General features: G+C 35.9%; 91 protein-coding genes. 30 read left to right on the plus strand and 61 right to left on the minus strand.

What is annotated here, in order from left to right:
- Together Q0972_RS00005 and Q0972_RS00010 are read right to left on the minus strand one after the other, a co-directional pair.
- Nucleotides 1-3,478: PKD domain-containing protein (locus tag Q0972_RS00005; protein WP_299360981.1), on the minus strand; the 3,478-nt coding region annotated here is incomplete at its 3' end.
- 28 nt (nt 3,479-3,506) lie between these two features.
- On the minus strand, nt 3,507-3,953 hold the full coding sequence (locus tag Q0972_RS00010; RefSeq protein ID WP_299360984.1) for a hypothetical protein: 447 nt from the start codon (nt 3,951-3,953) through the stop codon (nt 3,507-3,509).
- Between the two features lie 197 nt (nt 3,954-4,150).
- On the opposite strand from Q0972_RS00010, the gene folE reads away from it, so the two are divergent.
- The 5 genes from folE to Q0972_RS00035 all read left to right on the plus strand — a co-directional run bounded on the left by folE (nt 4,151) and on the right by Q0972_RS00035 (nt 8,123).
- Nucleotides 4,151-4,828: a GTP cyclohydrolase I FolE gene (gene folE / locus Q0972_RS00015; RefSeq protein ID WP_299360985.1), complete on the plus strand. Its 678-nt coding sequence runs from the start codon at nt 4,151-4,153 to the stop codon at nt 4,826-4,828.
- Nucleotides 4,829-4,886: 58 nt separating this feature from the next.
- Complete coding sequence (gene cysS, locus Q0972_RS00020; protein ID WP_299360988.1) at nt 4,887-6,371, plus strand: cysteine--tRNA ligase; 1,485 nt, start codon at nt 4,887-4,889, stop codon at nt 6,369-6,371.
- Nucleotides 6,372-6,373: 2 nt separating this feature from the next.
- Nucleotides 6,374-6,610, plus strand: a complete 237-nt coding sequence (gene yidD / locus Q0972_RS00025) for a membrane protein insertion efficiency factor YidD (protein WP_299360991.1) — start codon at nt 6,374-6,376, stop codon at nt 6,608-6,610.
- Nucleotides 6,611-6,795: 185 nt separating this feature from the next.
- Nucleotides 6,796-7,626: a prolipoprotein diacylglyceryl transferase gene (gene lgt / locus Q0972_RS00030; protein ID WP_299360994.1), complete on the plus strand. Its 831-nt coding sequence runs from the start codon at nt 6,796-6,798 to the stop codon at nt 7,624-7,626.
- Nucleotides 7,626-8,123 (plus strand): DUF192 domain-containing protein, encoded by a 498-nt coding sequence (locus Q0972_RS00035; RefSeq protein ID WP_299360996.1) that lies wholly within the window; start codon nt 7,626-7,628, stop codon nt 8,121-8,123. The genes lgt and Q0972_RS00035 overlap by 1 nt, the downstream gene beginning before the upstream one ends.
- Here Q0972_RS00035 and Q0972_RS00040 read toward each other — a convergent pair.
- The 8 genes from Q0972_RS00040 to Q0972_RS00075 all read right to left on the minus strand — a co-directional run bounded on the left by Q0972_RS00040 (nt 8,113) and on the right by Q0972_RS00075 (nt 20,172).
- A complete protein-coding gene (locus Q0972_RS00040) occupies nt 8,113-10,146 on the minus strand; it encodes a PKD domain-containing protein (protein WP_299360998.1) in 2,034 nt (677 codons plus the stop codon). The two genes, Q0972_RS00035 and Q0972_RS00040, sit on opposite strands and share 11 nt — an antisense overlap.
- 152 nt (nt 10,147-10,298) lie before the next feature.
- Nucleotides 10,299-13,346 (minus strand): protein translocase subunit SecDF, encoded by a 3,048-nt coding sequence (secDF, locus tag Q0972_RS00045; RefSeq protein ID WP_299361001.1) that lies wholly within the window; start codon nt 13,344-13,346, stop codon nt 10,299-10,301.
- 140 nt (nt 13,347-13,486) lie between these two features.
- Entirely contained in the window at nt 13,487-14,122 is a 636-nt protein-coding gene (locus Q0972_RS00050; protein WP_299361004.1) for a hypothetical protein, read from the minus strand.
- A 33-nt stretch (nt 14,123-14,155) separates the two neighbouring features.
- Complete coding sequence (locus tag Q0972_RS00055) at nt 14,156-15,067, minus strand: hypothetical protein (protein WP_299361007.1); 912 nt, start codon at nt 15,065-15,067, stop codon at nt 14,156-14,158.
- A gap of 69 nt (nt 15,068-15,136) precedes the next feature.
- Entirely contained in the window at nt 15,137-16,063 is a 927-nt protein-coding gene (locus Q0972_RS00060) for a malate dehydrogenase (protein ID WP_299361010.1), read from the minus strand.
- 145 nt (nt 16,064-16,208) lie between these two features.
- Nucleotides 16,209-17,225: a DUF6588 family protein gene (locus tag Q0972_RS00065; RefSeq protein WP_299361013.1), complete on the minus strand. Its 1,017-nt coding sequence runs from the start codon at nt 17,223-17,225 to the stop codon at nt 16,209-16,211.
- 154 nt (nt 17,226-17,379) lie between these two features.
- Nucleotides 17,380-19,317, minus strand: coding sequence for a DNA topoisomerase (ATP-hydrolyzing) subunit B (gene gyrB / locus Q0972_RS00070; protein WP_299361016.1), 1,938 nt, complete (start codon nt 19,315-19,317; stop codon nt 17,380-17,382).
- A 261-nt stretch (nt 19,318-19,578) separates the two neighbouring features.
- A complete protein-coding gene (locus Q0972_RS00075) occupies nt 19,579-20,172 on the minus strand; it encodes a DUF6090 family protein (protein ID WP_367182385.1) in 594 nt (197 codons plus the stop codon).
- A gap of 246 nt (nt 20,173-20,418) precedes the next feature.
- Between Q0972_RS00075 and Q0972_RS00080 the strand changes: the two genes are divergently transcribed.
- Nucleotides 20,419-21,516, plus strand: a complete 1,098-nt coding sequence (locus Q0972_RS00080; protein ID WP_299361023.1) for an acyloxyacyl hydrolase — start codon at nt 20,419-20,421, stop codon at nt 21,514-21,516.
- Nucleotides 21,517-21,544: 28 nt separating this feature from the next.
- On the opposite strand, the gene asnB is transcribed toward Q0972_RS00080, so the two are convergent.
- Entirely contained in the window at nt 21,545-23,206 is a 1,662-nt protein-coding gene (gene asnB, locus Q0972_RS00085; protein ID WP_299361026.1) for an asparagine synthase B, read from the minus strand.
- Between the two features lie 238 nt (nt 23,207-23,444).
- Between asnB and Q0972_RS00090 the strand changes: the two genes are divergently transcribed.
- Complete coding sequence (locus Q0972_RS00090; RefSeq protein WP_299361029.1) at nt 23,445-23,990, plus strand: DUF2911 domain-containing protein; 546 nt, start codon at nt 23,445-23,447, stop codon at nt 23,988-23,990.
- A gap of 47 nt (nt 23,991-24,037) precedes the next feature.
- Here the strand turns inward: Q0972_RS00090 and Q0972_RS00095 are convergent, their stop codons facing one another.
- Entirely contained in the window at nt 24,038-24,670 is a 633-nt protein-coding gene (locus tag Q0972_RS00095; protein ID WP_299361031.1) for a 7-carboxy-7-deazaguanine synthase QueE, read from the minus strand.
- A gap of 101 nt (nt 24,671-24,771) precedes the next feature.
- The gene (locus Q0972_RS00100; protein WP_299361033.1) at nt 24,772-25,218 is read right to left on the minus strand and encodes a Rid family detoxifying hydrolase; all 447 of its coding nucleotides are present in this window, start codon (nt 25,216-25,218) and stop codon (nt 24,772-24,774) included.
- A 148-nt stretch (nt 25,219-25,366) separates the two neighbouring features.
- Here Q0972_RS00100 and Q0972_RS00105 point away from each other — a divergent pair, with 148 nt between their 5' ends.
- The 6 genes from Q0972_RS00105 to Q0972_RS00130 all read left to right on the plus strand — a co-directional run bounded on the left by Q0972_RS00105 (nt 25,367) and on the right by Q0972_RS00130 (nt 30,045).
- Nucleotides 25,367-26,905: a helicase HerA-like domain-containing protein gene (locus tag Q0972_RS00105; RefSeq protein WP_299361036.1), complete on the plus strand. Its 1,539-nt coding sequence runs from the start codon at nt 25,367-25,369 to the stop codon at nt 26,903-26,905.
- Nucleotides 26,906-26,924: 19 nt separating this feature from the next.
- Nucleotides 26,925-27,482: a hypothetical protein gene (locus tag Q0972_RS00110; RefSeq protein ID WP_299361039.1), complete on the plus strand. Its 558-nt coding sequence runs from the start codon at nt 26,925-26,927 to the stop codon at nt 27,480-27,482.
- A 146-nt stretch (nt 27,483-27,628) separates the two neighbouring features.
- A complete protein-coding gene (locus tag Q0972_RS00115; protein ID WP_299361042.1) occupies nt 27,629-28,003 on the plus strand; it encodes a cupin domain-containing protein in 375 nt (124 codons plus the stop codon).
- A 1-nt stretch (nt 28,004) separates the two neighbouring features.
- Nucleotides 28,005-28,832 (plus strand): alpha/beta hydrolase, encoded by an 828-nt coding sequence (locus Q0972_RS00120; RefSeq protein ID WP_299361045.1) that lies wholly within the window; start codon nt 28,005-28,007, stop codon nt 28,830-28,832.
- 24 nt (nt 28,833-28,856) lie between these two features.
- Nucleotides 28,857-29,621, plus strand: a complete 765-nt coding sequence (gene rluF / locus Q0972_RS00125) for a 23S rRNA pseudouridine(2604) synthase RluF (RefSeq protein WP_299361048.1) — start codon at nt 28,857-28,859, stop codon at nt 29,619-29,621.
- 7 nt (nt 29,622-29,628) lie between these two features.
- On the plus strand, nt 29,629-30,045 hold the full coding sequence (locus Q0972_RS00130) for a VOC family protein (protein WP_299361050.1): 417 nt from the start codon (nt 29,629-29,631) through the stop codon (nt 30,043-30,045).
- 1 nt (nt 30,046) lies between these two features.
- On the opposite strand, the gene Q0972_RS00135 is transcribed toward Q0972_RS00130, so the two are convergent.
- The 3 genes from Q0972_RS00135 to Q0972_RS00145 form a co-directional block, all read right to left on the minus strand.
- Nucleotides 30,047-30,934: a bifunctional 5,10-methylenetetrahydrofolate dehydrogenase/5,10-methenyltetrahydrofolate cyclohydrolase gene (locus Q0972_RS00135; RefSeq protein WP_299361053.1), complete on the minus strand. Its 888-nt coding sequence runs from the start codon at nt 30,932-30,934 to the stop codon at nt 30,047-30,049.
- 96 nt (nt 30,935-31,030) lie between these two features.
- Nucleotides 31,031-32,362, minus strand: a complete 1,332-nt coding sequence (ffh, locus tag Q0972_RS00140; RefSeq protein WP_299361056.1) for a signal recognition particle protein — start codon at nt 32,360-32,362, stop codon at nt 31,031-31,033.
- Between the two features lie 266 nt (nt 32,363-32,628).
- Complete coding sequence (locus Q0972_RS00145) at nt 32,629-34,605, minus strand: hypothetical protein (protein WP_299361058.1); 1,977 nt, start codon at nt 34,603-34,605, stop codon at nt 32,629-32,631.
- Nucleotides 34,606-34,705: 100 nt separating this feature from the next.
- Here Q0972_RS00145 and Q0972_RS00150 point away from each other — a divergent pair, with 100 nt between their 5' ends.
- The 4 genes from Q0972_RS00150 to Q0972_RS00165 all read left to right on the plus strand — a co-directional run bounded on the left by Q0972_RS00150 (nt 34,706) and on the right by Q0972_RS00165 (nt 39,075).
- A complete protein-coding gene (locus Q0972_RS00150) occupies nt 34,706-35,221 on the plus strand; it encodes a sigma-70 family RNA polymerase sigma factor (protein ID WP_299361197.1) in 516 nt (171 codons plus the stop codon).
- Nucleotides 35,222-35,301: 80 nt separating this feature from the next.
- Nucleotides 35,302-36,195, plus strand: coding sequence for a FecR family protein (locus tag Q0972_RS00155; RefSeq protein WP_299361061.1), 894 nt, complete (start codon nt 35,302-35,304; stop codon nt 36,193-36,195).
- A complete protein-coding gene (locus Q0972_RS00160; RefSeq protein ID WP_299361063.1) occupies nt 36,188-38,485 on the plus strand; it encodes a TonB-dependent receptor in 2,298 nt (765 codons plus the stop codon). The genes Q0972_RS00155 and Q0972_RS00160 overlap by 8 nt, the downstream gene beginning before the upstream one ends.
- 44 nt (nt 38,486-38,529) lie before the next feature.
- Nucleotides 38,530-39,075, plus strand: a complete 546-nt coding sequence (locus Q0972_RS00165; RefSeq protein WP_299361066.1) for a YfiT family bacillithiol transferase — start codon at nt 38,530-38,532, stop codon at nt 39,073-39,075.
- A gap of 99 nt (nt 39,076-39,174) precedes the next feature.
- On the opposite strand, the gene Q0972_RS00170 is transcribed toward Q0972_RS00165, so the two are convergent.
- Together Q0972_RS00170 and argS are read right to left on the minus strand one after the other, a co-directional pair.
- Nucleotides 39,175-40,473, minus strand: coding sequence for a carboxypeptidase-like regulatory domain-containing protein (locus Q0972_RS00170; protein ID WP_299361068.1), 1,299 nt, complete (start codon nt 40,471-40,473; stop codon nt 39,175-39,177).
- A gap of 198 nt (nt 40,474-40,671) precedes the next feature.
- Nucleotides 40,672-42,453 carry an arginine--tRNA ligase gene (gene argS, locus Q0972_RS00175; protein WP_299361070.1) on the minus strand — a complete coding sequence of 594 codons (1,782 nt, stop codon included), beginning with the start codon at nt 42,451-42,453 and terminating at the stop codon, nt 40,672-40,674.
- A gap of 165 nt (nt 42,454-42,618) precedes the next feature.
- Between argS and Q0972_RS00180 the strand changes: the two genes are divergently transcribed.
- The 3 genes from Q0972_RS00180 to Q0972_RS00190 all read left to right on the plus strand — a co-directional run bounded on the left by Q0972_RS00180 (nt 42,619) and on the right by Q0972_RS00190 (nt 46,800).
- Complete coding sequence (locus tag Q0972_RS00180; protein WP_299361073.1) at nt 42,619-43,749, plus strand: glycosyl hydrolase 53 family protein; 1,131 nt, start codon at nt 42,619-42,621, stop codon at nt 43,747-43,749.
- A gap of 329 nt (nt 43,750-44,078) precedes the next feature.
- On the plus strand, nt 44,079-46,130 hold the full coding sequence (locus Q0972_RS00185; protein WP_299361075.1) for a tetratricopeptide repeat-containing sensor histidine kinase: 2,052 nt from the start codon (nt 44,079-44,081) through the stop codon (nt 46,128-46,130).
- 37 nt (nt 46,131-46,167) lie between these two features.
- Nucleotides 46,168-46,800, plus strand: a complete 633-nt coding sequence (locus tag Q0972_RS00190; protein ID WP_299361077.1) for a chromophore lyase CpcT/CpeT — start codon at nt 46,168-46,170, stop codon at nt 46,798-46,800.
- Here the strand turns inward: Q0972_RS00190 and ctlX are convergent.
- Nucleotides 46,797-47,729, minus strand: a complete 933-nt coding sequence (gene ctlX / locus Q0972_RS00195; RefSeq protein WP_299361080.1) for a citrulline utilization hydrolase CtlX — start codon at nt 47,727-47,729, stop codon at nt 46,797-46,799. The two genes, Q0972_RS00190 and ctlX, sit on opposite strands and share 4 nt — an antisense overlap.
- A gap of 112 nt (nt 47,730-47,841) precedes the next feature.
- On the opposite strand from ctlX, the gene Q0972_RS00200 reads away from it, so the two are divergent.
- Nucleotides 47,842-49,593 (plus strand): M14 family metallopeptidase, encoded by a 1,752-nt coding sequence (locus Q0972_RS00200; RefSeq protein WP_299361083.1) that lies wholly within the window; start codon nt 47,842-47,844, stop codon nt 49,591-49,593.
- Between the two features lie 61 nt (nt 49,594-49,654).
- Here the strand turns inward: Q0972_RS00200 and Q0972_RS00205 are convergent, their stop codons facing one another.
- Both Q0972_RS00205 and Q0972_RS00210 read right to left on the minus strand, forming a co-directional pair.
- Nucleotides 49,655-51,577 (minus strand): T9SS type A sorting domain-containing protein, encoded by a 1,923-nt coding sequence (locus Q0972_RS00205; RefSeq protein WP_299361086.1) that lies wholly within the window; start codon nt 51,575-51,577, stop codon nt 49,655-49,657.
- A gap of 126 nt (nt 51,578-51,703) precedes the next feature.
- Nucleotides 51,704-52,285, minus strand: coding sequence for an NUDIX domain-containing protein (locus Q0972_RS00210; RefSeq protein WP_299361089.1), 582 nt, complete (start codon nt 52,283-52,285; stop codon nt 51,704-51,706).
- A gap of 120 nt (nt 52,286-52,405) precedes the next feature.
- On the opposite strand from Q0972_RS00210, the gene pyrE reads away from it, so the two are divergent.
- Both pyrE and Q0972_RS00220 read left to right on the plus strand, forming a co-directional pair.
- Nucleotides 52,406-53,050, plus strand: coding sequence for an orotate phosphoribosyltransferase (gene pyrE, locus Q0972_RS00215; protein WP_299361092.1), 645 nt, complete (start codon nt 52,406-52,408; stop codon nt 53,048-53,050).
- Nucleotides 53,051-53,074: 24 nt separating this feature from the next.
- Nucleotides 53,075-53,470 (plus strand): SRPBCC family protein, encoded by a 396-nt coding sequence (locus tag Q0972_RS00220; protein WP_299361095.1) that lies wholly within the window; start codon nt 53,075-53,077, stop codon nt 53,468-53,470.
- Here the strand turns inward: Q0972_RS00220 and Q0972_RS00225 are convergent.
- Nucleotides 53,467-54,198 carry a biotin--[acetyl-CoA-carboxylase] ligase gene (locus Q0972_RS00225; RefSeq protein WP_299361096.1) on the minus strand — a complete coding sequence of 244 codons (732 nt, stop codon included), beginning with the start codon at nt 54,196-54,198 and terminating at the stop codon, nt 53,467-53,469. The two genes, Q0972_RS00220 and Q0972_RS00225, sit on opposite strands and share 4 nt — an antisense overlap.
- Before the next feature lie 92 nt (nt 54,199-54,290).
- Between Q0972_RS00225 and rsfS the strand changes: the two genes are divergently transcribed.
- The 6 genes from rsfS (at nt 54,291) to Q0972_RS00255 (ending at nt 59,062) form a co-directional block, all read left to right on the plus strand.
- Complete coding sequence (rsfS, locus tag Q0972_RS00230) at nt 54,291-54,662, plus strand: ribosome silencing factor (protein ID WP_299361098.1); 372 nt, start codon at nt 54,291-54,293, stop codon at nt 54,660-54,662.
- 17 nt (nt 54,663-54,679) lie between these two features.
- Nucleotides 54,680-56,623 (plus strand): ATP-dependent zinc metalloprotease FtsH, encoded by a 1,944-nt coding sequence (gene ftsH / locus Q0972_RS00235; protein WP_299361101.1) that lies wholly within the window; start codon nt 54,680-54,682, stop codon nt 56,621-56,623.
- Between the two features lie 103 nt (nt 56,624-56,726).
- On the plus strand, nt 56,727-57,335 hold the full coding sequence (locus Q0972_RS00240; protein WP_299361104.1) for an LUD domain-containing protein: 609 nt from the start codon (nt 56,727-56,729) through the stop codon (nt 57,333-57,335).
- A complete protein-coding gene (locus tag Q0972_RS00245; RefSeq protein WP_299361107.1) occupies nt 57,335-58,156 on the plus strand; it encodes a phosphatidate cytidylyltransferase in 822 nt (273 codons plus the stop codon). The genes Q0972_RS00240 and Q0972_RS00245 overlap by 1 nt, the downstream gene beginning before the upstream one ends.
- Complete coding sequence (locus Q0972_RS00250) at nt 58,146-58,799, plus strand: phosphatidylserine decarboxylase family protein (RefSeq protein WP_299361109.1); 654 nt, start codon at nt 58,146-58,148, stop codon at nt 58,797-58,799. Before Q0972_RS00245 ends, Q0972_RS00250 begins: the two co-directional genes overlap by 11 nt.
- Complete coding sequence (locus tag Q0972_RS00255) at nt 58,796-59,062, plus strand: acyl-CoA-binding protein (protein WP_299361112.1); 267 nt, start codon at nt 58,796-58,798, stop codon at nt 59,060-59,062. Before Q0972_RS00250 ends, Q0972_RS00255 begins: the two co-directional genes overlap by 4 nt.
- On the opposite strand, the gene Q0972_RS00260 is transcribed toward Q0972_RS00255, so the two are convergent.
- The 3 genes from Q0972_RS00260 to Q0972_RS00270 form a co-directional block, all read right to left on the minus strand.
- The gene (locus Q0972_RS00260; protein ID WP_299361115.1) at nt 59,063-60,379 is read right to left on the minus strand and encodes a hypothetical protein; all 1,317 of its coding nucleotides are present in this window, start codon (nt 60,377-60,379) and stop codon (nt 59,063-59,065) included.
- Nucleotides 60,380-60,434: 55 nt separating this feature from the next.
- Nucleotides 60,435-61,346: a dimethylarginine dimethylaminohydrolase family protein gene (locus Q0972_RS00265; protein ID WP_299361117.1), complete on the minus strand. Its 912-nt coding sequence runs from the start codon at nt 61,344-61,346 to the stop codon at nt 60,435-60,437.
- A gap of 62 nt (nt 61,347-61,408) precedes the next feature.
- Nucleotides 61,409-62,695, minus strand: coding sequence for a citrate synthase (locus Q0972_RS00270; RefSeq protein ID WP_299361119.1), 1,287 nt, complete (start codon nt 62,693-62,695; stop codon nt 61,409-61,411).
- A gap of 287 nt (nt 62,696-62,982) precedes the next feature.
- Between Q0972_RS00270 and Q0972_RS00275 the strand changes: the two genes are divergently transcribed.
- Complete coding sequence (locus Q0972_RS00275) at nt 62,983-63,663, plus strand: DUF481 domain-containing protein (RefSeq protein WP_299361122.1); 681 nt, start codon at nt 62,983-62,985, stop codon at nt 63,661-63,663.
- A gap of 4 nt (nt 63,664-63,667) precedes the next feature.
- Here the strand turns inward: Q0972_RS00275 and Q0972_RS00280 are convergent, their stop codons facing one another.
- The 36 genes from Q0972_RS00280 to rpsL form a co-directional block, all read right to left on the minus strand.
- Nucleotides 63,668-66,370 carry a T9SS type A sorting domain-containing protein gene (locus Q0972_RS00280; protein WP_299361124.1) on the minus strand — a complete coding sequence of 901 codons (2,703 nt, stop codon included), beginning with the start codon at nt 66,368-66,370 and terminating at the stop codon, nt 63,668-63,670.
- A 183-nt stretch (nt 66,371-66,553) separates the two neighbouring features.
- Nucleotides 66,554-67,846 carry a phosphopyruvate hydratase gene (gene eno, locus Q0972_RS00285; RefSeq protein ID WP_299361126.1) on the minus strand — a complete coding sequence of 431 codons (1,293 nt, stop codon included), beginning with the start codon at nt 67,844-67,846 and terminating at the stop codon, nt 66,554-66,556.
- A 218-nt stretch (nt 67,847-68,064) separates the two neighbouring features.
- On the minus strand, nt 68,065-69,168 hold the full coding sequence (gene carA / locus Q0972_RS00290; RefSeq protein WP_299361128.1) for a glutamine-hydrolyzing carbamoyl-phosphate synthase small subunit: 1,104 nt from the start codon (nt 69,166-69,168) through the stop codon (nt 68,065-68,067).
- 114 nt (nt 69,169-69,282) lie between these two features.
- The gene (rplQ, locus tag Q0972_RS00295; RefSeq protein ID WP_299361130.1) at nt 69,283-69,762 is read right to left on the minus strand and encodes a 50S ribosomal protein L17; all 480 of its coding nucleotides are present in this window, start codon (nt 69,760-69,762) and stop codon (nt 69,283-69,285) included.
- Nucleotides 69,763-69,882: 120 nt separating this feature from the next.
- Nucleotides 69,883-70,875 (minus strand): DNA-directed RNA polymerase subunit alpha, encoded by a 993-nt coding sequence (locus tag Q0972_RS00300; protein ID WP_299361133.1) that lies wholly within the window; start codon nt 70,873-70,875, stop codon nt 69,883-69,885.
- A 96-nt stretch (nt 70,876-70,971) separates the two neighbouring features.
- Complete coding sequence (gene rpsD, locus Q0972_RS00305) at nt 70,972-71,577, minus strand: 30S ribosomal protein S4 (protein ID WP_299361135.1); 606 nt, start codon at nt 71,575-71,577, stop codon at nt 70,972-70,974.
- A gap of 185 nt (nt 71,578-71,762) precedes the next feature.
- On the minus strand, nt 71,763-72,146 hold the full coding sequence (gene rpsK, locus Q0972_RS00310) for a 30S ribosomal protein S11 (protein ID WP_299361137.1): 384 nt from the start codon (nt 72,144-72,146) through the stop codon (nt 71,763-71,765).
- A gap of 103 nt (nt 72,147-72,249) precedes the next feature.
- Nucleotides 72,250-72,624 carry a 30S ribosomal protein S13 gene (gene rpsM / locus Q0972_RS00315; RefSeq protein ID WP_076620355.1) on the minus strand — a complete coding sequence of 125 codons (375 nt, stop codon included), beginning with the start codon at nt 72,622-72,624 and terminating at the stop codon, nt 72,250-72,252.
- A 99-nt stretch (nt 72,625-72,723) separates the two neighbouring features.
- Nucleotides 72,724-72,840: a type B 50S ribosomal protein L36 gene (gene ykgO / locus Q0972_RS00320; protein ID WP_008269159.1), complete on the minus strand. Its 117-nt coding sequence runs from the start codon at nt 72,838-72,840 to the stop codon at nt 72,724-72,726.
- 85 nt (nt 72,841-72,925) lie between these two features.
- Entirely contained in the window at nt 72,926-73,141 is a 216-nt protein-coding gene (gene infA, locus Q0972_RS00325; RefSeq protein WP_007094967.1) for a translation initiation factor IF-1, read from the minus strand.
- An 83-nt stretch (nt 73,142-73,224) separates the two neighbouring features.
- Nucleotides 73,225-74,589: a preprotein translocase subunit SecY gene (gene secY, locus Q0972_RS00330; protein WP_299361141.1), complete on the minus strand. Its 1,365-nt coding sequence runs from the start codon at nt 74,587-74,589 to the stop codon at nt 73,225-73,227.
- A 12-nt stretch (nt 74,590-74,601) separates the two neighbouring features.
- Nucleotides 74,602-75,054 carry a 50S ribosomal protein L15 gene (rplO, locus tag Q0972_RS00335; RefSeq protein WP_299361143.1) on the minus strand — a complete coding sequence of 151 codons (453 nt, stop codon included), beginning with the start codon at nt 75,052-75,054 and terminating at the stop codon, nt 74,602-74,604.
- Between the two features lie 16 nt (nt 75,055-75,070).
- Nucleotides 75,071-75,250: a 50S ribosomal protein L30 gene (gene rpmD / locus Q0972_RS00340; RefSeq protein WP_111685480.1), complete on the minus strand. Its 180-nt coding sequence runs from the start codon at nt 75,248-75,250 to the stop codon at nt 75,071-75,073.
- A gap of 99 nt (nt 75,251-75,349) precedes the next feature.
- Entirely contained in the window at nt 75,350-75,874 is a 525-nt protein-coding gene (gene rpsE, locus Q0972_RS00345) for a 30S ribosomal protein S5 (protein WP_299361147.1), read from the minus strand.
- 6 nt (nt 75,875-75,880) lie between these two features.
- Nucleotides 75,881-76,237, minus strand: a complete 357-nt coding sequence (gene rplR, locus Q0972_RS00350) for a 50S ribosomal protein L18 (RefSeq protein WP_299361149.1) — start codon at nt 76,235-76,237, stop codon at nt 75,881-75,883.
- Nucleotides 76,238-76,326: 89 nt separating this feature from the next.
- Complete coding sequence (gene rplF / locus Q0972_RS00355; RefSeq protein ID WP_299361152.1) at nt 76,327-76,869, minus strand: 50S ribosomal protein L6; 543 nt, start codon at nt 76,867-76,869, stop codon at nt 76,327-76,329.
- Nucleotides 76,870-76,881: 12 nt separating this feature from the next.
- On the minus strand, nt 76,882-77,280 hold the full coding sequence (rpsH, locus tag Q0972_RS00360) for a 30S ribosomal protein S8 (protein WP_299361155.1): 399 nt from the start codon (nt 77,278-77,280) through the stop codon (nt 76,882-76,884).
- Between the two features lie 118 nt (nt 77,281-77,398).
- Nucleotides 77,399-77,668, minus strand: a complete 270-nt coding sequence (gene rpsN, locus Q0972_RS00365; RefSeq protein ID WP_299361157.1) for a 30S ribosomal protein S14 — start codon at nt 77,666-77,668, stop codon at nt 77,399-77,401.
- 2 nt (nt 77,669-77,670) lie between these two features.
- Nucleotides 77,671-78,222, minus strand: a complete 552-nt coding sequence (rplE, locus tag Q0972_RS00370; RefSeq protein ID WP_299361160.1) for a 50S ribosomal protein L5 — start codon at nt 78,220-78,222, stop codon at nt 77,671-77,673.
- Between the two features lie 2 nt (nt 78,223-78,224).
- On the minus strand, nt 78,225-78,536 hold the full coding sequence (gene rplX / locus Q0972_RS00375) for a 50S ribosomal protein L24 (protein WP_299361163.1): 312 nt from the start codon (nt 78,534-78,536) through the stop codon (nt 78,225-78,227).
- A gap of 12 nt (nt 78,537-78,548) precedes the next feature.
- On the minus strand, nt 78,549-78,917 hold the full coding sequence (gene rplN, locus Q0972_RS00380) for a 50S ribosomal protein L14 (RefSeq protein WP_111685487.1): 369 nt from the start codon (nt 78,915-78,917) through the stop codon (nt 78,549-78,551).
- 2 nt (nt 78,918-78,919) lie between these two features.
- Nucleotides 78,920-79,177, minus strand: coding sequence for a 30S ribosomal protein S17 (gene rpsQ, locus Q0972_RS00385; protein WP_111685488.1), 258 nt, complete (start codon nt 79,175-79,177; stop codon nt 78,920-78,922).
- Between the two features lie 17 nt (nt 79,178-79,194).
- Nucleotides 79,195-79,386 (minus strand): 50S ribosomal protein L29, encoded by a 192-nt coding sequence (gene rpmC, locus Q0972_RS00390; protein WP_299361176.1) that lies wholly within the window; start codon nt 79,384-79,386, stop codon nt 79,195-79,197.
- An 11-nt stretch (nt 79,387-79,397) separates the two neighbouring features.
- The gene (rplP, locus tag Q0972_RS00395; RefSeq protein WP_299361178.1) at nt 79,398-79,817 is read right to left on the minus strand and encodes a 50S ribosomal protein L16; all 420 of its coding nucleotides are present in this window, start codon (nt 79,815-79,817) and stop codon (nt 79,398-79,400) included.
- Between the two features lie 18 nt (nt 79,818-79,835).
- Nucleotides 79,836-80,549: a 30S ribosomal protein S3 gene (gene rpsC, locus Q0972_RS00400; RefSeq protein ID WP_299361180.1), complete on the minus strand. Its 714-nt coding sequence runs from the start codon at nt 80,547-80,549 to the stop codon at nt 79,836-79,838.
- Nucleotides 80,550-80,558: 9 nt separating this feature from the next.
- Nucleotides 80,559-80,966 (minus strand): 50S ribosomal protein L22, encoded by a 408-nt coding sequence (gene rplV / locus Q0972_RS00405; protein ID WP_299361182.1) that lies wholly within the window; start codon nt 80,964-80,966, stop codon nt 80,559-80,561.
- 5 nt (nt 80,967-80,971) lie between these two features.
- Nucleotides 80,972-81,250: a 30S ribosomal protein S19 gene (gene rpsS, locus Q0972_RS00410; RefSeq protein WP_111685493.1), complete on the minus strand. Its 279-nt coding sequence runs from the start codon at nt 81,248-81,250 to the stop codon at nt 80,972-80,974.
- Between the two features lie 10 nt (nt 81,251-81,260).
- Nucleotides 81,261-82,088: a 50S ribosomal protein L2 gene (rplB, locus tag Q0972_RS00415; RefSeq protein ID WP_299361184.1), complete on the minus strand. Its 828-nt coding sequence runs from the start codon at nt 82,086-82,088 to the stop codon at nt 81,261-81,263.
- An 86-nt stretch (nt 82,089-82,174) separates the two neighbouring features.
- Nucleotides 82,175-82,465 carry a 50S ribosomal protein L23 gene (gene rplW / locus Q0972_RS00420; RefSeq protein ID WP_111685495.1) on the minus strand — a complete coding sequence of 97 codons (291 nt, stop codon included), beginning with the start codon at nt 82,463-82,465 and terminating at the stop codon, nt 82,175-82,177.
- A gap of 7 nt (nt 82,466-82,472) precedes the next feature.
- Nucleotides 82,473-83,102: a 50S ribosomal protein L4 gene (gene rplD / locus Q0972_RS00425; protein ID WP_299361186.1), complete on the minus strand. Its 630-nt coding sequence runs from the start codon at nt 83,100-83,102 to the stop codon at nt 82,473-82,475.
- On the minus strand, nt 83,102-83,719 hold the full coding sequence (gene rplC / locus Q0972_RS00430) for a 50S ribosomal protein L3 (protein ID WP_299361187.1): 618 nt from the start codon (nt 83,717-83,719) through the stop codon (nt 83,102-83,104). Before rplC ends, rplD begins: the two co-directional genes overlap by 1 nt.
- Nucleotides 83,720-83,768: 49 nt before the next feature.
- Nucleotides 83,769-84,317, minus strand: coding sequence for a hypothetical protein (locus tag Q0972_RS00435; RefSeq protein ID WP_299361189.1), 549 nt, complete (start codon nt 84,315-84,317; stop codon nt 83,769-83,771).
- A 146-nt stretch (nt 84,318-84,463) separates the two neighbouring features.
- On the minus strand, nt 84,464-84,769 hold the full coding sequence (rpsJ, locus tag Q0972_RS00440; RefSeq protein ID WP_007650482.1) for a 30S ribosomal protein S10: 306 nt from the start codon (nt 84,767-84,769) through the stop codon (nt 84,464-84,466).
- A gap of 13 nt (nt 84,770-84,782) precedes the next feature.
- Nucleotides 84,783-86,909 carry an elongation factor G gene (gene fusA / locus Q0972_RS00445; RefSeq protein WP_299361191.1) on the minus strand — a complete coding sequence of 709 codons (2,127 nt, stop codon included), beginning with the start codon at nt 86,907-86,909 and terminating at the stop codon, nt 84,783-84,785.
- An 8-nt stretch (nt 86,910-86,917) separates the two neighbouring features.
- Nucleotides 86,918-87,394, minus strand: coding sequence for a 30S ribosomal protein S7 (rpsG, locus tag Q0972_RS00450; RefSeq protein WP_299361193.1), 477 nt, complete (start codon nt 87,392-87,394; stop codon nt 86,918-86,920).
- Between the two features lie 48 nt (nt 87,395-87,442).
- Nucleotides 87,443-87,817, minus strand: coding sequence for a 30S ribosomal protein S12 (rpsL, locus tag Q0972_RS00455; RefSeq protein ID WP_008269190.1), 375 nt, complete (start codon nt 87,815-87,817; stop codon nt 87,443-87,445).
- Nucleotides 87,818-88,018: the final 201 nt, after the last annotated feature.

Below are 88,018 nucleotides of genomic sequence, written 5' to 3' on the forward strand. Positions count from 1 at the left end.
TATAGGGGATCCCAAGGGCGCCCTGGCCAAGCTCTGCATCCCCCTGCGTAAGGTAGTAGCTCACCGAATAGACCGGGTTGTTGCCGCTGATATCACCGCTGCGCAGCGTTAGGTCGATCGATGTGAGACCGTCGGGAACACCGTCGTCGCAGACCTCCAAGGGATCGGGCTCTGCAAAAACTGGCAAAGGGTGGACTGTAAACTCGACCGAACTACTATTCGGACAAACACCTGTTGTGATGTATTCTATCGTATAAGTCTCTCCTGGCGTACCGTTTGTAACATCACCTGTATTAATATCTATTACTGCCGCATCAGGAGGTAAAGGATTAAAACTAAACGTACCGCCCATTGTACCCGTTAGCGTGACCAAACCACCATCGCAGGTCGGCGCTACTGTAAAGCTCGCATCGTCTATAGCTAAAGTATCAAAATCCAAGCTCTGCGTTTCGGAACACACACCGCTTGTTGTATAGCTTATTGTATAAGTAGTTCCAGGTGTTCCACCCGTAACTTCTCCTGTAACTGGATCGATTACTGCACTGTCCGTTGGCAATACTACAAAAGTAAATACTCCGCCAGGAGTGCCTGTTAGCGTAACAGTACCTCCATCACAAGTTGGTGTTACTGTAAAGCTCGCATCATCAGCATCTATGACCGTAACATCCTGGGTCGAGAACTGAGGGCATGCACCCGATGTTGTATATTCAACTGTATAAGTAGTACCAGATACACCATTAGTAACTGTACCTGTTGCGGCATCTATAACTGCAGCATCAGTGGGGATTGGATTAAATGCAAAGGTTCCACCTGCATCACCAGTTACGGTCGCTGTGCCTCCATCACAAGTAGCCGTCATTATAAAACTCGGATCATCAAACGTGAGTACCGTTAAAATCTCGGTGCTAGACGATGGGCAAACACCTGTAGTCGTGTAACGAATCGTATAGCTCGCACCTGGTTGAGCACCTGTCACTTCACCAGTCCCAGTATCGATTACTGAACCGTCCATAGGATCGGGCTCAAACGTAAATATACCACCTATTGTACCTGTTACTGTTGCTGTACCTCCATCGCAGCTTGGATTAAGGTTAAAGGTTGCATCATCAAGGGTTAAAACACTAAATGTTTGAGAACTCGTTGAAGGGCAAATTCCGTTAGTTGTATATTCTATTGTATAACTTGTTCCTGATGTGCCTCCAGTAACTTCACCTGTATTAACATCAATAACCGCGGCATCAGTAGGTACTGGATTAAATGTGAATGTTCCACCTACAGTACCAGTAATATTTATGGTTGCACCATCACAGGTAGGAGTAATATTAAAAGACGAATCATCGCTTGGGTTCACAATAAGATTAAATACGGCATTAACAGATGCATTATAGCAACTAGAGTCCCCTATACTCTCAACTCTTACAAAAATTGGCTGAGGATTAATTGTATTAGGGAATGGACTTGATAAAGCCCCTACATCTCCATCAGCATCTGCAAAACTTAAATGATAAGTTACTTCAAAATCTGAAGGGTTCTGAGCTCCAAGAATACCTAAAGTCTGTGACTCTAAATTAAACAATTCAGTACCGTCATTCAATCCGTCGTCACACAGTTCAAGATTACCGACTGGATTAATAACTGGCTGTCCTGAAAGACCTAATGTAAAAGGGAAAACCTCATTACATCCAGATGTTAAATATTCAATTCTTACATAAATAGTTTCTCCATCTGTTCCAGAATAGTTATTGGTATCTACAATTTCGCCGACATCATTCTCTGCATCTAATTGACTGTTATGATAAGTTACAACCAAATCACCAGCGTTAGGTGCACTTGCAGTAACAATGGGAGTATTTATTTCTAAATCAAAGATGTAGGGTGCCGAACCTGGATCACAAATTACGAGATTATTTGGTAATTCAGTTATTAATTCAGGTAATACATCGATACAAACCTCTTCGGTATATTCGCAACCAAAATCATCAGTAACTCTATATGTATAGCAATATTGACCAGCATCTGGAGGTGTAACAGTGATTACATTTCCAGTTGTATTAGTTATTGTAGGATCTGCATCCCAAGCTTCGGATGTAATTGTTGGTGTAAAGGATAATAAGGGCGGTTGCAAAGATGGATCAAACTCTAAACTCCAGAAGAAAATAGTCCCATCATCTACTGGTATATTATCCGTTATTATTATGGTCCAATCGCCATTGATAGGACTTCCAATAAAATCATCGAAATTACCAACCGGCAAATACGTTCCAGGTTCCCAAGAGTTATTAGGCGGATTAGATCCTGCTATGACCGTATTTGCATTTTGAAGTAATGTTGTTGCATCCATGGAAAAACAATAATCTGCCCCAACACCAGGAACGCCATTGTCATTATTGTCAGCTCCTCCAAAATATATACCACCACCTGCTTGAGCAAATAATTGAACCTGGACACCGCTTGGGCTTTCTAAAAAGATATCTAAATCCCCAGAAAATGAGTGTTCAATATTCAAACATACTGAGGCTATTTGACTACCATCAACGATTACTTCTGAATCATCGTAACAATTTTCAACTATTGTACCAGATGTGTAACTAACGCCATTTCCATCTGGTAAGCTAGTCTGAGAACCGACAGCTGGAGTACAATCAAAAATAAATTCTGTTGGCATCGCAGAACCTGTAATAGTCGTACTTTCACCATAGCACAATGTTGAATTTGCAGCTTGAGTAACAGAAAAATCAGGTTCAGTTCCAACTTGTATTATTTGATCAAGTACATTATTACTAGAACACCCTTGAGGATCAGCACTAAAATTATCATCTCTAACTATTAAATTAACTAAATATACTCCTGGAGTATCGTAGGAGTGTACTACTGTTTGTCCACTATCAGTAGTATTATCACCAAAGTCCCACTCATAGGTCGCACCTGTTGGATCATCTGAAAAAATACCGCCACCTGTAAAAGTAATATCGTCACCTGGGCAAACTTTAATAGCGCCGTCCATATCAGCAGCAGGTATGGTATTATCAATTTGAGCTGTGATATTTTGACATGGCTCAAGACAAGAAATTGTGGCCTCCCATCCTGGTGTAGCCGCCGCACCATCTGATGTAAACTCTATAGTAAGACATCCCGAAGGATTAATAGCTGGTGTGGCTGTTACAAAGCCAGGGTTATTTACGCCATCATAGGTCCCTAGTAGTGTGGCCGTGGTATCATCACCATTGTATATACTCATTGTATCTGCTCCAGCTTGAGTGGCAAAAAAATCAAAGTTTAATTGCACCATAAATCCCGGTGTATCGGGACATATGGTCAAAACCAGATTCTCGTTATTACCGTATTGGCCAAACTCTCCACCAGAATCATAAAAAGTACCCGAACATTGATTAAATGTTCCGTTTTGCATATTTAAATCTTGCGAAAATCCTATACTAGTGATTAAAATTGTTATAAGGGCTAGTAATTTATTTTTCATTATTTTTTTATTTAAACAACTTGTTGTTCTATTCAAATTGAGACTTTATAATAATTACATAAGACGTATTGTCAATTCTTACGTATTGACTGAGTTTACCATAAAAATTGAATTGATATTTGAGAGGATTAAAGTTTTCTAAATCAATAGTTTGGTCTCTTTTGATATCCATATAAACATCAAATATTGGAATCTCCGAAAGCTTCTTGAGTTTAGAAAGATCTTTATTTTTGAGTTCTACTATCTCAAACCTGTTTCTTAAAATATGTTTGGTATCCTTTAAACGTTGAGGAATACTAAAAATATATTTTTCTGCAGCGTCTTCACCATACACCTCAATTATCATTGCCTTTTCTTCAATAGATAGTGCATCATCAATATTTTTGGGATAATTAACAAATTTTTGATGATCTTGGGAGATAGTTAGATTAATACTGAATAGGAAAGTACAAAATACAATGGTCAGTCTTTTCATATTTAAATAATTTTGAACGTGGAAAGTAATAAATTTATGATAACTTAACAGTAATTTAATCTATTAAATATAGCATTTCGTCTATATAACAAATTTAAATCTGAATCTCCTACCCTAGCCATACTATTTTTATTGCTTATCTTTGCAGTTCTATTTCAGGTATACTGATTATCTGATCAAATAAATACAATTTAATTATGAAAATCGATAGCGATTTTAATGATATTGATGCTTTAGGAGATAGTCACATAGGTACTTCTAGTGACACACCTATGCGACAAGATGCTTTTAAATTATCTAATGAAGAAAAAATAGATATCATTAAAGATGATGTAAGACATATAATGGAAACTTTAGGTCTTGATCTTAGTGATGATAGCCTTAGTGGCACACCTAATAGAGTTGCAAAGATGTTTGTTAATGAAATCTTTGGTGGCTTAGATCCAGATAAAAAACCAAGTGCCTCAACATTTGAAAATAAATACAAGTATGGTGAAATGCTCGTAGAAAAAAACATCACTGTTTATTCTACTTGTGAACACCACTTACTCCCAATCGTTGGTAAAGCTCATGTTGCATATATTTCTAGCGGGAAAGTCGTTGGTCTTTCTAAGATGAATAGAATCGTAGATTATTTTGCTAAGCGCCCTCAAGTACAGGAGCGCCTTACCATTCAAATTGTAAGGGAATTGCAAAGTGTTTTAAATACAGAAGATGTAGCTTGCGTTATAGATGCTAAACATCTTTGCGTTAATTCTCGCGGCATTAGAGATGTTGATTGCAGTACCGTAACTTCAGAGTTTGGCGGAAAATTCAAAGAAAAGGAAACGCGAAGAGAATTCTTGGATTACATTCAACTAGATACGCAATTTTAGCTTGTTTAATCTGTGTTAGTTCTTTAGCTTTGTTCAAATATTTATTGAAACAAGCTCTATGCCTCTTTACGATTCACAAACCATAAAAATTTACAACTCTTTAACAGGAGAAAAGGAAGTATTTGCCCCAATTACCGAAGGCAATGTAGGCATGTATGTATGTGGACCAACTGTATATAGTAATGTGCATCTAGGCAATGTAAGGACTTTTATGTCTTTTGATATGGTTTACAGATACCTAAAACATTTAGGGTATAAAGTACGGTATGTTAGAAATATTACCGACGCTGGCCACTTAGAAAATGATGCCGACTCAGGTGAAGACAAAATCACTAAAAAAGCGCGTTTAGAACAAATAGAACCTATGGAGGTTGTACAACGCTATACTTTAGATTTTCATAATGTATTAAAGACTCTTAATTTTCTACCACCAAGTATAGAACCTACGGCTACAGGTCATATCATAGAACAAATAGAACTAGTCAAAACCATTATTGATAACGGATTTGCTTACGTCGTTAATGGCTCCGTGTATTTTGATGTTCATAAATTTAATAAAGTAAAAGAGTATGGAAAGTTAAGCAAACGAAAGCTTGAAGACCTCATACACAATACCAGAGTTCTCGACGGACAATCTGACAAGAAAAATCCGCAGGATTTTGCACTTTGGAAGCGTGCGGAACCACAACATATAATGCGCTGGCCTTCACCATGGGGTGACGGTTTTCCTGGTTGGCATTTAGAATGTACAGCCATGAGTACAAAGTATCTGGGCGATAAATTTGATATTCATGGTGGTGGTATGGACTTAAAATTTCCACATCACGAATGTGAAATTGCCCAGAATGAAGCTGCAAAGGGTTGTTCTCCAGTTAACTATTGGATGCACGCCAATATGCTTCATCTCAATGGACAACGTATGGCTAAAAGTACCGGTAATACTGTAAATCCCCATGAATTACTTTCTGGCGATAATGATTTTTTCAGTAAAGCATATTCGCCAAGTGTTATTCGTTTCTTTAACGCTCAGTCGTCTTACAGAAGTATTTTAGACCTTACAGATGATGGTTTACTGGCAAGTGAAAAAGGTTATAATAGACTTATGGAAGCGATTAATACGCTTGATACTTTAAATTCTGGAAATGTTTCAACATTTAATGTTTCAGAATGGCGACAAAAGTGTTACGATGCCATGAATGATGATTTTAACTCACCTATTCTTATTGCTCATCTTTTTGAAGCTTCAAAATTGGTTAATCAAATTAAAAATAATAAGGCTTCACTAACTTCTAATGACCTAGAAATTTTAAAGAAAACTATGAACGACTTCGCATTTAATGTGCTTGGTTTGGTTAATGTTGTCAAAGAAGATTCTAGTGCCGATAAATTATCTGGTGCAGTTGAAATTTTAATTAATCTCAGAAATGAAGCAAGACAGAATAAAGATTTTGCTTTATCAGACAAGATAAGAAATGAACTCGCTGACGTTGGAATTCAGTTAAAGGACAGTAGGGAAGGCACAACATTTACGACCAATAATTAATCGTGAAAAAACTGCTTACATATCCTTTTTTGTTCTTAATCAAAATCTATCAAATCTTTATTTCTCCTATCACTCCCGCTACATGCAGATACCAACCAACATGTTCGCATTATGCTAAAGAGGCTTTGGAAGTACATGGTCTTTTTAAGGGTGGTAAATTAGCTTTGAAACGTATTTTCAGTTGTCATCCATGGGGTGGAAAAGGTTATGATCCTGTACCTGACAAGGATGACAACTGAAAATTTTTCCCGCACACCTTCTCGCCCATTCGCTTAAAATGTACACCGTACATTTTCGTTTTCGCTCTGTCGCCCTGGGGTGGAAAAGGTTATGATCCTGTACCACCAAAAGACGATTAATATAACGTTAATCTCGTTTTCAATCGTTTTCAAAATAGTATATTTACGCCATAAAGTAAACATCTATGCAATTATTACAGATTGATTGGAATCCTATTAAATCTATCGATTTAGGTTTTTTCGAACTTCATTTTTATAGCCTTATGTGGATTATAGCTTTTGTACTAGGCTTCTACATTACTAAGCGCATATGGAAAAACGAAAATCAAACTAGCGACACCTTAGATTCTTTATTTATTTACTCGGTTTTAGGTATTATGATTGGAGCGCGATTGGGGCATGTTATCTTTTATCAACCTGAATTGTTTAAAGAAGACTTCTTTAGTATCTTTTTGCCATTTAGTTTTAAGGACGGTATTCGTTTTACAGGTTTTGCAGGCTTGGCAAGCCACGGCGCGGCAATTGGAATGATTATTTCGATGTATCTTTTTAATAAGAGAGTCTTAAAGAAGACCGTGCTTTGGATGCTGGATCGCATAGTTATTGCTACTGCTCTAGGTGCTGTTTTTGTGAGAATAGGCAATTTTATCAATTCGGAAATTGTTGGTACTAAAACAGATAGTGTTTTCGGTGTCGTATTTAAACAAAATGGTGAGAATTTTGCACGGCACCCTGCTCAATTGTATGAGGCTTTTTGTTACATTTTTGTGTTTTTGGTTTTGTTTTATTTCTATTGGAAAACCAATAAAGCTAAACAAGAGGGATTTTTGTTTGGTCTGTTCCTTGTTTTTCTGTGGACCATTAGATTTTTTATAGAGTTTGTTAAGGAAGCTCAAGTTGAAGGACGCGATGACTACGTTTGGTTTATGAATACAGGACAGGTGCTTAGTGTACCTTTTATTTTAATTGGTCTTTATTTTATGTTTGTTTACAAACCTAAAAAAGCAATGGAATAATGCAGTTTCGTTTATCCTGCAAATACATATTTTTAGTTGTCGGCCTAATCTTACTAGTTAGCTGTGAAGATCAAAAGACGGTAAAAACAGAAGATAAAATTGTGGTCAGTTTTAAGAAGGAAGGTGTTTTACACCTAAAAAAATCCGGCTCTGATTCTATTACAAAGACATTGGATATTGAAATTGCCGATAATGAATATGAGACTCAAACAGGTTTAATGTATAGAACCGAACTTGGTATACAACAAGGTATGCTATTTGTATTTCCTGATATGCAAATGCGCAGTTTCTATATGAAGAACACTAAAATTCCTTTAGATATTATTTATATAGGCGAAGACAAAACCATAGTAAGTTTTCAGAAAAACACTAAACCTTTTGATGAAACATCACTTCCCTCTGAAGTCCCTGCCAAATATGTTTTGGAAATCAACGCAGGACTTTCTGATGAATGGCAACTCGAGGTTGGTGATACGATTGAGTTTTCTAAATCTTAATTAACTTCTTTGTTAGATTTAAACCGATATCATCATTAGATATTTTTAGAAAGTATTGTGCACTCTCTAGATGATCGATTGAGCTAATAGTGATCTGTTCGTTAAGGTCTGTATAAGCTTTTTCAAAAATCAATCGACCACTCAAATCATAAATTCTAATATCGATAGAGCTTCCTAACATCATAACTGGTATGTCAATTGTAATAGCACTTTTAAATGGGTTAGTCAGTACCTTTATATCGTTAATACCGATGTCATTAACACTAAGTATATTTCCATCTACTCCGTCACAATTCTCATCTATTCCATTTCCCTCAGAATCCGCTGCTCCCGGGTTAATTTGATTATTTGAATCGTTACAATCTAAACCATTATCTGCATAACCAAAAGGAGGAATATTGGAACAATCTTCTATAGAACTATTAGGATCACCAAAGCCATCACCATCTAAATCTTCGTAAAATGTTGTTGGTGGCTGTCCTTCAGCAGTAACAGTTACACAAACATCTTGCGTATATTCACACCCAAATTCATCCATAGTTCTAAACGTGTAACAATGTTCTCCTGCAGTTGGTGGGTCAACTGTAATTGTATTGTCATTAGTTTCAACTATGCTTGGGTCTACATCCCAACTTTGTGAAATTATTGATGGTATATATTCAAAATCTTCTTGGGGCACACTTTCATCAAAATTGAGCTCCCAAGAAAAAATATAACCATTATCTATGGCAAGATTGTCTACAATCCTGATACACCATTCCCCATTTAAAGGACTGCCCAATAAAGCATCAAAATTCTCAAAAGGGAGATATGTACCAGGTATCCAAGAATTAGCTGGAGGATTAGTACCATTTATTTCTGTTGGAGCGTCTGCTAACAAAGTCGTAGCACTCATTGAGAAGCAGTAATTTTCGCCTTCACCAGGATTTAATGACTCATCATCATTAGCACCTCCAAAATATGTACCTCCACCAGCTTGGGTAAATAACTCGATTTCTTGACCACTTGGGCTCTGAATAAAAATATCTAAATCACCCGAATAAGAATGTTCCATATTCAAACAAATATCAAAAATCTGAGAAACATCAGTCAGAACCGCATTATCATCAAAACATGTTACATTGATACATGTACTATAAGCCGCGCCGCTACCATCTGGCAAAAAGGTTTCTTCACTTTCAGGTGGTGGGCAATTGTAAAACAAAGTCAATGGACTTGCCACACCTTCAATTGTTGTAGTATCTCCAAAACACAATGTACTATCAGCTGCTTGGGTTCCTGTAAAATCTGGTCTACCAGAAACACGCACAATCTGATTTATGGTATTTGTATTGGGACAACCATCCATAAAATTGTCCATGTTGGTATCTCTAATATCCAAATTCACTAAATAAACACCTGGCGTATCATAGGACACATTAATACTCTCACCCAAAGCATTTGTCCCATCGCCTAAGTCCCAACTATAGCTAGCTCCAGTTCCATCATTTTCAAAAATCCCACTACCATTAAAGCTAATATTATCGCCAACACAAACTTCAATTACACCCTCTGCGTTAGCAACCGGAAGTGTAGAGTCTATCTGTGCGGTTATATCTTGACAAGGCATGGTACATGATATTTCGGCTGCCCATCCTGATCCATTCCCAGAATCATTGGAAATAAACTCAATGGTTAGGCAACCTGTTGGATTGTTAAAACCTGCAAAAACTAGACCTGGAGACATTGCGCCTGAATAGATGCCTACGATTTCGGAGGTATTATCACTACCATCATATATGGTCATAATATCTATATTAAGCTGGGTAGAAAATTCTGTAAAATCTAGCTTTACCCTTTGCCCTACTTCTTCTGGACAAATTGTGAACACAAAATCTTCATTATTGCCATAATTTGAAAATTCACCACCAGAATCATAAAATAATCCTGTACAAGCATTTATGGTTCCATTTTGCATTAATACGTCTTGACTAAAACCTATCAATGAAGTAATGCAAAATAAGAAGAGTAGTGTTTTTCTCATGGTAATTGATTGGATTGGAAATTATAAGCATAAGGTATGGTTTTTTCCTACTCCTTTCTGATTAGACGGATAAAAAGTAAAAAGTCGCGTTCAATGACAAAAAAGCCTTTCTTTTCAGAAAGGCTTTTTTAATCCATATTAGAAACCGACAATTATTCTTCGTCTTCTTCTTTTACTTTTTTCTTGAGTGACTCTGCCGCATCACCTTTTTTAGCTGTATCATACATTAATGGTGTTGCGATGAACATCGAAGAATAGGTACCGACAATAACACCTACGATTAAAGCAAACAATAATCCTCTTAAGGAGTCCGCTCCAAAAATGAACATCGCCAATAATACCACTAAGGTTGTCACCGACGTATTTAAGGTTCTACTTAATGTACTATTTAATGATGCATTGATTGTTTTTCCAAATTCCCAAGATGTATGCTCGTTTAGGAATTCTCTAATTCTATCGAATACAACCACGGTATCATTAAGCGAGTAACCTATTACTGTTAAGATTGCTGCGATAAATGCTTGGTCTATTTCCATACTGAATGGCATAAACTTCCATGTTAAAGAGAATATACCCAACACTATTAAAACATCATGGAAAACCGCAGCAACAGCTCCCAATGAAAACTGCCATCTTTTAAATCTGAATAAGATATATAGGAAAACCACTACTAAAGACCCTAAAACAGCCCAAAAGGACGATTTTTTAATATCATCTGCAATAGTTGGACTCACTTTGCTCGATAACATCTTACCTATTTTTGCCTCGCCAGAACCATCTTGAAACTGTGTGTAAGTCATTCCGTCTGGTAAGTAAGGTTTTAAAGCTTCAAAAAGTTTTTCTTGTACTTCATCATCAGCTTCTACCGAGTTATCTTCTACCTTATATTTTGTAGAGATTTTTAATTGGTTTGCAGCGCCAATAGTCTTTACTTCTGCGCTTCCAAAAACCGCTGGATCATTTAATACATTGGTAATTTCTTCAGTACTAACAGGTTGTTCAAATCGTACTTGGTAAGTTCTACCACCAACAAAATCAATACCTTGGTCCAATCCTGTAGTGAATAAAGACCCTAAACTTGCTGCAAGTAGTACTCCAGAAATCACGTAAGCAATCTTACGCTTCTTTAAGAAGTTAATATTAACATTCTTAAATAAGCCCTTTGTCATTGCTGTAGCAAAATCCAAAGTTCCTCCTCTATTCGCCCACCAATCAATCAACAAACGTGTAATAAATATAGCTGTGAACAATGAGGTTAAAATACCGATGATTAATGTTGTTGCGAAACCTTTAATTGGACCTGTGCCAAATACAAATAGAATTAATGCAGTTAAACCCGTAGTAATGTTTGCATCTAAAATTGAAGATAGTGCGTTAGCGAAACCATCTTTAATTGATTCTTTTTGCGATTTCCCTTTGGCCAACTCTTCACGGATACGCTCAAAAATAAGTACATTGGCATCTACCGAAATACCAATGGTTAATACGATACCTGCAATACCTGGCAAGGTTAATACTGCCCCTAAGCTGGCCAGCACACCAAAGATCAATAAGATATTGAGCAATAGTGCAACATCAGCAAAAATACCGGCTTTACCGTAATAGAAAATCATCCAGATTAAAACGAAGGCTAAGGCTATAAGGAAGGATTTCATTCCGCTGTCAATAGCCTCTTGCCCTAGTGATGGACCTACCTCATCGGCTTGGACAATTTCTGCTGATGCTGGTAATTTACCAGCTCTTAACACATTGGCTAAATCTACAGCTTCTGTTAAAGAGAATGCACCGGAAATTTGTGAATTTCCACCAGAAATTGGCCCAGAAGTTACACTTGGTGCTGAATACACAATATCGTCTAAGACAATGGCAATATAACCTTGGGTTTCGTATGCTACTTTAGTCATTTCTTCCCAAGTTTTAGCCCCTTTTGCATTCATCTGCATACTTACAGCCGGTCTACTAATTTGGTCGTAATCTTGTCTTGCATCAGTTATAACGGCACCACTCAATTGAGGCATACCATCTCTATTGCTTTTTATGGCATAAAGTTCTGAAAATTCAGAATCCTTCGCCTGAATGCCCCAAACAAATTTAGCATAACGCATTTCTGAAGGCAATTTTGCTCTATTCTGTGGCGCATTAAGTGCCTCTAAGACTTTCTTTTTATCCTTGGCTAAGAATCTCGCTATTACCGGTCCACCTCCAATACTCTGAATCCCTAGCGGATTAATATCTGCAACATTGGTAGTATCTGCTTCAATTTGCCCTGTTAATTCATCAATAGTACTCGTGGTAGAATCTTGTTCTACTTCATTTACCTCGGTCTCATCTGCTTCATCTTCAGTTTCTTTTGCTGCGTCAACCATGGCTTGGTTTACTTGGGCTACATAAGGAAATAATTCTTCTGTTTTGTAAGTGTCCCAAAACTGTAACTGCGCAGTTTTAGTAATGATATCTACCACACGCTTCTTGTCTCTGGCTCCTGGTAATTCTATAAGTATACGACCTGAGTTTCCTAAACGTTGAATATTTGGTGACGAAACTCCAAAACCGTCGATACGATTACGTAATACTTCAAATGCAGAGACTATAGACTCATCTATTTTTTTCTCTAAAACACTTTTAACTTCATCATCTGACATATCAAATTTTATGTCATCGCTCAAATCACGATTGGCAAAGATATCTGGCGAGGCCAATTTTGTATCGCCTTTAATCGCGTCGAAGGCTCTAAAAAACGATTCCAAATACGATTCTTGAGCGTTTTTTTGTAGCTCCTCTGCATCGGCCAAAGCTTTATTAAATACCGGATCCTTACTATTATTAGCTAATCCCTTTAGTATATCCTTTACAGAAATCTGGATAATGGCATTAATACCACCTTTGAGATCCAGACCCAATTTCATGGCGTTACTTTCTACCTCATTATAGTTATATTGAGATATTAATAAATCATAGACTTCAATGGACTCGGACTTCTCACCTACCTGAATCTTGGATGTCTTTAAAGAATCTAAGTAATCTATTTCGGCTTGGGTTCTTAAATCTTGGTAATCCTTTACTGTTTCGTCGTACTTAGCGATAGCAGCTACTTTAGCCTCGTCTTCAATTTGGTTAGCTTTAAATGTAAAAGACAACTGGTAAATACTTACCAAACCAAATAACAGCGCAAACAGTTTAATTATTCCTTTGTTTTGCATTTTGTTTTGTTTTACGTCTAATTTTTAACGCGCAAATATAGAATTTACACTAGAATCAGACATTCATTTTTAATGTTTTTATATAGTTTTTTGCTTTTTTTGATTGAATGAAAAGCTTGTTGGAAGTTAATGGGAATTATTTAAGATAATAGATATTCCCCAACTAAGACCCAAGGTCCTGCTCTTACTTCTGGAGTCTTGTAAGAATGATTTTCTAATGATAGGTCGCGATTGACTGCCTTTATTGCAACTTTGACCCACTGACTTATGAGTTCTGAATTGGTTTGTTTACCAAATGTATTCTTCTTAAGGTTGTTGAACCTATCACTTTTTTGGTTGATTTCTACAATCTGCACACCTTCAAAATCCCAATCAGAAGTGTTACTCTTCTTTTTGATTTCTGAAACATTAAGCTTGTAGTCTTTTGAATCATTTTCGGTAGGAGTTTCGTTTGGATACCGACTACCAAAATCGTAAGCTAGTTTGAAACTTTCCAAGTCAGATAGGATACCTTGAATTTCCTTTACATCTGTAGTACTATAATAGGTTATTTTGAGATTGCCCTCTTGGTCTTCACCGACTTGTGTTTGCTCTACACCTATAGAGCGGAGTTTCAATTTAATCGATTCAATAGCTTTCTGAGTTTCATTTTCGCTAATCTCTGAATTGGAAAACTGTACTACTATCTGCTGGTTGGGCGCAACGGAATTCTCTAAATACCTAAGAAAAAAGGTGATTAGAATAATTAAAATGCCAAAATGTAGTTTGGATTTCATCCCGCAAATATAGAAAATTAAGATCGACTAAACCTATTCATTTTCAATCTTAGACATTTTCACAAACTTTAGTTTAGGTATTCTCTGTTGAGAATCTAAGATATAAGATAGACTAAGCGCTTCTTCTAACGTGAAATCACCAGCAATTTGACTATGGCCTCCCTCTATAGGGCCTGCTGAAACCATTGGTGCAGAATGAACAATATCGTTCAATACAATAGCGATCTTTGTTTGGTTTAGGTATGCCTCATTAGTCATTTTATACCATTTGTGTGCTCCATATTCGTTCATTCTAATACTTATCGCAGGTCTACCTATTTGATCGTAGTCTTGTTTTGCTTCAATAATATGAGATTCGTCGATTGGCGCCCTTTTTTCATGATAAGTATTAACGCCATACATTGTTACGGTACTATCTGAAGTTTTTCCAAATAAGAATGCTAAATCTCTATACTCATCTTCTAAAGGCAATGCTTTTATACTTTTATCATTTAATAATTGTCTAATATTTATAGTGTCAGTAATAGAAAACACAGGTAATCCATCGTAAGCCATGCCTTTTACTAAAGAAGAAAATGGTTTAGAAATACTATCATTTTTAAGTTGGCGATCTACTTCCAACATAAAAGAAATTAGCTTCTCTTTGGTAGCACATGACCAAAAACCTAATTTCCCTTCATTTTCAACTATATTGTTTACACTCTCTATATCAAAATCTCCTCTAAGTTTTATTACAATTTGATTTTGTGAGTTACTAACCACTTCAACATATCGAGTGTATTTTGTTATGCGCTTTTTAATAACATCGGTGGTTTTTACGATATCTCCTTCAGTAACTTTTTCTTGATTAACAAAAGCGTAAGTAATCTCATATTGTTCTGTTCTTAATAAATTATTACACGAGTGCAATAAGACAATTGCTACTACAAATAGACATTTTTTCATATCTCTAAACTAAACAAAAAAGGCTGTATATCTACAGCCTTTTTATATTAACACTAATATATCTATGTATTATGTATCCAAAAGTCCGTTGGTTTTTTTAACACCTTCGGCACTTTCTGCTAGATGCGCTTTTTCAGCATCGCTCAGTGGTACATCAACAATCTTTTCTATACCATTTCGTCCTAAAATTACTGGTACACCAATGCAAAGATCGCTTAGTCCATATTCGCCATCCAATAACGTAGAACAAGGAAACATTTTTTTCTGGTCGCAGGCTATGGCCTGTGCTAAAGCACTTACGGCAGCACCTGGAGCGTACCAAGCAGATGTTCCTAACAATTTTGTTAAAGTTGCACCACCAACCTTTGTATCTTCCTTTACTTGATTTAAGCGCTCCTCTGAAATAAATTCTGAAACATTAATACTGTTTCTAGTTGCATGGGACGTTAATGGCACCATCCCTTTGTCGCTATGACCACCAATTACCATACCATCTATGTCGCTAATTGGTGCATCCAGTGCTTCAGCTAATCTGTATTTAAACCTTGCTGAGTCTAATGCGCCTCCCATTCCTATTATTTTATGCTTTGGCAAATCCGTAGTTTTATGTGCTAAATAGGTCATTGTATCCATTGGATTACTTACAACGATGAGAATTGTATTTGGGGAATGCTCAACCAAACTAGCAGAAACCGATTTTACAATACCTGCATTTATACCAATCAATTCCTCGCGAGTCATTCCTGGCTTACGTGGAATACCCGAAGTAATAACACAAATATCACTATTTGCTGTTTTAGAATAATCGTTAGTACTTCCTGTAATTTTAGTATCAAATCCGTTTAGGGAAGCACACTGCATTAAATCCATGGCTTTACCTTCTGCATAACCTTCTTTAATATCTAAAATGACTACTTCTGAAGCAAAATTTTTGATTGCAATATATTCTGCACAACTTGCGCCTACTGCACCAGCGCCAACTACGGTTATTTTCATTTTCTTTTTATTTTAAAGCGTTAAAAATTCGACTACAAAATTAAGGCTTTAAGGTCAAAATTCAATGACTTATGTCATAGTATTGCTAAATAAAAAAGTAGCTTTAAAAGCTACTTTCATTTTATAAAACTAAAGTTTCAATGTTTTACCTAAATCCAAAATTGACACCCACTGAAAATACATCAAATTCTGAGAGATGGTATTCTGCATTCAACCTAAAAAATCCTAATTTTAATTTTGCGCCTAAAGTACCTCTAACTGCTGAAACATCACTTGATACTGAAAAAGGATCAACTATAGTTTCGGTAATTAAGATCCCATCAGTAACCCTGTAGCTTCCTAAAAGATCAGATTCAGATTTTCCAGTTATATAACCTAATCCACCATAGATATTGAATATTGGGAGCTTTGTAGAAACTGCTAACTGAAACAACCATGTGTTGGTATTGTTGTCTATTCTTTGATTTTCACCTTCAATTCCTGAAGATTCCGTAATGTCATAAGAACCATCTAAGTGGTTATAAGCTATTAGTCCAGACAATGCTACTGGCCACAATTTGTCCGCAGGCAACCATTCTGTAAATTCTAACTGAAGGGCAGCACCGTACATGCTCAAATTAACATCATCTGTATCAATCTTTGGAAAATATCTTGCTTTTACCTCAATACCACTTCCTAAACCAACGGCGCCTTGCAAAAAAGCGGTTGGTAATAAGTTAGCACTTTGATCTCCAATTCCTTGTGGTAATTCTAATTGCACTGTTTGTGATCCAAAAATAGGGTCATCGTATTCTACTTCGACAAAAATTACTGGATCATTTTCACCCAGAACAGAAGCCACATTCTGCACGCTTGGACCTTGTACAAATTGGACATTCTCATATTCTGAAGTATTCATACTAAAGAATTTATCTTCATCATTAACTAAAGCGGCATTGGCAACCAGAGAGATCTCAAAGCCTCCAAGAGGTTTCACTTTTGCAGAATTAAACCAATTGGCATTCATACTATGTATGAGGCCGTTAGTCCCAGGTGCTAAGTAATCATTGGCAAACCGTCTTGCATCCTCTACACCCGCAGCAAGTAGAACATCTATATCGTTTTGTGCCTTTGCAGTAAATAAAGATGCGAATAGAGCAACAAATAAAACTATTTTTTTCATTTGGGTTAAGTTTAAATTTGAAGTTCAAATATAATAAAATACTATCAAAAAACGCATTTTATCGTTATAAATTGCATTTCAACGAATTTTAAAATAAAAAAACAGCTACGGTTATACGTAGCTGTTTTATGAATGATTCCTGTAAATTATTTACTTAAGCATCTATATTAGCATAAATTGCATTTTTCTCAATAAACTCCCTACGTGGTGGTACTTCATCGCCCATGAGCATAGAGAATATGCGGTCGGCCTCTCCTCCATTGTCAATTTGCACCAAACGCATTGTTCTAAACTCTGGATTCATGGTTGTATCCCAAAGCTGCTCAGCATTCATTTCACCTAGACCTTTATAGCGCTGTATTTTAGCTCCATCACCAAATTGTCCTATAATCTCGTCGCGTTCTTTATCGGACCATGCATATTGTTTCTTAGCGCCTTTTTTAACCAAATATAATGGTGGAGTTGCTATATACACATGACCATTCTCTATCAGTTCTTTCATATATCTGAAGAAGAACGTTAAAATCAATGTGGCAATATGACTACCATCTATATCGGCATCACACATAATCACTATTTTATGGTATCTTAATTTTGAAAGATTCAAGGCCCTAGGATCTTCTTCAGTTCCTATGGTAACTCCTAGTGCTGTAAAAATATTTTTAATTTCTTCATTTTCAAATACTTTGTGCTGCATGGCTTTTTCTACATTAAGAATTTTACCTCTTAACGGTAATATTGCCTGAAACGCTCTATCTCGACCTTGCTTGGCTGTCCCACCTGCAGAGTCTCCCTCCACTAGGAATACTTCACATTTAGTAGGATCTTGCTCAGAACAGTCCGATAATTTACCGGGTAACCCCCCTATACTCATTGGCGATTTGCGCTGCACCATCTCTCGTGCTTTTTGAGCGGCATGACGTGCTTGTGCTGCAAGAATTACTTTCTGAACAATGGTCTTGGCGTCTTCTGGATGTTCTTCCAAGTAGTCTGTTAACATCTCAGAAACTGCTTGGGATACTGATGCTGAAACTTCCCTATTCCCCAGTTTGGTCTTGGTCTGTCCTTCAAACTGAGGCTCAGCTACTTTTACAGAAACGATAGCTGTTAAACCTTCTCTAAAATCATCTCCTGAAATATCAAATTTCAGCTTATCTAACATCCCTGAGTTGTCTGCATATTTCTTTAAGGTATGTGTTAATCCTCGACGGAAACCAGAAAGGTGTGTTCCTCCTTCGTGAGTATTAATATTGTTGACATAAGAATGTAGATTCTCTGCATAGGAGGTATTGTAAACCATAGCTACCTCAACAGGTACGCCATTCTTTTCACCTTCAAAGGATATGACATCCTTCATTAATGGTTCGCGATTGCCATCCAAAAACTTCACAAATTCAGGCAACCCATTTTCGGAATAGAAAGTTTCACCTTCAAACGACCCATCTTCTTTCTTATGACGACTATCTACAAGATGAATAGTAATTCCCTTATTTAAGTATGCCAATTCTCTCATACGACTTGCCAAGGTATCGTAATTATATTCCAATGTAATTTGGAAAATCTCTGGATCTGGTTTAAATGTTACAATGGTACCTGTCCTATCGGATGATCCCACAACTTTAACGGGATACATGGTTTTACCACGTTCATATTCTTGCTCCCAAATTTTACCTTCACGATGCACCGTGGCTTTTAAGTGCTCAGATAGGGCATTAACGCAACTCACACCTACACCATGCAATCCACCAGACACTTTGTAAGAATCCTTATCGAACTTGCCTCCTGCACCAATTTTAGTCATTACAACTTCTAAAGCTGAAACGCCTTCTTTTTTGTGTAGGCCAACAGGTATTCCTCTACCATCATCTTCTGTAGTGATAGAATTATCCTCATTTATGGTTACTGTTATATTATCGCAATATCCTGCTAAGGCTTCGTCGATAGAGTTATCCACTACCTCATAAACCAAATGATGCAACCCTCTTACACCAACATCACCTATGTACATTGATGGACGCATACGGACGTGCTCCATCCCTTCCAAGGCCTGGATACTGTCAGCACCATATTGCTTTTTGTTTTCTTCGCTCATAATTATATTTAATCTTGATTTTCTATTTATTTTACACAAAAAAAGACGCTTTTTGCGCCTCTTCTGAGTACATACAAATATACGAAATAACAAAGCTCATTTAAAGCTTTTTATCGACTTTATGCAATAATTATTAACAATTGTTAAAAACACAAAAGTGTCTTAAAACGGCTAAAAAGTGTCTTAAAATGAATTTTATCTTTTTTTATTATTATCAAAAAGCAGTAATTAGCAAAAATTGCTTATAAGTTGTCTTTTTGCTTATAAAAAATTGAACTCGGCATCAATTTCTTCTAGATTTATATCAAAACCCTTCAATAGTTCTGACTCCGCATAATGTACATCTTCCATGATCATTTTCACAAAGTTGAACATGTGCAGCGTACCCTCTTCTGTGGTCTGATTGATTTCAAAGATACCATTACTAACGGTTTGTCCAAAATCATTATAGAATTGTACGGAAGTATATAGATTATTCAACGATTCTGATAGTTCTAAATCAAAATCTTTCATCAAACCTGACTGAACAGCTGTTTGAAAGGAAGCTGTCCGTAATCTAAATATACGATGCCCTTTCCAGAAGCCTAAAGGATTGGTTTTAGTGGTTTTCATCGTTTCAGTATCCAATGTCCTTAGAGTATCTCTCAACATATTATGATAAGGAAACACAGCTTCAATGTGTTCTTTGTTCGCTTGAATTTCTTTTTTAATACTAGTGAGTATCTGAAATTTCGCTTCTTCTGCTTTTATCTTATCATTCCAATTGTTGATCTGAAGTGCTATAAGAATACCAACTACCACTAGGAATATTTCTCCAATAGCATATTTGAAATATGCCGCTGTTTTATTCTCCATAATTAGGTTTTGACGAATTTTTCGAAAGAATTTAATCATGAGCTTACGAATACCTTAAAATTTGTCAAGATTAAACTTAACTATTCATAAATGTAATAAAATGTTATGAAACAATAGTTTTACAAAATACAGAAACCAAAAAAGACATGCTCAAAATTTACTGGCTCAAAATGCTTGGATAATTACATATCAATTCGTTATGAAAATAGCTATATAAAACTTATCTTACAAAGTAAAAACTGCTTAATGACAAGATCAATTATTTGTGCGACAGCATTGATTTTTCTGACTCTTTTTACACATGCTCAAACAGAGGATAAATTTGTTGAAAGCAGACCCACATTCATAGGTATAACCTTAGATTATGGGTCTTTATTAAAACATGCACCATCTTTACGTGAAATTCCTGATGCCTATCCTTCTGGTATTGGAATCGACTGGAGCAAACTTCTACTTACACAACGCGCATGGGATTTTTGTAGTTGCTTTCCTAAAGTTGGTGTAAATCTCTCCTATTGGAGTTTTGACAACCCCGATGTGTTAGGCAATGGCGTTATTGCCATGGGTTATGTTGAACCGTACTTTAGAACTCAAAAGCGAACAAATCTATTTTTTCGAATGGGCATTGGAGGTGCATATCTTACGCAACCTTTTGATGCCATAACCAATCCTTTGAATGAATCTTACAGTACCGATCTTAGCTTTGCCTTATTAGTTGGACTTGGGATCAACTACCGTCTCAACGAAAAGCTTAATCTTCGTTTCTCAGCCAATTACAACCACACCTCTAATGGTGGTGTAAGTACGCCAAATAAAGGTCTCAATTTTCCTTCACTTAGTGTTGGTGTTAATTCAAGTTTTGAGGATGTGGTATTCCCTAATTTAAAAAAGATTGGAAAACGACAACCTCCTGATGATAAAGACCGAATATATGTGGCACATTTCTCTGGATGGAGCAATGCTGCTGTTGGTGATAAAGACAAATTCTACGTTTTTGGTTTTACCGGAAAATATAGCAGATGGATAGGTGGTAGAAGTGCACTAACTGGCGGTACAGAATTAATATTTGATTTCTCAAGACGAGAGCAAATTAAGCTAGATAATGCTGATGCCAGCTTTGTTCAAGCCGCTGCCTTAGTCGGTCACGAATTCTGGCTTGGACGTGTTACCTTTAGCCAAGAATTAGGTATATATTACTTTAATGACTATCGCATTAATGATGATGTTTACCAACGCTATGGCTTAAACTACCATTTTAAGAACAATCTCTTTTTTGGCTTTAATTTGAAAGCCCACAGACACATCGCCGATTTTTTTGATTTAAGAATCGGCTATAAGTTCTAAAACATAATAATCATTAAGCCACTGTTAATTAATATGCATCTTCATGTACTTTTGCAACGGCTCTTCCTGAAGGATCGTTCATGTTTTTAAAAGCTTCGTCCCATTCTAGTGCTATCTTTGTACTACAAGCTACACTTGGTTCTTGTGGTACACTTAATGCTGCTGCATCGCTTGGGAAGTGTCCTTCAAAAATTGTTCTATAGTAATACTCTTCTTTATTTTGTGGTGTTTGTATTGGGAAACGGAAATGTGCATTAGCCATTTGCTCATCACTTATTTCTTTTTCTACAATATCCTTTAAGGTATCTATCCAACTGTAGCCTACACCATCACTAAATTGCTCTTTTTGTCTCCATGCTACACTTTTTGGCAACATATCTTCAAATGCTTTACGTACTACCCATTTTTCCATACGCTCACCATTAATCATTTTATCTTGTGGGTTAATGCGCATAGCAACATCCATAAATGCCTTATCCAAAAATGGCACACGGCCTTCGATTCCCCAAGCCGCTAAACTTTTGTTAGCTCTAAGGCAATCGTACATATGTAATTTACTTAGCTTACGAACGGTTTCTTCATGAAACTCCTTCGCATTTGGTGCTTTGTGAAAGTATAAATATCCTCCAAACAACTCGTCTGCGCCTTCACCTGATAACACCATTTTAATTCCCATAGATTTAATAACACGTGCCATAAGATACATTGGTGTACTAGCCCTCACTGTTGTGATGTCGTACGTCTCTAATTGATATATAACATCTTTAACAGCATCCAAGCCTTCTTGAATGGTGAATTTAATTTCATGGTGAACAGTACCAATATGATCTGCTACTTTTTTAGCTGCAGCTAAATCTGGTGAACCTTCTAAACCTACTGAAAAACTATGCAATTGTGGCCACCAAGCCTGTTCTTTGTCGTCAGCTTCTATACGTCGTTGTGAATATTTTTTGGCTATTGCCGAAGTTACTGAAGAATCCAATCCACCCGATAATAAGACACCATAAGGCACATCACTCATTAACTGTCTGTGTACCGCATCCTCTAAAGCTTGTCTCACCTCAGCAATACTGGTTTCATTGCCTTTTACAGCATCATAGGCTTCCCAATCACGTTTGTACCACTGTACCAATTCAGCATCTTTACTACTCAGGTAATGCCCTGGAGGAAACAATTCGATCTTTGTACAGACACCTTCTAAAGCTTTTAACTCTGAAGCCACATAGAATGTTCCGTACTTATCCCAGCCCATATATAGTGGAATAATGCCCATATGGTCCCTGGCAATGAAATATTCGTCTTTTTCCGCATCATAAATAGCAAAGCCAAAAATACCATTCATATCATCTATAAAGTCATGCCCTTTTGCTTTGTATAGTGCTAAAATCACCTCACAATCGCTTTCGGTTTGAAACTTATAATCTGGAAATTGGGCACGTAATTCTCTATGGTTATAAATTTCACCGTTTGCAGCAAGAATCAATTTCTTATCTTCACTAAATAAAGGCTGTTTACCAGAAGCCGGGTCTACAATCGCTAAACGTTCATGGGCCAATATGGCCTTATCGTCACTATAAATTCCGCTCCAGTCTGGACCACGATGGCGAATGGTTTTTGCCATTTCCAAGACTTGAGGTCTTAGTTCTTCAGATTTTTGTTTTATATCGAACGCACATACTATTCCGCACATAACTTTTGTTTTTATTATTAATTATGAGACAAATATTAGACTAAACTTTCATTTATTAAATATAAATAGCCATATTGATAATAAATTAATACTTTAATGATGAAATTTTATAAATTTCAATAGACAAATTAGCTAAATTGACAGTTTAACTTTTAATCTGTAAACTTTAATATTTCTTTTCGACTGTTTTGTTTGTTAATAGATACTTTTAATTAAAATAAAATCTTATCGTTTTATTATGAAAACAACACAACTAATCACAACCATTGCTTTTGCATTCATGATGCTATTATCTTTTAATGCAGAAGCCCAAAAATTTAAAGACTTAGACAAAAGTCCTATGGACGCAGCTTCCTTTCCGAGCGATTACAAAGTTTCTGATAAATTAATCAAAATTGTGTATAGCAGACCTCAATTAAAAGGCAGAGATGTAAGTAAGCTAGCCAAACCAGGTAAAGTTTGGAGACTTGGAGCCAATGAAGCTGCTGAATTGCACGTTTACACTGATATGAAACTTGGAGGGAAATCCATTAAAAAAGGTACTTACACTGTGTATGCCATTCCTGGAGATAAAGAATGGACAGTGATCGTTAGTACCGATCTTAATGTTTGGGGAAGCTATTTTTATAATGAAGCTAATGATGTGGCAAGAATTACAGTTCCTGTAACAGAAGGAGACGAATCTTTGGAAGCATTTTCTATTGCGTTTGAAAAATCAGATAATGGCGTACACATGCATATGGGCTGGGGAAAAATCAGAGTTGCCGTGCCATTTACCAAATAAGAAATTTGTTCATATTGAAAAGGCCTTGATTTCTCAAGGCTTTTTTATTAGGGTATATTCAAATATTTATGCGTCTGGAGCGAAACTTTCCATTTGGGGTTGGCCATTACATACTCTACAATAAGCGGCATCACTTTTTCACGTTTACTCCATTCTGGCTGCAGATATAAAATACAATCCTTATTCACTTTAGAAGCCTGTTCTTCTGCAAATCTAAAATCATCTTTATTATAGATGATGCATTTTAGCTCATGGGCTTCGTCATAGATTTCTTCCTTGGGCAATTTTACCTTTTTTGGTGACAGGCAAATCCAATCCCATTGGCCTGTTAACTTATATGCTCCAGAAGTTTCAATGTGCGTTTGCACTTCTTTTGCCTTTAACTGTTCGGTTAATGGACCCATATCCCAAGTCAATGGCTCACCTCCCGTAACAACAATAGTATTACTGTACTTCACAGCATTGGCCACAATCTTTTGAGTCTCGGTTGGTGGATGTAATTCTGCTATCCAACTCTCTTTAACGTCGCACCAATGGCAACCAACATCACAACCACCAATTCTCACAAAATAGGCTGCAGTCCCTTTATGATAGCCCTCTCCTTGAATGGTATAAAACTCTTCCATTAAAGGCAGTAAATATCCTTTATCTATTAACTCTTGTCGCTCTCTTCTTGTCATAGTCGGCAAAGATATTAATAAGTTTATAGTTTTTAGTCTCAGTTTGAAGTTCTTTGCAATCTCATTATGCTTCCTAAAACTAGGAATGTGGTGACTGCCAACTATTTCGCAGCGATAACATCGATCTCAATACTCGCTCCACCAGCTAAACCAGCGGCAGCATAAGTTGTACGCGCTGGTTTTTTTGTGAAATAAGTCGTGTAAACCGAATTAAAAGCTTTAAAATCGTTGATGTCTTTGAGAATTACAGTGCACTTCACTACATTGTCTAAAGAAAGATGATGATGTTCTAAGACAGCCTTAATATTTTCAATAACTTGCTTTGTTTCATCTCCAATACCACCAGATACGAGCTCTCCTTTTTTATGGTCTTTTCCTATTTGACCTGTTAAAAACAAAAAGTCAGCAGTTTCAACGGCATCACTAAAAGGCACATTGGCTCTACTTGGTTCGTGTGATTCATGGAATATAATTTCCGATTTTGAATTATCACAAGATTGAAAACTTACTAAAACCAATAGGCACAAGATTGAAAATAGAGACTTCATATACTAAGGTTTAAACTAGACTAGATAATCGAGATTTGAATATAGTAAATTAACTCCGAATTTTTAAGGCTTAGCATCATAAGCCTCTTAAGTTTTCTTCGAGGTAGTTTACCAAAATTACATTATTTTTATGCAAATTTTCCGATTAATGACGAATTCTGATAAATTCATAAAAGACATAGCAGAAGGCAATACATTTAAAGGCGACTATATCAGTTTAGGTGCTGCAATGCTTGATGGTGAAACCAAGACCAATGCCTACGTCAATGTGCCATTAAAGACCATGAATCGTCATGGTTTAATTGCAGGTGCGACCGGAACAGGGAAAACAAAAACTTTACAGGTATTAGCAGAAAACCTATCGGAAAAAGGAGTACCTGTGTTGCTTATGGATATTAAGGGTGATTTAAGCGGTTTGGCAAAAGCTAGCCCAGGACATCCCAAAATTGATGAGCGTCACGAAAAAATAGGCCTTCCTTTTGAACCTAAATCCTTTCCTGTTGAGATTTTAACACTCTCTGAACAAGATGGCGTAAGATTACGTGCTACGATTAGCGAGTTTGGGCCAGTTCTTATTTCTAGAATTTTAGGTGTTACCGAAACACAAGCTGGAATCATTTCAGTGATTTTTAAATATTGCGACGATAATAAATTACCTCTTTTAGACCTCAAAGATTTCAAGAAAATGCTGCAGTATGCAACAAGTGAAGGCAAAAAGGAATTTGAGGAAGCTTATGGTAGAATTTCTACAGCATCGACTGGAGCGATTTTAAGAAAACTTATTGAAATAGAGCAACAAGGTGGTGACCTCTTCTTTGGAGAAACCTCATTTGACACCCAGGATTTACTTCGAATCGATGAAAATGGTAGAGGTTATATCAATATTATCAGACTGACTGATATTCAGGATAAACCCAAGTTGTTTTCGACCTTCATGCTGAGTTTATTGGCTGAAATCTATTCTACCTTTCCCGAGCAAGGTGATAGTGGCAGACCAGAACTTATTATGTTTATAGACGAGGCGCACTTGATTTTCAATGAAGCTTCAGATGCTCTTTTAAATCAGATTGAAAGCATTGTTAAGCTCATCCGAAGTAAAGGTGTTGGTCTATATTTTGTTACCCAAAATCCAACTGATGTTCCAGAAGCGGTTTTAGGTCAATTGGGATTAAAAGTGCAGCATGCACTGAGAGCATTTACTGCAAAGGATAGAAAAGCTATAAAGCTAACCGCTCAAAACTATCCTGATACAGAATACTACGACACGGCAGAAGTTTTAACATCCTTAGGTATTGGTGAAGCTTTGGTCTCTGCGTTAGATGAAAAAGGTAAGCCTACTCCCCTTGCCGCTACAATGATGCGTGCTCCTATGAGCCGCATGGACATTTTGACCGAAGCTGAACTTAGTAGTTTGTTGGCACAATCGCAATTAGCAAAAAAATATAATAAGGAGATAGATCGCGAAAGTGCTTACGAAATGCTAAATGAAAAAATAAAACAGGCAGAAGCTGAGGAAGCTAAACGCAAAGCTAAAGAAGAGCAAGAAGCACTTAAAAGAGCCGAAAGTAAAAGGAAATCCAGTTCTAGCAGAAGACGTAGCAAGCGACAAAATCCTATCGTTAAAGTGTTATCTAGCCCTACAGTTATAAGAAGTGTATTGGGAATCTTAACGAAGATGCTTAAATAATTAACCCTAAATCTAAGTAATGAAGAATTTTTTATTTGTGCTCATAATCTGTGCTATACTCTTATCAAGCTGTGCAAAAGATAAAGCACCAGATCCTTTTTTAATTGAAAAACATCATATAGGTTTATTGACAGATTCCACTAAGGTTAAGGATTTAAACGCAGTTTTCATCAATGATTCTGTGGTAAGATATATCGCAGGCGACGAATTTGCAGGTTCTGTTAATACGATTGAAATTTTTGAAAAAGGTGGAAAAAAACTTTTGGACCTATCGCCTGAAGAGGCTTTAGATTCGACATCTGTTATCTCGAGCGTACGAATTATAGATGAGCGTTATAAAACTGAAAAGAACATTTCTAAACTCAGCACGTTTAAGGATATAAAAGAAGCGTATAAAATTTCAAAAATCGATAATCTAATTAATTCCATAGTTGTATCGGTAAACGAAATTAATGCATCATTCACCATAGATAAAAAAGAATTACCTGCTAGCCTAAGATTTGATATGGACATGAGCATAGACCCCATTCAAATACCCGAAAAAGCAAAGATTAAATTCTTTATGATTCATTGGTAAGCCTACGCCAAGGCTTCGGCTCACAAAGTATAAGCCAAGTCTTCAGTTTACAAAGTATACGCCAAAGCTATGGTTCACTGGTTTTAGCCAAGGCTTCGACCTAAATGGTCACATCTTAAACACCTTTAAGTTAAATTGAAAATTATATGAAAGAAGAAAAAAAATACACATTACAAACGTCACCATTTATTGTACCTACAGATGATGGTAAAGTTATAAAAGAACATTTCGGTTTGGCCAGTGATGGCAATTCTCAAGTAAGTATTGCGCACATGATTGCACCTCCTGGCTGGAGCGAACCCTTTCAGACTCCAGAATTCGATGAATACACATTTATCATTAAAGGAAAAAAACAGTTCATCATTGGAGACGAGACATTAGTCCTCGAAGCAGGACAATCCATAAAAGTAAATAAACATACAAGATTGCAATACTCTAACCCATTTACAGAACCTTGCGAATATATTGCCATTTGCTTACCAGCATTTTCAATAGATTCGGTACATAGAGAAAACACATAGTATGAGTAGTTTTGTAATAAAATCAATAGGTAGTGCATTAAATGCTACGAGTTTAATTTCATCTAAATACGCCTCAAAAAAGGCTTTAAATTTATTTGCTTCACCTCGCAAAGGTCGATATACCGAAGCGCAACGAAAAGTTGTAAGTTCAGCTTTATTCGAAGAAGTTACTTATAATGGAACTACGATTGCAACTTATCGTTGGAATGGCAAAGGAAAAACCATTTTATTAACTCATGGATGGGAAAGTAATGCTTCACGATGGAATTACATTTTAAAGGATTTAAAAGCACAGGATTATAATATCATCGCTTTAGATGGACCGGCGCATGGACGATCTGGGGGAAAACTATTTAATGCCGTTTTGTACTCCGAATTTATCAATGTTATTGCAAAAAAATTTCAACCCGATGTGATTATTGGTCACTCTGTTGGTGGCATGGCTAGTGTTTTCTTTATGCATAACTATCCGTTAGATTCAGTTAAAAAAATGGTACTACTTGGCGCACCAGCACATTTTACAGGCGTCTTTTCAAGGTATAAATCCTTAATGGGTTATAATAAGCGCATTTCTAATGGCCTCGATAACATTGTACTAGAGCGATTTGGCAAGCCTGTAGATTACTTTTCTGCTGCTAACTTTACAAAATCCATAAAGGCAAAAGGCTTAATTATTCACGATAAAAATGACAAGGTAATTCCATACGAAGATGCTTTGCTATTTGCTAATCGTTATAAAAACTCTGAATTAATTAGCACTAGCGGTTTTGGGCATGGCTTAAAAGATGCGTCATTAACACCTAAAATTATTGAGTTTATTGATAGATAATCTTTATAGTACCTTTATTATATTATGTCAAACCATCTCATACGTCTTAACAAGTACCTCAGCGAAGTTGGTTATTGTTCTCGTCGTGAAGCCGATCGCTTAATCGATGCTGGTCGCGTAACCATAAATGATGTTATACCAGAAATGGGAACCAAAGTAGCATCAGGTGATGTAGTAAAAGTTGATGGTGAAATTATTGGTGGGCGTAAAAAAGACTTTGTTTACCTCGCTTTTAATAAACCTGTAGGGATTGTTTGCACTACGGATACTCGTGTTGAAAAAGATAATATTATTGACTTTATCAACTACCCAAAACGCATTTTTCCTATAGGTCGTTTGGACAAGCCAAGCGAGGGACTCATCCTTTTAACGGATGATGGTGATATTGTTAACAAGATTCTTCGTGCCAGCAACAATCATGAAAAAGAGTATGTGGTTACCGTAGATAAGCCTATTTCGCAAACTTTTATTGAGCGAATGGCCGGAGGGATTTATATTGAAGAGCTAAAGCAACGCACCAAAAAATGTGAGGTTAAAAAAATAGATAAATACACCTTTAGTATTATTCTTACCCAGGGCTTGAATCGTCAGATACGCCGTATGTGTGAGTATTTGAATTATGAAGTACAAACGCTTAAGCGCATTAGAATTATGAATATAAAGCTCGATATACCTGTTGGGCAATATCGCGAACTTACCAATGAAGAGTTTATAACCTTGAGTGAACTCATCAGTGACTCAAAAAAAACGTTCCAACCCAATAGACAACCTAGAAATCGAAAAAACTAATTTTAATATGTCTTTATCACCTTTTCATCTAGCCATTCCTGTTCACAATATCGAAGATTGTAGGGATTTTTACACCAATACCTTAAACTTTGAAGAAGGACGAAGTAGTGACCATTGGGTAGATTACAACTTTTTTGGACATCAACTAGTCATTCATTATAAACCGAAAAAAGAAGAGCTACATACCAACCTTGTAGATGGTAAAGATGTTCCTGTTCCTCACTTTGGTGTGGTCTTACCGTGGGATACATTCCAAGAATTTGCAGACCTTTTAAAATCTAAAGGCATAGCCTTTATCATTGACCCTTACATACGATTTGAAGGTCAGGTAGGTGAACAAGCGACCATGTTTTTTAAAGATCCTTCAGGTAATGCTTTGGAGTTTAAAGCTTTTAAGGATTTGAGCCAATTATTTGCAAAATGAACTAACTTCTTCTATTTTTTCTATGTTGTTCTCTTGCTAAAAGTGTATTTTTCAGAAGCATAGCAATAGTCATTGGCCCTACACCTCCAGGAACTGGAGTTATATAACTTGCTTTTTTACTACACTTTTCAAAATCGACGTCACCAGTAATATAATACCCCTTTTCTGAGTCATCGGGAACACGTGTAATACCAACATCAATGATTACAGCATCATCTTTTACCATTTCTGCCTTTAGGAAATTTGGAATACCCAAGGCTGAAATAATAATATCTGCTTGAGATGTAATCTGTGTGATATTTTTGGTATGGCTATGCGTCAATGTCACTGTAGAATTTCCAGGAAATCCTTTGCGCCCCATAAGTATACTCATAGGCCGACCTACAATGTGCGAACGACCAATAATAACAGTATGCTTACCATCCGTTTCTACGCCGTAGCGATCTAGTAACTCAAGAATACCGAATGGTGTTGCTGGAATAAATGTTGACATATCCAAGGCCATTTTTCCAAAATTTGTCGGATGAAATCCATCTACATCTTTGTCTGGATTTACGGCCATTAACACCTTACGCGTATTAATTTGAGGTGGTAACGGCAATTGAATAATAAAGCCGTCAATATCATCATTGCTATTAAGTTCTTCAATCTTATCTAGCAGTTCAATCTCACTTGTGGTATTTGACATGCGTATCATAGTAGACTCAAATCCAACACGCTCACAAGCTCTCACTTTACTTCCGACATAAGTTAAACTTGCACCATCGTTACCAACAATGACTGCTGCAAGATGCGGCACTTTTTCACCATTGGCCTTCATTTTGTCAACTTCAACCTTTATCTCATCCTTAATGTCCTTGCTTGTTTTTCTTCCGTCTAGTATAGTCATGTTTTATTAGTTTTCAGTCGCAGTCGAGACCTTTTTTATATATTAATAATTATGTGACCTCTCGCAGACGCTCGAGGTGACAATAATTTAAGTATCTTATCTAGGCATATTCTTCATCATCTGCATCATACGCTTTCCGCCGCCACCTTGCATCATTTTCATCATTTTGCTCATTTGGGTAAATTGCTTTAATAGTTGATTTACCTCTTGTACAGAAGTACCAGAACCCTTCCCAATACGTTTTTTACGACTAGCATTGATTATGGATGGGTTGGCACGCTCGGCTGGTGTCATAGAATGTATTATGGCTTCAATACCCTTAAAGGCATCATCATCAATATCAACACCTTTCATCATCTTTCCCGCTCCAGGGATCATTCCGATCAGATCCTTCATGTTACCCATTTTTTTGATTTGCTGAATCTGTTTTAAGAAATCATCAAATCCAAACTGGTTTTTTGCAATTTTCTTTTGGAGTTTTCGCGCTTCTTCTTCATCAAATTGCTCTTGGGCACGCTCTACTAGGGACACCACATCTCCCATTCCCAAAATACGGTCGGCCATACGTGAAGGATAGAAGACATCAATTGCTTCCATCTTCTCCCCTGTACCTATAAACTTGATGGGCTTATTGACTACCGATTTAATAGAAATCGCGGCACCACCTCTAGTATCACCATCTAACTTGGTAAGAATGACACCATCAAAGTTTAAAATATCATTAAAGGCTTTAGCTGTATTCACAGCATCCTGACCTGTCATAGAATCTACAACAAACAAGGTTTCTTGCGGTTGAATAGCTTTATGGATGTTAGATATCTCAGTCATCATGGCCTCATCAACTGCCAAACGCCCAGCAGTATCTATAATCACTACATTATGACCATTGGCTTTTGCATGTGCTATACCAGCTTGAGCTATAGCAACCGGATCACTGTTTCCTTTATCACTATAGACCTCAACATTGATTTGATCTCCCACCACATGAAGCTGATCGATCGCAGCAGGACGATATACATCACAGGCTACTAGTAAAGGTTTTTTGGTTTTCTTGTTTTTGAGATAATTAGCAAGTTTACCAGAGAAGGTAGTTTTACCAGACCCTTGCAAACCAGACATTAAGATGACACTCGGATTTCCTGAAAGGTTAATCCCTTCAGCATCTCCTCCCATAAGCTCGGTCAACTCATCCTTAACGATTTTGACCATTAACTGGCCCGGTTGTAATGTGGTCAATACATTTTGACCTAATGCTTTTTCCTTGACTTTATTGGTAAATTCCTTGGCAATCTTAAAATTAACATCGGCATCTAAAAGCGCACGTCTTACCTCTTTTAAGGTTTCGGCAACATTAACTTCTGTAATGCTCCCATGCCCTTTAAGAACGTGTAACGCTTTATCTAACTTTTCACTTAAATTATTAAACATAATCTTTATCTCTTTTGAAGTTGCAAATTTAAGAATTTACAAGAGATAAACGAATGGCATATCTATAATTCTATAAGGCTATATTTAAGAATACTGTAAACATCCCACTCTAGATCAGGATTGGTTCAACTTACACTATGGGATACATCCTACTGACTTCTAAATATTGAGCTGTACTAAAAAGAAAAGAGCCGCCTAGCGGTTGGCAACCCTCTTCATCAACTTAAACTTACTAAAATTACTAGCTAACTTAGTGGTACTTTTTATTAATCACAGTCTTTCTCTAAGACTAAAATATCTTCTCCCCTATGCAGCTCCAACCTATTGTCTTCACATTCTACAACCAACCATTCACCTGTTATCTCTTGGATGTTTGGTCCTGCTACATTTGTAAAAGTCACAATAACGCCATCTTCTGATTGCGATGTAGTCCACAAGGCATCAATAGTTTGAGTATCTGTATATATTACAACAATATTGTTGGCATCTTCAAAATCAAAATTCCATTCCATTAGATTATCGCTTCCGTTATAATTAACTGCATTCCATATACAATCTAATAAATATGCATCTACTTCTTGTTCTGTACACCCACTGTTGTAATTACAGTCCTCAACAATTAATTCATGAGTAAATATTTCATAAATACTCGAATCTCCTGCTAGAGCAACTCTTGAATATATTAATTGAGGATTAGAGATATTAGTGTAAGGACTTATTAGTGCATTGGTTTCATTTTCTGCATCACCTAAGGTTATGTAGAAGTTATATTCTACATCATCATTTGGGCAATTCGAAAAAATAAGATTCAAATCGAAAATCCCAAAACCATCTTCAATACCATCATCTTCATCACAGACAACAAGACTATAATTATCAAAACATTCAAAATAATCACACTCATCTGTAATTAAATACACTGTAAAGATTTCAAAATTTCCACTTTCTGCTTCTATTCTAAGATAAACTTCGCCTGCTTCCGACCAATAGGATTCTGTTTCTACAATGGCATTTACATTTGCTTCTGCATCTGCCTCGGTAACATGGAAAGATGCACTAAAGTTGTATGGGCAATCTATTAAACCAATCGTATTGGCACTTAAATTAAATTCTGCAAGATTGTTTGGTCCTAAGCATTCTACAAGTTCAAAATCGTAAAAGCAATCAAAAACTTCGTCTTCTTCACCATTGTCACAATCTGACTCTAGTTCCATAGTAATAAAACCATTATCAGTCTCTTTTATAAATTCCAACTCATCATCTTCGTCGCACTCATCTAATAACCACAGGCCATTAGCTATGGTAAAGGTTTGCAATCCCTCAATTATTAGTTTATACCCTAAATCAGTTTCTTGCAGTTCCCAATCTCCATCGTCAACTACTGTTGGATCTCCTGTAACCACGATTGATCCAGATGAACTAAACTCAAATTGAAGTGTATCGGATAAATTGTCATCCGCATCATATATTTCTACTTCAAAAGCACATTCCAATAACAGTGCTTCGAGTACTTCAATATCGATGTCGCAAATATCATCCTCATCGCAATCATCTTCTGCAGCTTCTATAGCATTTGCTAGTTCTTGGTTAGAATTGACCTGTACAGTTTCTCCATTAGGGTATACTAATGTTACTGGGTAATTTAAGCTTACTATTAGTGCATTTTCATCATCTTCCAAGTCATCCAAAAAGTCATACAATGCTTCGTCACTTTCTATTGTAATAGTGTCGATAATACTAAACTGGGAATTAAAGACAGAAAATGAAATCGGATAAACAAAATCCACACACTCAATAATATCTTCATCATCGTCTTCGTCTAAATAACATTCCTCTACCAAATTTTCAAGTTGTTCCTCATTCTCAATAACGATTTCTGTATAGTCACTAAAAACTATAGTAATAGGAAAGATGAAGTCAAAAAAGTCATCTTCGCTTTCGAATTCCTCAAACAATTCTTCCAACGCTTCAATGTCCTCTAATGTTTCAATAACAATAGTGGTATCGCCTGCTATGATAGTAACGGGCAACTCTACAGAGAAGCAACTGGCTCCATCCAAAATATCATCATAGGCTCCGTAATTGGCCGTGACATTAGCCATGAATGAAGCCAATTGGGAGTTGGGTTGGATGATTTCTTGTTCATCCGTTTCAACAATACCTACTTCTTCATCTTGACAGGCAGAAAATGTTAAAAGGGCAAAAAAAGTATATAGTAATAACTGATTGATTTTCATTTTCATAACACTTGGAGCTTTGCAATTTTTATTATACAACAATCTTAGATTTATTTCCCCTACCCTCAGCTTAAAAAATTTATTTATACTTTGTGCAGCGAAAGTTATGGGCCGACCTTTACAAGATCATATTTGCGAAGAGCATTTGTTTGAGCGTTTGTATAAAAAACACTCACAAAACCTTCATGATTTTCTCTATTATAAATTTGGTGATCATTTAAACCCTAAAGATAAGGTACAAGATGCCTTTATAAAGCTATGGCAAAACTGTGGAAAGGTTTCTCCCGATAAAGCAAAAAGTTTCTTGTTTACTACTGCAAACAATTTGATGCTTAATGCAGTGGCTCATCAAAAAGTGGTTCTGAAATATGAGAAACTCCCTCAAAAAAAGTCTACGAACGAATCGCCTGAGTTTGTATTACAAGAAAAAGAATATCATAAAAAGTTACAGAGCGCCCTCGCTAATTTAACCGAAGCACAACGTGTCGCATTTTTAATGAATCGTATTGAAGGAAAACGGTTTAAGGAAATTGCCGCAATTTTGGATATATCCATAAAAGCGGTTGAAAAACGAATTTATGGTGCATTAAAAAAATTACGAGAAGATATCGACGGATTATAAAAGGCCACAAATTATGACCTACAGCTTTAGTAAGGGTAGGAATTTTTATCAATTAACTGTTATATAGGTGAAATAACATTATGAACAGAGAGGAACTCATAAAAAAATGGTTAGACAATAACCTAAATGCTGAAGAATTAAAAGCCTTTGAGCAGCTAGAGGATTACAAGAGTTTAATCCTGATAGATAATGCCTTAAAGTCTTTTAAATCTCCTGATTTTGCTGTTGACAGTCATTATGAGCATCTAAAATCAAAACTTAAGCCTAAGAAAGCTAAAGTTAATTGGTATAAACCTCTATTAAGAATAGCAGCTATTTTAGCCCTTTGTTTCAGTGTATATTACTACACTACGACTTTAGATACTAAAGTCAATACCCAAATTGCAACACAAACTAATGTAGAACTGCCAGATCATTCTTCGGTTGTCCTTAACGCTAATTCTTCAATAGCTTTTAATAAAAGCAAATGGACCAAAAACCGAGAAGTAAAACTAAATGGAGAAGCATTTTTTAAAGTCGCTAAAGGCCAAAAATTTGATGTTATAACAGAGAGTGCAGTTATTAGTGTTTTGGGCACTCAATTTAATGTAAAAGAACGTCATAACTATTTTGAAGTTACCTGTTTTGAGGGATTGGTAGGTGTAAAAGTGAACGGAGACGTCGTAAAATTAAATCCTAAACAAAGTATTAAAATAATCGATGGGAAGTTACTTGCTAATGAAAAAGAAATCGCTGCGCAACCATCTTGGTTGCGTGGTGAAAGTAACTTTAAAAACACCCCTTTAAAACACGTTATTACCGAACTTGAAAATTACTATGATATAAAAGTTACAGTTGATAAAGCAGATGCATTACGATTGTTCAGTGGAAGTATTACACACAAAAATCTAGATTTAGCATTGCAATCTGTTACAATACCTTTAAATTTAAGCTATAGTAAGTCCGGAACTTCTATTGTGTTGAAGCGTGAATAAACATTTACTACGTGTAATCTTATTTTTTTCAATAGTTGCCTCTTTTAGTTTAGCTCATAGCCAAAATGAGGAACCCATACCGCTTGTTCAAGTTCTTGAACAACTAGAAAAACGATATGATATTAAGTTCTCTTACGAGGCTAAAACTATTGATAACATATCAGTACCTCCTCTAAACCCTAAACTCTCTCTAGAACAAGCACTAAACGAATTAAGTTATTTAACGTCACTAAACTTCAAAATATTAGATAGCAGATTTATTGCCATAGTACCAAAGAACAACTCGGTTCAGCGTCTAGAGGAGGTCGTTGTGAACAACTATTTAACTAAAGGTATTTCAAAAACAAACAATGGTGCAATAGAGGTTGATGCTAATGCATTCGATATTCTTCCAGGTTTAATTGAACCTGATGTATTGCATATCTTGCAGAATTTACCTGGAATTATTAGTGTTGACGAGCGCATCTCAAATATAAACGTTAGAGGTGGCACCAATGATCAAAACCTTATTCTTTATGAAGGTATTAGAATGTATCAATCTGGTCATTTCTTTGGATTAATTTCCGCATTCAATCCTTATTTATCGGAAGAAGTAAGAATCTCAAAGAACGGTACTAGTGCGCTTTATGGAAACGGTGTTTCCAGCACGATTACCATTAAAAACTTAGATGAAATTGACAATAACTTTAGTGCTGGACTAGGCTCTAATCTTCTTAACGCAGATGGTTTTGCAAAAATTCCTTTGAATAAAAAGATGGAGTTACAATTATCTGCAAGACGTTCATTTACGGATATTTTGGTTTCTACTACTTACGATGCGTATTTTGACCGTATTTTTAGAGATTCTGAACTAAATACCTCTAATGATGTAAATACAGTTCTTGCTTTAGATGAGCGCTTTTTGTTTTATGATATTAATGCTAAGTTTTTGTACAATATCGATGCTACTTCAAAACTTCGTGTTAGTATGCTCAACATTTACAACAATCTCGATTACAATCAGATATTCTTAGATTCTGGAGATAATTTTCAAGAAACTAGAAACGCCTTAAATCAAGTAAGCTATGGTGCTAGTGCAACATATTCTAAAACATTTAAAGATAACATAAATACATCTGCTCAATTCTATTATTCCAATTATGATCTAGACGCTCAAAATAGTGACATCACTAATAACCAACTTCTCATCCAAGAGAACAAAGTAGAGGATTATGGATTACGTTTGGATATATCAAAAACTATAGACAATAATACCGAGCTTAGAGGAGGTTATCAGTTCAATGAGGTCGCTGTTACAAATTTTGAAGATGTCACCAATCCTAATTTCACTAGTCTAGTAAAAGAAATCATTAGAACTCATGCCTTTTTTGGAGAGACCGAACGTTATTCAAAATCACGCAATACTTATATTCGCTTGGGTGCTCGAATCAGCTATTTTGAAAAATTAAAAGAGCTCGTTATAGAACCTAGATTTGCCTTCAACCAAAAAATATCTGATGCTTTTCGGCTCGAAATTCTAGGCGAACTAAAAAACCAATCCATTACTCAGATTATAGATCTACAGCAAGACTTCTTTGGTATTGAAAAACGGCGATGGCAACTCTCTAATTTAGAGGATGTACCGCTGGTTAGAAGTCAACAAATTTCATTGGGCATTAGCTACAATCAGAACAATTTGTTGATTTCCCTTGAAGGCTATTATAAAAATGTCGATGACATTACAGCGCAAAGTCAAGGTTTTCAAAATCAATTTCAGTTTGCAAATGATATTGGCTCGTACACCGTTACTGGTTTGGATTTTCTTGTTAACAAACGCTTCAACGACTTTAGTGCTTGGTTAAGTTATACCTTAAGTGAGAATGATTATACGTTCGATACAATTAATGGCAGTAGTGCCTTTCCAAATACAGTAGACATCACTCATGTCGCTAATACTTCTTTAACCTATAGTCTCAATAATTTTAAAATCGGTCTAGGGATTAACTGGCATTCTGGCCGTGCTTATACAACGCCTGCAGAAAATCAAATCGACAACAATACTTTCATAGAATACAACAGTCCCAATGGCGAAAGATTACCAGACTATTTTAGAACTGACCTCTCTGCCATATATAAATTCAACTTGTCTAAAGGCATTAAAGCTGAAGCTGGTGCTTCGATATGGAATCTTTTTAACAGGTCTAACGTTATCAATCGCTATTATACATTTGATTCGGACGATAACATCGTGGAAATTGACAATAGATCACTAAAATTCACTCCAAATCTAAGCTTTAGGGTAAATTTCTAAGCTAATCTTTAAATGCTTAAATTTAAGCACTAAACTTTCTTTCTATGACAGAACAAGAATTTTATAAACTAAGGTTTCCAATAGGCGAATTCGAAAAGCCCAAAACCATTACCCAAGAACACCTTAATGAATGGATAGCCTCAATAGAATCATTGCCTAACCGCATTGCGTCTGTAACAGAACATCTAAGTGATATAGAATTAAACTTTAGGTATAGGCCTAAAGGTTGGACTATTAGACAAGTTGTGCATCATTGTGCCGATAGTCATATGAACAGTATTATACGATTTAAGCTAGCATTAACTGAAAGTAGACCAACAATAAGACCCTATTTTGAAGACCGCTTTGCCAAACTCATTGACTATTCAGAACCTATCGATACACCTATCTCTATTCTAAAAGGCGTACACAAAAAGCTTGGGGTTTTACTCAAAAGTTTTTCTGAATTGGATTTAAAACGAGAATTTATTCATCCAGAATACGGTAAGACTTACTCCTTAGAAGAAACCATTGGTGTATATGCCTGGCATAGCAACCATCATTTTGCCCACATAGAACAAGCCCTATATCATAAGGGAAAATTTAATTGAGCTATAATCAAAAGAAATCATAAATTCTGACATTACATAAAAACGAAAAGCCCAAAATATTTTTGGGCTTTTTTATTAATCATTCTCTATCAAATGGGTTTAAGGCTTACCATTAGCAGTTTCCCTTTTTTCTCTTTGTTTTTGTTTTTCTATATTCTTTTTAATCTTTTCAATAGCAGACTCAATAGATTTATCCGGTTCAATTAGATTATACTCACCCCAAAAATCTGGATCTGAAAACCCAGAAATAGCATCAGTAATAATTACAGAAGGCCTTAGCTTTTCCTTATTTCTAATTTTACGGTCAGAAATGTTTATTTCCCAATCGGTAACCGCCATTTCGCTAGACAAGCTATATACTTTGTTGAACCATTGCCGTTTCTTATTGACCTTAAATCTTAAGTATAAGTTTGAATAACTATAATACCATTTATCACCCTTCTGTTTATAATCAACCTTATAACTGGCTTCTAAAGGATAAACAACCACACTACTAGGTTTTTTCTTTACCAATAGATTTTTACTCTTGTTTTTATTGCTCAAATCCAACGTATAATCAGCACTGACCAAAGCCAGGGATTCTACATCTACAAATAGTTGTCCATTATAACCGTAATTAAGAGCTTCATTTTTTGGTGTAAAATTAACAACATACACGCTTCTATTATTGATTGTTGACGGCGAAGCAAATGAAAAGCTGTAATTAGGAATAGTCTCATCGGTGAATATATACTCTGGGTATTTCATAATATCTAAATATATAGTAGAGAATGGACCTCCTTGAAGTTTTACAGAAACGGTATCTAAACGCTTATAATCTGTACTTTTTCTCGCCTTATTAAGTTTTATGGCATCTGGTACTGATGAGTTATTTGGGTATTTCATTACATTAACTACAGCTTCGGTTAATGATACATTTCTGTTACGGCGTTTAATAGTTTCCCTGTAAAACGCTGTCATATAAACCGACTCGTTTTGATGACTTTCATTCTTACTTTTGAATACTTTTCGCACCAGACTTTCTGCATCCTTAAACGCAGTAAGATTAACCGCAGCCAGCTCTGTCACAGCCTGGTACAATTCTATAACGTTATTCTCTTTGGATAATTCTGAAAGCGGTATAACACGTGTATTATAGCCTAACAGAGTAACAACTACTTTTGAATCTAAGAAATCATTTGGAACTTTTAGCAAAAACTCACCCTCAGAGTTGGTAATTGTACTAATGTTAGTTTCATTAATATTGAGGTTAACAGCTTCTAGAATCTTATTAGATTTGCCATCAACAACTTTTCCACTATACTCAGTAAAGCTTTCCTGAGCATTTAATGTAAAGTTCACCAACAAAACCGCAATTAATACGTTGGTAAAAGATTTAAAAAAATTAAGTGTTTTCATCTGATCAATTTTTATCGTTCTAAGTAAGCCAGATGTATTTCGCCAATAATAATGAAGTGAGTATCAACGATACTTTTTTGGCTTAGCTATAGCATAATTATTTAACAATTAATCAACTACTAAGATACGGAAAAAACACGGGAAGCTTCTAGGCCATAGTGTTAAAAATAGTATAATACAGTAGCACTATCGATAGACCTACATGCGTTTTGGTACGTCAATACCCAAAACACTGAACGCATTTTTAATGGTTTGCCCAACAGTTTTTGAAAGCGCTACCCTAAAGACTTTTTCTTCTTCTCTATCTGCACCAAGAATGGATACATTTTGGTAAAATGAATTGAAATCTTTAACCAAATCATATGTATAATTAGCAATTAATGCTGGACTGTAATGTTCTGCGGCATTTTGAACAACCTCGGGAAATTGTTCTAACTGCTTTAATAATTGTTTTTCTTTCTCGTGAAGAGGCACGCCAGCAGCTACTCTTACCTCATCTTCCTTAGCTCCAGCTTTTCTTAAAATCGATTGAATCCTAGCATAAGTATACTGAATAAAAGGTCCTGTATTTCCTTGAAAGTCTATAGACTCTTTAGGATCGAATAAAATCCGTTTTTTAGGATCTACTTTTAAGATGTAATACTTTAAAGCACCTAGGCCAATGGTTTTATATAGTGCCTTTTTATCCGCTTCAGAATACTCATCTAACTTTCCCAATTCCTTGGAAATCTCTTCAGCAGTGTCTGCCATTTCATTTATAAGGTCATCAGCATCAACCACAGTACCTTCTCTACTCTTCATTTTCCCGCTTGGTAAATCTACCATACCATAACTGAGGTGATACAAGTTCTCTGCCCAATCAAAACCTAGCTTCTTCAAGATCAAGAATAAAACTTTAAAGTGATAATCTTGTTCATTACCAACCGTGTACACCATGCCACCAACATCTGGATAATCTTTAATCCTTTGTATAGCAGTACCAATATCCTGTGTCATGTACACTGCTGTACCGTCAGCTCTTAGTACAATTTTTTCATCAAGGCCATCTTCGGTTAAATCGCACCAAACCGAACCATCTCCTTTCTTATGGAAAACACCAGTTTTTAGACCTTGAGCTATAAATTCCTTGCCCAACAAATAGGTTTGGCTTTCGTAGTAATATTCATCAAAATCAACGCCTATGGCTTTATACGTTTCTTCAAAACCATCATAGACCCAACCGTTCATTTTTTCCCAAAGGGCAACGACCTCATCATCGCCAGCTTCCCATTTTCGGAGCATCTCTTGAGCTTCAAGTAAAATGGGCACTTCCTTTTTTGCTTCTTCATCTTGTAGACCCTGAGACATCAAGTCAGAAACTTCTTTCTTATAAGCTTTATCAAATTCCACATAGTAATTCCCAACCAGCTTATCACCTTTTAAACCTGTAGATTCTGGTGTTTCTCCATTACCAAATCGTTGCCAAGCCAGCATACTTTTACAAATATGAATACCCCTATCGTTGATAATTTGAGTCTTATAAACCTTTTTTCCTGAAGCCTTTAAAATCTCGGCAACCGAATAGCCCAACAATACATTTCTCACATGCCCTAAATGCAAAGGTTTGTTGGTATTTGGTGAAGAATATTCAACCATGATGGCTTTTTCATCCTTGTCCTCAATAAAACCATAGTTTTGGTTGTCTTTTATTGAATTAAAAAAATCTAAATAGTAAGTATTATCAATTTCAATATTCAGAAAGCCTTTGACTACATTGAAATCCTTAACCAAAGTGACATTATCCTGTAAATACTTTCCTATTTGCTCCCCAATAACAGCAGGATTACCTTTAACTACACGCAACATCGGGAATACAACTACAGTAATATCTCCTGCAAACTCCTTGCGAGTAGCTTGAAATTCCACAGATTCCAATTCTGATTGAAACAAGGCTTTTACAGCAGCCTTTACATGTACTTCTAAAGTATCCTGAAGCTTCATATTTTAGTTGTGCTTGTCTTTAAACGCCTGCAAAGATAGCAGTTTTATTAAGATTCTAGCTACTTTCAACACTATAATGAAGTTCTATTTTATTAAAAATATGATTAAATTTGAATTGGTGATATTCGAATAATAAATTATTGAGAATTAAGAATTGAATGCCTAATGAAACTACTAAAACTTGTCTTTTTAATTCTTTTTGTTTCCTGTTCAGCCAATGATGATTCTAATAATGATTCCAACAATGGTGCTGGCGATTCAAGCACCTTATATAAAGGCATGGATTTATCCTTTCAGAGCGAATTGGAAGATTATAATATTGATTACAAAGATGCAGACGGAAATTCTGTAGAGTTGTTAGATTTTGTACAATCAAAAGGCACTAATCTTGTAAGATTAAAACTTTGGCACACACCACAAAACGGTGAAAATGGTTTAACCGACGTAAGAGCTTATGCTCAGAAAATAAAATCCAGAAACATGGATTTTCTGCTGAATTTCCATTACAGTGACTTTTGGGCAGATCCTGGAAGTCAGACACCACCACAAGCTTGGCAGAACATGACGTTTGACCAAATACGAGTTGCTATTTACGAATACACCAAGGATGTCGTAACGCAATTGAAAGCACAAAATACTTTACCAGAAATTATTCAAATCGGTAACGAAACCAACAGCGGTTTTCTATGGGATTATGGAAGAGTTTGGGATGATTTTAACGATAATTGGCCAAACTATGCAACCTTGGTTTCAGAAGCTATTAGAGCCATAAAAGAGGTGGATACAGAAAATAATATTCGTATTATGCTTCATCATTCTGATGTTGAACGTGCTATCTTCTTTTTTAATGAACTAGAACCTTTTAATCTCGATTTTGATATCATTGGTCTATCTTATTACCCTCAATTCCACACTAAAGATTTAAACCTAGTAACTTCAAAATTAAACGAGTTGGCCAACACCTTCAATAAAGACATTTTAATGGTTGAAGTGGCTTATCCCTTTACATTACAATGGAATGATAACCAGACCAACTTCATAGGCAGTTTAGATCAGATTTTAACTGAGTTTTCTCCTACACCTCAAGGTCAAAAGGCTTATTTTGAATGGCTTATAGAAACCATAAAAAATATACCTAACGATCACGGCATTGGTTTCTGCTATTGGGCACCAGACTGGGTCGCTTTTGAAGGCAATGAAACAACTTCGACCGATGGAACCTCTTGGGAAAATCAATGTTTATTTGATTTTGAGCTCAAAGCTCTACCTGCTTTAGATATATTTAATCATAACTAACTGATTATCATTATCTTAAATCAAAAATGCATTTCATCGACAAAATGGTATTTTTTCTAAGATATTTGCCGTTAATCGATACAGCTTTTTTTTTGTTAATTTCATCCGTCATTTCATCTAATTTATTAGCATTAAATCCCAAATATTAGCGTATTTGAGCACATTATGGCATTTTTGGTAGGCTATTAAACAATGTCCCAAACATTAATGAGGCTTAATTATCAAACATTAACCACGTTGTTATTGTTTAGTGTTGACTTACTTTTGGCATCCCTCTATAAAAGTTTCATACACCAAAACATAGTACTTCGTCTATCAACAGTTAGAAGATGAAGCAGTTATTGACATTAGCTGTTTGTCTTGTCTCTTTCATTATTTTTTCACAAAATGAAAGAATAGACGACCTTACGGTACAATTAGCTTATCAAGATGCTGATTCTACCAAGGTAGACTTGTCGCTAAAACTCATTAACGAACTCTACGCCATCCAAGATTACAATAAAGCGCTGCGCTATGTTAACCAAACGGCAAAGCTTGCCAAAGAATTAAACTACACTAAGGGGCTTGCGGAAAGCACTTATTTCAGAGCCTTAATATATACAGAGCGTAATGATTATTACAATGCTATTGACAACTACGACAAATCCAGAAAATACTATCTGCAAATCAGTGACACCTTAGGCGTAGCAAAAGTGAGCAATAGTATTGGTCTCATAGAGATAAAACGTGGTAATTATACCGTTGGACTTCAAAACTCATTGTCCGCTATTGATATTTTTGAGAAACGTGGTTTAATAGATGAACTCAGCTCTGCATATAATAATCTAGCCGAAGCCTATTTTAAAACCAATCAAATTGATAAAGCCATAGATTTTAACTTTAAGGCACTCGATGTTAGAAAGCGAATTGACGACCGCCAAGGTATTATAGCTTCAACCAAAAACATCGCCGATCTTTACTCTTTGAGACAAGAGCATCGTAAAGCTATTGAGTATTACGAAAATGTTTTGGATATGTTAAGCCCAACTGCTGACAAAAATCTGCGTGGTGAAATACTTCCAAGACTTGGTAGCGAATATTTAGAATTCAAAGAATACGTTAAAGCTTCGGAATATTTAGTTGAAGGTTTAAAATATAACAGAAGACAAGGCAATCAAGAAGGCATTTTACAAGCATTGAACGCCATTGGAAACTTAAATCTTCAAAAACGAAAAGTAAAGCTGGCCGAGATTCAGCTTAATGAAGCCTATACCATTGCTCAAAAGATTGATAACAAGACAGCCTTATTAGAGAATTACAAACTTCATATAGCGTTAGACTCTACGCGTGGCTACTTCCAAAATGCATTCTTCTGGCAAAATAAGTACTACGATCTAAAAGAAGAACTTGCTAAAGTTGACCGACCTACTTTACCAACTGATGTTGAGCCTATTGATTTATATAGTTCCAATCCTATTGAAACAGAAATTAACATTTTCGAAGAGGATAATAAAACTAAGAATTCATGGTTAAACAATCCATTAGTTCTATATGGGGCACTAGCGGCTGCCCTAGTCCTTCTGACACTACTTTTATTTAATTATTTAAAGAACAAAAAGTATAAGGTGCTCATCGCAGAACAGAAAGAGAAACTGGTACAAGAACAGGCTAGAAACGAAGCCATATTAGAACAGACCCATCATCTTGAAGAAGTTAACCAAGTGAAGGATAAACTATTTTCAATAGTGTCTCACGATTTAAAGGATTCCATTTCGTCGATAAAAGCCTTTTTGGACCTATTAAAAGAAGACAGCATCTCCAAGGAAGAATTCAGGGAATTGATTCCCGAATTGAGTGAAAATGCCAATAATGCATCTTCGCTTTTGTTCAATTTATTGAACTGGTCTAAATCGCAAATGCAAAGTCTTGAGCCAAAGCCCGAACTTTTCAATATCCAAGATGTTTTCCATACTAAGATGGCATTGGTTGAGCAAAAAGTAGAGGACAAACGTATAGTTCTTATTGATGAATCGCAACGTGATTTTGTTTATGCAGATCGTAGCATGGTTGAAATCGTACTACAGAATTTAATTACTAATGCCGTTAAGTTTAGCAGAACTGGTGATGTTATTACAGTATCGAATCAAGATGTGGATGGTAAGGCCTTAATCTGCGTTGAGGATACTGGAGTTGGTATATCTAGAGAAAATATCGATAAGCTTTTTAATGCAAATAAAAACTTTACTACAGTTGGTACTAAAAACGAAAAGGGAACTGGATTGGGCTTAACCATTGCCAAAGATTTAGTAGAACTTAATAACGGAAGAATCTGGGTAGAGAGTACCGTAAATGTTGGTAGCAAATTTTTTATCGAGCTCCCAAAAGCAGCACCCGAGGCTTAATTAATTTTATCTATATTTAATCTCAAAATATAGATGTATGAAACGATTACTTTCCTGTATAATTATCTTAATTTCAATTTATGGCTGTGGAACTTACAAAGGAGTGAACTCTGGAGTTAAAAAAGACAGACAGCTTAAAGAATTATTCGCATTAATGCAAGGATCATTTAATTCTTCGGCACAAGCAGACGCAGATTCAACTTATTACAATATTTCACTTCATATGTATCCTATTTGGGAAGATCAAGGACATTTCCTCTATGTGGAACAGGCTTTAAACAGTATGCAAAATAGACCATATCGCCAACGCATTTACGAGGTTAAGAGAGTATCGGACAGCACCTTTAGCTCTGCTGTCTATACTTTAGATGTAGACTCTCTTTGGATCGGCAAGTGGAAAACACCATCAGCTTTTGATTCTATTTCCTTAAAAGATATTGCGCTTAAGGAGGGTTGCGAAGTGATTCTAAAACGTGTTTCTAAAAAACACTTTATGGGAAAAACTGGTGACACCACTTGTGTAAGTACTATGCGCGGTGCATCATTTGCAAGAAGCGAGGTTGAAATATTAGCAGATAAAGTAATCTCTTGGGACAGGGGCTTTGATGCTGACGGCAACTATGTTTGGGGTGCCGAAAAGGGACCTTATGTCTTTAACAAGTTAGATTAAGCTTTCGGTAAAAACACTTCGGCCATCATACAGCGTGCACTACCGCCACCACAGGTCTCTATGGTTTCTAAAGAACTCGAAAGAATTGGGCAATACTTTTCGATGCGATTAATCTGGTCTTTAGTTAAGCTTTTATGAGCGGCTTCGCTCATCACCAAATAACGCTGATCACCAGCCCCTCGTACTTGTAACATATTACCAGCAAACTGATGCATCTGGGCTTCAGTAATCGAAATCACTTCCTTGCCATCTTCCTTTAGATGTTTTACCACATTTTTACGCTCTTTTTTATCGTCAATGGTATCCAAACAAATCACGGCAAAATTTTCGGCCAAACACATCATCACGTTAGTATGATAGATGGCTAGTCGCTTTCCTTCGACCGTCTGATTGGCTGTAAAAACCACTGGAGTGTATTCAAAATCTTCACAAAATTCTATAAATAGATCTTCGTCTGCTCTTGGCGAAAGCGCACAATATGCTTTCCTATTCACACGATCCAAGGCCACGCTTCCGGTGCCCTCTAAAAAAACACCCTCATCCTCGGCGGAGGTATAATCAACAATATGCTCAATTTTAAACCCTTCTTCCTCTAGCCTTATAAAAACATCTTCTCGTCTTTCTTTACGTCTATTTTCTGCAAACATAGGATAAATGACCACATCACCATTATTGTGAAAGCTCACCCAATTATTTGGAAAAATAGAATCTGGTGTATCATTAAGCTCATCATCAATTTCAACAATAACGTTAACTCCAACTGCCCTTAATTTTTCGACAAATGCGTCAAACTCTTCCTGAGCTTTTTTATTAATTTCAGAATTCTTCAAATCCATGTCTTCCTGAAAATAATTATTGACCGCTGTTTGTTCGTTCATCCTAAAATTTACAGGACGAATCATTAAAATCGTATGGGTTGTCTGTTGCATTCTTATATTTTGAAAGTCTTGCAAAATTACTCTTTTTTCTTATCCAAATTTTACGCAATTCGCAATTTTTGTAGCCTAAAAGCTGTAAGTTTGAAACTCAATTATATACAACATGAAAAAATTTCTGGTCTTTCTTTTTATCCTTACGTCTTGTTCAGAAAATTCAAACAAAACCAACGGAAAAGCATCTAACGTTGATTTTACAACAGTTTTTGAGAAGAGCAATGGATTAGAAACAGCAACCTACCAAGAGACTATTCAATATTATACGGATTTAGCAGACAGTTATGGAGAAATTTCAATTACAGAAATAGGTGAAACCGACTATGGCAAGCCATTACATTTGGTGACCTATCATCCATCCGAAGCACCACACAACTTTGACCGATTGAGAAAGAACAATAGAATAATTTTGATAAACAATGGTATTCATCCTGGCGAATCTGATGGTATTGATGCTACTATGATGCTATTTAGGGATTTAGTTAATGGTACGATTGAAGCACCTAAACACACCGTTTTAGTCACCATTCCTATTTACAATGTCGGTGGCAGTTTAAATAGAAATTCAGGTACAAGAACCAATCAAAATGGACCTAAAGAATATGGCTTTAGAGGAAACGCGCGTAACTATGACTTAAATCGCGACTTTATAAAGTCCGACACCAAAAACACCAAAACTTTTGCACAAATTTTTCATATGGTGCAACCCGATGTATTTATTGATAATCATGTGAGCAATGGTGCAGATCATCAATGCACGCTGACACATTTATTTACGCAGCACAATAAATTAGGTGGTAACTTAGGTGCATATTTACATACAGAAATGATGCCTAAACTAGAACAAAAGTTGGCAAAAAAGAAATGGGATATTACACCTTATGTTAATGTGTTTAATCGTACGCCCGATTCGGGCTTTTCACAATTTATGGATTCACCTCGCTACTCCACAGGTTATACCACACTATTCAACACCTTGGGTATGATGATAGAAACACATATGCTAAAACCTTATAAACAACGTGTTGAAGGTACCTATGAACTTATGAAGAGTATGATAGAAATCACAGAAGAAGATGCTGAAAAAATCGCAGAATCTAAAAAATATCAGGAAAAAACCTGGAAAGCAGGAGATAACTATGCATTAACATGGACGGTTGACACTACTAAGTCAACCACCTTAAAATTTAAAGGTTACGAGGGCCAAATGATACCAAGTGAATTAACTGGTGCTCAGCGTTTGAAATATGACCACTCAAAGCCATTTACTAAAGATGTGACCTATCAAAACTACTTTATCCCAACATCTGAAGTAACAATCCCAAAAGCTTATATTATTCCTCAAGGTTGGTATAATGTAATCGAGTTATTGAAACTAAACAATGTTGAATTGTTCAGAATTGAAAATGATACTACACTAACTGTAGAATCCTACAAAATAGAAGACTACCAAACTAGGCCATCTGCTTACGAAGGTCATTATCCACATTACAATACCAAAGTAAAAACGACCGAAGAAACATTACTTTTTAGAAAGGGGGATTATATAATTGAGACTGACCAAAAAGCCATACGATATGTATTGGAAACCTTAGAACCAACAGCACCTGATTCATTTTTTAATTGGAATTTTTTCGATACGATCTTACAACGAAAAGAAGGGTTTTCTCCTTATGTCTGGGAAGACAAAGCAAAGTTACTCTTAAAGGCTAATCCAAAATTACAAGTCGAGTATAATATTAAAATAAGCTATGATGAAGAGTTTGCCAACAATTGGTATGCGCAACTCGATTGGATACACAAAAAAAGCAAGCATTACGAAAAAGCGCACTTGCAATACCCTATATATCGTATTAAGTAAATCTAAAAAGCCACCATTAATGGTGGCTTTAAAGCCTTAGTCTCCGTAATTATTAATGCTATTAATGTACTTGAACCTTGGTCGTGAAGTTTCTAAATTCTGAGTTAAGTTGAACAATATAAGTCCCATTATTTAGCTTACTCATATCCAACTGGTGTACGTTGTCGGATAATGATGTAATAACCCCACGTTTTAATATACGTCCTTGCATATCGATAATTGAATAATTAATAGTCTCATCTTCTAGTAATGTTGTTTTAATATTCAAGTTGTGTCTTACTGGGTTTGGATATACGGAAGTTTCTGTTAATTCATTTAACATTGACTTTTCAAAACTATTGTAACTATCAAACTGAACTACCCAATTATTTACAGCCTCGACTTCTGGATTTATTTTTTGGTTGTTTTTAAATAAGATATTAAAAAAACTACAGAATCTTTTGGGTAAAGCTAAAAATGCTGGAGCCCTAACTTCTAATGAAGCACAAATATCTCCACCCCCTTGTTGTAACAACGGCAGTATATCAAATGCTGTTGTTTGCCCAAATTGAACGATACTTAAATCTAACGTACTTGGATCATAAACTAAACTATGTATTCTATAAAATCCTGCGTTAGTTACTTCGAATTCTGGTGCAGAAGAAACGTTTAGAATTGTTAAACTAAAAGCTTGAGTTAATACAAATAATTGTGAATAACCTTCAGGAATTACGGGTTCGTTGGCTATCTGAGCATATAGGGTTGCAACTCCTCCATCCAAACATTGTATTGGATGATCTGAAAATAACGTCCCAGAATCTGCTAAGCATGCCTCCTCTTCCTCAACATGTATCGGTGCGCCCGGTACATCAAGTGCCGCACATACGTGGCCGCCTCCCTGTACCAACAATCCGTTGACGTCAAAGCCTGTGGTTACGCCCAACTGAACTATGCTCAGATCCAAGTCATTTGGATATACCAAGGTATGGATCGTATAGTCGCCCGATTCCGTTACCGTAAACTCCGGTGTACCGCCTACCTGCTCTATCACAAGGCCAGCACCGCTGGTCAGTACAAATAGCGTGCTGTAGCCGTCCGGCTGGTTGGCATCCCCGTTTGGTGTCGCGGATATCGTTGCCGAACCGCCCTCTAGCGTTACGCTGCTCTCATTGGCCGTCAAGGTCCCCGCATCGGGATTGGTAATATGTATAGGTGCGCCCGCTACGTCCAACGATGCGCATAGCTCGCCGCCACCCTGTATCAAAAGCCCATTGACATCGAAGCCCGTGGTCACGCCAAGCTGGACGATGCTTAGGTCAAGACCATCTGGATAGACCAAGGTGTGTATCGTATAGTCGCCGCCGCCCATTACGGTAAACTCGGGTGTACCGCCCACCTGCTCTATCACAAGCCCATCGCCTCTGGTGAGCACAAACAATGTGCTGAAGCCTTCTGGCACAAATGCATCGCCGCTAGGGTGCGCTGAGATCGTTACCTCGCCCGTTGAGCATACCTGTGTATCGGTAGCCGTCAAGGTCCCCGCATCGGCCAGGCATTCTTCAGTTTCTGTAATGGTGAACGTTATAATATCTCTATCGCAAATCCAACCTCTAGCCCGATTACGTCTATACAAACTTGCCGTAACTTTAAAAGTCCCCGTTCCTAAATTCCATTCGTTACCACCAGCTGGGAATGTATATGGTAGTACATTCTCAACAATTTGATAGACTTCACCCGTACCCAAGTTTCTCACCTTGTATTTAAGGCTTTGTGAATAACCTTCAACATGGGCATTGAGATAAAAATCTTCTGGTAGTTCAGAGATTTCGTATGATCCGCCATTATTAATTTGTGTCGATTGGCTTCCATTGGTAAATTCAAAACTCTCAATATCACCGCACCATCGAGATTCGGTTTGAGAAAAGCCGAACATAAAAACGCTAAAAAATAAAACAAATAGGTTGACTTTTAGATTTGGGGTCTCTAGAAGTAACTTGTTTTTCATTGCTTTTTGTTTAATTATTTTACAATAAAGTTAAACAAAATATAAATCGATGTTTTGAGCCCTTTTAAAATTTAAGAATTATTAACAAGAAATCGGACGAAAAGTAACTTTTTACTGATGAACCGATTAAACTAATATTTTGATGTTTGCGTAGCTATTTTCGAGGGCTTTTTGAGATGCTTGGCTATCTAGCCATTTCACTTGTGTAATACCTTCTTTTTCTTGAGGATACAATTTACCATCAAACTTGGTTTTCATTTCAAACCAATAGGTAATTTTAATTTTGTGTTTCCCATTCCGTTTGAAAATATGATAGGTAGTAGAAAGAGGCTTGGTGATTTTTAGTCCCTTAACACCTGTTTCTTCCTCTACTTCGCGTATTGCTGTTTCTTCTATAGATTCTCTTTGTTCTACCTTACCTTTTGGTAAGTCCCATTTGCTATTTCGATAAATAAACAAAATTTCATTTTTAGCGTTATAGACCTTCCCGCCACCAGCAATTACGTTGGGCAATAGTTTTAAAAAGTGTTTTAAAAGCTTATCAGGATTATCATGTATCAAATGGACAGCTTTTAAATCAGTAGTGTTAAGCGTTTTAATGACTTTACCAATATTGACAGATTTCAAAAGAAAGGATTTAAAATCTGTTTCTTTTTCGACCTTAGTCGTCAAAATTATAGGCTTGTTTCCTACATAAACAGTATACATGGATTTGGTTAGTTATGGCTTTGCTTTTGTAAAAGTATTATTTTTTAACTAACCTAGTTTAAAGTTAGAATTAATTTCGTTTTAAATTTTAAAACTTATAAATTTCATTAGTTTTGCAAAATGATCTTGAATAAAGAAACCGCAAAAAAAACTGCCGAGGTTTTATTACAAATAAATGCCATAAAACTTCAGCCCAATAACCCGTTTACTTGGGCATCTGGATGGAAATCACCAATTTATTGTGATAACAGAATTGTTCTTTCTTATCCTTTAATTAGGAATTATATCAGGGAAACCATGGCCAAACACATTGAAGCTCATTATGGAAAACCCGATGTTATTGCTGGTGTAGCTACCGGAGCAATCGGTATTGGTGCCTTAGTTGCCGAATATCTTAACCTTCCTTTCGTTTACGTTAGACCTGAAGCCAAAAAACATGGTCGCAAAAACCAAATTGAAGGTCAAATAACAAAAGGACAGTCGGTCGTAGTTATAGAAGACTTAATAAGTACTGGAAAAAGCAGTCTCAATGCTGTAGCAGCGCTCAGAGAAGCTGAAGTTAACATAAAGGGAATGGTTGCTATATTTACATACGGTTTTGACGTTGCAGCAAAAAATTTTGATGATGCTAAGATTGAACTTTACACGCTAGGCAATTACGAAAACCTCTTAGAACAAGCTTTAGACACAAACTATATTACTCAAAAAGAACAAGACATTTTAGCACAATGGAATTCTAATCCAAGTGAATGGAACGCAAATTGATATATACTTTCAAAAAACAAAAAAATGAATTTAGAATCACCCAAAATACTATTAGATAAATCCAGCGAAGAAACGTTCAATTTTTTATCTGATGTGAAGAATTTTGAAAGTTTGATGCCCGATAACATCAGTAAGTTTCAGGTTTTAGAGGAAGATACATTTCTTTTTGCCCTAAAAGGTATGCCAGAAATTACCTTAAAGAAAAAGGAAGCCACACCAAACAACAAAATTGTATTGGGCGCAGCTGGAGGAAAATTAGATTTTTCTCTCGTGGGTAACATTATGGAAACTGAAACTGATAGAAGTGAAGTTCAACTAGTTTTCAATGGCGAATTTAATGCCATGATGGCCATGATGATTAAAGGGCCTATAAGCAAGTTCATTGAGACTTTGGTTACCAACATGAAAACTGCATTCTAGTACAGCAAAGTTATTTCCTTTAAATCAAAGGTTTTAACACTGCCATCTTCGGTCCATACCATTAATTTTCCTGTTTCGGATATACCTTGTATAATGCCCGATATGGTTTTATTGTTGCTGCACTTAAATGTTGATGGTTTTCCTTTACGGAAAAGAAGTGCTTCATATTGTATTTTTATCTCTTCATATTTTTGGGATTCCAACAAGTTGAAATAAAACTGAAGTTCATTTAAAACTTTGGATAATACTTCATCTTTATCATAGATAATTCCTGTTAACAAACTCATAGATGAAGCTTGAGGTAAATCATCAAAAAACTTCTGATTGATGTTCAGTCCAAAGCCAATAATAGAACCTTTAAACCGATTATTTTTTATGACATTTTCTATTAGAATTCCACATATTTTTTGGCTTGCTGACAAAATGTCGTTAGGCCACTTAATATAAAGTTGGGGGATTTTAAATGATCTGAGCACTTTACAGATAGCCAAAGATACCGCCATACTAATATAAAACTGATTTTCTATTTTAAAATCCCCAAACTTCTTAAACACACTGACGGTAAGGTTTTTACCTATCTCAGAATCCCATTTTGTGCCCATTTGCCCTCGCCCAGCAGACTGTTGCTCAGCAACAATTACAGTATAATCTTCTGGTATGGCAACCGAAGCCATATCCTTTAGATATCTATTTGTGGAATCAATGGCATCAAGTTTGATTATATACATGTAAATGCGTTGTATTTTATAGTTTTCTTATGAGAATTAGAACCTACAAGAACTAAAAAAATAATAACTTTGCATAAATTTAAATCAATTTAATGACGAAAGAAAAAACTAGTGCAGACCAACTCATTACAACAATTATTGGTGGAATAGAAGAGGTTAAAGGAAAAGAAATTACAATTTTAGATTTAAGAGATATTGAAAATACGGTTTGTGATTATTTTATAGTTTGTGAAGGTACTTCAAACACACAAGTTAACGCGATCGTCAACTCCATACAAAAACAAGTTAGCAAAACCACAAAGGACAAGCCTTGGCATGTAGAAGGTAAAGATAATGCTGAATGGGTTTTAATGGATTATGTTAATGTTGTTGTACATATATTTCAAAAACACATTAGAGATTACTATGACATTGAAAGTCTTTGGGGAGACGCTAAAATGACGCAAATAGAAACGAGTTACTAAAAGAGAAAAGGCTAATAATGGCAAAAGACAATAAAAATTTAAATAAAAAACCAAAAGTAAATCCTTATTGGATTTATGGGATAATAATAGCAGTATTCTTATCTATTCAATTATTCTCTGGAGGTTTTGGTGGATCTACAGGTACCCAAACCACACCTTCACAATTTCTAGAATATTTAGACAGAGGTGATGTTGCTAAAGTTGAGATTGTTAATAAACGTGAAGCAAGAGTTTATTTAACCAAAGAAGCTCAAGAGCAAGAGATTCATAAAAAATCCAAACCAAAGACCATTTTGCCTTCGGTCACACCAATTCCAAACTACAAATTTGAGTTTGGTGATCTTCAGAATTTTGAAAAAGATATTAGACAAAGTATTGAAGAAAACGGTCTTAACACTGAGGTTAAATACGAAACAGAACAAAATGTTTGGGGCGATTTCTTATTGACCCTATTACCATTTATTTTAATCATTGGTGTATGGATTTTTATAATGAGGCGTATGTCTTCAGGTGCAGGCGGTGGTGCAGGTGGACAAATCTTTAATATTGGAAAATCTAAAGCTAAGCTTTTTGACGAAAAGTCAGATACGAAAACATCTTTTAAGGATGTTGCTGGTTTAGAGGGTGCCAAAGAAGAAGTCCAGGAAATTGTTGATTTCTTAAAATTCCCTGAGAAATATACTGCATTAGGCGGAAAAATCCCTAAAGGCGCATTACTGGTAGGACCTCCCGGAACCGGAAAAACATTATTGGCCAAAGCAGTAGCAGGTGAAGCCAAAGTACCTTTTTTCTCATTATCAGGCTCTGATTTCGTTGAAATGTTTGTAGGTGTAGGTGCTTCGCGTGTTAGAGACTTATTTAAGCAAGCTAAAGAAAAATCGCCTTCGATTATTTTTATAGATGAGATTGACGCTATTGGTAGAGCAAGAGGAAAAAATAATTTTTCGGGCTCTAATGATGAGCGTGAAAATACATTGAATCAACTGCTTACCGAAATGGATGGTTTTGGCACTAATACCAATGTTATTGTATTAGCAGCCACTAACAGGGCTGATGTACTGGACAACGCCTTAATGCGTGCCGGTCGATTTGACAGACAGATTTATGTCGATCTTCCAGACGTAAGAGAACGTAAGGAAATTTTTGAAGTACATCTACGCCCTCTAAAAAAAGATGAAACACTCGATGTGGATTTCTTAGCAAAACAGACCCCAGGTTTTTCTGGTGCCGACATAGCCAATGTTTGTAATGAAGCAGCCTTGATTGCAGCCAGAAAAGGTAAGAAAGCAGTAAACAAGCAAGATTTTCTAGATGCTGTAGACAGAATCATTGGAGGTCTAGAGAAGAAAAATAAAATTATTACGCCAGAAGAAAAGCGAGCGGTTGCGTTCCATGAAGCTGGCCATGCTACCGTTAGCTGGATGCTAGAACATGCAGCCCCACTTGTTAAAGTGACTATCGTTCCTAGAGGACGTTCTCTTGGTGCTGCTTGGTACTTACCCGAAGAGCGTCTTATTGTAAGACCAGAGCAGATGTTGGACGAAATGTGTGCCGCTTTAGGTGGACGAGCTGCCGAACAGGTAGTTTTTGGAAAAATCTCTACTGGTGCATTGAGCGATTTAGAAAAAGTGACAAAACAAGCAAGAGCAATGGTTACTATCTATGGTCTTAGTGATAAAGTAGGTAACCTTACTTATTATGATTCTTCTGGACAATCTGAATATGGATTTACAAAACCTTATAGTGAAGAAACCGCAGTACTTATAGATAAAGAAATATCTGATATTATTGAAGAGCAATACGACCGAGCCGTTAGACTTCTCGAAGAGAACAAAGACAAGTTAACAGAACTTGCAGAAGTTTTACTAGACAAAGAAGTGATTTTTAAGGATAACCTCGAAAAAATATTTGGAAAACGTACTTTTGATAAAAAGGAAGATACCATAGAAGAAGAGGAGTAAACAGCATTTTAATCATATAAAAAGCTTAAATTGACTGCTAGTTAGTTTAAGTTTTTTTATATTTGGAAATCCCCTCAAAAAATAGATTATTAGCAGTCATTAAATGAGCTTATTTCGTAAACTCTTCGGAAGAAAATCTAATCCGTCTGAAGAACAAATACCAAATCAAGAGCGTGGCAAATATATGCCAGAGCTTAAGTTGCCTGCTGATGAACGCTTTACCATAAATTTTAAGGCCAATGGCGGTAAATTTTTGTATTGTGAAAATATGGATGAAGTTAAGGACAGCTTCAACTCTATACTAGATGAAAATCAATGGCATAACGATAAAGTTTTTCTAATCGACGAACGCTTATCTGCTCTTTTCAAAGACTTTAAGCTCAATAGCACAACCAAAATTTCTGAAAGCGCATACTTTTTATCTACCTGTGAGTATCTAATTTCTGATGATGGCTCTTTACTAATTTCCTCAAATCAAATAGCCGAGAAAAAACTTAAGGAATTACCAGAGCATTTTATCATTTATGCTACTACGAGTCAATTTGTAGAGAATATTGGAGAAGGATTAAAAGGTATAAAAGCCAAGAGTAAAACTAAAATACCGACAAACATTACAACCATTAAGCATTTTAAAACTGCTGATGACAAAGATTTTCTAACTTATGGAAGTAGCGCCAAAGACCTCTACCTTCTTCTTTTAGAGGATTTATAATGAAAGAATTATCCATAAGAGCTATCTCGGGCGCTATCTATGTTCTATTGCTTATCGGTTCGCTTTATATGCAAAATGCTTTAACAGCGTTGTTAGCTGTATTTGGTGTTTTAAGTCTCGTTGAGTTTAGCAATTTGATTCATCTTAAATCATATGCGCAGTATATTGTATTTATATTGTTTTTTGGAGGGTTTTGGTTTTTGTGCCTTTGGAAGAAAGACATAAATGGTAGTGACGAAGCCATTCAAATTTTATTGGTTATTACCATCTTTGTAAATCTTATACTTATAAAGGATTTATTTACTGCTAAGAAAATTCCAATATTTAGTTCTAAAAGTTACATCGTAACGACATTTTATTTAACAAGTGGTTTTATTTTTATGTTGCTTATTGCGAACTACCAAAATGTGTTTACGCCACAACTTCTGCTTGGAGGATTTGTTTTAATTTGGGTTAATGACAGTGCTGCTTATTTAATTGGTAAAAACTTTGGCAAACAAAGATTATTTCCGAGGATATCACCTAAAAAAACAGTTGAGGGTTTTTTAGGTGGTTTATTTTTTGCTTGCATATCAAGCTACTTTATTTTTTTATATACAGAAACCTTAGACTTTACAAGTTGGCTCATTTTGGCAATAATAGTAAGTGTTTTGGGAACCTTGGGAGATTTAATAGAATCTAAATTTAAGCGACAAGCCGGTGTAAAGGACAGTGGCGTAATAATGCCTGGGCATGGAGGGTTATTAGACCGACTAGATAGTATTATCTTTACATCACCATTTATTTATTTGTTTTTAAGAATCTTAAGCTATGTTTCATAAAGAAGGTCATAAAATTATATTCATTACTTTGGTTATAGTTGTTGGTTCATTTTTCCTAATCGATGAATTTATTACTAATGAATGGCTTAGAAAAGGATTGATGATAACCATTCTCATTATCTTTATTCTCATTCTTCAATTTTTCAGAAATCCAAAGCGCTATACACATGCTAATGAAAAACATGCATTATCTCCCGTAGATGGTAAGGTTGTGGTCATTGAAGAAGTTATGGAAAATGAAGTTTTTAAGGATAAGCGAATTCAGGTCTCTGTTTTTATGTCTCCTTTAAATGTACATGTAACCCGTTATCCTATTGGCGGTCGAATTAGCTTTAGTAAATATCATCCGGGAAAGTATTTAGTGGCATGGCATCCTAAGTCGAGTGAAGAAAATGAACGTACAACAGTAGTTGTTGAAAACGAGGGTTTTGGCAAAGTACTTTATAGACAAATTGCTGGTGCTTTGGCCAAGCGTATTGTTAATTATGCAAAAAAAGATGCCAATGTTATTCAAGGTGCAGATTCTGGTTTTATAAAATTTGGGTCTAGAGTAGATTTATTTTTACCTTTAGATGCTCAAATAAAGGTAAAACTCAATCAAAAAGTTAGAGGAGGCGAAAGTATCATTGCTGAGATGAAATGACACCAGAAGAATTGCAAATAGAGTTTGAAGACGCTGTGGAACGTATCAATGCACATACCGAACCGTTCCCTGCTGATTTTTTACTTCGACTTTATGCCTATTACAAAAAAGCCACTAACGATTATGGCAGACCAAGCAGTCGCAAACCCATCATTAACGCCTTTAAAACCAACGCTCTTTTTCAAGTGAAAGATATAAGTCAGGACGAGGCAAAGGAAGAGTATATTAAACTTGTGAACAATTACTTTTTGTATCGTAAATAATTAAAAAATCGCGTAAGATACATTAATTGCCAAACCTTTCATATCTATTTGGTTCGCATCATCTAAACTTAGATTTAACGAGTAATAATTTATTTCTAGGGCATATTTACCTAATAGGTTTAAACCGATCCCTATATAACCTCCAGAATTGTTGGCATCACTATCTCGATCACTTCTTACCTCTCGTAGGTCATATGATGTTGAAGAAGTTGGTGTTTCAATAAGTTGAGAACTTTGGTCAAAGCTTAAAACTCTATTTTGTGTGTAGGCTATGTGCGCATAAATTTCCAACTTATTATTTATATCGAAATAACGTCTAAGTCCTATCGGTATTTGAAAAAATGAATACGACAGATTGGATATAATTTCAAAATCTGCAACATTGGATTCCGAAAAACTGCTACTACTATTCATGTCAGATACATTTTGATAATTTGGAGCTAAAAATACGCTCCAATTATTTTGGTCAAAAGGTAAGCGAACTTCCAATTCCATTCCAAAAGAAAGGTGGTTAGTATTGTCACCATAATCTTCTTCACCACCAAAGGTTCTGACGATTTCTTCTTCTACTGGATTAATAGAAAAAGGTGGAGGGCCGCTATATGAAAGTACATATGAACTTGCATTTGTATTAATCTGATTAGAGTTTATATTTAAGCCTCCTTTTAGCTTTAAACTGATTTTTGGTTTTGTTCTTTGATCGTGTAGATTAGTGTATTCTTCACCTTTACATTTATTGTAGTCAGTAAAAAAATCTGATAGATTGGTACTATTATACCTTAAATTAGAATAATCTTCTAAAATAAAATCATCACATTTAAAATTATCAAAGAGCTGTCTCTTAAACGGTGCGTTTTCTCTAACTCTGTTGTTTTCATCAATCGTTTTTTTATAGTCCAAGAAAACAAGTCCATCATCCTTTTCATAGAAAAAGAAGTATTTTCCCTTATTATGGATTTCATATAAACTAGACTCACCATCAACCAAAACCCTAAGCAGAACAAAACTGTTGCTGAGTTGCATTTCTTCAAACAATGGACCTACGAGTTGCTTGGTTATCTTATGTTGTTTATAAAAATGATCTGTATCATTAATCTTAAATTCTTTTATCTGATTTATGGTCAGGATCTCTTCTGGAGAACTCTTATCTGTTTTATAAGTTACAGATGTAGGGTTTCTTTTCCAATCCTTATTCTGTATGTAACACTGTACTTTTTTGCCTGTGTTATCAATTATGTATCCTTGCTGAAAACTTACTTGACTACTACCTACATAAACAAAGGATAATAGTAATAGAAACAGAAATTTCTTCATCATGATAGTTTTGGACTACAATAATATTGAAATTTCCCACAAAAACAAATTGATTTATTTAATCCCTTATCAAGGGCATCGTAGAACAACGCAACAATCCTTCTTGCTTTGCAATTTCAGCATATGGGACTTCCTCAACCATAAAACCATTTTGCCTAAGCCAAGCATTTAATCTGGTAAAGTTTTGTTCTGAAATAATGACATCCTCGGAAATGGAAAATATGTTACTGTTCATATCGTACATTTCTTCCTTACTGATTTCAAAAATATTTTCCTTTCCGAAATAATCCACTAACCATTGGTATTCACTTTCAACTAAAAATCCATTTTTATGGATAATGGCCTTATTCTTACCGATTGGTTGAAAGCAACAGTCTAGATGTAACGCATTATTATAAGGATCGGTATTAGATTTTCTCAGCTCAAATGGTTTTACCTTTTTATGTGGAAATAACTCTTGAATTGCTCTTACAGCCTCTATATTAGTCCGGGCTGTAATATAATCTGGGTAATCATCACCAGAATACGTTCCTATAAAGATGTAATCGTTCCAAGGCATAACATCACCCCCTTCGACATGACATGCATCTGGCAATATGATTCTATTGGATTTATCGACATTGGTCCATACATATTCTGTAGCCTCTATTTCGCGCTTACGATCTGGTAAAATATTCGCTATGATTATCTTATCTTCAATAACGAAGGAAATATCCCTTGCAAAAATCTGATTGTAATCTTCGATAACTTCAGGCCTGTAAACCTTAACATTATGCTTCTCTAATACCTCAGCAACAGCATCCATTTCTTTTATCATATCGGCTTCTAAGGGGTAAGTCCCTGCTAACACATGCTGACGGCTTTTAGGGTCGTAGCACTCTTCAACTTTAGGTGTAGGTCCATTGCTTTTTGCAGTTCCAAGGATAACGGCTCTAAGACGGGATGTCTCGTTTTGTACGTTTAAGTTCATAAGGTTTAAAATATAAAAAGCTCCATAGTTTTATGAAGCCTTTAGATATTTACATTATAAGATTATCGTTCATTAATAGTTTTAAATGGCCTGTAAGTCTCGCCAACATAAAGTTGTCTAGGTCTTCCTATAGGCTCTTTTCGCAAACGCATTTCGCGCCATTGCGCAATCCAACCGGGCAAACGACCCAAAGCGAACATTACGGTGAACATTTCTACAGGAATACCCATAGCTCTATAAATAATACCTGAATAAAAATCTACATTTGGATATAACTTTCTATCAACAAAATATTGATCCTCTAGAGCCTCCTTTTCTAGTCCTTTGGCAATATCTAAAATAGGATCTTCAACTCCAAGATCTCCTAAAACCTCATCAGCAGCAACTTTTATAATTTTTGCTCTTGGATCAAAGTTTTTATAAACACGATGACCAAAACCCATTAGTCGGAAAGGATCATTTTTATCCTTAGCCTTGGCCATATACTTCTTGGTATCACCTCCATCGGCCTTAATCGCTTCTAGCATTTCTAATACCGCTTGGTTAGCTCCACCGTGTAATGGACCCCAAAGTGCTGAAATACCAGACGCTAAGGATACGAATAAGCCTGCGTGAGAAGAACCTGTAATTCTCACAGTTGATGTAGAGCAATTTTGCTCGTGGTCGGCATGGAGAATCAGCAATTTATCTAATGCATTTATTAGAATTGGATTTTGCTCGTATTCTTTATTTGGGCTCTTAAACATCATCTTTAACACATTCTCAACATATCCGAGATTATCATCACCATATTCTAGTGGTAGACCATGTTTTTTTCGCATAGTCCAAGCTACCAAAACAGGAAACTTACCTAGAATTCGGACAATGGCATTATACATGGCTTCATCTGAATTTACATCTACAGATGAAGGATTAAATGCAGTTAATGCACTAGTCAGCGACGACAACACTCCCATTGGATGTGCAGAAACAGGAAAAGCATCTATAATTTTCTTTATATCTTCACTAACCACAGAATGGTGTTTGATGTCCGAATGAAATTTATCTAATTCTTCCTTAGTTGGTAATTCACCAAAAATCAAAAGATAAGCCACTTCAAGAAAATCTGCCTTCTCTGCCAATTCTTCTATAGAATACCCTCTGTACCTTAGAATTCCTTTTTCACCATCTAAAAAGGTGATGGCACTTTCGCAACTTCCAGTATTTTTGTAACCTGGATCAATGGTAATAACACCTCCTGTTGCACTTCTTAAAGTTTTGACATCAATAGCAACTTCATTTTCAGTACCTATTTTTACAGGTAATTCATAAGAGTTGCCATTAATTTCTAAGGTCGCTGTATCTGACATATTTTTTACTTGTTTTTAGTGTTTTTTTAAGGATTGTAAATTTACGAAATCTCAAACGATTTCGGAAGCAGATTTATAACCGATTTAACAATATTGGGCTTTGGCAAAAACAGCTTAAATTGTATTCTTTTTTAGGGGGCGATTGTTGAGCTTTAATTGCAACAATCTTGAATAGAAAGACATTATTGTTAATTTTGTTCCCCTAACTGTTAATGATGAATTACCTCAAAATTTTCTTTTTGCTAATCCCATTTTTTAGCTTTTCGCAAGTTATCAATGTTGAGTCTATGCGCAGACCCAGTGACTCTACTAAATGGACAGGATCGGTTAGTTTGGATGTATCACTAATTAGAAACACTAATGACATTTTCAGGATTGCCAATAAAGCCCACATACAGTATGACAATGATATTAACTTTTGGCTGTTTGTCAACGATCTTAACCTACAGAAGATTGAAGATAATTCTTTGGTAAATCGAGGTACACAACACCTCAGATATAATAGAAAAATTTCTGAAAAAACAAAATGGGAAGTGTTTGCACAAGGGCAGTATGATGCCATCTCAGAAATTGGTTTTAGAGGCCTAGTAGGTACTGGACCTCGTTTTAAGTTATCTAAAAATGACAATTACAGATTCTATTTAGGCACTTTGATGATGTACGAATATGAAAAGGCATCAAATGCTATTCCCGATCGTATACAGGAGGACATAAGAGGTAGTGCTTATTTGTCATTCAGTCTTTATCCCACAGAAACCATTACCATTATCAGTACAAGTTATTACCAGCCGAGAATAGACGCATTTAGGGACTATCGTTTTTCGAGTAACACCTCATTGCTATTTAGAATTTTTGAAGACTTGGCCTTTAAAGTCAACTTTAATTTTTTTCATGATGCTTTTCCTGTGACATCTGCTGTACCTGAGACTCAATTTGAATTGACTAATGGCTTATTGTATACATTTTAGTCATTCAGTTTTTGATGATTCTTTCTACCGTACTTCCAACACTCGAATTAATTTCTAAGAAATATACACCATTTACATAATTTGAAACATCTACCTCTACATCCGTTGAATCGAATACATTGGTTTCTATAAGTCGACCCTGAATATCATAAACTTTAATCCTCTCAATTGGCAGTGAAGCATCAATAGTGATGAAATCATTAGCAGGATTCGGATATATTTTAATTGAACTATCAAAACTGAGGTCATTAGTAGATAGCACCTGAAAATTGGTCTGGGCTATATTGGTGATTATGGGAAAATTATAATCAAAATAGATTTCGGCTTGTTGCGCAACATCGTCACCAACGGTTAACGTATATAGTGTTTTAATCTTAAAGAGTATGTTACCTATGACATTAGGTGCCAAATTGATATCGTCAAATATGAATTCTACTCTATTTCCATTAATTCTGGCGTACATGTCGTGAGATGCATTCAATATTTGTAAAGAGCTTAAATCGTACTGCGCTTCATCAATATCATTTCTTACTACCACAAAAATTGCCGGAGCAGTACCTGTATTCTCAAATCGAATATTATAGTGTAAATACTCGCCTATCTTGTCTGGCGATACCACGTCTCCTTCCAAGCAAGTGATGTCATTGGGATCATACGAACCAATTACAACCTCTTGCAAAATGAATGTATTATCATTAGCTGTTTCGTCGTTGGCAACTGGGTTAATGGTTGCAGTGAAATCCAACATGTCACCAATATTCACTGCAGGAGTTTCCATTGGTGAATTAACATTAAGTACGAGATCTATAACTCTAGTTTCAAACGGAATTAAGTCTACATAATCCCAAGAAAGACTACCTGAGCTCTGTAAAGTAGGTGTTTCAGATGTTGATATAAGGTCTAAAACTGCAGCATCATAGTTGAAGTTAATATTGCCCGAAAGTGATTGATTCCCTTTGTTCTTATATACGATTTGATAGTCCGCATCAAATCCAGGTCGGGCTGGAACAATGGGAACAATAACTATTTCGAGGTCATTATGAATGCCATTGGGCGTAATGCAAAAATCTTGACTCACCGAATTATTTAAGTCTGTGAAATCAACAACTGTATTTAAAGGAGAGACATTAAAAAAATCTGGGCTCTCAAGTTCTGGGGTTAGTTGATAATTCCCTGTTTCTGTATAAAAAGTGTATTCCCCCAATTGGTTAGAAAACGTATAGCCTAAAGGTGTCCCATCATCTACGCGAATTCTTACATTTGTTAAGTCATGGTCTGAATTAGCGCAACCATTGTTATCTAAATCTAACTTTACAATTCCCGAAATGGTATTATAATCACCACCAGGTGCAAAGGTACAATGAGTGCTTATGGGGCCTTGAAAATTTGTGAATTCTTGAAATACCAATATCTCTTCCTCATCTGCACATATAAACTCAATGGGATTGTTCGAAATATCTAATAAAAAAAATATAGTACTCTCATCAAATGAGACTCCTCCATTTTTTATATTAATATTTGTAATTTGATTATTTTCACAGCTCCATGATTCTAGTTCATTGTTATTACTTAAATCCAATTCTGTCAATAAGTTATCTGAACAAAAGAATTTCGTAAGATTAGGTAATAAAGAGAAATCGAAATAAGACATTTGGTTGTCAGAAAAAGATAAAAAATCAATGTTTTGATCTTGGGCTACTTCAATATTTGTTAATTGATTATCAGAACAAACTAAATACTCCAAGTTATCATTTTGAGACACATCTAGTAGTGCTAAATTATTGTATCGACAGTCTAATGATTCTAAATTGAGGTTTTGTTCCACATTGAGCGTTGAGAGGTTATTATAACTACAACTTAGAGATACCAAATTAGGGTTTTGAGTAACATCAAGATTTGAGAGGTTATTATAACTACAACTTAGAGACACCAAATTAGGGTTTTGAGTAACATCAAGATTTGAGAGGTTATTGGAATTACATCTCAAATTCTCTAGGTTAAGGTTTTGAGTCACATCGAGGGTTGTGAGATTATTGGAATGGCATTCAAATACTTCCAGGTTAAGACATTGAGCCACATCCACATTGCTAATTTCATTATTACCAAAACTCAGTTGTTTCAAACTCACGTGTTGAGATACATCTAACACCGTTATATTATTTTTATCACAATTTAAAAATTCAAGATCGAGGTTTTGAGAAATGTCTAAACTACTTAACTCATTCTCTGAAATTGATAGATATTCTAAATCAATATTTTGAGATAGATCTATACTGGTCAAATAATTATCTGATAAATATAGATTAATTAGATTTGGGTTTTGGGATACATCTATACTTGTTAATTGATTGTTTCTCAAACTCAAAAATTGTAAGTTACTATTTGAAGAAATATCTATTATCTGTAAATCATTTCCCCAACATGACAAATGGTTTAAACTAGTGAATGCTTCGATACCCGTTAAGTCCGAAACATCTTGATTAATTATGCTTAGCCTAAATATTTGCAAAGCTTCCTGCACCTCGATCTCACTATTATTGTTAGTATCAATAGTTACAGGATTGTCATCAGCATCAAAAGCAATACCCAAAGAGGAACTCGCTTGCAATAATCTTGCCTTAAAATTAGGGTCTGGAATGTCTACAATTTGAGCTTGTATTGTACTAAAAAGGGAAATACATAGAAGAAGAGATAGAAGTGATTTCATAGCGATTGATTTCTTTAAAGATGTCGATTGACCGAAATGGTTGCGTCAAAAAAAGAAATGAATTTGTATTTTCTTACAAATACTGTTTAAATGACTGTTACCTCGTGAATGCGTTTTTACCTACAAAAAAACCTACTCAAATCAATGAATAGGTTTTTAAATTTGTGTATAATTTGAAGGCTATTACTTCACCTTAAACGCTTGTTCTTGAGGAAAATAAGCCACATCACCAAGCTCTTCTTCAATACGCAATAACTGGTTGTATTTTGCCATTCTATCAGAACGAGAAGCAGAACCTGTTTTAATTTGTCCTGTGTTTAATGCCACGGCTAAATCGGCAATGGTATTATCTTCGGTTTCACCAGACCTATGAGACATTACAGAGGTATAACCTGCATTTTTTGCCATATTAACTGCGGCTATAGTTTCGGTTAAGGACCCAATTTGATTCACCTTAATTAATATCGAATTAGCAATACCGTTTTCTATACCTCTTGATAAGCGCTCTACATTGGTCACAAATAAGTCATCACCTACCAATTGTACACTATCACCTATTTTATCAGTTAGCAACTTCCATCCTTCCCAATCGTTCTCGTCCATACCATCTTCAATTGAGATAATTGGATATTTAGAAGCCAACTCAGCAATATATTCTGCCTGCTCAGCCGATGTTCTAACTACACCCGACTCCCCTTCAAATTTTTTATAGTCATATTTGCCATCAATATAGAATTCTGCTGCTGCACAGTCTAAGGCAATCTTTACATCCTCACCAAAGGTGTAACCAGCTTTTTCAACGGCTAGTTTTATTGAATCTAAAGCATCTTCTGTTCCGCCTTCTAAATTTGGTGCAAATCCACCTTCATCACCAACAGCAGTGCTTAACCCTCTATCGTGTAATACTTTCTTTAGGTTATGAAAAATTTCGGTGCCCATTTGCATAGCATGTGTAAAGTTTTTAGCCTTTACTGGCATAATCATAAACTCTTGAAATGCAATTGGTGCGTCACTGTGCGAACCGCCGTTAATGATATTCATCATGGGTACTGGCAGTGTATTGGCAGATACACCTCCGACATATCTGTACAATGGCATGCCTAATTCGTTAGCTGCTGCTTTAGCAACGGCTAATGATACGCCTAATATAGCATTAGCACCTAATTTGGATTTATTTTTTGTACCGTCTAAATCAATCATTAATTGATCTATGGCATTCTGCTCAAACACAGACACCCCCAATAATTCTTGAGCGATCACAGAATTAACATTCTCAACAGCTTTTAAAACGCCTTTGCCCATGTAGGTATCGCCACCATCCCTCAACTCTACGGCTTCGTGCTCACCTGTAGAGGCGCCAGAAGGCACAGCGGCTCTTCCCATAATTCCGCTTTCGGTAACCACATCCACTTCTACGGTAGGATTACCTCTAGAATCTAAAATTTGTCTTGCGTGTACATTAACTATAATGCTCATCTTTAAATTGTTTTAGTTATTTAATCAAAATAAACAAGTAAGATATACTGAAACATTCCGATAGCCATCGGGACAGCATAACATACTCATGCCAGTCAAAATTACGAAATTATGTACCGTAAAACAGAACAAAAATCATAATTGCGATTAATATTTACGATAATGTTTTCGCAACTAAAAAAACGCAACAGAACTTAATTTTTGTTGCGTTTTTTCTATTAAGCGTTTTTGATATTTTCTATAAACTGATCGAACAAATACACTGAATCATTTGGCCCAGGACTAGCCTCGGGATGGTACTGTACTGAGAAGCAGTTTTTATCTTTAATCTTAATGCCTGCAACCGTGTCATCGTTAAGATGCACATGTGTAATCTCAACATTAGCATTAGCTTCTGTTTCTTCTCTGTTGATAGCGAAACCATGGTTTTGAGAGGTGATTTCGCCCTTGCCTGTAATTAAGTTTTTAACGGGGTGGTTAATTCCTCTGTGACCGTTATGCATTTTATAGGTAGAAATGCCATTGGCCAAGGCAATAACTTGGTGCCCCAAACAAATACCAAATAAGGGTTTGTTTCTAGATATGATTTCTTTAGCCACAGTTTGTGCTTCAACTAAAGGTTCTGGATCGCCAGGCCCATTAGATATAAAATAACCATCTGGATTAAAGGCCTCTAAATCTTCAAACTTAGAATTATGTGGAAACACTTTTATATAGGCATCCCTTTTTGCCAAATTTCTTAAAATGTTCTTTTTAATGCCTATATCTAATGCAGAAATCTTATACTTGGCATTTTCATTACCAAAATAATAAGGCTCTTTAGTAGAGACTTGGGACGCCAATTCTAAGCCTTCCATATTAGGTTGCTCGGCTAATTGCTTTTTCAAGCTTTCAATATTATCGACTTCGGTTGAGATTACAGCATTCATGGCTCCATGATCCCTAATATAACTTACTAATGCTCTAGTATCTACATCAGAAATGGCTAGGGTATTGTGTTCTTCAAAAAACGCTTCTAACGACGCATCACCTCCAGGTCTAGAATACTCAAAGCTAAAATTCTTGCAAATGAGGCCTGCTATTTTTACTGTATCAGATTCGATCTCATCTTCCTTGGTACCGTAGTTACCTATGTGCGCATTTGTGGTCACCATCAACTGTCCGTAATACGATGGATCAGTAAAAATTTCCTGATAACCTGTAGTCCCTGTATTAAAGCATACTTCACCAAATGCTGTACCTTCCTTACCTATAGATTTTCCATAGAAGATAGTACCGTCTGCTAATAAAATTAGTGCTTTCTTTCTTTGTTTGTATTTCATGTGCAGTATTTATAGAGATTCCTGACGTGACAGGAATGAAGTTTTACAAAAATCCAAAAAAAAAGGATAAACTGAAATAGTTTATCCTTGATATTTATCAATGCTTATTAACATTTATTCTTCTTCGTTAGTCGCTTGAGTTTCTACTGGAGGAACAGCAGCAGTAGCTTTCTTACCACCACCTCTTCTACTTCTACGCGTCGATTTCTTAGCAGGTTTACCAGCATTGTAAAGCTCGTTATAATCTACCAATTCTATCATTGCCATATCAGCGTTATCACCCAATCGATTTCCTAACTTGATAATTCTTGTGTATCCACCTGGTCTATCACCTACTTTTGCAGCAACATCCCTAAACAATTCTGCAACAGCTTGTTTTTGTCTTAATCTAGACATTACTATTCTTCTGTTGTGCGTTGTATCTTCCTTAGATTTTGTAATCAAAGGCTCAACAAACTGCTTTAAAGCTTTAGCCTTAGCTGTTGTTGTGTTAATACGCTTGTGCTCAATTAAAGAACAAGCCATATTAGCTAACATTGCTTTTCTGTGAGCAGATTTTCTACCTAAATGGTTGAATTTTTTTCCGTGTCTCATGACTTTTGTTTTATCATCTTGCTACCAAATTCCGACGATTTCTGTCGGAAGAGCAAAATATGATTAATAATAATTATACTTACTTGAATGAGATTCTTGCCTATGCAGGAATAACAATCGTTAGTCTTTATCTAATTTATATTTGCTTAAATCCATTCCAAAGTTAAGCCCCTTAACATTTACTAGTTCTTCTAGCTCTGTTAAAGACTTCTTACCAAAGTTTCTGAATTTCATTAAGTCGTTTTTATTGAATGATACCAAATCACCTAATGTATCAACTTCTGCTGCTTTTAAACAGTTTAAGGCACGCACAGAAAGATCCATGTCGACTAACTTAGTCTTCAGCAATTGTCTCATGTGAAGTGATTCTTCATCATAAGTCTCTGTCTGTGCAATTTCATCCGCTTCAAGTGTAATGCGCTCATCAGAGAATAACATGAAGTGGTGGATTAATATCTTAGCGGCTTCCGTTAATGCATCTTTTGGATGAATTGATCCATCAGTTTGAATTTCGAAAACTAATTTTTCGTAATCCGTCTTTTGCTCTACACGGAAGTTTTCAATACTGTATTTTACATTCTTTATTGGTGTGTAGATAGAATCCGTAAAGATAGTTCCTATAGGTGCAGAAGCTTTTTTATTTTCTTCAGCAGGAACGTAACCTCTTCCTTTCTCAATCGTTAACTCCATATTGATATTTACTTTAGGATCTAAGTTACAGATAACTAAATCTGTATTTAGTACTTGGAATCCTGAAATAAACTTTTGAAAATCACCAGCTGTGATTTGCTCTTGTCCTGAAATTGAAATTGTAACGGTTTCGTTATCAACTTCATCAATTTGACGCTTAAAATTAACCTGCTTTAAGTTCAAGATCATTTCAGTAACATCTTCAACTACACCTGAAATTGTAGAGAACTCATGGTCTACGCCTTCTATTCTCACTGATGTAATTGCAAAACCCTCTAAAGACGATAGTAATACTCTACGTAAAGCATTACCGACTGTTAATCCGTATCCTGGCTCTAAAGGTCTGAATTCGAACTTCCCTTCAAAATCAGTTGAAGAGATCATGATTACTTTGTCAGGCTTCTGAAAATTTAATATTGCCATTGTTGTTCTTCGTTTTGATTGTTATTTAGTTGCGCGGTTTATAAGTTTGAAGAAGACCAATAAACCCTTTGGCCAAATCCCAATATGATTAATTTATTATTTAGAATAAAGTTCAACGATAAATTGCTCGTTGATTTGCTCTGGAATCTGAATTCTTGCTGGAACTGAAACATAAGTTCCTTGCATAGTATCGTTATTCCAGGTAATCCATTCGTATACAGTGCTAGAGTTAGCTAATGAATTTTGAATAGTTTCTAAAGACTTAGATTTTTCTCTTACACCTACAACATCTCCAGCTTTTAGTTGATAAGAAGGAATATTTACCTTTTCGCCATTAACTGTAATGTGTCTGTGCGATACCAATTGTCTTGCACCACTTCTTGATGGGGCGATACCCATTCTGTAAACCACGTTGTCTAAACGCGATTCACATAATTGTAATAAAACCTCACCCGTAATACCTTGAGCAGCTGTTGCTCTTTTAAACATGTTTCTGAATTGACGTTCTAAAATACCATAAGTGTATTTTGCTTTTTGCTTTTCAGCTAATTGGATAGCGTATTCAGATTTTTTTCCACGTCTTCTGTTATTTCCATGTTGACCTGGAGGATAGTTTCTTTTTTCGAAGGCTTTGTCATCTCCGAAGATAGGTTGCCCGAATTTACGAGCGATTTTTGTTTTAGGACCAGTATATCTTGCCATTTTAATTGAATTATGAGAGCGATTCTAAAATTAAGGTCTTAAGCTTATCCTTCTACAATCGTAAGTCTCTCGTTGATACTTGTTTATTTAAAATTTTTCAGTTTGCAAATTTACGCAAAATAAACTAATCTCAACACTTATTGTTGAGATTAGTTTACCTTAAAAAAACCTGAAACTAGTTCAGATTAAACGCGACGTCTTTTTGGTGGACGACAACCGTTATGTGGCATTGGCGTAACATCGATAATTTCTGACACTTCAATACCTGCATTATGTATAGATCTTATAGCAGATTCTCTACCATTACCTGGACCTTTTACATAAACTTTTACTTTCTTTAAACCAGCTTCTTTTGCAACTTCTGCTGCATCTTCTGCTGCTAGCTGTGCAGCATAAGGGGTATTCTTTTTAGAGCCTCTAAAGCCCATTTTACCAGCTGATGACCAAGAGATCACATCCCCTTTTTTATTTGTTAAAGAAATGATGATGTTATTGAATGAAGCTGTAATGTGCGCTTCTCCAGTTGCATCAACAATTACTTTACGTTTTTTTGTACTTGACTTTGCCATATCTTTTAGTTTCTAGTGTTAGCTTTTAGTTGTTAGAATCCTAAACATTTCTATTTCGAGCAGATTCATCTAACTACTAATTACTAATGACTACTGTCTGTTATTATTTAGTTACTTTTTTCTTGTTAGCAACTGTTTTTCTTCTACCTTTTCTTGTACGAGAGTTGTTCTTAGTACGTTGTCCACGTAATGGAAGGCCAGCTCTATGACGAATACCTCTGTAACATCCTATATCCATTAAACGCTTAATGTTTAATTGCGTCTCTGAACGTAACTCACCTTCGATCTTATAAGACCCAACGGCCTCACGAATGGCTCCGATTTCGTCGTCGGTCCAATCTTGTACCTTAGTGCTTTCGTCAACTTTAGCGGTCTCTAAAATTTCTTTAGCTCTACTTCTACCTATTCCATAGATATAAGTTAAGGACACTACTCCTCTTTTTTGTTTTGGTATATCTACACCTGCAATTCTTGCCATATAATTTAGTTTTTAGCTGTTAGTTTTTAGTTGTTAGAATCCTAAACATTTCTATTTCGAACAGATTCATCTAACTACTAATCACTAATGACTTTTCTTTTATCCTTGTCTTTGTTTGAATCTAGGATTCTTTTTGTTAATAACGTAAAGTCTTCCTTTACGACGTACCAATTTGCAATCGGCACTTCTCTTTTTAACTGATGCTCTTACTTTCATCTTTATTCAGTTTAAAATTCAAGGTTCAAGGTTCAAAATTCAAGTTTAAAACACTATAAACTTTGAACTTTAAACTCGAAACTTTTTAGTATCTATAAGTTATACGAGCCTTCGTTAAATCGTAAGGGCTCATTTCTAATTTTACTTTATCACCTGGTAATAACTTAATATAATGCATACGCATTTTACCAGATATATGTGCTGTCACAATGTGACCATTTTCTAATTCTACACGGAACATAGCGTTTGATAATGCTTCGATTATCGTTCCGTCTTGTTCTATTGCTGCTTGCTTTGCCATAAATTATTTTTAGTGTTCAATCCTCATTTAACAAATACCTTGCCTAAAATTCAGCATTGAACTTTCCAAATTGGTTTTATAAATTATGCAGTAACAGATTTTCTGTTTTTACCTGTTTTCATCAAGCCGTCATAATGCTTATTCAATAAATAAGAATTAATCTGCTGCATCGTGTCAATAGCTACACCAACCATAATTAATAGTGATGTTCCTCCAAAGAATAATGCCCATCCTTGCTGCACACCAACTAACTGATATACGAAAGCTGGAAACACCGCTACTAAGGCCAAGAATATAGATCCTGGTAAAGTAATCTGAGACATGATCTTGTCTAAATATTCGGCTGTTTCTGTACCTGGTCTGATACCTGGAATAAACCCACCACTACGCTTTAAATCGTCTGCCATTTTATTCGTTGGAACTGTAATTGCCGTATAGAAATACGTAAATATGATAATCAACAATCCGAAAACTAAGTTGTACCAGAACCCAAATATATCCTGAAAATTAGCTTGCATCCACTGACCTACACCACTTTCAGGACCGAAAAGCTTACCTATATATGCTGGCGCAAACATAATCGCCTGAGCGAAAATAATTGGCATTACACCTGAAGCATTTAACTTCAATGGTAAAAACTGACGTGAACCAAACACATTTTTCTCATAGCCTCCAGATGCAGTTCTTCTTGCATACTGAACAGCAATTTTACGAACTGCCATGACCAAGAATACAGATGCCAAGATAATTAAGAACCATATCACAAGCTCGATCAAGATCATCATGAATCCTCCATTACCACCTTCTAGTCTCGAAAACATATTCTGAGCAAAGGATTGTGGCATTGTAGCAATGATACCCACCATAATTAATAATGAGATACCGTTACCAATACCTTTATCTGTAATCTTTTCACCTAACCACATCGCAAATACACAACCTGTTACTAAAATAATTACAGAAGAGAAGTAGAATACACCTTCAGAAAAGCCAGGAATTAACATTTGGCTAATTGATTGTAAACCAGATAATGATGGAATAGTTCCTAAATAAGCTGGAGCCTGTACCAAACATATACCAATAGTCAACCAACGTGTAATCTGAGTGATTTTCTTTTGCCCGCTGGCACCTTCTTTTTGAAGCTTTTGTAAATAAGGAATAGCAATACCCATTAATTGAACCACAATCGATGCAGAGATGTAAGGCATAATACCCAATGCAAATACTGAAGCATTAGAGAAACCTCCACCGGTAAAGGCATTGATTAACCATAATAAACCTCCTTGAGCAGCTGAATCTTGTAATTCCGCTAATTTAGGAAAATCAACACCTGGCAATACCACTTGAGCACCAAAACGGTATACTAATAAAAGACCTAGGGTTAAGACAATTCTATCCTTAAGCTCAGTGATTTTCCAGACGTTTTTTAATGTTTCTATTATCTTCATCCTTATATATTCTTATAAAGTTACAGCTTCACCACCAGCAGCTTCAATAGCAGCTTTTGCCGTAGCAGTAAATTTATGAGCAGTAACTGTTAATTTTGCCTTTAACTCACCTCTACCTAGGATTTTAACTAGATCATTCTTTCTAGCTTTTCCTAATGATACAAGTGTTTCAAAATCTACAGTATCCTTGATTTTCTTTTCGTCTACCAACTCTTGTAAAGTATCTAAGTTGATACCTTGATACTCTACGCGATTAATGTTTTTAAATCCGTATTTAGGCACACGTCTTTGTAAAGGCATTTGTCCACCTTCAAATCCTAATTTCTTAGAATACCCAGAACGTGATTTGGCTCCTTTGTGCCCTCTTGTCGCAGTACCACCTTTACCAGATCCTTGACCACGTCCAACGCGTTTACCTTGATTTTTTACTGAACCTTCTGCAGGTTTTAAATTACTTAAATCCATTTTTAAGTGTATATTTTTAAGCTTCTTCTACAGAAACTAAGTGTTCAACTTTCTTTACCATACCAAGGATACTTGGCGTGGCATCGTGCTCAACTACTTGACCAATTCTTTTTAAACCTAAAGCTTCTAATGTTAGCTTTTGTCTTTTGGTTCGATTGATTGCACTTTTTACTTTGGTTACTTTAATCTTTGCCATTTTATGCTAGTATTAAGTAGATAGTATCAAGTATTTAGTATTCTCTGGTGCAGTTAAAAACTACTAACAACTAATTACTTTGTACTTCATACTATTTTTTTATCCTTTAAATACTTTTTCAAGTGAAATTCCACGCTCTCTTGCTACTGCATTAGCATCTCTTAATTGTAATAAAGCATCAAATGTTGCTTTTACTACATTGTGAGGGTTAGAAGATCCTTGAGACTTTGATAATACATCATGTACACCAACAGCTTCAAGTACCGTTCTTACAGCACCACCAGCAATAACTCCTGTACCGGGTGCAGCTGGAATAATATTTACTCTAGCACCACCATATTTCCCTTTTTGTTCGTGCGGCAATGTACCTTTTACAATAGGGATTCTTACTAAGTTCTTCTTGGCATCTTCTACGGCCTTAGCAATTGCTGTAGCTACATCCTTAGATTTTCCTAAGCCATGTCCTACGACACCTGCCTCATCACCTACTACAACAATAGCAGAAAAACCAAATGCTCTACCACCTTTTGTTACTTTAGTAACACGCTGTACACCAACTAGGCGATCTTTTAATTCTAATCCACCTGGTTTTACTAATTCTGCGTTTTTATATTTTTGATACATAATGTCTTAAAATTTAAGTCCTGCTTCTCTAGCACCTTCTGCTAATGATTTTACTCTTCCGTGATATAAGTAACCACCTCTATCAAAAGAAATAGTTTCAACACCAGCTTTTATAGCTTTTTCCGCAACAGCCTTACCTACTAAAGCAGCAACTTCAGTCTTATTACCTTTAGACTTTGCAATATCTTTATCTCTTGAAGATGCAGCAGCAATGGTTTCACCAGTTACATCATTCACAACTTGAGCATAAATCTCTTTATTACTTCTAAAAACAGTTAATCTTGGTCTTGCCTCAGTACCAGATACTACCTTACGGATTCTGTTTCTTATTCTTGTTCTTCTTTCGTTCTTTGTCAATGCCATATTGATTTACGATTTTTGATTAACGATTTTTGATTTTTTCACTTACAAATTTTACTTCGCAATTCTAAAATCTACAATCGTAAATTCTATTATGCTGATTTACCTGCTTTTCTTCTAATTTCTTCACCAACAAACTTGATACCTTTTCCTTTGTAAGGTTCTGGCTTACGGAAGCTACGAATCTTCGCTGCAACTTGGCCAACTAATTGCTTATCGTGTGATGTCAATTTAACGATTGGATTTTTACCTTTTTCAGATACGGTCTCTACTTTTACTTCTGGAGCAATGTCCATAACGATATTATGAGAAAAACCAATAGCTAAATCTAACTTCTGTCCTTGATTAGATGCTCTATAACCTACACCTACTAATTCTAATTCTTTAGTAAATCCTTTAGAAACACCTTCTATCATATTAGCAATTAACGCTCTGTAAAGACCGTGTTTTGCTCTGTGATCTTTTTTATCAGAAGGACGAGCAAGTGTTAATGTACCGTCTTCTAATTTTATTTCAACATCTGAATATGCTTGAGATAATTCGCCTAATTTACCTTTAACAGTAATGACGTTATCTTTGATCTCAACAGTTACACCTTCAGGAACTGCTATTGGGCTTTTACCTATTCTTGACATAATTTCCTGTTTTTAGTAAACGTAACATAATACTTCGCCACCGACATTTTCTCTTTGCGCTTGCTTACCTGTCATTACACCATGAGAGGTAGAAACAATTGCAATCCCAAGACCATTTAATACTCTTGGCATTTCGTTAGCGCCAGCATACTTACGTAAACCTGGTTTACTGATTCTTTGAATTTTTTTGATGACAGACTCTTTGGTGTCCTTATTGTACTTTAAAGCAATTTTAATAGTACCTTGAACTGAAGAATCGTCAAATTTGTAACTTAAAATATAGCCTTGATCGAATAATATTTTAGTTATCTCCTTTTTTAAGTTAGATGCAGGAATCTCAACCACTCGGTGATTAGCCTTTACTGCATTTCTAACTCGCGTTAAATAATCCGCTATTGGATCTGTGTACATAATTTTAAATTTTAGGAAATGGTTTCCGTTCTGACGATAAATGTCTGAACGAACCTAAATCCCGATTATACAATAGTTATATTGATAATTGTACAGAAGCTAATTCGCTTCACCAATGTTACCAACTTGCTTTTTTTACTCCAGGAATTAACCCTTTATTAGCCATTTCTCTAAACGTTACACGAGAGATACCAAACTGTCTCATATAACCTTTTGGTCTTCCTGTAAGTTTACAACGGTTATGCTTACGTATTGGTGATGCGTTTTTTGGTAACTTTTGTAATGCTTCGTAATCGCCTGCTTCTTTTAAAGCTTTTCTTTTCTCAGCATATTTAGCAACCGTTTTAGCACGCTTCACCTCACGAGCTTTCATTGATTCTTTAGCCATACTTAATTCTTTTTAAATGGTAATCCTAGTTCTGTTAATAAGGACTTCGCTTCTTTATCTGTTTCGGCCGAAGTCACAAATGTAATATCCATACCAGAAATCTTATTGATCTTGTCGATATCGATTTCTGGGAAAATAATCTGTTCTGTTACACCTAAGTTGTAGTTTCCACGGCCATCAAAACCATTAGCCTTAATACCGTTGAAATCTCTAACTCGCGGTAACGCTGTTGTTACTAAACGATCTAAGAACTCATACATTTGCTCTCCACGTAAAGTAACTTTTGCACCAATTGGCATTCCTTTACGTAACTTAAAAGATGCTACGTCTTTCTTAGAAATTGTTGCAACGGCTTTCTGTCCAGAAATTTTTGTCAATTCATCAACTGCATGATCAATCAACTTCTTATCTGCAACAGCAGCACCTACACCTCTAGATAATACGATCTTTTCAAGCTTTGGTACTTGCATTACATTCTTATATCCAAATTCTTCTGTAAGAGCAGGAACAACTTTTTCCTTGTACTCTTTTTTTAATCTTGCAACGTAAGCCATAATTAAATTACTTCATTAGATTTTTTAGAAAATCTCACTTTTGTGTCGCCATCCATTCTATAACCTACTCTTGTTGTTTCACCTTTACTTGTAAGTAAAGACAAGTTAGAGATATGGATTGATGCTTCTTTCTCAACAATGCCACCTTGAGGATTTTGTGCACTTGGTTTAGTATGCTTCTTAACCATATTAACACCTTCCACAATGGCTCTGTTTTTATCTTTTAATACCTTAAGTACTTTACCTTCTGATCCTTTATGGTCACCGGCAATGACTTGTACTGTATCTCCTGATTTTATTTTAAGCTTTGTCATCTTACTTATCAATTAAAGCACTTCTGGTGCTAATGATACAATTTTCATGAATTGTTTATCACGAAGTTCTCTCGCTACAGGACCAAAGACACGTGTTCCTCTCATTTCACCCTGAGGATTTAAAAGCACACATGCATTGTCGTCAAATCTAATGTAAGAGCCATCAGGACGTCTTACTTCTTTGGCTGTACGTACAACAACTGCAGTTGAAACAGCGCCTTTTTTGATATTCCCATTAGGTGTTGCATCTTTTACAGATACTACAATTTTATCGCCTACAGAAGCATATCTCTTTTTTGTTCCGCCAAGTACACGGATAGTTAATACTTCCTTTGCACCTGTATTGTCAGCTACTTTTAATCTTGATTCTTGTTGTACCATAATTACTTCGCTCTTTCAATTATTTCTACTAATCTCCAACACTTGGATTTACTTAAAGGTCTTGTTTCCATGATCTTAACAGTATCTCCTTCGTTGCAGTCGTTTTTCTCATCGTGTGCAACATATTTCTTTGTCTTTAACACGAACTTTCCATACATAGGGTGTTTTACTTTCTTTACCTCTGAAACAACAATGGATTTCTCCATTTTGTTACTCGTAACAACTCCTATACGTTCTTTTCTTAAATTTCTTTTTTCCATCTTTCAGCAGAATACAATTATTGTTCGTCTCTTTTAGTTAATTCTGTCGCCAATCTTGCCACTGTACGTCTTACTGTACGTAACTGAATTGGGTTTTCTAAAGGAGAAACTGCGTGAGCCATTTTAAGGTCAGCATAACTCTTTTTTGTCTCACTAAGTTTTTCTTGTAACTCAGCTGTAGAAAGCTGTTTAATTTCTGATTGCTTCATAATTCCTTTTATTAAGCTTCGTAATCTCTAGCTATGATAAACTTAGTTTTTACTGGAAGTTTTTGTGCTGCTAAACGCAATGCCTCTTGGGCTACGTCTAATGGTACACCACTTACTTCGAATAATATGCGTCCTGGTTTTACAACAGCTGCCCAATATTCAACGGCACCTTTACCTTTACCCATACGTACTTCGAGAGGTTTCTTTGTAATTGGTTTGTCTGGAAATATCTTAATCCATAACGAACCTTCTCTCTTCATGTAACGTGTAGCGGCGATACGTGCTGCTTCTATCTGACGAGACGTTATAAAAGACGAGTCTAATGATTTGATTCCGAAAGTACCATTTGATAACAAATGTCCTCTTCCAGAATTACCCTTCATACGACCTTTTTGCTGCTTACGAAATTTTGTTCTTTTAGGCTGTAACATTTTCTTCTTATTTAAAGATTACTTTCTACGACGTTGGTTTTTGTTTCCACCACGTCCACCTTTTCCTTTTTGCTTAGAAAGACCTACTAATGGAGAAAGTTCTCTTTTTCCATAAACTTCACCTTTCATTATCCACACTTTCACACCTAATCTACCATAAGTGGTATGTGCTTCAACAAGAGCATAATCAATATCTGCTCTGAATGTGGATAACGGAATACGTCCTTCTTTGTAGTGCTCAGAACGTGCCATTTCAGCACCGTTTAAACGACCACTAATTTGAACTTTGATTCCTTCAGCATTCATGCGCATTGCTGCAGCGATAGCCATTTTTATTGCTCGTCTGTAAGAAATTCGACTTTCTATTTGACGTGCAATACTTGCTGCAACTAAATGTGCATCTAGCTCAGGTCTCTTAATCTCAAAGATGTTCAACTGAACTTCTTTACCAGTAATTTTTTTAAGCTCTTCTTTTAGCTTGTCTACCTCTTGACCACCTTTACCGGTAATAATACCAGGTCTAGCAGTAGTGATAGTAACGGTTACAAGTTTAAGTGTACGCTCTATAATTACTCTACTTACACTAGCTTTTGATAAACGCGCATGGATATACTTACGGATTTTATCATCCTCAGCAAGTTTATCTCCATAATCATTTCCGCCATACCAGTTAGATTCCCATCCTCTGATAATACCTAAACGATTTCCGATTGGATTTGTCTTTTGTCCCATACTTCTATCTTAGCTTTGTGTTTTATTTAATGCATCGATAACCACCGTTACGTGATTAGAACGCTTTCTAATTCTATGTGCTCTACCTTGAGGTGCAGGGCGTAAACGTTTTAACATTGTTCCTCCATCTACTCTAATCTCCTTAATATAAAGATTAGCTGCCTCAACATCAGCATCTTCGTTTTTAGCTTGCCAGTTAGCAATTGCTGACATAACCAACTTCTCTAAACGACGAGCTGCTTCTTTAGGGCTAAACCTAAGAATCTGAAGCGCTCTCTCAGCCTTCTCACCTCTTACCAAATCCGCTACTAGACGCATCTTTCTTGGAGATGTAGGACAGTTATTTAGCTTAGCAAAAGCAACTTGCTTTTTCTCAGCCTTAATAGCTTCCGCCATTTGTTTTTTACGACTTCCCATGATTCTTATTTTTTACCTTTATTTTTTGCCCCTGCGTGACCACGGAATGATCTCGTTGGTGAAAATTCTCCTAATTTATGACCTACCATATTTTCAGTAATATATACTGGTACAAATTGACGACCGTTATGAACTGCTATCGTCTGACCAACAAAATCCGGAGATATCATCGATGCTCTAGACCAAGTTTTAATTACCGTCTTTTTGTTTGAAGCTACATTCTCTGCAACTTTCTTCTCTAATTTATAGTGGATATAAGGTCCTTTTTTTAATGAACGTGCCATACTATCTTAATTATTTCTTTCTACGTTCTACAATATACTTGTTACTCGCTTTCGTTTTAGAACGTGTTCTATAACCTTTAGCAGGAATACCGTTTCTAGATCTTGGATGACCACCTGAAGACTTACCTTCACCACCACCCATTGGGTGATCTACTGGATTCATTACAACTGGTCTTGTACGTGGACGTCTTCCTAACCATCTTGTTCTACCTGCTTTACCAGATACTAATAATTGATGATCTGAATTAGAAATAACACCTATCGTTGCCATACACGCTACTAATACCATTCTTGTTTCGCCAGATGGCAATTTGATGGTTGCAAACTTTCCATCTCTTGCCATTAACTGAGCAAATGCCCCTGCACTACGTGCCATAACAGCACCTTGACCAGGACGTAACTCTATACAAGAAATAATAGTACCCAAAGGTATTTCACTTAATGGCATTGCATTTCCAATTTCTGGAGCTATGCCTTTCTCACCAGAGACAACATTTTGTCCTACTTGTAAACCATTTTGAGCGATGATGTATCTCTTTTCACCATCTTGATAGTTTAATAGTGCAATAAAAGCTGTTCTGTTTGGATCGTACTCAATGGTTTTAACTTCTGCTGGAATACCAGTTTTGTTACGTTTAAAATCTATGATACGATACTTCTTCTTATGACCTCCACCAATGTAGCGCATGGTCATTTTTCCTTGACTGTTTCTTCCACCAGATCTTTTTTTCGGAGCAAGCAAGCTTTTCTCCGGCTTATCAGTAGTAATGGCGTCAAATCCATTTACTACTCTAAAACGCTGAGCTGATGTGATCGGTTTTAATTTTCTTACTGACATTTTTTTGCTTTTTGCTTTTGCCTTTAGATTTTAAATACTTTTCTACCCAACAATGAGTTTCTAATACCTAATACCCAAAACCTTTTTTACATGTTAGCGTATAAATCAATGGTCTCACCTTCCGCCAGTTGTACAATTGCTTTTTTAACAGCATTTGTTTTACCATGTTGAATACCCGTTTTTGTGTAACGCGTTCTTCTATCTGGACGGACATTTATAGTACGAACTTTTTCAACAGAAACACCGTAAGCAGCTTCAACCGCTTTTTTGATTTCTACCTTGTTCGCCTTTGTATTCACTTCGAATGCATAAGCATTTAACAACTCACTTTGCATGGTTGCTTTTTCTGTGATAATCGGTTTAATTAAGATACTCATCTGTGTTCTATTTACTTAAATTCGATTCAATTCCTTCTAATGCACTTTCTAAAAGAACAACTTTATTAGCGTTCATAATCTTATAAGTGCTTAATTCTGAATTAGTTATAACCTCAGAACCTTTCAAATTGCGCGACGACAAATATACATTATTATTCGTGTCGCCCAACACAAACAGAGATTTTTTGTTGTCTATCTCTAATGCTTTCAAAACATCAACGAAATTTTTAGTCTTTGGTGCATCAAAATTGAAATCCTCTAATACAACAATTGATTTATCGTTTGCTTTGATACTTAATGCAGATTTACGTGCTAATCGCTTTACGTTTTTGTTTAATTTAAAACCGTAATTTCTTGGTCTTGGACCAAACATACGACCACCACCTTTAAATACACCAGACTTTATAGAACCTGCACGTGCAGTACCTGTTCCTTTTTGCTTTTTGATCTTACGTGTACTACCTGCTATTTCTGCTCTTTCTTTTGCCTTATGCGTTCCTTGTCTTTGGTTTGCCAAATACTGCTTAACATCCAAATACACTGCATGATTATTAGGCTCAATAGCGAATACGTCTTTAGAAAGCTCAGCTGTTCTACCCGTATCTTTTCCGTTTATATCTAAAACTGCTACTTTCATTATTTCTCAATAATTACATAAGAGTTTTTGTGTCCTGGAACACAACCTTTTACTACAAGTAAGTTCTTTTCTGGAACTACTTTGTATACTCTTAAATTTTGAACTTTAACTGTTTCACCACCCATTCTTCCGGCCATCTTCATTCCTTTAAATACTCTTGCAGGATATGAAGCTGCACCAATAGAACCTGGCGCTCTTAAACGGTTGTGCTGACCATGTGTTGCTTGACCTACACCACCAAAACCATGACGCTTTACTACACCTTGAAAACCTTTACCTTTAGAAGTTCCTGAAATATCCACGAACTCACCTTCGATAAATTGCTCTACCGTAATAGCATCACCTAATTTGTACTCCTCGCCAAAACCTTTAAATTCTACGACTTTGCGTTTTACAGAAGTACCCGCTTTCTTAGCGTGCCCATTGGCAGCCTTATTAGCGCTCTTTTCTGTCGCGTCATCGAAACCTAACTGAAGTGCATTGTAACCATCCACTTCTTCAGTTCTGACTTGGGTAACGATACATGGACCTGCTTCGATGACTGTACATGGAATGTTCTTTCCATTTTCATCGAAAATGCTGGTCATACCGATTTTTTTTCCAATTAACCCAGACATATTTATTTATTATTAATTATTATTATTTCTTATCTTTCTTTATATTCTTCTATTTAACAAACTTTGCCGTAAACTGCACTGGATTTTGATTAGCATCATCTGAACTAGTCCAGAAAAAATTAGTGTAAACAAAGGTAATCTCATCATTACTAATTGATAAAATCTGTTGTCCAAAATCGTCATCCCCAGTGAGTATTAAACTACCATCCGTAATAGAAAATGTACCTGAAATAACGCTAAACGTATCGCATTCCAAAGGGAATACTTCTACCTGAACGCCATTCGGCCCTGATGAACTCGACCCATTTTGATAAACCGAAAATTCAGTAAAATTAATGGTATACGTATCATCCTCAGATAATACGATTCTAAAATCACAATTAATTAAACCAATAATATCAGAAGTGTTAAAACTTCCGTTAGCATCGGCATCTATAGTTTCGCTTGGAACAAGACTTGAAAGCATATATGTTCCAGTGACACTAGTTTCTTCACCATTACCATTACCATTGCCATCGTCATCACTATTACATGAAAAACTCAAAACTGTGACTGCCAACAGTAAATAAACTCTTAATATTTTTTTTCCTTTTTTCATTTGTTTTAAAATTTCAAGGCTGAAAAATACCTTTCAGCCTTGAATTGTATTTTTTACCGTTTTTCCTTCGCTCGCAGCTCCGGACATTTTATCCTGAACTTGATTCAGGATCTCATCATGAGATTCCTGCCTACGCAGGAATGACATTACACCTTGATCTCAACCTCTACGCCGCTTGGTAACTCAAGCTTCATTAACGCATCAATTGTCTTAGAAGACGAAGAGTAAATATCCAGTAATCTCTTATATGAGCTTAACTGAAATTGTTCTCTAGACTTCTTGTTAACATGAGGTGAACGTAACACAGTGAAAATCTTCTTGTGTGTTGGTAATGGAATTGGACCTGTTACCACAGCACCTGTACTCTTTACTGTTTTTACAATCTTATCAGCAGACTTATCAACTAAATTATGATCGTAAGACTTTAATTTTATTCTAATTTTCTGACTCATTTCCTTTTTAGTTTTAAGCTTCTACGCCTTTTGCTGCTTTGATTACTTCTTCAGATATATTTTGAGGTGTCTCCGCATAGTGAGAAAACTCCATAGTCGATGTTGCTCTACCAGAAGATAATGTTCTTAATGCAGTAACATAACCAAACATTTCAGATAATGGCACATTAGCCTTCACCACTTTGGAACCTGCTCTATCGCTCATGTCATTAACTTGACCACGACGACGGTTAAGGTCACCTACAATATCACCCATGTATTCTTCGGGTGTTAATACTTCCAATTTCATAATTGGTTCCATAATCACAGCTTTTGCAGCTTTTGCAGCAGCTTTAAATCCTAACTTCGCAGCCAATTCGAATGATAACTGATCAGAATCCACATCGTGGTAAGAACCATCCGTTAAAGTCACTTTCATCGAATCTACCTCGTAACCTGCTAATGGACCATTGACCATTGCCATTTTGAATCCTTTCTCTACAGAAGGAACAAATTCTTTTGGTACGTTACCACCTTTAATCTCTGAAACGAATTCAAGACCTTGCTTTCCTTCTTCAGCTGGCTCTAGTGTAAACACAATATCCGCGAATTTACCACGTCCACCAGATTGCTTCTTATAAACTTCTCTGTGTTCTGCACGTTGCGTAATCGCTTCCTTGTACTCTACCTGAGGCTGACCTTGATTAACTTCGACCTTAAACTCACGCTTCAAACGATCTACAATAATATCTAAGTGAAGCTCACCCATACCAGAGATAATCGTCTGACCTGAAGCCTCATCTGTTCTAACAGTAAATGTTGGGTCTTCTTCAGCTAATTTTGCTAAAGCCATACCTAACTTATCTACATCTGCTTTTGTTTTAGGCTCTACAGCGATACCGATTACTGGATCTGGGAAATCCATCGATTCTAATACGATAGGATTCTTTTCATCCGAAAGGGTATCACCTGTTTTAATATCTTTAAATCCTACTGCTGCTCCAATATCACCCGCTTCGATAAACTCGATAGCATTTTGCTTATTAGAGTGCATTTGGTAAATACGTGAGATACGCTCTTTTTTACCTGATCTGTTATTTAAAACATAAGAACCAGCATCTAAACGACCAGAATAAGCACGGAAGAATGCTAAGCGACCAACGAAAGGATCAGTAGCAATCTTAAATGCTAAAGCAGAGAATGGTTCTTTTACATCTGGTTTACGAGAAATCTCAGTGTCTGAATCTGGTTCAGTACCTACAATTGCCTCCTTATCTACTGGAGAAGGCAAATAGCGACATACAGCATCTAACAAGAACTGTACACCTTTATTTTTAAAGGCAGAACCGCAGATCATCGGGATGATTGACATATCCATAACAGCAGCTCTTAATGCAGCATGTACTTCATCTTCAGTAATAGAATCTTCATCTTCCATAAATTTTTCAAGAAGATTCTCGTCATAACTTGCTACCTCTTCAATAAGATTTGCTCTTAATTCTGCTGCTTCTGCTTTTAGTTCTTCAGGAATATCGATAACATCAAACGTTGCACCTTGAGTTTCATCGTGCCAAACAATAGCGCGATTCTTTACCAAGTCAACGATTCCTTTAAAATCCGCTTCGTCACCAATGTTCATTACGATTGGCACAGCATTAGAACCCAACATATCTTTTACTTGTTGGCAAACCGCCATAAAGTTAGATCCTTGACGATCCATTTTATTAACGAAACCAATACGTGGCACTTTATAGTTGTCAGCTAATCTCCAGTTAGTTTCAGATTGTGGCTCAACACCATCAACCGCACTAAACAAGAATACTAAACCATCTAATACACGTAAAGAACGGTTTACCTCAACAGTAAAGTCAACGTGACCGGGAGTATCGATAATATTAAAGTGATAACCTTTAGTTTCTGGCGTTGGTTGTCCGTTTTCTATTGGAAAATTCCATGTACAAGTTGTCGCAGCAGAAGTAATGGTAATACCTCTTTCCTGCTCTTGCTCCATCCAGTCCATAGTAGCGGCACCATCGTGTACTTCACCAATTTTATGAGAGACACCTGTATAATAAAGGATACGCTCTGTTGTAGTAGTTTTACCAGCATCGATATGTGCTGCAATACCTATATTTCTAGTATATTTTAAATCTCTTCCCATTTTTTTAATTAAAATCTAAAGTGTGAGAATGCTTTGTTTGCTTCTGCCATTTTGTGAGTATCTACTCTTTTCTTAACGGCTGCACCTTCTTCTTTAGCGGCAGCTAAAATTTCTGCTGCTAAACGTTGTGCCATAGATTTTTCGTTTCTTTTGCGCGCATAGCCAATCAACCACTTCATGGCAGTTGACACCTTACGATCTGGACGAATTTGCATTGGGATTTGGAATGTTGCACCACCCACACGACGGCTACGTACTTCTACGTGAGGCATCACGTTAGATAAAGCATCTTTCCAAACCTCTAAGGCTGTTTTTTCGTCATTATTTTTTTTCTCCTCAACAATATCAATTGCATCGTAGAATACTTTAAAAGCTACAGACTTCTTACCATCCCACATCATGTTGTTAACAAAACGTGTTACCAACTGGTCGTTAAACCTTGGGTCTGGTAAAAGCGGTCTCTTTTTTGCTGCTCTTTTTCTCATGTCTTCTTTTTAGTTTTTAGCTGTTAGCTGTTAGCTATTAGCTTTAAATTACTTTTTAGGGCGTTTTGCACCATACTTAGATCGACGTTGTGTGCGACCAGCAACACCTGCTGTATCTAATGCGCCACGAACGATGTGATATCTAACACCTGGCAAATCTTTTACCCTTCCACCTCTAACCAATACTATCGAGTGCTCTTGTAAGTTGTGACCTTCTCCACCGATGTATGCATTTACCTCGTTTCCGTTTGTTAAACGAACCCTTGCTACCTTACGCATTGCTGAGTTAGGCTTTTTAGGTGTTGTTGTATAAACACGAGTACATACACCACGTCTTTGCGGACACGAATCCAAAGCAGCCGATTTACTCTTCTTGGTTATTTTGGCTCTTCCTTTTCGTACTAATTGTGAAATTGTTGGCATATAAATTTTAATATAAATTAAAAACCCTCACTTTTGAGGGCTGCAAAGGTAGAAATTAAAATCAATAATTCAAATAGCATCTTGCTTATTTTCGAAAAGAAAAAGTATTGATTTTTAAATGCATATATAATAAGGTCTATTTTTACGTTTTCTTGTTAGATCTTTTAGTTATTTGATGAGCCCAACCCGCTTTCTAAAATT

This window comes from Winogradskyella sp. (assembly GCF_028282165.1).
Classification (GTDB): Bacteria; Bacteroidota; Bacteroidia; order Flavobacteriales; family Flavobacteriaceae; genus Winogradskyella.

Coding starts and splice junctions, on each gene's coding strand:
- Q0972_RS00010 (WP_299360984.1), bottom strand. CDS start 3,953: ATGAAAAGACTGACCATTGTATTTTGTACTTTCCTATTCAGTATTAAT.
- folE (WP_299360985.1), top strand. CDS start 4,151: ATGAAAATCGATAGCGATTTTAATGATATTGATGCTTTAGGAGATAGT.
- cysS (WP_299360988.1), top strand. CDS start 4,887: ATGCCTCTTTACGATTCACAAACCATAAAAATTTACAACTCTTTAACA.
- lgt (WP_299360994.1), top strand. CDS start 6,796: ATGCAATTATTACAGATTGATTGGAATCCTATTAAATCTATCGATTTA.
- Q0972_RS00035 (WP_299360996.1), top strand. CDS start 7,626: ATGCAGTTTCGTTTATCCTGCAAATACATATTTTTAGTTGTCGGCCTA.
- Q0972_RS00040 (WP_299360998.1), bottom strand. CDS start 10,146: ATGAGAAAAACACTACTCTTCTTATTTTGCATTACTTCATTGATAGGT.
- secDF (WP_299361001.1), bottom strand. CDS start 13,346: ATGCAAAACAAAGGAATAATTAAACTGTTTGCGCTGTTATTTGGTTTG.
- Q0972_RS00050 (WP_299361004.1), bottom strand. CDS start 14,122: ATGAAATCCAAACTACATTTTGGCATTTTAATTATTCTAATCACCTTT.
- Q0972_RS00055 (WP_299361007.1), bottom strand. CDS start 15,067: ATGAAAAAATGTCTATTTGTAGTAGCAATTGTCTTATTGCACTCGTGT.
- Q0972_RS00060 (WP_299361010.1), bottom strand. CDS start 16,063: ATGAAAATAACCGTAGTTGGCGCTGGTGCAGTAGGCGCAAGTTGTGCA.
- Q0972_RS00065 (WP_299361013.1), bottom strand. CDS start 17,225: ATGAAAAAAATAGTTTTATTTGTTGCTCTATTCGCATCTTTATTTACT.
- gyrB (WP_299361016.1), bottom strand. CDS start 19,317: ATGAGCGAAGAAAACAAAAAGCAATATGGTGCTGACAGTATCCAGGCC.
- Q0972_RS00075 (WP_367182385.1), bottom strand. CDS start 20,172: ATGGAGAATAAAACAGCGGCATATTTCAAATATGCTATTGGAGAAATA.
- Q0972_RS00080 (WP_299361023.1), top strand. CDS start 20,419: ATGACAAGATCAATTATTTGTGCGACAGCATTGATTTTTCTGACTCTT.
- asnB (WP_299361026.1), bottom strand. CDS start 23,206: ATGTGCGGAATAGTATGTGCGTTCGATATAAAACAAAAATCTGAAGAA.
- Q0972_RS00090 (WP_299361029.1), top strand. CDS start 23,445: ATGAAAACAACACAACTAATCACAACCATTGCTTTTGCATTCATGATG.
- Q0972_RS00095 (WP_299361031.1), bottom strand. CDS start 24,670: ATGACAAGAAGAGAGCGACAAGAGTTAATAGATAAAGGATATTTACTG.
- Q0972_RS00100 (WP_299361033.1), bottom strand. CDS start 25,218: ATGAAGTCTCTATTTTCAATCTTGTGCCTATTGGTTTTAGTAAGTTTT.
- Q0972_RS00105 (WP_299361036.1), top strand. CDS start 25,367: ATGACGAATTCTGATAAATTCATAAAAGACATAGCAGAAGGCAATACA.
- Q0972_RS00110 (WP_299361039.1), top strand. CDS start 26,925: ATGAAGAATTTTTTATTTGTGCTCATAATCTGTGCTATACTCTTATCA.
- Q0972_RS00115 (WP_299361042.1), top strand. CDS start 27,629: ATGAAAGAAGAAAAAAAATACACATTACAAACGTCACCATTTATTGTA.
- Q0972_RS00120 (WP_299361045.1), top strand. CDS start 28,005: ATGAGTAGTTTTGTAATAAAATCAATAGGTAGTGCATTAAATGCTACG.
- rluF (WP_299361048.1), top strand. CDS start 28,857: ATGTCAAACCATCTCATACGTCTTAACAAGTACCTCAGCGAAGTTGGT.
- Q0972_RS00130 (WP_299361050.1), top strand. CDS start 29,629: ATGTCTTTATCACCTTTTCATCTAGCCATTCCTGTTCACAATATCGAA.
- Q0972_RS00135 (WP_299361053.1), bottom strand. CDS start 30,934: ATGACTATACTAGACGGAAGAAAAACAAGCAAGGACATTAAGGATGAG.
- ffh (WP_299361056.1), bottom strand. CDS start 32,362: ATGTTTAATAATTTAAGTGAAAAGTTAGATAAAGCGTTACACGTTCTT.
- Q0972_RS00145 (WP_299361058.1), bottom strand. CDS start 34,605: ATGAAAATGAAAATCAATCAGTTATTACTATATACTTTTTTTGCCCTT.
- Q0972_RS00150 (WP_299361197.1), top strand. CDS start 34,706: ATGGGCCGACCTTTACAAGATCATATTTGCGAAGAGCATTTGTTTGAG.
- Q0972_RS00155 (WP_299361061.1), top strand. CDS start 35,302: ATGAACAGAGAGGAACTCATAAAAAAATGGTTAGACAATAACCTAAAT.
- Q0972_RS00165 (WP_299361066.1), top strand. CDS start 38,530: ATGACAGAACAAGAATTTTATAAACTAAGGTTTCCAATAGGCGAATTC.
- Q0972_RS00170 (WP_299361068.1), bottom strand. CDS start 40,473: ATGAAAACACTTAATTTTTTTAAATCTTTTACCAACGTATTAATTGCG.
- argS (WP_299361070.1), bottom strand. CDS start 42,453: ATGAAGCTTCAGGATACTTTAGAAGTACATGTAAAGGCTGCTGTAAAA.
- Q0972_RS00180 (WP_299361073.1), top strand. CDS start 42,619: ATGAAACTACTAAAACTTGTCTTTTTAATTCTTTTTGTTTCCTGTTCA.
- Q0972_RS00185 (WP_299361075.1), top strand. CDS start 44,079: ATGAAGCAGTTATTGACATTAGCTGTTTGTCTTGTCTCTTTCATTATT.
- Q0972_RS00190 (WP_299361077.1), top strand. CDS start 46,168: ATGAAACGATTACTTTCCTGTATAATTATCTTAATTTCAATTTATGGC.
- ctlX (WP_299361080.1), bottom strand. CDS start 47,729: ATGCAACAGACAACCCATACGATTTTAATGATTCGTCCTGTAAATTTT.
- Q0972_RS00200 (WP_299361083.1), top strand. CDS start 47,842: ATGAAAAAATTTCTGGTCTTTCTTTTTATCCTTACGTCTTGTTCAGAA.
- Q0972_RS00205 (WP_299361086.1), bottom strand. CDS start 51,577: ATGAAAAACAAGTTACTTCTAGAGACCCCAAATCTAAAAGTCAACCTA.
- Q0972_RS00210 (WP_299361089.1), bottom strand. CDS start 52,285: ATGTATACTGTTTATGTAGGAAACAAGCCTATAATTTTGACGACTAAG.
- pyrE (WP_299361092.1), top strand. CDS start 52,406: ATGATCTTGAATAAAGAAACCGCAAAAAAAACTGCCGAGGTTTTATTA.
- Q0972_RS00220 (WP_299361095.1), top strand. CDS start 53,075: ATGAATTTAGAATCACCCAAAATACTATTAGATAAATCCAGCGAAGAA.
- Q0972_RS00225 (WP_299361096.1), bottom strand. CDS start 54,198: ATGTATATAATCAAACTTGATGCCATTGATTCCACAAATAGATATCTA.
- rsfS (WP_299361098.1), top strand. CDS start 54,291: ATGACGAAAGAAAAAACTAGTGCAGACCAACTCATTACAACAATTATT.
- ftsH (WP_299361101.1), top strand. CDS start 54,680: ATGGCAAAAGACAATAAAAATTTAAATAAAAAACCAAAAGTAAATCCT.
- Q0972_RS00240 (WP_299361104.1), top strand. CDS start 56,727: ATGAGCTTATTTCGTAAACTCTTCGGAAGAAAATCTAATCCGTCTGAA.
- Q0972_RS00245 (WP_299361107.1), top strand. CDS start 57,335: ATGAAAGAATTATCCATAAGAGCTATCTCGGGCGCTATCTATGTTCTA.
- Q0972_RS00250 (WP_299361109.1), top strand. CDS start 58,146: ATGTTTCATAAAGAAGGTCATAAAATTATATTCATTACTTTGGTTATA.
- Q0972_RS00255 (WP_299361112.1), top strand. CDS start 58,796: ATGACACCAGAAGAATTGCAAATAGAGTTTGAAGACGCTGTGGAACGT.
- Q0972_RS00260 (WP_299361115.1), bottom strand. CDS start 60,379: ATGATGAAGAAATTTCTGTTTCTATTACTATTATCCTTTGTTTATGTA.
- Q0972_RS00265 (WP_299361117.1), bottom strand. CDS start 61,346: ATGAACTTAAACGTACAAAACGAGACATCCCGTCTTAGAGCCGTTATC.
- Q0972_RS00270 (WP_299361119.1), bottom strand. CDS start 62,695: ATGTCAGATACAGCGACCTTAGAAATTAATGGCAACTCTTATGAATTA.
- Q0972_RS00275 (WP_299361122.1), top strand. CDS start 62,983: ATGCGCAGACCCAGTGACTCTACTAAATGGACAGGATCGGTTAGTTTG.
- Q0972_RS00280 (WP_299361124.1), bottom strand. CDS start 66,370: ATGAAATCACTTCTATCTCTTCTTCTATGTATTTCCCTTTTTAGTACA.
- eno (WP_299361126.1), bottom strand. CDS start 67,846: ATGAGCATTATAGTTAATGTACACGCAAGACAAATTTTAGATTCTAGA.
- carA (WP_299361128.1), bottom strand. CDS start 69,168: ATGAAATACAAACAAAGAAAGAAAGCACTAATTTTATTAGCAGACGGT.
- rplQ (WP_299361130.1), bottom strand. CDS start 69,762: ATGAGACACGGAAAAAAATTCAACCATTTAGGTAGAAAATCTGCTCAC.
- Q0972_RS00300 (WP_299361133.1), bottom strand. CDS start 70,875: ATGGCAATATTAAATTTTCAGAAGCCTGACAAAGTAATCATGATCTCT.
- rpsD (WP_299361135.1), bottom strand. CDS start 71,577: ATGGCAAGATATACTGGTCCTAAAACAAAAATCGCTCGTAAATTCGGG.
- rpsK (WP_299361137.1), bottom strand. CDS start 72,146: ATGGCAAAGTCAAGTACAAAAAAACGTAAAGTAATTGTTGATGCAACT.
- rpsM (WP_076620355.1), bottom strand. CDS start 72,624: ATGGCAAGAATTGCAGGTGTAGATATACCAAAACAAAAAAGAGGAGTA.
- ykgO (WP_008269159.1), bottom strand. CDS start 72,840: ATGAAAGTAAGAGCATCAGTTAAAAAGAGAAGTGCCGATTGCAAATTG.
- infA (WP_007094967.1), bottom strand. CDS start 73,141: ATGGCAAAGCAAGCAGCAATAGAACAAGACGGAACGATAATCGAAGCA.
- secY (WP_299361141.1), bottom strand. CDS start 74,589: ATGAAGATAATAGAAACATTAAAAAACGTCTGGAAAATCACTGAGCTT.
- rplO (WP_299361143.1), bottom strand. CDS start 75,054: ATGGATTTAAGTAATTTAAAACCTGCAGAAGGTTCAGTAAAAAATCAA.
- rpmD (WP_111685480.1), bottom strand. CDS start 75,250: ATGGCAAAGATTAAAGTAACCAAAGTAAAAAGTGCAATCAATCGAACC.
- rpsE (WP_299361147.1), bottom strand. CDS start 75,874: ATGTATCAAAAATATAAAAACGCAGAATTAGTAAAACCAGGTGGATTA.
- rplR (WP_299361149.1), bottom strand. CDS start 76,237: ATGGCATTGACAAAGAACGAAAGAAGAACAAGAATAAGAAACAGAATC.
- rplF (WP_299361152.1), bottom strand. CDS start 76,869: ATGTCAAGAATAGGTAAAAGCCCAATAGCAGTTCCTGAAGGTGTAACT.
- rpsH (WP_299361155.1), bottom strand. CDS start 77,280: ATGTACACAGATCCAATAGCGGATTATTTAACGCGAGTTAGAAATGCA.
- rpsN (WP_299361157.1), bottom strand. CDS start 77,668: ATGGCTAAAGAATCAATGAAAGCTCGTGAGGTGAAGCGTGCTAAAACG.
- rplE (WP_299361160.1), bottom strand. CDS start 78,222: ATGGCTTACGTTGCAAGATTAAAAAAAGAGTACAAGGAAAAAGTTGTT.
- rplX (WP_299361163.1), bottom strand. CDS start 78,536: ATGACAAAGCTTAAAATAAAATCAGGAGATACAGTACAAGTCATTGCC.
- rplN (WP_111685487.1), bottom strand. CDS start 78,917: ATGGTACAACAAGAATCAAGATTAAAAGTAGCTGACAATACAGGTGCA.
- rpsQ (WP_111685488.1), bottom strand. CDS start 79,177: ATGGAAAAAAGAAATTTAAGAAAAGAACGTATAGGAGTTGTTACGAGT.
- rpmC (WP_299361176.1), bottom strand. CDS start 79,386: ATGAAGCAATCAGAAATTAAACAGCTTTCTACAGCTGAGTTACAAGAA.
- rplP (WP_299361178.1), bottom strand. CDS start 79,817: ATGTTACAGCCTAAAAGAACAAAATTTCGTAAGCAGCAAAAAGGTCGT.
- rpsC (WP_299361180.1), bottom strand. CDS start 80,549: ATGGGACAAAAGACAAATCCAATCGGAAATCGTTTAGGTATTATCAGA.
- rplV (WP_299361182.1), bottom strand. CDS start 80,966: ATGGGAAGTCGTAAAAAACAAATGGCGGAAGCTATTAAGGCTGAGAAA.
- rpsS (WP_111685493.1), bottom strand. CDS start 81,250: ATGGCACGTTCATTAAAAAAAGGACCTTATATCCACTATAAATTAGAG.
- rplB (WP_299361184.1), bottom strand. CDS start 82,088: ATGTCAGTAAGAAAATTAAAACCGATCACATCAGCTCAGCGTTTTAGA.
- rplW (WP_111685495.1), bottom strand. CDS start 82,465: ATGAGTATCTTAATTAAACCGATTATCACAGAAAAAGCAACCATGCAA.
- rplD (WP_299361186.1), bottom strand. CDS start 83,102: ATGAAAGTAGCAGTTTTAGATATAAACGGAAAAGATACGGGTAGAACA.
- rplC (WP_299361187.1), bottom strand. CDS start 83,719: ATGTCTGGGTTAATTGGAAAAAAAATCGGTATGACCAGCATTTTCGAT.
- Q0972_RS00435 (WP_299361189.1), bottom strand. CDS start 84,317: ATGAAAAAAGGAAAAAAAATATTAAGAGTTTATTTACTGTTGGCAGTC.
- rpsJ (WP_007650482.1), bottom strand. CDS start 84,769: ATGAGTCAGAAAATTAGAATAAAATTAAAGTCTTACGATCATAATTTA.
- fusA (WP_299361191.1), bottom strand. CDS start 86,909: ATGGGAAGAGATTTAAAATATACTAGAAATATAGGTATTGCAGCACAT.
- rpsG (WP_299361193.1), bottom strand. CDS start 87,394: ATGAGAAAAAGAGCAGCAAAAAAGAGACCGCTTTTACCAGACCCAAGG.
- rpsL (WP_008269190.1), bottom strand. CDS start 87,817: ATGCCAACAATTTCACAATTAGTACGAAAAGGAAGAGCCAAAATAACC.